Origin of the sequence: Sphaerisporangium fuscum (assembly GCF_018531465.1) — a bacterium.
Taxonomy (GTDB): domain Bacteria; phylum Actinomycetota; class Actinomycetes; order Streptosporangiales; family Streptosporangiaceae; genus Sphaerisporangium; species Sphaerisporangium fuscum.
On record NZ_JAHDTF010000003.1, the window covers coordinates 114,836 to 230,178 of the forward strand.

Consider the following 115,343-nt stretch of genomic DNA (forward strand, 5'->3'; position numbering starts at 1 on the left):
AGCCGATCCGGGAGCGCCTGCTGCTCCAGATAGTGGCGGGTGGCCTGCATCGTCGTAGTAAGGGTGTGGTAGGTCATGGCGCGCACCTCGTCCAGGAGCTCCTGTGGGATCCGGTGGCCCGCGCGGCTGAACCCGGTGCTCGCGAACTGGCGGAGCTGCTCGTCGGTCGGTGGCCACTGCGAGGGTCCGAACGCGGCGGACTCCGGTGCGATGAAGGCGTCCAGGCTGGGGCCGGTGTTGATGAACGCGAGCGCGGTCACCAGGTCGGGACGCTGTTCGGCGAGGGCGGTGGCGACCGCGCCGCCGCTGGAATGGCCGACCACTATGGCGTGCTCGACGCCGAGCCGGTCCAGGGCCGCGCCGGCCCTGCGTGCCTGGTCCGAGAGCGCGTAGCTGCGGTCGGCCGGTTTGGCCGACCGGCCGTGCCCGAGCAGGTCGATCCGGATGACGCGGTGAGATCCGGTCAGCAGCGGAACCATCGGGTCCCACGATCGGGTCGAGGATGCGGACCCGTGCAGGAGCAGGAGCGCGGGGGCGTCGCGGGGGCCGTCCTGGCACACGTGGATCTCGCCGTCGTCCATGGGCAGGGTCGAACTCTCGGTGGCCCCGGCGCCGCCGTTCACGTACGGACCGCCGTCAGAAACAGTCATGAGCCCACTGTCGCCGCCGGTACGCGCCGGTGGATTGGACGAATGTTCCCCGCCGCCGGCTCGCTAGCATGGGACGGTGCGAACGTTCGTGCACGGTGCGGTTGTGTGGGACGTCGCATGCCCACGGCGGCCCAGCCGGGTGGCCGGTGTCTCCATGGCCGGGTTCCGTGTCCGTGATCTGGACGCGCTCCGGATGGTCCCCCATCCGGCCGTGACGCTGCTCCTGGACTTCGGCGCGGGTTCGCCCGTCGTGGACGAGGCCGCCGGGCGGCGGCAGCGGGGAAGCGTCGTCGCCGGGCCCGGGCTCGGGTCCGGAGGCGCGGTCCGGGCGTGGGGTGAGAACGTCGAGTGCGTGCAGGTGCGCCTGTCCCCGGTGATCGCACGCGCGGTTCTGGGCGTCTCTCCCGCCGCCCTCGACGGCGCCGTGGTGGCCCTCGACGACCTGTGGGGCCGGGAGGCGTCCCGGATCCGTGAGCAACTGGGCGATGCCTCGTCCTGGCAGGATCGCTTCGCGTTGATGGACGCGCTGCTCGCCCGCCGGCATGAGGTGGGGCCGCCGGTGGACCCGGAGGTGACCTGGGCCTGGCATCGGATCGTCGGCAGCCGCGGCCTGGCCCGCGTCGACGAGCTCGCGGCCGAGGTCGGATGGAGCCGTAAGCGGCTGTGGTCCCGCTTCCGGTCCCAGCTCGGCCTGCCGCCCAAGCGCGCCGTGAAGCTGGTCCGCTTCGACCATGCCGCCCACCGCCTGGTCGCTGGTGAGGCCGCGGCCCGGGTCGCGGCCGACGCGGGCTACACCGACCAGTCCCACCTGCATCGGGACGTCATGGCGTTCACCGGGGCGACCCCCGCGACCGTGGCCGGCGAGCCGTTTCTCGCCGTCGACGACATCGCATGGCCCAGCCGCGGAACACCGGCAAGCATCACGTCCAGGACCGGGCGGGGCGGCCGAGGCCCACGCCCTGCCCCCCTCGCCTGACGGAGGTGTGCCGGTCCGCTGCTAGGGTGCCGCCTCGTGACCGAGAACGTGTACGTGGGCAAGGCGGGGCCGGACGCGGCGGCCGACAAAGGATGGCTCCTCGGGCACTTCAGGCCTTCCGGCGACGTACGGCACAGCGAGGACGTCGAGATCAAATGGGGCGTGCACCCCCGCGGCGACGAGCGCGCCGAATGGGTGACCGGCGAGAAGCGCACCGCGCTGCTCATCCTCGTCAGCGGCCGCTTCCGGCTGGAGTTCCCCGGCCGCAGCGTGGTGCTCGCCGAGCAGGGCGACTACGTCGTCTGGGGCCAGGGCGTCGACCATTCGTGGTACGCCGAGGAGGAGTCGGTGGTCATCACCGTCCGCTGGCCCTCCCTCCCCGGCTACGCCGTGCGCTGACCGCGCCCCCGGCCGCATTTCGGCGGACCTCAGGCCGTGTCGGCCAGCCATTCGGGGTAGAGCCTCTCGTCGGACGGGCGGGCGGGTTCGGGGCCGTCGCGGCCCACGCGGATCATGCGGATGCCCCTGACGATCCTGAAGTGGCGCCCGGCGACGACGAAGTCGGTCGCGGGGTCGCCCGCGAGGTGCTCGGCGGCCTTGACGGCCTCCTCGACGTCGCCGGGGGTCCAGTCCTCCGGGGGGAAGCGGGGGAGCATCAGCCGGAAGTAGTCGGCGAGCGTCTCCCGCGCCTGCCCGGGACCGGGGCTCCCCTGGCCGATCGGCGTCCAGCGGCCGGCGTCGTCCACCTCCATGGCCCGATGGCAGACCGGCAGAAGCACGACGCCGGGGTAGGCGGTGAGCGCGGCCCTGGCGTCGGCCGCCGTCTCCGGGGAGACCCACTGGGGGTCGGGCACGAGGTTGACCAGGTCGAGCCGGAGCGCGGCGTCGGTGGGCGTGGTCGGGGCGGCCGGATCGAACACGTACGCTTCCTCCGCGTGCCCGCCGCCGGGGTCGGCGTCGGTCGCGCGGGAGGGCTCCGGGCCGTCGTCCCCCCAGCGGACGAACTCGTGGCCGCGGATCACCCGGTACCTCTTCCCGGTCACGACCCACTCGTTGCCGGCCTCCGGCTTGGTCACCTCGTACTGCTCGGGGTCGAGCCGTGACGCCAGATCGAGCATCTCCGCCCGCTCGTCGTCGCCGGTGACCTCCTCGCTCGCGAAGCGCAGGCGGGAGGCCAGGCTCGTGCGGACGTCCCACGGGTCGAGCTCGGCGTTGCCCCGGATCCGCCACCGGCCGTCGTACTCGGCCAGCCAGAAGTGCGCGGGGCCGGCGCCGAGCAGCTGGGGGTAGCGCACCACGCGCTCCGCCGCCTCGCGCTCGCGCGCCGCGACCGTCCTGTCGGTCACCTCGACCACGTTGATCAGGTCGTAGCCGGGCATGCTGCCGGAGTTCATGCTCCACATGATGGTCGGCGGGTGGGGCGCGCGAGGGGCGTTTCCCGTGATCCTCTTCGCCGGGCACCCCATCTGACCGGGCAAAACCCTTCAAAGCGGCCATATCCCCGGCGCCTGGGCGGTGCCGCCCACCCCCGAGGGCGGGCGGCCCCACGGGAGGCATGCCCGTCTCCGGGACGCTTGTCCCAGTGAGAGCCGTCAGGGCAGGCGCCCGGTGGTGATCACGTCGCGGTACCACAGGGCGCTGTCCTTCGGGGTGCGCCCCTGGGTGGCGTAGTCGACGTGGACGACGCCGAAGCGCGCGTCGTACCCCTCGGCCCACTCGAAGTTGTCGAGCAGGGACCAGACGAAGTACCCCTCCACCGGCACGCCCTCCGCCAGCGCGCCCGCCAGGGCGGAGAGGTGGTCGCGCAGGAAGGCCACACGGCCCTCGTCGTGGACGCGCCCGTCCGGGCCGACCTCGTCGGCGGCCGCGACGCCGTTCTCGGTGACCATGATGGGCACGGGCCGGTAGTCGCGCGTCAGCCGCACGAGCGTGTCGTACAGGCCCTTCGGGTAGATCTCCAGCCAGTCGAGCTGCGCGGTCGGGTGCCTGAGCACGCGGTTCCCCTCGGCGTCCACGACGAGCGGGTTGTAGTACTGCACGCCGAGGACGTCGACGGGCTCGGCGATCGTGGCGAGGTCGCCGTCGAGGACATGCTCCGGCATGGGCGAGCGGCGGGCGATCCATTCGAGGGTGTCGGCGGGGTAGGCGCCGGTGAGGATCGGGTCGAGGTACAGGCGGTTCTCCAGGCCGTCCTGGTGCCGTACGGCGGCCGCCGTCCCGGGGCGGTCGTCGGCGGGGTACACCGGGTGCAGGTTGAGGGCGGGGCCGACGCGGCGGCCCGGGTGCCTCTCGTGCAGGACCCGCGCGGCGAGACCGTGGGCGAGCAGCAGGTGGTGCAGGGCGACGAACGCGCGCCCGTCGTCGCGGACGCCGGGGGCGTGGACGCCCCACCGGTACCCGCAGTCCACCACGGTCTTCGGCTCGTTGATCGTCAGCCAGTCGCGGATCTCCAGCGCGTCGAAGACGATCTCGGCGTAGTCGGCGAACCTCTTGGCCGTGTCCCGGTTCTCCCATCCGCCCGCGTCCTGCAGGGCCTGGGGGAGGTCCCAGTGGAACAGCGTGGCCGCCGGGCGGATGCCGCGTTCGGTGAGTCCGGCGACGAGACGGCGGTAGAAGTCGAGGCCGCGCCGGTCCGGCCTGCCGGTGCCCTCCGGCTGGACGCGCGGCCAGGCGATCGAGAACCGGTAGCCGCGCAGGCCGAGCGACGCCATGAGGTCGAGGTCGGCGTCGAGGCGGTGGTAGTGGTCGGCGGCGACGGCCCCGGTGTCGCCGTTCTTGACGTTGCCGGGCACGGCCGCGAAGGTGTCCCAGACGGACGGCCCGCGGCCGTCCTCGTCGACGGCGCCTTCGACCTGGTAGGCGGACGTGGCCGCCCCCCACAGGAAATCGCCGGGAAAACGCTGCTCGGGCACGATGAACTCCAGGAGATGATCGAAGGAGGGCATGCTGCGGCCCGGCGCCGGACGAAAGGGCCGTGGAGAGCGAGGCAGGGTCAGGCGGAGCCGCGTTGTACCAGGTGGGTGTCGAGGATCACGACGGGTTGCTGGAGGCGTTCGCCGTTGATGCGGGCGACCAGCAGCTGCGCCATCTGGCGGCCCATGTCCTCGGTGGACTGGTGGACGCTGGTGAGGGGCGGGACGGTGTGCGCCGCGACGGTCGAGTCGTCGAAGCCGATCACCGCGACGTCGCCGGGGATGGACTTGCCGTGGTCCTTCAGCACCCGCATCGCGCCGATGGCCATCGGGTCGGAGGCGGTGAACACCGCGTCGAGGTCGGGGTGCTCCTCGAGCAGGCGCCGCATCGCCTCGATGCCGCTGCTCTCGCTGAAGTCGCCGTAGGCGACCAGCTCGGGCAGGCCGGTGGCCAGCAGCGCGTCGCGGTAGCCCGCCAGACGGTCGACACCCGCGCACATGTCCTGGGCGCCGGCGATGGTGGCGATGCGGCGCCGCCCCTTGGCGAGGAGGTACTTGACCGCCTGCCGGGCCCCGGCCCGGTTGTCCATGTCGACGTAGCTGTACGGCGTGAGCCCGACGGGCCGGCCGCCGAGGACGGTGGGCACGCCCATCTCCTCGAGCCGGCCGGGCAGCGGGTCGGCGCCGTGCAGCGAGATCAGCAGGACGCCGTCGACGTGCTGGCCGGTGAGGTACTGCTCCAGCCGCTCGTGCTCGTCGCGGGACTGCGCCATGGTCAGGATGAGCTGCAGCCCGGTCTCGGCCAGCGACGAGCCGATGCCGCGGATGATGCCCGCGAAGAACGGCTCGTCGAAGACGCGCTGCTCGGACTCCGACACCACCAGCGCGATCGTGTCGGTGCGTCTGGTGACCAGGGTGCGCGCCGCCCGGTTCGGCACGTAGCCGAGCTCCTCGATGGCCTGCCGGACGGCCTCGCGTGCCTTCTCGCTGACCTTGGGCGAGCCGTTGATGACGCGCGAGACGGTGCCGCGGCCAACCCCGGCTCGGGCCGCGACGGCCTCCAGGGTCGGTCGCGCGCCCGGGCGGCGGTCCCCGTTCATGACAAGCCCCCTCCTGGTGTCGGAGCCTATTCTGCCGGACCGGAGAGACCGCCTCGGCGGATCGTCCCGGCGTACCAGAAGGCGCTGGCCTTGGGGGTTCTGCGCTGGGTGGCGTAGTCGACGTGGACGAGTCCGAAGCGCTTGCCGTACCCCCACGCCCATTCGAAGTTGTCCATCAGCGACCAGGCGAAATAGCCCTTGAGGGGGACTCCGGCCTCGATGGCGGCGTGGCAGGCGCGCAGGTGCGCCTCGATGTAGGCGAGGCGTTCCCGGTCGTCGATCGCGCCGCCGTCGAGGACGTCGTCGAACGCCGCGCCGTTCTCGGAGACGACCAGGGGGATGGCCGGGTAGTCGTCGGCCACCCGCTTGAGCACCTCGTACAGGCCGGACTCGTCGATCTCCCAGCCCATCGCCGTGACGGGACGCCCGCCGTTGACGAACGAGACGTCCTCGCTGCCCGGCCACGGCGAGCCGGCGCCGGTCGGCGCGGCGGCGGCGGACGCGGCCCCGCCCGGCTTCCCGGACACGGTGAAGCGGCTGTAGTAGTTCACCATCAGCCGGTCGAGCGGGGCGGAGATGGTCGCGAGGTCGCCGTCCCGGATGAAGTCGATCTCGGTGACCCGGCTCAGGTCGTCCAGGACGTCCTCGGGGTAGGAGCCCTTGAGCAGGGCGTCGAGGAAGAACCTGTTCTGCAGGCCGTCGATGCGGCGGGCGGCGTCCAGGTCGGCGGGGTCGTCGCTGTGCGGGCTCACGGCGTACAGGTTGACCGCGCCGGCGATCATGGCGCCGGCGCCCTGGGCGCGCAGCGCCTGGGTGGCGAGGCCGTGGGCGAGGTTCAGGTGGTGGGCGGCCCTGACGGACGCGGCGGGCTCGCGGCGTCCCGGGGCGTGCTCGCCGGAGGAGTAGCCGAGGAAGGCCGCGCACCACGGCTCGTTCACCGTCGTCCAGTCGCGCACGCGGTCGCCGAGCGCCTGGTGGACGCAGGCGGCGAAGTCGGCGAAGCGCGCGGCGGTGTCGCGCAGCGGCCAGCCGCCCGCGTCCTCCAGCGCCTGCGGGAGGTCCCAGTGGTACAGGGTGAGCCAGGGCTGGATGCCGTGGGCGAGCAGCTCGTCGACCAGCCGCCGGTAGAAGTCGAGCCCGGCCTCGTTCACCTGGCCGGAGCCCTCCGGCATGATCCGCGGCCAGGAGACCGAGAATCTGTAGGCGGTCAGGCCGAGGTCCGCCATGATCGCGACGTCGTCGCGGTAGCGGCGGTAGTGGTCGATGGCGACCTCGGCGTCCTCGCCGTTGACGACGCGGCCCGGCTGCCGGACGAAGGTGTCCCAGATGGAGGTGCCGCGGCCGTCGGCGCCGGTCGCGCCCTCGATCTGGTACGCCGAGGTGGCGGCGCCCCACACGAAGCCGGGGGGGAACGCCAGGGCGGGGGCGTCGGTCTCGGGTTGAGTCTCCTGCGTGGTCACGCTTTGACCGCACCTTCCATGAGTCCGCCGACGATCTGCCGGCCGAACGCGATAAAGACGACAATGAGGGGGAGCACCGACAGGGCCGTTCCGGTGAAGATCAGCACGTAGTCGGTGGTGTGCGCCGCGGTGAGGAAGCTGATCGACACCTGCACCGTGGGGTTCTCCGGCGTGAGGACGATCATGGGCCACATGAACTCGTTCCAGTTCAACATGAAGGTCTGCAGCGCCAGGACCGCCATGCCGGGCCGTACGGCGGGAAGGATGACGTTCCACCAGATCCGCATGGTGGTCGCCCCGTCGACGCGCGCCGCCTCGACCAGCTCCTCGGGGACGGCCTGGTCGGTGTACTGCGTCATCATGAACACGCCGAACCCGTTGAGCAGGTAAGGAAGGATCACCGCCTTGAGCGTGCCGACCCACCCGAGGCTCACCATCAGCTGGTAGAGCGGCACGATGCCCATCTGCTGCAGGGGCACCATCATCGTCAGCAGGATGGAGCCGAGCAGCAGGCTGCGGCCGCGGAAGCGCAGCCGGGCGAAGGCGAAGCCCGCGAACGTCGAGATGATCACGACCGAGACGGTGACCGTCGAGGTGACGACCAGCGAGTTCAGCAGGCCGGTGAGGAAGTGCGCGTCCTCGGTGTTGAGCACCCTGCGGACGTTCTCCCCGAGGTTCCCGCCCGGCAGCAGCGGCGGCGGGATGTCCACCGCGTCGGAGTTCGTCCGGGACGCGATGATGATCATCCAGTAGATGGGGAAGATCGACAGGATGAGGGTGAAGCCCAGGGCGATCTTGGTGAGCGGCGTGGCGGCGAACGGGTCGCGCCGGCTCCTTCCGGCCGCGTGCCGCGGCGGAGCCTGGGTGATCGCGGTCACTTGCTGCCTCCGATCCGGCGCACGAACAGATAGTTGATCGAGACGCCGACGAGGATCAGGAAGAACAGCAGCCAGGCGGCCGCGGCCGCGTAGCCGTAGTCGAAGTCCCTGAATCCCTGTTTGACGATGTACATGGCGATCGTCTGGAACTGCCCGGTGCTGCCGCCGTCCATCCGGTTGCTGCCGAACATGACCGGCTCGGCGAACAGGGTGAGGCCGCCGATCGTGGAGACGAAGACCGTGAAGATGATCGTCGGCCTGATCATCGGGAGCGTGATGCTCCAGAACTGCCGGCGCGGGGTGGCGCCGTCGATGGACGCCGCCTCGTACAGGTCGCGGGGGATGGTCTGCATGCCGGCCAGGTAGATGATCGCGTTGTAGCCGGTCCACCGCCAGTCGACCATGGTGGCGATCGCGGTCCAGGAGGACCACTTGGCGTTCTGCCAGTTGACGTGGTCGGCCCCGAAGAAGCTCAGCAGCCAGTTGACCAGGCCGAAATCACGGCCGAAGAGCTGGGTGAACACGATGGCGACCGCCACGACCGAGGTCACCAGCGGGATGAGCACGCCCAGGCGGAAGAACAGCCGCCCGCGCAGGCGCTTGTTGAGGGCGTTGGCGAGCATGAGGGCGAGGACCAGCTGCGGCACCGTCGCCAGCACGAAGATGCCGACGGTGTTGATCACGGCGTTCCAGAAGTCCGCGTCCGCCAGCAGCTTGGCGTAGTTCTCCAGGCCGGTGAACTTGGCGTCGCCGCCCGCCAGTTCGTAATCGTGCAGCGAGACCCACAGGGTGAACACCAGCGGGAACAGGCCGAAGATCGCGAAGAGGACGAAGTACGGCGAGATCAGGAAGTACGGGGTGGCCTTGAGGTCCACCTGGGACCAGAAACGGCGCTGGGGCCGGCCCCCGTGGCCTCCCCGCCGTGGAGGAGGTGGCGCCGGGTCCGCCCTCTGCGTGTGGAGGTTGACGCTCATCGGATGTGCGGGGCCGGCCCCGGGACGGCCGCCCGGGAGGGCCCCTGCTCCTTCTTCTCGTCGGTAACGGTCGACGGGGATCGACGACCAGGCTCGGCATCGGTGCGACCGGGGCGGCGACCGCCCCGGTGAAGGTCACCGGCTCGCCGGGTGCGGGCCACGGCGAGCCGGTGACGTCTGTGGGGACGGTCAGCCGGCCGCCTTCTGGCCCGCCTCGACGAACTTCTGCCAGGCCTGGTCGTAGGGGACCGCGCCCTGGTCCATGCCGATGATGACCTGCTCCACGGCGGCCTTCACCTGCGCGTGCTTCTCACCGAGGAAGATCGGCTGGAGCGACTTGATGGACGGCCCGAAGATCTTGCCGATGGGCGCGCCGCTGAAGTACTCGTTGGTCGCGCTCTGCAGGTCGGGGCTGTCCTGGGCGGGGAGGGTGCTGGGCAGGTTGCCGCCCTCCTTGAACGCCAGCAGCTGGGCCTCGGGGCTGGTCAGGTAGCTGGCCAGCTCGGCGGCCTCCTTCGGGTGCTTGGACTGCTTGGGCACCGCGAGCCAGGAGCCGCCCCAGTTGCCGCTGGCGCCTGGGACGGTGGCGACGTCCCACTTGCCCTTGAACTGGTCGCCGGCGGTGCCGGAGACCACGCCGAGCATCCAGCCCGGGCAGCCGAGGGTGGCGAACTGCGACTTCACGAAGCCGGTGTTCCACGGGTCGGTGAAGTTCTGCAGCTTGGCCGTCAGGCCTTCCTTGCTGATGCGCTGGGTGAAGTCGAACGCGTTCTTGACGGCCGGGTTCTTGTCCACGATGAGCTGCTGGTTCTTGTCGAAGTAGGTGACGTTGCCGTTCTTGGCGGCCTCCTGCGACAGCACCACGTTGTAGATGGTGTTGACGCTGTCGATGAACTTGGCGTCCTTGACCTTCGACTGGAACTGCTTGCCGACCTTGACGAAGTCATCCCAGCCGCCGCTCCACAGCTGGGAGACCTTGTCGCGGTCCGTCGGCAGGCCGGCCTTCTTGAACAGGTCGGTGCGGTAGCAGACGCTCATGCCGCCGACGTCGGTGCCGAGGGCGAACAGCTTGCCGTCCGCGGTCAGGCCGTTCTCCCACTTCCAGGCGGGGAAGTCGGCCTTGCGGCTGTCCAGGCCGTACTGGCCGAGCTCGGTCCAGAACTGGGGGCGGGCCTTGGCCAGGCCCATGCCGCCCTCGTCGATGCCCACGACGTCACCGGCGCCGGTGCCCGACTGGAGCCACTGCAGCATCTGCGGCCAGTAGACGTTCTCGAAGCTGTCGGTCAGGTTGTTGTACTTGACCTGCACGTTCGGGTGCTCGGAGTTCCACTTCGCCACCGCGGCCTTGTAGCCGAAGTTGGTGCCGCCGCCGAAGGTCTGCAGGGTGAGGGTGATCTTCTCGGCTGCGGACGACGATGACGAGCCCGTGGCAGGCGTCTCGCCGCCGGAAGAGCAGGCGGCGGTGACGCCGAGCGCGGCCGTCATCACAGATGCGACCGCGAGCATCCTGCCGCGGCGCATGGTGTTCATCATTCCGGACCCCTCTCAGGTGGTTGCCCGATCGTTGGGAGGTGCATCGAGGGCCGGCCCGCCCCGATCGTCGGGCCCCACGATGTGCTGAATCCCGCAGTCGTGATCCCGCGGACAAGGATCCGCGGGCTAGAGTTTGGGAGCGCTCCCACGAAGAGTCGCCGATTGGCATCACCGACGTCAATATGCCGAAACCTAACTGTTACTCCTGGGGCTGTTAGGAGCCCGAAATGGGACTGTAAGCTCCATAAACCCCATAGAAGGTGTTGGGAGCGCTCCCATCGCTAGGGGCACAGTAGGGCGCAAATCATCCATGCGCCATCACGGCGCCGTCGGGCGGAGGGGTCGGGACGACGGGTGCCGGAGAAAAGCGAGGCGCCGGCCCGGACGGTGTCCGGGCCGGCGCCAGGTGCCGTACGGCCGGCGCGGGCGCAGTCGCGCGGCCGTTCGGCGGGAGGGCGGGCGCCCCTACGGGGAGAGAGGAGGGGCGCCTGCCTGAGGCGTGTGGACCTTTGGGCGTCAGCCGGCGTAACTCGGGTACCCGTAGCCGACGACGGTGTCGGTGGAACGGGTGCGGATCTCGACGCTGCCGTTGCCGGTGTTCCCCTCGACGGTCTTGATCGTGCCGTCGCCGTTGTCCTTGATGACGTAGCCGACGTGCTCGATGTCGTCGACGCTCTTGCTGCCGTTCCAGTTGAAGAAGACGACGGCGCCCGGCTTGGGCGTCGTCCCCCAGCGGTCGTGCGCGGCGAACCACTTGGCGTGCTCGACGGTGTAGGCGTCGGAGCCGACGGTGTCGTCCATGCCCATCTGGTGGCCGACCCAGGAGACGAACATGTCGCACCAGGACGCGTTGGCGAACCCGGCGATCGTGCCGCCGTCCCTCGCCACGGTCTCCGCGGCGCGCGGGGAGTTCATGTACCAGGCGTGGAACTTCGTCCCGCCGCCGGCGCTGTTCTCGGAGATGCCGACCTGGCTCTCGGCCAGCTTGAGCAGCTGCTGCGCGCTCACGCGCCTGGCGGTCTGGGGGGCGTGCAGGGCCTGAGCGGTGTTCTTGGCCTCCGCGCTCGCCACCTTGGCGATCCCGTCCTTCGGGGAGGTGTCGGCCTGTGCCGCGAGGGCGGTGCCGGTCACGGCCTGGGCGACCACGAGGCCGCCGAAAGCGAAGGCTTTCAGGTGGTTCTTCGGGGCATCCAGAAGCCGCTGGACGAACATGGACAAAGGCGAACTCCTTCTTCCAGGCCGCCTACCGGGTTAGCTGACGGGTTCGGGCGTGGAAGTCGCCCTACGGGAGTGGCCGTGCGTGGTCTCCCGATTCACCCCACGGGGAGAGTTGGGTCCCCGGCTCCGCGCGAAGCGGACTCGGCGGTGCGCGCCGGGGGGAGAGGATTCTCCGCTGACGACCGGCTGCGCAATCTCATCGGCACGGTGGAGTCGCCCGAACGGGCATGTCCCGGGCCGGGAGTGCAATCAGAGTACTCCATCGGACAAAAGGGGTGCAAATAGGACAAACTTCCCGGCTCTGCAGGGAGTCGCGACGGCAAACGCCTGCTCCTGCTGCTCGCGCCGCGGAGGAAAAAGTGCGGCGCCCGGGGTTGACCTGGCCTGACAAGGGTACCCGCCACCGACGGTGCCTTCAGCCCGCCCGGCACCGGCCCGGCGCCCCGTTGTGACACTTGAGCCCCCAGGTGCCGCTGTTGTCAAACGAGACAGATGGGACTCAGGGGGACGACCCGGGGGAGGAGCCGCCGACTCGTCCAGGTCTCGCTCATCCGGCGATGTTCGCTGTTCACCCGCTGTTACCGTTCATGTAGGGATCCACGGCTAGGTTGCTCGCGTCGTGAAAGTATCGGTGCCCGGCGTGGAGAGGAACGGTCGAAGCCGCGTGCGGGAGCAGGGGTCGGCCGTCGCCTGGGTGGAATCCCCCCTCCAGTTGCTGTGCGCGGTCGAGGCACGGCACGCGGGGGTCGTCGGGCCGGGCACGCGCGTGGTCACCCGCGCCAAGCTGCCCGGGCTGAAGGTCACGCGCGCCGAGCTGGCCTCCCTCGACCTGCCGGGCGGTCTGGTGATCGAGACCGCCGACGACGGCATGCCCCGTCCCCGCCGGCGCGAGAGCTGGATCCTCGGGGACGCCTTCTCCGGCCGGATGCAGCTGACCTCGCTGACCGCGGCCCCCGCCCACATGGTGATCGTGGACGACGGGCTGGCCACCATCCGCCTGCTGGAACTGCTCACCGGCCGCCCCGGCACCCCGCTGCTGCGCGCGCGGGCCGCCGCGACGCCGTCCCGCCGGCTCCTCGGCGCCGCCGCCGGGCTCCGCCTGCGCGCCGCCGCGAGGGCGGGCCGGCTCACGGTGTTCACCGCCCTGCCGGTGCCCGGCGAACTGGCGCGGGCCGTGCGCGGCATCGGCGCCGACCTGATCACCCACGACTTCGCCTGGCTGCGCTCCCAGCCGGCCGTCGCCCACCCCCGGCCGCCGGAGAAGACCGTGGTGCTCGGCACGTCGCTGGTGCGCAACGGCCTGATCCACCGCGAGCGCTACCTGTCGTGGCTGTTCGGCCTCGAGGGGCCGCTGGCGTACTACCCGCACCGCCGCGAGGACCCCGTCGACCTGGCCGCCGTCCGCGACCACCCCGGCGTCACCGTCTACGACGGCGGGGTGCCCGTCGAGATGACCCTGCGCGATCTGCGCCCCGGGCAGCGCGTGCTCAGCCTGCCCTCCACGGCCGTCACCTCGCTGCGCGTCCTGCTGTCGGCGCGCGGCGTGCCGGTCGAGACGGTGGACGTCCCCGACGACTGGTGGACGCCCTCGGCCTCGACCTCTCTCCGATCACACCTGCAGATGTTCGCGCACGAAAGGGCTTCTCCTTGAGCCGGGTTCTCGCCGTGGCCGATTCGGACTCCTACCTGAAGTGGGCCGCGGGTCTGCTCGACCAGCTTCCACCCGGCTGGGACCCGACGCTGGCCGTCGTCCGCACGCCGATCGCGCCGTCCGCGGGCCAGATCGCCGCCGCGGTCAGCGGGACGCGGGCCGGGGCCGCCGAGCCGCCCGCCGTCGTCTCGGCCCGGGCCCTGCGCCGGATCGCCGAGCGCACCTCGCCCGACGTGGTGCTGGTGGCCTGCACCGGGCCCGTGGTCGACGTACTGGTCAGCGAGGTGTTCGAGGGGCTGCGCCCCCGCCCGGTGTTCGTGTCCGGCCTGCCCGGCATCTCGATCCCGGCGACCGAGAAGGCCTGGCTGTACCGCGGCGGGTGCGACCTGTTCGTCGTGCACAGCGGCAGGGAGGTCGAGGAGTTCGGCCGGATCGGCCGGGAGCTGGGCGCCGAGGGCTCGATGGCCCTCGCCCGCCTGCCGTACCTCGACTCCCTGACCAGCGTCACCCCCGCCGGGGGCGACCGGGTGGTGTTCGCGACCCAGGCGAAGGTGCCCAAGCGGCGCGAGGACCGCGAGAGCATCCTGCTCGCCCTCGCCGCCCTGGCCGACACCCGTCCCGACCTCGACGTCGTCGTCAAGCTGCGGGCCCTGGAGAACGAGCGGCAGACCCACAACGAGCGCTACCACTACCAGCGGCTGTGGCGCGAGCTCGCCGAGGCGGGCGCCGTCCGCCCGGACGCGGTGAGGTTCGCCGCCGGCGCCATGCACGAGCACCTGGCCGCCGCGGCGGCGTTCGTCACGGTCAGCTCCACCGCGGCCCTGGAGGCGATCGCGGGACGGGTGCCGCTGCTGGTGCTGTCCGACTTCGGGGTCAGCGCCGAGATGATCAACCTGGTGTTCGAGGACAGCGGGTGCCTCGGCACGCTGGAGGACGTCGCGCGCGGCGTGTTCCGGCGGCCGACGGCGGCCTGGTGCGAGGCCAACTACTTCCACGACGCGGCCGCGAGCGACTGGGTGGACAGGCTCGCGCCGCTGGTGGAGGAGGCGCGTTCGGGCAGGCTGCGGCCGGTGCGGGCGCTGCTGGACGGCCCCGCGCACGCCGCCGCCCGCCGCCGCGCCCGCCTGCGCGTGGAGCTCCCCCCGAACGTCCTGCGCATCGGCTACCGGGCGGGCCGCCGCGTCCGCCGGTACATGAAGGCCATTCGCTGAGCGACCCGGAAACCGTAGGTCCCCCCACGCGGTGGCTGTGGGGGGACCTACGGCGGGCCGGGAAGGCCGTCAGCGGGTGAGGGCGCGGCGCAGCCGGCCGAGGGCCGACTTCGGGGCGGGAGCGGGCTTGACCAGGCCGACGGAGGCCAGGCGGCGGTTCTTGAAGTAGCGGGCCTGCGCGCCGTGGGTCTCGATGTAGCGGGCGGCCACCTCGCGCAGGTCCGGGTAGTACTGGCTCTGCATGCAGAAGCCCACCGCCTCCACCAGCGCCGGCAGGTCGACCGCGTGCGGCTCGGTGATCGTCCCGTCGGGGGCGAGGCGCGGCACGGCCGCGTCGACGATCGTGACCGGCACCCGGTTGCTGTTCTCGTACGGCGTCAGCCGTTCCAGCACGATGTCACAGCCCATCGTGGCGACCGGGAGGCCGAACAGCCGCCGCGCCGTCATCAGCGCGGTGGAGAAGCAGCCGACCACCAGCTTCGGCCGCAGCGCCTGGAAGCACACCTCGGCCGGGACGGTCTCGCCGGCCACGCTCAGCTCGACGCCGAGCTCGGCGGCCACGCCCCGCAGGTGCCGGGCGTGGCCGCGCCCGGCCGCCGGGTGCGGCTTGAACAGCACGCTGCGGTGCCCCCGCGCGACCAGCGCCCGGAGCATCGCGGCGTGCAGGTCCATCTCCTCCTGCGGGGTGACGATGTCCAGGGCCGAGAGGTACTGGCCGAGGATGACCGCCTCGCCCCACAGGTCGTCCGGCACGGGGAAGTCGTCGAGCACGGCCTGGAAGGCCGCGTCCGGCAGCGGGTCGGGCGCGACCCCGACCTCCCTGAGCAGCAGCGGGGTGAGTTCGGGCACCAGGTCGAGGTGGAGCAGGCGGGTGATGCGGCCGGAGATCTCCAGCGGCAGCGGGTCCCGCGTCGGCCCGTAGCTCATCAGCCCGTCGGAGTACACCGTGATCGGGCAGTCGCGGATCAGGCCCGCGACCGTCCGCGCAGGCGGCACCGCGATCGACTCCACGATCAGCTCGCCGGGACCGTCGCCGAGCGACAGGTGCGACCGCAGCAGGCGCGAGAGCATCGGGACCTCGATGACCCGCGCCTTCCAGTCCGACGGGTGCAGGGGCGCGACGATCTCGTTCCACGACCACACCTCGTCGAAGCGCGGCCGCAGCGCCGAGAACCCCGGCGCCTCGTCCAGCGACGGGGTGATCTCGGGGATCGCCGCGTTGTTCGACACCAGCAGGACGCGGCGCCCGTCGTGCGGGCCGAACCGGCCGGCGTCCATCGCGGCGGCCAGCGTGGTCGCTCCGAAGAGCGTGGAGCTGTAGAAGACCTGGGTCACGGGAAACGCTCCTGGGGTTCTCCGCGGTGTCGGGGGAGCAGCGGGCGCAGGAGCGCGGCGCGTTCGGGCTCCAGGCCCGCCTCCGCCACCAGGACCGCCGGGAGGGCGGCGAGCACGTCCTGCGCGCGCGCCTCGAAGCGGGCCCGCAGGGCGGGGGAGAAGCGGTCGCCGATCTCCAGATGGTGCGCCAGCAGCGCGCAGAAGGTGCGAACGGCCTTCGGCAGCAGGTCGGGCTCGTTCTCCACCTGCTTGAACACCAGCTCGAAGGCGTCGAAGAAGTGCAGTTGCCGCTCGTCGCCGATCTGGGTCAGCGACGAGGGCACCAGGCGCCGGTAGAAGACGCCCGCGACGGACGCCACGGCGAACGACCGCGCCTCCCGGTGCAGCCGCCAGATCCACGGGCGGTCCTCGGCGGTGTGCAGGTGGCCCGGGAAGGCCAGCAGGTCGCCCAGTTCGCGCCGGTAGATCCCCGCCCAGGCGTAGGGGTAGTCGACCATCGTCTTCGCCCCGGCCGGCAGGATCCCGTCGCGCGGCCTCAGCACCACGCCGCGCCTGGCCTCCGGCGCCCGGTGGACGACCCGCTTGCGGCCCTCCACCTGGACGTGGTCCACCCGGACGAAGTCACAGCCGAGCCCGTCGATCGCGGCGACGAGCTCGGCGAGGTACCCCGGGGCCAGCCAGTCGTCGCCGTCCATGAACGTGACGTACCGGCCCGAGGCGAGCGACAGCCCGGCGTTGCGGGCGTCCGCCAGCCCCACGGGGGAGGCGTGGCGCAGAACGGTCAGCCCCGGCAGGTCATCGCGGAAGTCGTCGATGACCTGCGGGGTCGCGTCGGCGGAGCCGTCGTCGACCACGATGAACTCGAAGTCGCGCCGCGCGTTGCGCCTCAGCGAGGTCAGCGCGTCGGCGATGTAGAGCTCGGCGTCGCGCACCGGCACCACGACCGACAACGTGATCAACGGCGGCTCCCTGCGTGCGTCACTGGGGGGTTCTCCTTCTCGGGGGCTCAGACGGTGACGCGGCGCAGGCGGGACTTGGGGGCCTCCTCGCCGGGGAACACCCGCTTGACGCCGTCACCGAGGGCCTGCTCGATGATCCGGATGTCGCGGACGAGGTGCTCCAGGCCGCTCGGCTCCAGGGAGGCGGCGTGGTCGGAGCCCCACATCGTGCGGTCGAGGGTGATGTGCCGCTCGACGGTGACCGCGCCGAGGGTGACCGCGGCGAGCGAGATCTGCAGGCCGCGCTCGTGCCCCGAGTAGCCGACCGGCACGCCGTAGCGGTCCTGCAGCGTCACGATCGTGCGCAGGTTGGCCTCCTCGGGCGGCAGCGGGTACGTCGAGGTGGCGTGCATGATCACCAGCTTGCCGGTGCCGAGGATGTCGACCGCCACGTCGATCTCCTCCAGGGTGGACATGCCGGTCGAGAGGATGATCGGCTTGCCGGTGGCGGCGAGCCGGCGCAGCAGCTCGTGGTCGGTCACGCTGGCCGAGGCGACCTTGTGCGCGACGACGTCCATGTCCTCCAGGAAGTCGACCGAGGGCACGTCCCACGGCGAGGCGAACCAGTCGAGGCCGCGCTCGTCGCAGTACTTGGCGATCTGGGTGTACTCGTCGGCGCCGAACTCCACCCGGTGCTTGTACTCCAGGTAGGTCATCTCGCCCCACGGCGTCTGCCGGATCTGGTCGCGCTGGTGCACCGGCACGGCGATCTCGGGCGTGCGCTTCTGGAACTTCACCGCCTGGCACCCGGCGTCGGCCGCGACGTCGATCAGCCGGCGGGCGATGTCGAGGTCGCCGTTGTGGTTGATGCCGATCTCGCCGATGACGTACACCGGCTGCCCGGGACCGACGAGCGACTTGCCGATCTGGACCGGGGCGCCCTTGACGCGCAGCGTGGCGCGGGGGCCGGTCGCGGGGGGCTCGGCGTCGAGGGGCCGGGCGGCGAGCACCCGGTCGCACAGCTCGCGTACGGCGCCGGCGCCGCCCTGGTGGGCGAGCACGATGCGGGCGGCCGCCCGTACGCGCGGGTGGGCGTCCGGGACGGCGACCGGCCAGCCGACCAGCTCCATGCAGCCGAGGTCGTTGAGGTCGTTGCCGACGTAGGCCACGCGCGCGGGGTCGAGGCCCTCGATGCTCAGCCAGTCGCGCAGCGCGGTCTGCTTGGAGGCGAGCCCCTGAAGGACGGGGACGCCGAGCTTGCGGGCGCGGGCGGCCACGACGGGGTTGCGCTCGGTCGACAGCACCAGCAGCTTCACCCCCGAACGCTTCAGCAGCGAGACGCCGAGCCCGTCGGAGCGGCTCACCGCGACCATCTCGCGGCCCTCCTGGTCGACGTAGACCAGGTCGTCGGTGTGGACGCCGTCGAAGTCGGTGACCACCGCGTCGACGTCGAGCGGGCCCGGCTGGTCCACGAACGGCGCGAGCGCCCGCACGATCTCCAGGTCCTCGGGGGTGTCGACCTCCACGGCGTGGCGGGAGGGGACCGGCTGGACGGCGACGGCGCCGAAGAAACGGTGCCCGTGCTCGCGCAGCCCGGCGGCGCGCATGACGTAGAAGGCCCCGGTCTCGCGGTACTCGGGCTCGCGGTCCTGGCGGCGCGGGCGGTGCGCGGGGTCGTGGTTGACGCCGCGCACGCCGCCGTCGCGGGCGGCCCACACGAACTCGTGCGTCGGAAGGCCGGAGAAGACGACGTCGGCGGTGCCGTCGAGCACCTTGGCGACGGCGGCGTCGAGGTCGGCCGGGTCGATGAACGCGCTGGTGCACTGCACGAGGACGACGACCTCGGGGTCGGCGTCGAGCTGGTCGAGGGCGTGCAGGACGGCGGACTCGCTGGAGGCGGTGGCGCCGCTGAGCTCGGCGGGACGCTTCACCACCCGGGCGCCCGCGGCCGCGGCGGTGGTGGCGATCCCGTCGTGGTCCGTGCTGACGATCACCTCGTCCACCAGTTCGGCGCCCACGCAGGAGGCCACGGCGCGGGCGACCAGGGGCGTGCCGCCCACCTTGGCCAGGTTCTTGAGCGGAACGCCCGCAGAACCTCCACGGGCGGGGACGACGGCCAGGACTCGCAAGGTGACTCCCTGATATACGGCGTAGCGAGCGCCCGCACTTCGCGAAACGCCCGCAAGGTGTCACGCACGCTAACCACCGGCACCGCCCCGTAAAGGGAGCCTGAGCTGAACACCCAGCGTCGCTCCTGTTAACTCTTGGAACGCGCCGTCATTCGATCATGGGCAGCCGCAGGACGAACCTCGTCCCCTCCGGCACGTCCTCGACGTGCAGCGTCCCGCCGTGGGCGATGGCGACGTCGCGGGCGATGGCGAGCCCGAGGCCCGTCCCGCCCCTGTCCCGGCTGCGGGACTCGTCGAGCCGCGCGAAGCGCTGGAAGACCCGCTCGCGGTACTCCTCCGGGATGCGGTCGCCGTCGTTGGTCACCGTCAGCACGGCGCTGTCGTGACGCCCCGACACCTCCACCCGGATCATGGTGGAGGCGTGCCGCTGGGCGTTGTCGAGCAGGTTGTCGATCAGCCGGAACAGCTGTGTTCGGACGCCGACGACGGTGACGCCGGGCTGCAGGCCGGTGCTGATCGGCACCCGGCCGTGCTGGCGCAGTACCTCTCCGCCGGCCAGCTCGGCGAGGTCGATGCTCTCCTGCACGGCGGGCCCGCTCGACCCGAGCCGTGCCATGAACAGCAGGTCGGTGATGATCGCCTCGACGCGGTCGGTGTCGCGCAGCGCGGAGTTCACGAGGGTGGCGAGGTCGGTGTGCTCGGGGTGCAGCCTCGCCTCCTCCAGTTGCGCCCGCAGCCCGGCGATGGGGGTGCGCAGTTCGTGGGAGGCGTCGGCGGCGAAGCGGCGCTGCTGCTCCACCGAGTGCTCCAGCCGGGCGAGGGTGCTGTTGACGGTCCTGGCGAGCGTGGAGATCTCGTCGTCCCCCGGAGGCTCGCGTACGCGCCGCGACAGGTCGCTGACGGTGATGTGGGCGAGCTCGGCCTGGATGTTCATGATCGTGCGCAGTCCGCGGTCGGCGGTCTTCCACGCGAGCCATCCGGCGAGGGCGGCCAGGGCCGCGATGTGCAGGGCGACCGCCACGTCCAGGAGCCTGGAGGACAACAGGCCCGGGGTGGGCACCGCGGCGTACACCACCGGCGACCCGGGGCCGCCCCCGGCGAGCTCCGCCGTGACGTAGAAGCAGCCCTCGGGCGAGCCGGGGCAGAGGGTGTAGTCGACCGACCGGCCCGGGACGGCGGGCCGCTGGTCGCTGATCAACGGTATGTCCCGCGCGCCCTCGCTGGAGGCCAGGACGTGTCCCCCGGGGCCGGCCACCTGGATGATCTTCACTGTCGAGGGGACGGGCGGGATCGGGTTGCCCATGGTGCCGTCCCGGTAGGCGGCGACGACCCGCGCGGCGGCCTCCCTGGTCTGGTCCCACATGCGGTCGGCGACCGTGTGCCTGATCACCGTGTCGGCCGCCACGCCGAGCGGGATCAGGAAGAGTCCCGACAGCAGGACGGCCAGAACGGTGACCTGCCCGCGGATCGTTCGAGGCCAGACGGGTCGAGGGAGGGACATTGGCAAAGGCTACTGGCGGCGGAGTAGGCCAAGATCCGCGAGCCGGGAAAGAGGATTCCAAGGGATGGCAAACATGCCGGGAGTGGCGCCGGGCGGGGACGCCGGGGAGCCTACCGTCCGGCGTGCCGGGTCACCAGGCGCCCGGCCGGCCGATTTGGGTCCTCCCGCTCCGACCTCCGGCCGCTAGCGTGATCGACAGCGATCCTCGGAACACGGGGTGTGAACGTGATGTATCTCTGGCGGGCCGCCCTGGCGCTGGCGCTGGGCCTCCCCCTGCTCGCCGGTCCGGACACGCCCGCCCCCGTGCGGCGGCACCAGGCCGCCGCGCCGAGGGTCTTCTACGTGGACGACCGGCACGGCGACGACGACGCCCCCGGCACCTCTCCCGGCGCCGCCTGGCGCTCGCTCGAAAGGGCGGGCGCCGCCCGCCTGCGCCCGGGGGACGCCCTGCTGCTGCGGCGGGGCGGCAGGTGGAAGGGCAGGCTCAAGCTCCGCGGCGACGGCACGCGGGACCGTCCGATCACCGTCGGCGGGTACGGCGAGGGCGCGCGGCCGCGCGTCAGCGGCCGGGCGCACGACTGCGTGGTGCTCAAGGGCTCCTACCTGCGGGTCTCGGAGCTGCGGGCCAGCGACTGCAAGTGGGCGGGCTTCCGCGTCGACGGCCACCACGACGACCTGTGGGACGTGTACGCCGACCGTAACGTGGCCGGCGTGTGGGTGACCGACCGGGCGTCCCGCAACGTCGTACGCAACAGCCAGATCATCGGCAACGACCGGATGAGCGTGAACGACGACGCGCCGGACAACGACTCCGGGGCGTTCGGCGTGCTGATGAACGGCGATGACAACCGCGTCGTCGGCAACCTCATCGAGGGCAGCTACGCGCCCAGCCACGACTACGTCTCCGACGGCGCCGCGGTGGAGGTGTACGACGGCGACCGCAACCTCGTCGCGCACAACGTCGCCCGCGACAACGAGACCTTCACCGAGCTCGGTCACCGGCCCGGCGGCACCGCGAGCGGCAACCGGTTCGCCAACAACGTGGTGACCTCGTCGAGGAGGCGTGGATCGTTCCTCGTCACCCGCGGGCCCGGCCATGTCGTGGGCCCGGTCGAAGGCACGGTGGCCGTGAACAACTCGGTGTACCTGCCGGCGAGGAAGACGATCGGGGTCTCCTGCGCCGACGGGTGCTCGCCGGGGATCCTGGTGCTGCGCAACAACGCGCTGAAGGTCGGCGGGGTGGCGGTGTCGGAGGACGGTGCCGGCATCGACGACGCGGGCGGCGTCTACGACGGCAGGTCGGACCACTTCAGACCCGGCCGGAGGTCGATCCGGGAGGATCCCCGTTTCGTCGGCCGCCGCGACCTGCGGCTGCGCCCGGGCTCACCGGCGATCGGGGAGGGGGTGCCGCTGGGGCCGGAGTGGTACGGCGGCGCGGCGCTGGCGTACGACATGAGGGGCCGGCGTATCCCGCACACCAAGAACCCGGATGCTGGTGCCTATCAGTACTGAATCAGGATTTATTGCAGACATATCGCGGGAACACTGACGAAACCTCCGTGCAGGAGGCTGTGTCGTGCTGCGGTAGCGCAAAGAAACACCAGGTCGGCCCGCATGCGTGGCACGGCTGTGTATACAGGGGTGGTGACTATGGTGCTGCGGGTACGGGTCTCGCTTCCCGATCGTCCAGGCGTGCTCGGGCAGGTCGCCCGGGCCTTCGGGGTGCTCGGCGCGGACATCCTCCAGGTCATGGTCCTGGAGCGCGAGGGCGGGCGGGCGATCGACGACTTCACCGTCTCCTGGCCCGGGCGGTTCGCCGCGGAGGAGCTGCGCGAGCGCATGTCGGTCGTCCCCGGCGTGCGCATCGAGGGGGTGTGGCCCACCCGCGAGGTGCCGGGCTCCAGCCCCGACTACGACCTGCTCGGCCACGTCGCCGAGGGCGCCGACCGTGCCTTCGTGACGCTCGTCGACGCCGTCCCCGACGTGGTCGGCGCCCAGTGGGCGGTGGCGATCGACTCCCGGACCGGCGCCGTCGTCCACGGAAGCTGGCAGGCGCCGGGCATCGAGGAGATGCCCGACCTCACGCCGCTGCGGCCGTCGGCGTTCACCGAGGGCTCGCTGCACCTGCTCAGCCTGCCGCTCAAGGACGCCGGGCTCCACCTGGTCGTGGCGCGCTCCGAGGGGCCCGCCTTCCACCCGGTGGAGCTGGACAAGCTCGTGCGGGTCGTCGACATCGTCGCCAAACTGGCCCGTCCGGCGGCCGACCGCACCGTCGCCTGAGCTCTCAGCGGCGGGGCGGGTCGATCCGGCCGCCCTCCAGGGTGAACAGCATGAGCCTGCTGAGGTCCACGACGACGCGGCCGTGGTCCCCGGTGCGCCACGCCGGGCGCGAGCCGAGCCGTACGACGAGGTCGGCCCGGCGGTGGTGGCCGCTCCCGGAGGGGGCCGTCTGCTCCTCCGCCTGCTCGGCGCCGCCGGAGACCAGGCGCCGCACCATCTCCCGCATCCTGCCCGCCGCGCCGTTGGCGCCGTGGCCGTTGGCGCCGTTCCCGTTGACGTCGCGCCGCTGCACCGGCTCGGGGACGGGGACGGCGGGGATGCCGACCTCCAGGTAGGCCAGCCATTCGTGGCCGTGGTACTCCAGGGTCCTGACCCTGCCGGTGAAGCTCGGGCCCTCGGCGCCGTCGGGGACGGGCGTCAGCCCGTCGGGCCGGATGCCGACGATGATCTGATGGCCGGTGTGCTGGGAGACCGCGTACGCCCGCGGGTCGTTCCAGGGCATCACGATCTGGTGCAGCCCGAAGTCGAGCAGCACGTACTGGTTCTGCGGGGTCCGCACCGTCGCCATCAGCAGGTTGAGCTGCTGGGAGCTGAGGAACGCGGCCACGAAGGCGGTCGCGGGGTCGTTGTAGATCTGCCCGGGAGTGCCGACGTCCTGCAGCACGCCGCGGTTCATGATGGCGATCCGGTCGGCCAGGGTCAGGGCCTCCACCTGGTCGTGCGTCACGTAGATCGTCGTGACGCCGAGGGACCGCACCAGCGAGGAGATCTCCATCCGTAACTCGGTGCGCATGCCCGCGTCGAGGTTCGACAGCGGCTCGTCCATGAGGAACAGCGACGGTTGCCTGACGATCGCCCTGCCCATGGCCACTCGCTGGCGCTGGCCGCCGGAGAGCGTTCCAGGGCGGCGGTCGAGGGTCTCGTCGATGTGCAGGGCCCGGGAGAGTTCGACCACCCGTTCCCGCGCCATGTTGGGGTCGGCCTTGGCGATCTCCAAGGGGAAGGAGAGGTTGCCGCGCACCGTGCGGTGGGGGTAGAGGGCGCCGTTCTGGAAGACCATCGCGACGTCGCGGTCGCGGGGGGCGAGGTCGTTGGCGTGGCGGCCGTCGAGGTAGAGGTCGCCGGAGGTGATCTCCTCCAGGCCGGCGATCATGCGCAGCAGGGTGGACTTGCCGCAGCCGGACGGCCCGAGCAGGACGAGAAGCTCACCCTCTTCCGCTCGCAGGTTCATGCGATCGACCGCGAGATGCCCCCCCGGGTACACCTTTGTCACGCTGTCGAGAACGACGGTACTCATCGTCACTCGTTCCTCCCGGGCGCCGAACCCGGATCCAGCCGTCATTGTGAATGGATGAGGTAGTACATCGCGCCCTGCTGGGCTGTGTCCATACATCCAGTGATATATCGCTCATCTGCTGGTCACTTGACCGTTAGCTGTGTTTCGGCGTCAAGACATGCGGCAACAACCGGTCGTTCGCCGGCCTGGCGACGGTCACGTACCGCCGCGCACCGCTCCGTTCCTCCTGCCATCGGGTAAGGCCTGGGCAATGACGGCCGTGTCACAATTTGCAGAAAGTTTCCGAAAGGCCTTTCATGTCGGTTCACACGGCTGTTACGTTCCGCCTACCCCTTGATGCCGCTCGCCCTCGGGGAGGCGGGCGGCATCGCCTGCGATGAAGCTTGAACAAGGAGTGCACAACATGCGGCGAGGCATCTCGGTCGCGGCGGCAGCCGCGGCGCTCGCGCTGGCGGTCTCCGCCTGTGGCGGCGAGGACACCCCCAACCAGTCGGCCGGCCCGGCCAAGAGCGCCGACCCCGCAGCCGTCTCCGGCGAGGTGACGTGGTGGGACACCTCGGACGCCACGAATGAGGGGCCCGTCTTCCAGGAACTGATCAAGGACTTCCAGGCGAAGTACCCCAAGATCAAGGTCAACTACGTCAACGTGCCGTTCGCCGACGCGCAGAACAAGTTCAAGACCGCCGCGCAGAGCGGCTCCGGCGCGCCCGACGTGCTGCGCGCCGACGTCGGCTGGGTGGCCGAGTTCGCATCCCTCGGCTACCTGGCGCCCCTCGACGGCACCCCGGCGCTGGACAAGCCCGACGACTTCCTGCCGAGCCCCGCGGGCAGCGGCAAGTACAACGGCAAGACCTACGGCATCCCGCAGGTCACCGACACCCTCGGGCTGCTGTACAACAAGGAGCTGCTGAAGAAGGCCGGCCACGACGCCCCGCCGAAGACCTTCGCGGAGCTCAAGACGTTCGCCCAGGACGTGAAGTCCAAGGCCGGAGCCGACGGCCTCGCCCTGAACGTCGACGCCTACTTCCTGCTGCCGTTCATCTACGGCGAGGGCGGCGACCTGCTCGACGTCACCACCAAGAAGATCACCGTCGCCTCGCCGCAGTCCGTGGCCGGCTTCAAGGTCGTCGAGGACCTCATCAAGTCGGGCGCCGCGGCCAAGCCCGCCGTCCAGGACAGCTACACCAACGCCGAGACCGCCTTCAAGGAAGGCAAGGTCGCGATGATCTTCAACGGCCCGTGGTCGAACACCGACAACCTCGGCGGCAAGGTCTTCAAGGACAAGCCCGACAACTTCGGCATCGCCCCGGTCCCCTCCGGCTCGGTCAAGGCGGGCGCGCCGACCGGCGGCCACGACTACACCGTCTACGCCGGCTCCAAGAACCTCGACGCGTCCTACCTGTTCGTGAACTTCATGGACTCCGCCGAGAGCCAGGCCAAGATCGCCGGCAAGCTCGGCCTGCTGCCCACCCGCAAGTCGGCCTACGACATGCCCGACGCGCAGGGCAACCAGATGATCGGCCGCTGGAAGGAGCCGATGGCAGCCGCCGTCGAGCGTCCCTGGATCCCCGAGGCCGGGCAGCTGTTCCAGCCGCTCCTCGAGGGCTACCAGAAGCTCGCCACCGGCGGCGCCACCGCCGAGGGGATGGCCCAGGACGTGGCCAAGGCCTACCAGGGCATCCTCAAGGGCTGGAGCCTGTAAGCGATGACGACGCAGGTCGTTGACGGTACGGCCGCGGGCGCCGGTGCCCGCGGCCGTAACCCCGGCGGCGGACGCCAGGGGAGCGCCGGCCGGTTCCTGTCCCGGCACTGGTACGCCTGGGCGATGTGCGCCCCGGTCGTCGTCGTCACGCTCGTCCTGGTCGGCTACCCGCTGGTCCGCGGCGTCTACCTGTCGCTGACCGACGCCACCGAGGCCAACATGGGCCGCACGATCGGGATGAACCACATCCCGTCGACCTACGAGTTCGTCGGCCTGTCCAACTACGCCGACATCGTGACCTCCAGCGAGTTCCTCTCCCGGCTCGGCTGGACGATCACCTGGACCGTCGTGTGCGTCGCCCTGCACTACGGCATCGGGCTCGGGCTCGCGCTGCTGCTCAACCGGCCGCTGCGGTTCCGCTCCCTCTACCGGGTGCTGCTCGTGCTGCCGTGGGCCGTGCCGGCCTTCGTCTCCGCCTTCATCTGGCGCTACCTGCTCAACGGCGAGTTCGGCGTGATCAACGCCATGCTCCGGGCCGTGGGCCTCGCCGGCGTCGAATGGCTGGACGACCCGTTCTGGGCCAAGATCTCGGTCATCACGGTCAACACCTGGCTCGGCGTGCCGTTCATGATGCTCGCCGTGCTGGGCGGCCTGCAGGCCATCCCGCGCGAGCTGTACGAGGCGGCCGAGGTCGACGGCGCCACGCCCTGGCAGCGGTTCCGGCACATCACGGTGCCGGGCCTGCGCCCGGTGGCGAGCACGGTGATCCTGCTCGGCACCATCTGGACCTTCAACCAGTTCCCGGTCATCTACCTGGTCACCCGGGGCGGCCCCGGCGGGTCGAGCGAGATCCTCGTCACCTACGCCTACCGGCAGGCGTTCGAGGGCATCCGCAACTACTCCGGGTCGGCGGCGTGGGGCGTGCTGATCCTCGTGCTGCTCCTCGTCATGGCCGTCGTCTACCGCCGCGCGCTGCGCCGGCAGGGGGAGGCATGGTGAGCACCGCCACCACCAGAGGGTCCCGGAGCGTCGGAGCCTCCATCGCGCTGCACGCCGCGCTGATCGTGGCGAGCCTGATCGCGCTCTTCCCGGTCGCCTGGCTCGTGCTGACCTCGATCAAGCCGAGGGACGCCTGGCAGTCGACCACCGTCGAGCTCTTCAACAGTCCCACGCTGGACAACTACATCCAGGTGTTCACCCAGACGGCGTTCCCGCGCTGGCTGTTCAACTCGCTGTTCGTCGCGGGCCTCACCACCGTGGTCGGCGTGCTGCTGTCGGCGACCACCGGGTACGCGGTCAGCCGGTTCCGCTTCCCGGGGCACCGCTCGATCATGTGGATGCTGCTGGTCGTCCAGATGTTCCCGGTGGCCGTCCTCATCGTCCCGATCTACAACCTGCTGGCGGGCCTCGGGCTGATCAACCAGTTCCCCGGCCTGGTCATCGCCTACCTGACCTCCACCATCCCCTTCTGCGCCTGGATGATGAAGGGATACTTCGACTCGGTGCCGGTGGAGATCGACGAGGCCGGCCGGGTCGACGGGCTGACCCCTTTCGGCACCTTCTGGCGGCTCATCCTCCCGCTGTCCAAGCCCGGCCTCGCCGTGGCGGCGTTCTACTCCTTCATCACCGCCTGGGCCGAGGTCGCCTACGCCGTGGCGTTCATGACCGGTGACGACAAGTACACCCTCGCCGTCGGGCTCGGGCAGTTCGTCGGGCAGCACAAGGCCGAATGGGGACTGCTCACCGCGTCCGCGGTGCTGATCGCGGCCCCGGCGGCCGTGGTCTTCCTGCTCGTCCAGCGCCATCTCGTCACCGGCCTGACCGCCGGCGCCACCAAGTCCTAGCTCGTTGCAGTCCGTAAGAAATCGGGGGATCCCAATGACCGACGTGGTCCGCGAAGCCCGTCCAGCCCAGGCGGCCACCCGCTGGTGGCGCGACGCGGTGATCTACCAGGTGTACGTCCGCAGCTTCGCCGACGGCAACGGCGACGGCGTCGGCGACCTGCTCGGGGTGCGCAGCAGGCTCGGTTACCTCGCCGAGCTCGGCGTCGACGCCGTCTGGCTGACGCCCTTCTACACCTCCCCGATGGCCGACTTCGGGTACGACGTCGCCGACTACCGCGACGTCGACCCGATCTTCGGCACCCTGGACGACGCCAGGGCGCTGATCGAGGACGCGCACCGCCACGGGCTGAAGGTCATCACCGACGTGGTGCCCAACCACACCTCCGACCGGCACGCCTGGTTCACCGCCGCCGTCGCGGCCGGGCCCGGCAGCCCCGAACGCGAGCGGTACATCTTCCGCCCCGGCCGGGGAGCCGGCGGAGAGCTGCCGCCCAACGACTGGGAGTCGGTGTTCGGCGGCCCGGCCTGGACCCGGCTGCCCGACGGCGAGTGGTACCTCCACCTGTTCGCCCCCGAGCAGCCCGACCTCAACTGGGAGAACCCCGAGGTCCACGCCGAGTTCGAGGCGATCCTGCGCTTCTGGCTCGACCTCGGTGTCGACGGCTTCCGCATCGACGTCGCCCACGGCATGGTCAAGGCCCCCGGCCTGCCGGACATCGGCGTCGCCGGCCAGGTCGAGATGCTCGGCACGGCCGTCCTGCCGTACTTCGACCAGGACGGCGTCCACGAGATCCACCGCGCCTGGCGCCGCGTCCTGGACGCCTACGACGGCGAGCGCATCGGCGTCGCCGAGGCCTGGGCGCCGTCCCAGGAGCGCCTGGCAAAGTACGTGCGCCCCGACGAACTGCACCAGGCGTTCAACTTCCACTTCCTGAAGACCCCGTGGGACGCCGCGATGCTGCGCGGCGTCATCGACGAGTCGCTCGCCACCGTCGCCCCGGTCGGCGCGCCCCCGACGTGGGTGCTGTCGAACCACGACGTCAAGCGGCACGTCACCCGGTACGGCGACGGCGAGCCCGGCCTGCGCCGCGCCCGCGCCGCCGCGCTGATGATGCTGGCCCTGCCCGGCTCCACCTACATCTACCAGGGCGAGGAGCTTGGCCTCCCCGAGGTGCTCGACCTGCCGGAGGAGGTCTGCCAGGACCCGCAGCGGCTGCGCAACCCCGAGGACGGCCGCGACGGCTGCCGCGTGCCGATCCCGTGGGCGCACTCCGAGCCGCCGTTCGGCTTCAGCCCGCCCGGCATCGAGGACACCTGGCTGCCCGTCCCGGCCACCTGGGGGCCGCTCAGCGTGGAGGCGCAGCTCGGCGACCCCGGCTCGACGCTCTCGCTGTACCGGGCGGCGCTCCGGCTGCGGCGCGAGCACCCGGCGCTCGGCGACGGCGTGATCACCTGGCACGACTCGCCCGAGGGTACGTTGGTGTTCGACCGCGGCGAGGGGTTCGTCTGCACGGTCAACGCCTCCGGTGAGCCGGTCGAGCTGCCCCGCCCCGGACGTCTGCTCGTCGCGAGCGCCCCGGTGGGGGAGGGGCCCGGCGTCGTACGGCTCGCTCCCGACTCGGCGGCGTGGTGGACACGAGAGGATGCGTAAAGTTACGGCCATGAACGGTAACGCCCGGCTTTCCGACATCGCGGCCCAGGCAGGGGTGAGCGAGGCCACGGTCAGCCGTGTGCTCAACGGCAAGCCGGGTGTCTCCGCGGGCACCCGCCAGCTCGTGCTGACCGCGCTCGACCTGATGGGTTACGAACGGCCGCAGCGGCTGCGCCAGCGCAGCAACGGCCTGATCGGCCTGGTGACGCCCGAGCTCGACAACCCGATCTTCCCGGCCTTCGCCCAGGCGATCGAGAAGTCCCTCACCCAGCACGGCTACACCCCCGTGCTGTGCACGCAGAGCCCCGGCGGCGCCCCCGAGGACGAGTTCACCGAGCTGCTGCTTGAACGCGACGTCAGCGGCATCATCTTCGTCTCCGGCCTGCACGCCGACACCACCGCCCGCATGGACCGCTACACCCGGCTGACCGACCGGGGACTGCCCATCGTGCTGGTCGACGGCTACAGCGAGCACATCGAGGCGCCGTTCATCTCGCCCGACGACCGGCTCGCCGCGCGCCTGGCCGTCCAGCACCTGGTCGACCTCGGCCACGAGCGCATCGGCCTCGCGCTCGGCCAGCGGCGGTTCGTGCCGGTCATCCGCAAGATCGAAGGCTTCACCCAGGCGATGTCGCAGCTGCTCGGCGTCACCGACTGCGACGAGCTGATCCAGCACTCGCTGTTCTCCGTCGAGGGCGGCCAGGCGGCGGGCGCCGCGCTCATCGAGCGCGGCTGCACCGGCATCGTCTGCGCCAGCGACCTCATGGCGCTCGGCGTCATCCGCGCCGCCCGCGAGCGGGGGCTGGCCGTGCCGGGTGAGGTCTCCGTCGTCGGCTTCGACGACTCGCCGCTCATCGCCTTCACCGACCCGCCGCTCACCACCGTCCGCAAGCCCATCGGCGCGATGGCGATCGCGACGGTGCAGACGCTGCTGGAGGAGATCAACGGAGCCGCCCCGAAGAACATGGAGCTCGTCTTCCAGTGCGAACTGGTCGTCCGCGGCTCCACCGGCTCCGGCCCCCTGGTCAACCGCTGACGCCAGGACCACGGTCCCCGCACCCGCGATGCCGGTACTCCGTGCGCGCCTCGGCCGGCTCATGGGCGGCGTCGGCGATCAGCCGGCGGCGCGCAGGTCCGTCATCTCTTTGGTAGCCACGATAAGGATTCTAGCGATGCTAGACAGGCGAGCAGCAGTAGCGATAGTCTCGCTCGCGTACCTAGCAGCGCTAGCTCCGGTTGGAGGCAACCCCCCATGCTCAGAAAGCGCATCGGCACCGCGATGGCCGTCCTCGTCGTCCTCGCGCCGTTCTTCTTCGGACTCAACTTCTTGTTCAACGGTCCCGGCGCCGCCTCAGGCTTCGGCATCACCCCCTGGCCACAGGGCGGCGCCGAGGGCTATTTCATCGTCAAGGGCGTCCGTGACCTGACGGTGGCACTCACCGCCCTGACACTCCTGCTGCGCGGCCACCGCCGCACGCTGGGCATCGTCATCCTGATCGCGACGTTGATGCCGCTCGGCGACGCCTACGCGGTGTTCACCCACGGCGGCACGCTCGTGCAGGCCCTCACCATCCACGTCAGCGCCGCCGTACTCATGCTGATCAGCGGAGTACTGCTGCTGACCGAGAAGCAGCCATAGCCAGGACCGGACCATGCGGTCCAGTGCCCATCGGCCGGCGAACCGCCCTCGCGGCGCAGGCGGTGGACCGTGCAGGTCTCCGGGTGTCGGGGTGCACGCGGCACGGCGGCGCGGATCGGCCGCCGTGCCGCGTCGTGGCGAAGCTCCCGGAGCAGGCCGGAACGGCTTCCGGCCGTCGTACGGAGAAGCGAGATCCCCGTCCTTCGCTCACCGCTCCTTGGGATCGATCATTCGGACGGTGCCAGGGTGCGCACGACGTCGAACTCGTTGCCCTCGGGGTCGGCCATGACCACCCAGCTCCGGCCGGAGCCCTGGCCCACGTCCACCTTGGTGGCGCCGAGGCCGAGCAGCCTGGCCACCTCCTCGTCGGTGGTGCCGTCGATCGGGCTGACGTCGAGGTGGAGCCGGTTCTTCACGGTCTTGCCCTCGGGCACCTGGATGAACGTCAGGGTGGGCGGCATCTGGCGGGCCCGGACCTCCTCGATGGTCGGCTCCCAGGAGCCGATCTCGACCTTGTCCTCGCCCCGGTCGATCACCTTGAAGTCCAGGACCGCGCACCAGAAGGCCGCGAGACGCTCCGGATCGTGGCAGTCGACGACCAACTCGGTGAACCTACTGGTCATTACTCTCCTATGTAGTGCGAACGGGTGATCAGCCTATGGGGTCACGCCACCGTCCGGCGATCGCTACGACCACTGACCGGTGCCCGCCGCCGCACGGGTCAGGTCCATCTCAGTCGCTCGGCCAGCAGGGCCTGCTGGGCCGGGTCGGCGGTGAGCTCCAGCGCCCGCGCGTCGGCCCGCCGCGCCGCCTCACGGCGGCGGCATTATTTTGGTCTCCCTGAGAACCAGCCCGCGGACGTGATCGTCAAATGTGCATGGGGTCATTTCAACGAGCGAGCGTGTGGCTGGCCGGGTTCGTCATGGGTGTGCCCGCGCTGGGCTTGGCAGCGGTGATCGTCGCATTGCGGGGGCGGTCGTGGGTGCCGTTCTCGGTGCTGTACCTGCTGCTGTTCGTGCTGGCCTATCTCGCGGGCCTGATCCTGCTCGCCCTGCTGCGCTTCCGGCCGGACTGGCTGCGCGCGCTGGTGGCGGCCGTGGGCGTGTACGCGATCGTCTCGGTCACGCCGTTGGTCGGCTCGATGATGCGTTATCCCTACCACGTGGTCAGGTGCGGCGGCCTGCCTGTCGTCGCCACGGGCTTCGCGGCCGCCATGAGTTACAGCGTCCCGGGAGACGAGGACTACTTTGTGACGCCGTTCGACGACACGTTCTTCTGCACGGAGAAGGAGGCCCAGGCCCTCGATTTCTCCCACGGCGACTGAGTCGGCACTGCTCGGGGCGTTGCGATGTCTTCCCCCGCCCCACGGAGCGTGGTGCCTGAGGGCGACGCTGAGCGGTGGAACTCCTCGGTGTCCGGCGTTCCTCCGTGGCCGCGATCCCGTCGAGCGGGCGGCCGTGTCGTCAGGTCAGTGCCAGTGCCAGTGCCAGGTACACGGCGAACGGGACGGGGATGAGCGCGGCGGAGCGGAGCCATGCGGCCGGCCGGCGGCTGCGCGAGCGCGGGAGGAGGACGTCGATCGCGAGCACCAACGCCAGCGTGAAGCTGCCGGTCATCGCCAGGAAGAGCATGACGGGTACCGCGTGGTCCAGTGTCGTGTAGTTGCAGTTGGCCAGATCGGGCTTGCCGAGGTCCGCCACGCTCTTGCAGTCCATCGGGAGGTACTCGGTCAGCAGCCACCACCCGAGATAGAGCGGCACCATCGCGGGCACACCGATCGCGAGGTTGGCCAGGGCGGGACCCCAGAGGCCGCTCTTCCTCCGCCGTCCGTCGGTCGTGCGACCCGTCATCGTCACGCTCTCTCTCGTCCTGCTGCTCGCCCGGGGCTTCACGGCGGATGTTACGCAATCGCGAGACGCCTGATCTTCATTGGTCCGGTGGGGGACGGCCGAGGGCGTCCTCGAACGCCCCGTGGTCCGGTGCGGATCGCCTCCACCTCGACCGTGTGTGGTCGTCGTTCCCACGCGGGCGTATTGTCCTGTTATGGGCGATTCCCGGTGCCTGTGGTGTGCCACCGAGCTGCCGGAACGGCCTGGGGTGGGACGCCGGTACTGTACGCCGGCGCACCGCCAGGCGGCCTGGCGTGCGCGGCGCCGGTGGCAGCGGGCGGTGCCCGAAAGGCGCAGCCTGATCGCCGCGGGCAGGCGGCTGGGCACCCAGATCGAGGAAAGCCTCGCCGCCGTCGGAGCGCAGGGCGCGCTGGCCGCCCGGGCGGCGCACTGCACGGCGGTGGCGGGGCTGCCGGTGCTGGTGGACCGTCTGGTACGTCTGGCGGTGCGGGCGGACCGCCAGGCAGGGGCGAGCTGGCCGCAGATCGGGGCGGCGCTGGGCATCAGCGGAGAGGCGGCCCGGGGCCGTTACGCCCGCCGGGCGGCCACCCCGGACGGAGTTCCCGATGAGCCGATCCACTGACCAACTCGCCGGCGGGGAGCTGCTGGATGACGAACTGGCCACGGCGGTGCGGCGCACCGGGGCCTCGGGCGGCGGCGTCTACCTGCTCACCCGGCAGGAACCGGTGCTGTCCCTGGTGGTGACGTGCGGTTCGCTCGTCGAGTTCGCGCTCCCGTGGCAACGCCTGCCGCTGGACACGCCCACCCCGATCAGCGACGCGGTGCGCCAGAAGCGCCTGGCGTGGGTGGGCCGCCAGGAAGATCTGGTCCGGTCCTACCCGCGCCTCGCGGCGGCCTTTCCCTACCCGCTCTCGCTCGCTGCCGTCCCGCTCACCGGCAGCCGGGACTGCTGGGGTGCGTTGGTGCTGATCTGGCTCGACAGTCACCCGCCGCACATCACGCCCCGCGAGCACGGCACCATCACCACCAGCGCGCGGCGTCTGGCCCGCCTGCTGGACGACGCCGTCCCGCCACCCGCCATCCCCGACCAGCCCCGCGTCGCGCCCCTGCACCGCACGCATCTCGTGCAGCCGGGCCTGGCGGCCGCCGACTTCGCCGAACGCCTGCCCGGCGCCCTGGCCATGGACCTGGAAGGCCACGTCACCTTCCTGACCGGCCGCGCGGCCGAGTTGCTGGGCCGCGACGCCGACCAGCTGCTCGGGACCCTGCCGTGGCAGTCACTGCCCTGGTTGGACGATCCCGTCTACGAGGACCGCTACCGCGCGGCGGTCGTCACCCGCCGGCCCGTCTCCTACACCGTCCTGCGCCCGCCGGACCGGCGTCTTCTGATCCAGCTCTATCCGGACGCCTCCGGCATCAGCGCCCTCATCAGCCCCGCCGAACCGGGCCCGGCCCCGCCCGCGACGTCCGCCGTCCCCTCACGCGGCGTTCCGGCCGGCGGGGTGGGCCGGCTGTATCAGCTGATCCACCTGGCGGCCGCGCTCACCGAGACCGTCGGCGTGCAGGACGTCGTCGACCTGGTCGCCGACCAGGTCCTGCCCGCCTTCGGCGCCGACGGCATGGTCATGAACACCCTCGACGCCGGCCGCCTGAAGATAATCGGTCACCGTGGCTACGAACTCAGGCGCATTCGTGCCCTGGACGGCCTGCCCCTGCACACCGACCTCACCCCTGTCGGCCAGGTCCTCTCCACCGGTGCCCCCGCGTTCTACGTCGACGCCGAGCAGCTGGCCCGCACCTACCCGCAGGCGGTGGCCCTCAGCGGCAAGCAGGCCTGGGCGTTCCTGCCGCTGATCACCTCGGGCCGCCCGGTGGGCTGCTGCGTCATCTCCTACCGCCACCCCCGCGCCTTCACCGCCGACGAACGCGCGACTCTCACCTCGCTGGCGGGCCTCATCGCCCAGGCCCTGGACCGCGCCCGCCTGTACGACGCCAAACAGGACCTGGCGCACAGTCTCCAGCAGGCCCTGCTCCCGCACGCCCTGCCCGCCATCCCCGGCCTCACCGCCGCGGGCCGCTACCTGCCCGCCACCCATGGCATGGACGTCGGCGGCGACTTCTACGACCTCATCCGCGTGGACGACACCGCCGCCGCCGTCATCGGGGACGTCCAGGGCCACAACGTCACCGCCGCCGCGCTGATGGGCCAGGTCCGTACCGCCGTCCACGCCCATGCCACCTCCGGCGCGCTTCCCGAGGAGGTGCTCGCCCGCACCAACCGGGTCCTGGCCGACCTGGCGACCGACCTGTTCGTCTCCTGCCTCTACGTCCACCTCGACCTCGCCGGCCGCCGCGCCCGCCTGGCCAGCGCGGGCCACCTGCCGCCGCTCCTGCGCCACCCCGGCGGACGCACCGAGGTCCTCAAGCTTTCCCCCGGCCTGCTGATGGGCATCGATCCCGCCGCCTGCTACGACAGCGTGGACATCCCTCTGCCTCCCGGCACGCTTCTCGCCCTGTACACCGACGGCCTCGTCGAAACCCCCGGCACCGACCTCGGCCAGACCACGGCCGATCTGGCCGCCCGGCTTCGCCTCGCCCCGGAGCAGGACGTGGACGGCCTGGCCGACACCCTCATCCGCCAGGCCACCCAGTCCGCCAGCCGCAACGACGACATCGCCCTCCTGCTGATCAACACCGATCCGCGTCCCGCCGGTGGAGACCCTGAAGCATCATGAGATCGATTGGGCGATAACATCCCGATCGTGGCGAACTGGGGGCTTCGGCCGGCTTCGGTGACGGACGTCGAGGCGGTGGCCGAGTTGCGGGCCGTGGTGCTGAGGGCGGATCTCGAGCGGCTCGGGCGGTACGACGAGCACCGTGTGCGGCAGCGGCTGCGGGACGGGTTCGGGGCGGCGCACACCTGGGTGATCGAGGTGGGCGGCGCCGTGGCCGGCTGCGTCGCGCTGCGGCCGGCGGAGGACACCTACTGGCTGGAGCACTTCTACCTGGACCCCGGTTCGCAGGGCAGGGGCATCGGTTCCGCCGTGCTGGGCCGGCTGCTGGAGCGGTGCGACCGCGAGGACGCCGTAGTGCGGCTGCAGGTGCTGCAGGGCAGTTCGGCGCGCCGGCTGTACGAGCGGCACGGCTTCACCGTCGAGACCGAGGACGAGGTGGACGTGTTCATGGTGCGCACCCCGGCGACCGGTCCGGGGGTGAACGTCCCCGATCACGGCGAACCCGGCCTCGAGCCGCCGCAGGACGGTGGGGTTCTCGCCCCGTAGCGCGCTGCCGATCCGGTCGGCCCGCCAGTCGTTCACCATGAACCGGAATCCAGAACGCCCTCGTCGGCCGCCCTCGGCGTGTCGCGCGCCACCGTCTACCGGTGTCTCTGAGTAATGAGACGGCTTTATGAGACACGTCTCATAAAGCCGTCTCACGCACGGTCACGCGGGTCTCACCGCGTGGCGGCCGCCTCGACCGCCTTGAGCACGCTGTCGGCGATCGAGCGGGGATCGACGCCGAAGTGCCTGCGTACGGCCTCACGGGTGCCCGACAGCCCGAACCCGTCGGTGCCGAGCGAGGTCCACGGCCGGTCGATCCAGGGGCGGATCTGGTCCGGCACGGCCCGCATCCAGTCGCTGACGGCGATCACCGGCCCCGCCGTCCCGGCCATGGCCTGCTGGATGTACGGGACGCCGGTCGTGGTCATCGCGTCGCGACGCAGCTCGCTCCAGGAGGTGACCGACCAGACGTCCACGCCCAGGCCGTACTCCTCCTGGAGCAGCCGCTGCGCGGCCAGCGCCCAGTGGATGGCGGTGCCGCTGGCGAGCACATGGGCCTGGCCGCCGCCCGCGGCGTACCGGTAGATCCCCCTGATGACGCCCTCGCGCACGCCCTCGGGCATCGCGGGCTGGGGGAGGGGCTCGTTGTAGAGGGTCAGGTAATAGAACACGTCCTCACCGGCCGGACCGTACATTCTTCTGAACCCCTCGCGCACGATCGTCGCCACCTCGTAGGCGAAGGCCGGGTCGTAGGCGAGACACGCGGGGTTGGTGGAGGCGAGCAACTGGGAGTGCCCGTCCGCGTGCTGCAGGCCCTCCCCGGTCATCGTGGTGCGCCCGGCGGTGGCCCCGATGAGGAACCCGCGGCCGAGCTGGTCGGCCAGCGCCCACATCTGGTCGCCGGTGCGCTGCCAGCCGAACATCGAGTAGAAGATGTAGAAGGGGATCATGGCCTCGCCGTGGGTGGCGTAGCTGGAGGCGGCGGCGGCGAACGACGCCATCGACCCGGCCTCGGTGATGCCTTCCAGCAGGATCTGGCCGTCGACCGCCTCCCGGTACGACAGCAGCAACTCGCGGTCGACGGCCTCGTACCGCTGCCCCAGCGGCGAGTAGATCTTGGCGGTGGGGAAGAGCGACTCCATGCCGAACGTCCTGGCCTCGTCGGGCACGATCGGCACCCAGCGGCGTCCCGTCTCCGGCTCCTTCATCAGGTCCTTGACGAGGCGGACGAAAGCCATGGTGGTCGCGACCGGCTGCGCGGAGCCCTTCTCCAGGGCACGGAACGGCCGCTCGCCCGGCTCCGGAAGCGGGGCGTGGCGCACCTTGCGGCTGGGGACGTGCCCCCCGAGCGCGCGGCGCCGCTCGGCCACGTAGCGGGCCTCGGGGGAGTCGGCTCCCGGATGCAGGTACGGCGGAAGGTCGCCGTCCAGTGCCTCGTCGGGCACGGGCAGATCGAGCCGGTCGCGCAGTGCGCGGAACTCGTCCTGGCTGAGCTTCTTCATCTGGTGGTTGGCGTTGCGTGCCTCCACGCCCGCGCCGAGCGTCCACCCCTTGACGGTCTGCACCAGGACCACCGTGGGCGCTCCCCGGTTGTCGAGCGCTCTGCGGTAGGCGGCGTACACCTTGCGCGGCTCGTGGCCGGCCCGTGAACCGCCGACGATGCGTTCCAGGTCCTCGTCGGAGTACGGCACGTCCAGCCCCTGGAGCAGGTGCTGCCGGATGTAGGCCCCGCTGGAGGCGGCGAACGTCTGGAACTGTCCGTCCGGCACCTCCGCCAGCCTGGCCACCAGCTCCTCCGAGCGGAGCAGATCGTCCCACTCCCGGCCCCACAGCGCCTTGACGACATGCCAGCCCGCACCCCTGAACACGCCTTCGAGCTCGGACACGATGCGGGTGTTGCCGCGCACCGGCCCGTCGAGCCGCTGAAGGTTACAGTTGATCACGAACGTGAGGTTGTCGAGCCCTTCCCGCGCGGCCAGGGTGAGGGCGGCGGTCGACTCCGGCTCGTCCATCTCCCCGTCGCCGAGGAAGGCCCACACGTGGCCGCGGGAGGTGTCCTTGATGCCGCGGTGGTGCAGGTAGCGGTTGAAGCGCGCCTGGTAGATCGCGTTGAGGGGGCCGAGGCCCATGGAGACGGTGGGGAACTGCCAGAAGTCCGGCATGGCCCGCGGATGCGGGTACGACGGAAGCCCGCCCTCGGGTTCGCGCCTGAACAGGTCGAGCTGCTCCCGGCTCAGCCTTCCCTCGAGGAAGGCGCGGGCGTAGATCCCCGGTGAGGCGTGACCTTGGAAGTAGACCTGGTCGTGCTCACCGTGGAAGAAGTGGTTGAACCCCACTTCGTACAGCCAGGCGGCGGAGGCGTAGGTCGCCAGATGGCCGCCGAGCCCGAGCCTGCTCGCCCTGGTGATCATGGCTGCGGCGTTCCACCGGTCATAGGCCGCGACGCGCTCTTCCAGCGTCAGATCGCCGGGGTAGTCCGGCTCCTCCGACGTCGGCACCGTGTTGATGTAGCGGGTGCTCGTGGCCAGTCTTCTGAGCAGGTAGTCGGCCCGTTCCTGACCGGCCACCCGCCGGACGGCCTCCAGCGACTCGAGCCATTCGGCGGTCTCCTGCGGATCCAGGTCTTGTTCCATGTCCTCATTAAACACCCTATGATCGATCATCCGGTGTTTGCTCGCCGCCTAGAATCGACATATGAAACCCGTGGTGCGGTCCCCGCTGCGCGACCAGATCCGGCAGGTCGTGCTCGACGGCCTGATCAACGGCCGATGGGAGCCGGGGCACCGCGTGGTGGAGAGGCAGCTGGCGGCCGAGCTGGGGGTCAGCCAGGCGCCGGTACGCGAGGCACTACGTGAACTGGAGATGCTCCGGCTGATCGAGTCCTCCCCCAACAGGGGCGCCCGCGTCCGCGCGCTGACCGAAGCCGATCTGCGCGAGATCTACGAGGTGCGGGCCGGCCTGGAGGAGACGGCCGTGCGCCTGGCCCGCCCGCCGGTGGACGCCCTGCGCGCCCACCTGGCCCGCCTGCACGAGGCGGCCGCGGCTGGCTCCCTGGCGGACCAGGTGCGCCACGGTGTGGCCTTCCACCGCGAGATCGTCAACGCCTCGGGCAACGACGTGCTCATCTCGGTGTGGGAATCCCTCGGCATCGAGGTGTGGACGCATCTGTCGATCCGCCTGTTCCGCAGGCACGCCGTGGAGAACGCCGCCGACCACGACCCCCTCGTGGCGGCCCTGGAACGGGAAGACCCGGACGCCGGCGTCCTGCTCCGCGACCACATCCTCAGCTATGCCCCCACCGGCGTCCCGCCCGCGTCCTGACCATCGATGCCGCCGGGACGCGAGGCGACCGGGACGACCCTGCCGTGACCGCAGCGGAGTACTAAGCTCTCCCACCGGAGGGATCATGAGCGCAGCCGGAGACATGCCGTACGACGTCGTCGTGATCGGGGGTTCTGGGGTCGACACCACGGTCTACGTGCCGGGTCTCCCGTTGCCCTACGCCGACACCTACGCGGTGCCGCCCGTGGTCGACCGCATCGGGAACACCGGGAGCGGGGTCGTGCTCGGCTGCCACGCGCTCGGGATGCGGGCGCTGCTGGTCGACCTGATCGGCGACGACCCCCAGGGCGCCCTGATCCGCTCCCACCTGGAGGCGAAGGGCGCCGGGTTCGCCTGGGCGGTCGTGCCCGAGGGCACCCGCCGCAGCGTGCTGCTCGTCGGCCCGGACGGACGGCGCACCTCGCTCTTCGACCCGCGTCAGGCCCCCGACCAGCGGCTGCCCCGCGAGCTGTACGAGCCGGCCGTCCGCCGGGCCCGGCACGTCCACCTCTCCATCACCGACTTCTCGCGGCACCTGTACCCCGAGCTCCACGAGCTGGGCGTTCCCACCTCCACCGACCTGCACGACTGGGACGGCGAGAACGACCACCACAAGGACTTCGCCTACTCCTCCGACCTGGTCTTCCTCTCGGCGGCCAAGCTCCCCGACCCCGTCCCCGTCATGAGCGACATCCTCACCCGGGGGCGCGCCCGCCTCGTCGTCTGCACGGCCGGGGCCGAGGGGTCCTACCTCCTGGACGACCCCTCGGGAACGGTGACGCACGTCCCCGCGGCCCCGCTGCCCGCGCCGGTCGTCGACAGCAACGGCGCCGGCGACGCGTTCGTCTCCGGCTTCCTCTACGGCCACCTGCGCGGCCTGCCGCCCCGGGACTGCGCGCGCCTGGGCGCCGTCGCGGGGGCCCACGCCTGCACCAGCGAAGGCACCCACGAGAACCCCATCACCGAACAGACCCTCCTGGAACGCACCTCCTCGGCCTGACGTCGCACGGCCGCACAGCTCCCAACTGGTTGTTTGCACCGAGCTGCACACATCTGTACCAGGACGGTGGCGTGGGAAACACTGCTCCAGGCGTACGCGCGAGGCGATCCCGCTCCTCGACAGCACGCCTAGGGGCAGATTTTCGACCGGTCACATGAATCGCGGTGGACCCTGTGTCCTCCGCCGGCCTCCCCTGGGACGAATCCCTTCGGTCCGCGTCCTCCAAAGCCGGTTCCGCGAAGACCTGACCGGAAAACAGGAGGAGAACGTGAAACGAGGTGAACCGCTTGTGCCCGCCTCGGCCGGTACGGCGGCGCGCCGGTGGGCGCGCAAGGCGGCGGCGGTGTCCGTCGGGGTGGCGCTGGCCTTCGGCGCGCTTCCCGACGTCGCGGCGCACGCCGACGGAAGGGTGACGTGGAGGAACCTGCCCTACAAGCGTTACCTGGAGGTCTACCAGTCATCGAAGAAGAAGGGCGCCCTCGTCGGCGCGTGGCCGTGGAACGGCACCAAGACCCAGTACTGGTATGACGAGAAACTCAGCGACAGATACTACGTGGAGTTCAACTACAACAGCTTGCTGTTGCTCACCGCCTACAACAACTGCGGGTCCGGAGTCACGCAGTGGCCCTCCAACGGCCGCTACGCGTACACCACGCAGGAGTGGAAGGAGAAGCACCTTTCCTCCGACGAAGGCTGGGTGCTGATCAACAAGGCCGGATGCGGCGGCAGCGGCTACAACGACATCCTCGCCACAAGCGCCACGGACTTCAATCTGTACAACGTCTATCTGTATTCGGAGAAATCCGGCCCCTGCAGCCTCGTGATGTGGCCGACCATGGGCCCCCAGAGCCAATGCCTGTGGAAATAGGAGGACGAACGATGCAGGAAATTCCGACCGGGCGTTCATCCAGGCGCAGAGGGCGGGCCGCGGTGGTCGTGACCCTGGCCGCGGCCGCTCTCGCCGTCGGCGGCGTCACCGCGGCCCGGGCCAACCCCGGCGGGCCCGCCGCCGGCAACCCGCCCCCCAGTCCCACCCCCAGCGCCTCGGGGCCGAGCGTGCGGCCCGTCGAGACGCCGGAACCTCCCGGCCCCGAGCCGACGCAGACGGTGTCCCCGCCGCCTCTCGGCGAGATTCCGAAGATCACCAGCCGGGATCGCGTCGCCATGCCTCTGGACCCGGTGATGACCTCGTCGAGCGACGTCGATCTCCTCGACACCGCCGGTGAGCTGAAGGCCCGCGACTGCATGCGCTCGCTCGGCTTCACGACGTGGACCGTCGACCCCGTCTCCAGCCCGTCGGACGACAAGGAGACCGACGTGCTCGACTACCTCCCGCCCGCTGACGTCTCGCAATCGGGATACCCGTCGACCCTCACCGACCGGTCCGGCGGGACCAGCGTCGGCGCCACGTCCGGTTCCTCTCTCTCCGAGGACGCCCTGCGCGCGTACACGGGCGCCGAGAGCACGACGGCGAGCGGGGCCGCCGTGCCGGAGGGCGGCTGTGAGGCCGAAGGCGACAGGCAGTTGAAGGGCGCGGTGTCCCAGATGCCCGTCGACCCCCGCTTCCTCGCCGTCCAGTCGAAGTTCGCGGCCCTGCGCGACGACCGGATGCAGCGGGTCTTCGCGACCTGGAGTTCCTGCATGAACGGCCGCGGCTACCACTACGACGACCCCATGAGCGCCCAGACCGACCCGCGCTGGGGAGAGCGCACCCCTGACACCCCGGCCACCGCGGAGGAGAAGGCCACCGCGGCGGCCGACGCCGCCTGCCAGGCCGAGAGCAACCTCGTCGGCACCTACAAGGCACTGGAGATCGCCTACCAGAAGCAGGCGCTAGACGAGAACAAGGCGGAGCTCACCACGGCGCTGTCGATCTTCAACGGCTGGGTCGCGAACGCCAAGTCCATCGTCGCCGCCAACTGATCGGCCCGACGGCCACCTCTCCCTTCCGAGAACCAGGCCGGCCGCCCGACCGGCCGTGACACATCGGGCGTACTCCACCGCAGCACGCCGGCTCTCCGGTCACCGACGGCGAGCCGGCATGCCCGCGTGCGCGAAAGTGCCACCTCCCCCCGACCAATAGGGGTCACGAATGAAAGCGCATCGGCGCTTTGCCGTACTTCCCATCACGACTCTGATCTGTTCACTCCTGACGGTGCCGGCGGTCGCCGCCGCCGAACCGCCCCCTCCCACCCCGCCGCCGCAGGCTCCCGCCACGACCGCCGGCGTCACCGTCGAGCCGAAGGAACGGGACGCGGTGCTGCCGAAGGACTGGCGCACCTCCGGCGACCTGGCGTGGACCACCAACGGCGACGCCAGCGGCTTCCACCTGCTGGCCGCCGACGCCTCCAGCGGCTACACCTGGCGTACGGTCGCCACCCTGGCCGAGCCCGGGCTGGAGACCGACCGGTGGATCGGCAACGCCTGCCTGACCGCTTCCGGGCGCCGCGCCGTGGTCGCCTACGCGCCCCGGGCCTTCATCAACAAGCCCGAACTGGCCCGCCGCGGCGCGTTCACCGCCGTGGTGGACATGCGGTCGGGAGCCGTCACCAAGCTGCCCATCACCACGAGCCTGTCGTACTTCAACCCCGGCTGCGGAGCGGGGGAGTCCGCGGTCGTCACCCAGGAGGGTGACGAGGACCTCGGCGCCACCCGGCTCGTCTCCGTCGCCGCCGACAGCGGCAAGCCCGGCCGCCCCCTCAAGATCGCCGGGCAGGTCACCTCCGCCGTCCCCGCCAACGGCGGCATCGTCGCCGCCAGCGGCAACCGGATCGTCCGCTTCGGCGCGGACGGCAAGGCGACGCCGCTGGCGGCCACGACCAACGTGCCCTTCGACCTCCGAGTGGACGCCGACGGCGGGGTGAACTACCTGGACCGGGCGAACGGCCAGGTCCGGGTCCAGCGCACGGTCGGCCGGAAGACCACCACGCTCGCGGAGGGGGCCCTCGGCGACGTCGCCCTGTCCGCCGGCACAGCCGGGCGGGTCTTCATCACCGGCAGCCCCTCCCGTCTGGCCGCCCTGCCGGCGCCGGTCCGGCGGATCAACGTGCCCGCCACCGCGCAGGTCTCCACCGAAGGGCAGGCGGCGCTGACCGGCGTGGACTTCGAGAACCCGGTCATGCGCAGGGTCGGCGCCCCGGTCGACCCCGAGCACCCCGAGCCCGTGCGGGTGAAACAGTTGATCCCGGCGACGGGCAGGACGGTGGACTTCACCGTCGAGCCCGGCGCCAGGGCGAGCGGCAAGTACGCCGAGGGCCGGGTCCCGGTACGGCTGCCCGGCTCTCCGTCGGGTGCTCCCCGTGCGCTCGTCGCCGGGTCGCGCACCAGCCCCGTCGACGACGACCGGTACTGCTCGGTGCCGCGCAACGACCTGAGGTCGCAGACCTACCAGCCGACCGCCCGCCAGGTCGAGTGGGCGGTCGACATGGCGGTGGTGGGGCAGCTCAACCCGCCGCGCCCCACCCACGGGACCGGAGTGTCCGGCAAGACACCACAGGAGAGGTTCCCGGTTCCGGCGCTCGCCGGGGGAGGGCACGTGCCGCCGCAGGTCTTCCTCGGCATCCTCTCGCAGGAGTCGAACCTGTGGCAGGCCGACCGGTACGCCCAGCCGGGTGAGTACAGCAACCCGCTGATCGGCAACTTCTACGGCCTGAAGGCGAACAGCACCACCGGTGAGATCACCGACTGGAGCATCCACTGGGACAATGCCGACTGCGGGTACGGGATCTCCCAGATGACCGACGGCATGCGCATCGCCGGGCACCCGAGGAACGACAAGGACGTCACCCTGCCCGAGGACGACCAGCGGGCGATCGCGCTGGACTACGCCTCCAACATCGCCGCCGGCCTTTCGCTGATCACCGACAAGTGGAACCAGCTCTACCCGGTCATGAAGGTCAACAACGGGGACCCCTCGCGGATCGAGAACTGGTACTACGCCGCCTGGGCCTACAACAGCGGCTTCTACCCGCAGTCGGAGGCGTACAAGAACCACGGAGCGTGGGGGCTCGGCTGGTTCAACAACCCGGCCAATCCCCGCTACAACCCCGACCGCAAGCCGTTCCTCAACGACAACCACTGGGCCGACGCGGCGCACCCGGAACGCTGGACCTACCCGGAGAAGATCATCGGCTTCGCGTCCTGGTCGATCGACACGCCCGACGGCCCGGGCTTCCGGCCCGCCTGGTGGAACACCACCCAGAACCGTTACCAGGCGACCCCGCCGCCGTCGACGTTCTGCGACCAGTCCAACGAATGCGAGTGGGGTAAGGCCTACCAGCCCACCGACCCCGACGTCTCGACGGAGAAGCCCGGTCCCTGCGCGCACCAGTACAACGGCCTGTACGACCTGCACTGCTACTACCACCAGTCGAACTTCTGGAAGCTCGACTGTCCCAACACCTGCGGTCACGAACTGATCCGCTTCGACCCGCCGTACGCCGAACCGGCCGACGGCACGCACTTCCCGGCCCAGTGCGACCAGTACGCCGGCCTGCCGTCGGGCTTTCTGGTCGTCGACGACGTCCCCGACGGCACCTACATCCCACGCTGTGGCAAGTCGATGAGCAGCGCGGGGACGTTCTCCTTCGACTTCGACCCCAACGGCCTCAGCACCGGCACCTACACCTCCAAGATCGACCTGCACCAGCTCGGGGGCGGTGACGGCGGGCACTTCTGGTTCGTCCACACCCGCCAATCGGGTGACCAGTTCGCGGTGCGGGGGACCTGGACCCTGGACCGCCAGGTCAACGGGTGGGCCAGGGTGATGGTGCACACCCCCGACCACGGCGCGCACAGCCGCGAGGCCAAGTACCGGCTCAACGACACCCTGCACTCCTACCGCGTCGTGCCGCAACGCACGCAGGCGAACAAATGGGTGTCGCTGGGAGTGTTCCAGTTCGCCGGGACGCCCAAGATCACCCTGAGCAACGAGACCCTCGACGGAACCGGCGACGAGGACATCGCCTGGGACGCCGTCGCCGTCCAGCCGCTGCCGGCCAAGCCGAGGGACTTCGTGGTGGCGATGGGCGACTCCTACTCCTCCGGGGAAGGGGCCTCCGCGCAGAGCAGCCCCAGTGACTACTACAAGGAGACCGACGTCGACGGAGCGGACAAGAAGTGGCGGGACGCCTGTCACCGCTCGCCGTACGCCTGGTCCCGTCAGGCGAGGCTGGCCGACAGCAGCGTGACGATAGGCGACCGGGCCGACCGCCTGGACCCGTCGATGGACTACCACTTCGTCGCCTGCTCCGGGGCGGTCACCGCCAACGTCCTCGACGGCGACGTCGGGGACATCCACGGCGGCGACGGCCAGTACGGTGAGCTGCCGCAGATGGCCCAGGGGTATCTCGACGAGAACACCACACTGGTGACGCTGTCCATCGGAGGGAACAACGCCAGGTTCTCCGACGTCGTCAAACGCTGTATATACGGCGACAAGCTGGTGCAGGAGTGCCAGACCACCACGATCTCGGGGGACAGCGCCCCGCTCAGCGTCGCCGAACCGGAAAGGATCAAGGGCCCCGTCCGCGACGCGATCAAGGCGGTTCTGCTGCGCGTCCACGTCCTCGCCCCCAACGCGAAGATCATGGTCATGGGGTATCCGAGGCTGCTGGAGGGGTCCGTGTGCTCCAGCATCCCCACCATCCTCCCCACGGAGCTGAACTGGATGAACGCGATGGCCGAACTCCTCGACCAGCAGATGGCGCAGGTCGCGGACGACGCCTCGCGGGCGGACGTGCCGGTCACCTTCTCCGACCCGCGCGAGTACTTCGCCGGCAAGGCGATCTGCGGAGATCCTGAGTCGATCCACGGCGTCGTCAAGGACCACACGCCGGGTGACGAACCTCTGGAAAGCGCTCCGGCGTCCGCCCAGTCGTTCCATCCGAAGATCAGCGGCGCCGGGCTCTACGCGAACTCGGCCACCGACACCCTGCGGAAGATGGGGATGTAGCGGGGTGACGAGCGGCGGCGGGGTCTGGCAGGCCCGGTGATCCGGTGTCATGATCGGCGCATGGCGATCACGCGGGAGGACACCTCGGCACCGGGCGGCTTACGCCGGAGTCCGCCGCCGTTCGCGGCCGGGCCCGTGGGGGCCGTGGCCGCGGTGCTCGCCGGGCTGCTGACCGCGCTGTCGGGCCGCTACGGCTTCCACCGCGACGAGCTGTACTTCCTGGTGGCCGGTGACCGGCCCGCCTGGGGGTACGTCGACCAGCCGCCGCTCACCCCGCTGCTGGCCAGGGCGAGCACCGCCGTGTTCGGTGTCTCGCCGGCCGGGCTGCGGGTGGTGGCGACGCTGGCGGCGGTCGCGGTGGTGATCGTCGTCGTGCTCACAGCCAGGGAACTCGGCGGCGGCAGGGGTGCGCAGTTCGTCGCGGCCTGCTCGGCGGCCTGCTCGGCGGTCGTCCTGGTGCTGGGGCATCTGGTGGCCACCGCCACGTTCGACACGCTCGCCTGGGTGGTGGTCGGCTGGCTGGTGCTGAGGCTGCTGCGCACCGGTGACGGCCGCTGGTACCCGGTGATCGGGGCGGCCGCCGGGGTGGCGCTGCTGAACAAGTACCTGATCGCCCTGCTGGTGGCGGGTCTCGTGGTCTCACTGCTCGCCGTCGGGCCGAGGCGCGTGCTGCGCAGCCGGTGGCTGCTCGCCGGGGTGGCGGTGGCGGCCCTGCTGGCCGCGCCGAACCTGTGGTGGCAGGCGGCGCACGGCTGGCCGCAGCTCACGGTGGCGAAGGGGATCAGCGAGAACGAGGGGGAGAACCGCCTGCTGTTCGTGCCCCTGCTGGTCGTGCAGTTGTCCCCGCTGTTCGTGCCGATCTGGGTGGCGGGCCTGGTGCGGCTGTGGCGCGACCCCGCGGTGCGATGGGCGCGGGCGTTCGCCGTGGCCGTACCGCTGCTCGCCGTGGCCGTGCTGGTGGCGGGCGGCAAGCCGTACTACGTGCTGCCGCTGGTGATCGTCGCCATGGCCGCCGGAGCCGAGCCGGTGGTGCGCTGGGCGAGCGGGGCGCGGCGCTGGGCGCTCGTGGCGGCGTTCGTGGTGAGCGCGCCGATGAACGTCGTCGTGGCCCTGCCCGTGCTGCCGCCGAGCGCCCTGCAGGCCGTGAACGGGATCAACAAGGAACAGGGCGAGCAGGTCGGCTGGCCCGGCATGGTCTCCACCGTCGCCGGCGCCTGGCGGCGGATCCCGTCCGAGAGGCGCGGGACCGCCGTGATCTTCACCCAGAACTACGGCGAGGCGGGCGCCATCGCCAGGCACGGCCCGGCCCTCGGCCTGCCGGGCCCCTACTCCGGCCACATGAGCTACGCCGACTGGGGTCCGCCGCCCGACTCCGCCACCGGACCCGTGCTGCTCGTGCACCACAGGGACGCCCTGCGGCTCGCCGGCGGCCTCTTCACCGGCTGCCGCGTGGTCGCCTCGATCGACAACGGCCAGGGCGTGGACAACGAGGAGCAGGAGGCGGTGGTCCAGCTGTGCGAGGCCCCCGCCACCCCCTGGTCGGCCCTGTGGCCCCGCCTGCGGCACTTCTGAGCCGCCGGACGTAAGGCACCCGCCTCACAGGTGGGCGGTCCGCCCGTTAGGAGCGGCCCGGCAAGGGCAGGGGCGGAGGGCGAAGCCACTGTTCGACGGCGGATTCCGCGAGCCGTCCGGCAGGGCTCGCAACATCGCCGATCGCTAGGCAGGTGGTCATGGACAAAGCTGTGCGAACGCTCGTGCCGGCCCGATTGGACCGGTTGCCGTGGTCGCGGTTCCACACACGGCTGGTCGTGGCGCTGGGCGTCGCCTGGGTGCTGGACGGGATGGAGATCACGATCGCGAGCGCGATCGGATCGGTGCTGCAGGAACGGCAGACGCTGAGCCTGTCGGCCGTCCAGGTGGGGTTCACCGCGACGGTGTACCTGATCGGCCAGGTGGCGGGGGCGCTGGTGTTCGGGCGGCTGTCCGACCGGTTCGGCAGGCGCAAGCTGTTCATCCTGACCCTCGGGCTGTACCTGGCCGCCAACGGCGTCACCGCCTTCTCCCCGAACCTGCTGTTCCTGCTGGTCTTCCGCTTCTTCGCGGGCGCCGGCATCGGCGGGGAGTACGCCGCCATCCACTCGGCGATCGACGAGCTCATCCCGTCCCGCTATCGCGGCCGGGTCGACCTGGCCGTCAGCGGCACCTACTGGCTGGGCGCCATCATCGGCACCGCCAGCACCTACATCCTGCTCAACCCGCACATCCTGCCCGTCGACCTCGGCTGGCGGCTCGGCCTGCTCGTCGGCCCGGTGCTCGGCGTGCTCATCTGGACGCTGCGCCGCCACCTGCCCGAGAGCCCGCGCTGGCTGCTGATGCACGGCCGGCAGGAGGAGGCCGAGCAGGCCGCCAAGAGCGTGGAGGACGCCGTCGCCGAGAGCGGCAACCGGCTGCCGCCCGTCGACGAGAGCCAGGCCATCGAGCTGCGCCCGCACGGAGCCCCGTCGTACGGCGAGATCCTCCGCGTGGTCTTCAAGGAGTACCCCAAGCGCATGATCCTCGGGCTGACCATGATGATCAGCCAGTCGTTCCTCTACAACGCGATCTTCTTCACGTACGTCCTCGTGCTCAACACCTTCTACGGGGTCTCGCCGAGCGACGCCTCCAAGTACATGCTGGTCTTCGCGGTGGGCAACCTCGCCGGGCCGTTCATCCTGGGGCCGCTGTTCGACACGATCGGGCGCAAGCCGATGATCTCCAGTACCTACATCGTCTCCGGCGCGCTGCTCGCCCTCACCGGCTGGCTGTTCAAGGAGGGCGTGCTCAACGCCACCACGCAGACCATGCTCTGGTCGGTGATCTTCTTCATCGCCTCGGCGGCGGCCAGCGCCGGATACCTCACGGTGAGCGAGCTGTTCCCGCTGGAGATCAGGGCGCTGGCGATCGCGCTGTTCTTCTCCGTCGCCCAGGCGTTCGGCGCGCTCGGCCCGACGGTCTTCGGCGCGCTGATCGGCGACCAGTCGCACCCGGACCCGACCCGGCTGTTCTACGGCTACCTGTTCGCCGCGGCGCTGATGATCGCCGCGGGTGTGGTGGCGATGCTGTTCGCGGTGAACGCCGAGCGCCGCTCCCTGGAGGACATCGCGCCCTCCCTGTCGATGCGGGACGCCAAGGCCACCGTCCCCGCCGCCGGGTAGCCCGTAGCTGCTGTGCGCCGGCCCGCACCCCGTACGCGGGGCGCGGGCCGCACCGTGTCCGGGGAGGCGCGGCCACGATCAGGACGCATGTCGCTACGCTGTGTGATCATGCGCAGTGTTGTCCGGAGCCTGGTGCCCGCGCGGCTCGACCGCCTGCCGTGGTCGGCGTTCCACACCAGGTTCGTGGTGGCGCTGGGCGTCGCCTGGGTGCTGGACGGCATGGAGATCACCATCGCCGGCGCCATCGGCTCGGTGCTGCAGGACCGGCGCACCCTCGGCCTGTCGGCCGTCGAGGTGGGCCTGACCGCCAGCGTCTACCTCCTCGGCGAGGTGGTCGGCGCGCTGGTGTTCGGGCGGCTGGCCGACCGGTTCGGCCGGCGCAGGCTCTTCGTCGTCACGCTCGGGCTCTACCTGGTCGCCAACGGCATCACGGCGTTCTCCCCGAACCTGCTGTTCCTGCTGTTCTTCCGCTTCTTCGCGGGCGCCGGCATCGGCGGGGAGTACGCGGCGATCCACTCGGCCATCGACGAGCTGATCCCCTCGCGGTATCGGGGCCGGGTCGACCTGGCCGTCAGCGGAACGTACTGGCTGGGCGCGATGCTCGGGACGGCGAGCACGTACGTCCTGCTCGACCCCGACGTGCTGCCGGTGAACGTCGGCTGGCGGCTCGGGCTGCTCATCGGGCCGGCGCTCGGCGCGGTCATCTGGACGCTGCGCCGCCACCTGCCCGAGAGCCCGCGCTGGCTGCTGACGCACGGCAGGGGAGAGGAGGCCGAGCGGACGGTCGACGGCATCGAGGCCGCCGTCGCGCGCGGGGGAGGCCGGCTCGCGCCGGTCGACCCGGGCCGGGCCCTGGAGTTCCGGCCGCACGGCACGCCGTCGTACCGGACGATCGCCCGCGTGCTGCTGCGCGAATACCCCCGGCGCACCGTCCTCGGCGTGACCCTGATGATCAGCCAGTCGTTCCTCTACAACGCGATCTTCTTCACCTACGTGCTGGTGCTGAGCACCTTCTACGGCGTGGCCCCGCACGACGCCTCGAAATACCTGTTCGCGTTCGCGGTCGGGAACCTGGCCGGGCCGGTCGTGCTCGGGCCCCTGTTCGACACCGTCGGACGCCGGGTGATGATCTCCACCACCTACATCCTGTCCGGGACGGTGCTCCTCGTCACGGCCTGGCTGTTCGACCGGGGGATGCTCACCGCGACCACCCAGACGCTGCTGTGGTCGCTGATGTTCTTCATCGCCTCGGCGGCGGCCAGCTCGGGGTACCTCACGGTGAGCGAGCTGTTCCCGCTGGAGATCAGGGCGCTGGCGATCGCGCTGTTCTTCTGCGTCGCCCAGGCGTTCGGCGCTCTCGGTCCCACGATCTTCGGCGCGCTCATCGGCGGTCCCGCCCACGCCGACCCGCACCGGCTGTTCTACGGCTACCTGGCGGCGGCCGCCGTCATGGTGGCGGCCGGGCTGGTCGCGGCGGTGCTGGCGGTGGACGCCGAGCGCAGGCCCCTGGAGGACCTGGCCCGGCCCCTCTCCATGTGATCAGCCGCGCAGGGCGGCGGCCTCCGCGGCGAGCTTCTCGACCCGCGCGAAGTCGCCGGCGGCGAGCGCGTCGGCCGGGGTCAGCCAGGTGCCGCCGACGCAGCCGACGTTCGGCAGCGCGAGATACTCCGGCGCGTTCTCCGGCTTGATGCCACCGGTCGGGCAGAAGCGGACGTCGGGGATCGGACCGGCCAGCGCCTTGAGGTAGGCGACGCCGCCCGCCGGGCCTGCGGGGAAGAACTTCAGCTCCGTCAGGCCGCGTTCGGCCAGCGCGAGGACCTCCGAGGCCGTCGCCGCGCCCGGCAGGAACGGCACGCCGCTGCCGGTCATCGCGTCGACCAGGGCGGGCGTGCTGCCGGGGCTCACCAGGAACCGCGCGCCCGCCTTCACCGAGGCGGCCACGTCGGCCGGGGTGCGGACGGTGCCCGCGCCGATCACGGCGTCCGGCACCTCGGCGGCGATGCGCTCGATGGCGGCCAGGGCGCAGGAGGTGCGCAGCGTCACCTCGATGGCCGGCAGGCCGCCCGCCACCAGCGCCCGGGCCAGCGGTACCGCCGTCTCCACGTCGTCGATCACGACGACCGGGACGACGGGGGCGAGGTCGAGGATGCTCACGGGTTGGCGCTCCTTGCTGCAGGTGTTACCGAGGGCTGGGGCTGCGGGACCGTCGCCTGGCGGGCGTCGCCGGCGCGCTGGGCCAGCCACGCCGCGGCGCCGGCCAGCGCCGGCTGCTCGGCGACGATCGCCGTGGTCGCGATGCCGGTGAGGTATCCCGACAGCACGAGGTTGGCCTCGAAGCGGCGGCGGAAGTCGCTCTCGCGCATGCGCTTGACGATCCGCGGCACGATACCACCGCCGAGGTAGACCCCGCCGTGCGCGCCGAGCGTGAGGGCGACGTTTGCCGCGAAGCTGCCCAGCAGCCCGCAGAACACCTCCACCGTACGCGCGCACAGCGAGTCGTCCAGCCGGGCCACGATCTCCGAGGCGGGCAGCGGCGTCACCGGCGTGCCCTCCACCAGGGCGAGCCCGTGGCGCAGCCGCACCAGGCCCGGGCCCGACAGCAGGTGCTCGGCGTCCACGAACGACATGCCGTCGGCGCGCAGCGCCCGTACGACCTCGAACTCCAGGTCGGTGACGGCGGGCACCGAGACGTGTCCGCCCTCGCCGGGCACCGGGACCCAGCCGCCGCGCGCGGGCACCAGCCCGGCGACGCCCAGCCCGGTGCCGGGGCCGAGAACGGCCTTGACCATGTCCGGCGCCGGCTCGGGACCGCCGAGCGAGGCCAGCTCGTCGCCCGCCAGGTGCGGCAGGGCGAGCGCCAGGGCCTCGAAGTCGTTCAGCAGCTCCACGTGCGGGACGTCCAGCTCGCTCACCGAGCCCGCCCAGCGGGCGTTGGTGAGGCGGTAGCGGTCGGCGTTCACCGGCCCGGCGATGGCCAGGCACGCGGCCCGCACCGGCGCGCCGCCCGCGTGGTGGGTCAGGTAGTGGTCCACGGCGGCGGGCAGGCCGTCGAACTCGGCCACCGGCAGCACCGCGACGGCCTCCGGGCGCGTCCCGGGCGCGGTGACGACACCGAAGCGGGCGTTGGTGCCGCCGATGTCCGCCACCAGCCAGGGGCTCTCCGGGGCCGGAGGGGGGATGAGGCTCACGCGCCGCCCTCCGCGCCGCTCAGCGCGAAGATCCCGGCGCCGCGCTCGGCCGGTCCCGCCGAACGGCGGAAGGCGGCGAACAGCTCGCGGCCGGTGCCCACCCACTCGTCGTCCCGCAGCGGCCGTCCCTCGGGGGTACGGGCGGCCAGCTCCTCGGCGGGCACCAGAAGGTCGAGGGTGCCGGCCGAGGAGTCGAGCCGGACCAGGTCGCCGTCGCGGACCAGCGCGATCGGACCGCCGTCGGCCGCCTCGGGGGACAGGTGGATCGCCGCCGGCACCTTGCCCGACGCGCCCGACATGCGGCCGTCGGTGACCAGCGCGACCCGCTGGCCCCGGTCCAGCAGCACGGCCAGCGGCGGGGTGAGCTTGTGCAGCTCGGGCATGCCGTTGGCGCTCGGCCCCTGGTAGCGGATCACCGCGACGAAGTCCTGGCCGTCCAGCTCGCCCGCCTCGAAGGCGGCCAGGAGCTGGAGCTGGTCGTCGAAGACCTTGGCCGGGGCCTCGATCACCAGGTGCTCGGGCTTGACGGCCGAGACCTTGCTGACCGCCCGGCCGAGGTTGCCGCTGAGCATGTGGATGCCGCCGTCGTCGGAGAACGGGTCGGCGACCGGGCGCAGCACGTCGAGGTCGCCGCTCGGCTCGGTCCGCTCCTCCCAGACGATCTGGCCCTCCTTCAGGGCGGGGGCGCTGCGGTACAGGCCGAGACCGCGCCCGGCGACCGTCAGCACGTCCTCGTGCAGCAGCCCGGCGTCGAGCAGGTCGCCGATCAGCACCTGCATGCCGCCGGCCGCCTGGAAGTGGTTCACGTCCGCCTGGCCGTTGGGGTACATGCGGGTCAGCAGCGGCACGACCTTCGACAGCGCGGCGAGGTCGTCCCACAGCAGCTCGACGCCCGCCGCGGCGGCGATGGCCACCAGGTGCATGGTGTGGTTGGTCGATCCGCCCGTGGCCAGCAGCGCGACGGCCGCGTTGACCAGGGCCTTCTCGTCGACGACCCCGGCGACCGGGGTGTACTCCTCCCCGTGCGCGGTGATCTCGACGACCCGCTTGGCCGCCGCGCGGGTGAGGCCGTCGCGCAGCTCGGTGCCCGGGTTGACGAACGTCGAGCCCGGCAGGTGCAGGCCCATGACCTCCATGAGCACCTGGTTGGAGTTCGCGGTGCCGTAGAACGTGCAGGTGCCGGGGGAGTGGTACGACTTGGCCTCGGCGTCCAGCATCTCGCCGCGCCCGATCTTGCCTTCGGCGAACAGCTGCCGGGTGCGGGCCTTGACCTTGTTGGGCAGCCCCGAGGTCATGGGACCGGCGGGCACGAACACCGCGGGCAGGTGCCCGAAGTGCAGCGCGCCGATGAGCAGGCCGGGCACGATCTTGTCGCACACGCCGAGCATCAGCGACCCGTCGAACATGTCGTGCGACAGGGCGATCGCGGTGGCCATGGCGATGACCTCGCGGCTGTACAGCGACAGCTCCATGCCGGCGCGGCCCTGGGTGATGCCGTCGCACATGGCCGGCACACCGCCCGCGAACTGGGCGACGCCGCCGGCCTCCCGGACGGCCTCCTTCAGCACGGCCGGGTAGGTCTCGTACGGCTGGTGGGCCGACAGCATGTCGTTGTAGGCCGACACGATGGCCACGCCCGGCTTGACGTTCCCGCGCAGGGCCAGCTTGTCGGCGGGGGAGCAGGCGGCGAAGCCGTGGGCGAGGTTGGCGCAGCCGAGGCTCGTGCGGGCCGGGCCGCGCTCCTTGGCCTCCCGCGCGGCGGCGTCCACCCTGGCGAGGTACGCCGCGCGGCTGCGCGCGCTGCGTTCGGCGAGGCGTTCGGTGACCTCCTGGACGGTGCGGTTCACGGCAGGTCCTCCTCGTGCCAGGCACGGCCGCTGCGGCCGAGCAGTTCGTGGGCGGCGGCGGGACCGGTGGTCCCGGCCGCGTACGGCTCGGGAAGGGCGTCGCCCGACTCCCAGGTGGCGATGATCGGGTCGATCCACCGCCAGGCGGCCTCGACCTCGTCGCGCCGCATGAACAGCGTGGGGTTGCCCGCGAGGACGTCCATGAGCAGCCGTTCGTACGCCTCGGGCACGCGGGTGCGGAAGGTGTCGGCGAAGCTCAGGCTGAGCGGTACCGGCCGCAGCAGGACCTCGCCCGCGCCCGGCTCCTTGGCCATCAGGTGCAGCGTGATGCCCTCGCTGGGCTGCAGGCGCAGCACCAGCCGGTTGGGGCTGCCGCCGGGGTAGATCGAATGCGGCACGTCCTTGAACTGGATGACGATCTCGGAGCGGCGGTGCGGCAGGCGCTTGCCGGTGCGCAGGTAGAACGGCACGCCGGCCCAGCGCCAGTTCTTCACCTCGGCGCGGATCGCGGTGAAGGTCTCCACGCGGCGCGAGGCCTCGGTCGGCGCGGTCTTGTCGGGCTCGTCGAGGTAGCCGGGCACGTCCTTGCCGTCCACCTGGCCGGCGACGTACTGGCCGCGCACGGTGAACCGGTCGGCCTCGCCGCCGCTGATCGGCCGCAGGGCCTGCAGGACCTTGACCTTCTCGTCGCGGATGGCCTCGCGGTCGTTGCGGGCCGGGGGCTCCATGGCGACCAGGCACAGCAGCTGCAGCAGGTGGTTCTGCACCATGTCGCGCAGCGCGCCCGCGTGGTCGTAGTAGCCGCGACGCCCGGGGGTGCCGACCGACTCGGCGACGGTGATCTGGACGTGGTCGATCCACAGGGAGTTCCAGATCGGCTCGAGGAACGCGTTGGCGAACCGCAGCACGAGCAGGTTCTGGACGGTCTCCTTGCCCAGGTAGTGGTCGATGCGGAAGATCTGGTGCTCGTCGAAGATGGCGCCGACCTCGTCGTTGATCTGCTGCGCGCCCGCCAGGTCGCGGCCGAGCGGCTTCTCCAGCACGACGCGGGAGCGCGGCGTCACGAGGCCGGCCTCGTGGACGGCGCGGCAGAACGGGCCGAACGTCATCGGCGGGCTGGCGAGGTAGAAGATCCGGTCGATGTCCTCGCGCCCGGCGAGCAGCCGGGTGAGGGCGCCCCAGCCGGCCTGCTGGATGTCGCCGACGTCGACGGAGACGTGGTGCAGCCGCCCGAGGAACCTCTCCCAGCCCTCGGCGTCGCCGGCGTGCAGTCCCGGCCGTACCTCGGCCTCCACCTTGCCACGGAAGTCGGAGTCGTCCAGCCCACTGCGCGACATCGCGATGATGCGCGTCTGCGGCGCCAGCCGCCCGTCACGGTCGGCGTGATACAGGGCGGGCAGCAGCTTGCGCATGGAGAGGTCACCGGTGCCGCCGAAGATGACGAGGTCGGCGACGTGCGCGGTGGGGCTCTCGGACGCGGTCGCGGCGGACGGCGCGGGCAGCTCGCCGGCGGTCGCGGGCGGCTCGTTCGCGGTCGTGGGCGCGGGCTCAAGCACGGGAAAGCTCCGTAGATCTACCAATGCGGACAGATCGGACACTAGCCCGATCTTTGGCCGCGCACAACCGGAGTTTTGATATTTGAGATGAGCAACTTAGGAAGTTCAGTTTACATAAGAGGTGTGATTGACTTAGCCGATGAGTCGACGACCGGGCTCCACGCTCGCCAGCACTGGCGAGGTGCTCCAGCTGATCCGCACCGGCGAGGCCGCGACGCGGGCGGACATCGGCAGGCTGACCGGGCTCTCCCGCCCCGCCGTCCAGATGCGGGTCGCCGAGCTCCTCGAACGCAATCTCATCGTGGAGGACACCGAAGGCCCCTCCACGGGTGGCCGCCCTCCCGCGCGGCTGACGTTCAACGCCGCGGCGGGCGTCATCCTGGTCGCCTCGCTCGGCGCGAGCCGCACGCAGATCGCCGTGTGCGACCTCGCGGGGGCCGAGCTGGCCCGCACCGACCTGGAGATCGACGTCGAGCGCGGCCCCGACATCGTGCTGCCCCTGCTGATGGACCTGTGGGACGAGCTGCTCGGCGACCGCCCCCGGTCACAGGTGCGCGGCGTCGGCCTCGGCGTCCCTGCCACCGTCGAGTTCGCCGCGGGACGCACCGAGAGCGTCCGGGTCATGGCCAGCTGGACGGGCGTGGTGATCCCGCCGCTGATCGAGGCCCGCTTCCCCGTGCCGGTCTTCGTCGACAACGACGTGAACGTCATCGCGGCCGGGGAGTACCGCACCGCGTACGCCGGGGAGGTCCGCGACCTGCTGTACGTCAAGGTCTCCACGCGCATCGGCGCCGGGGTCGTCGCCGGCGGCGAGATCCTGCGCGGGGCGCTCGGCGCGGCGGGCGAGATCGGCCACATCCCGGTCCGGGACGGCGGGGGAGTGCTGTGCCGGTGCGGCAACGTCGACTGCGTCGACTCGGTGGCGAGCGGCACCGCCATCCTGCGCGACCTGCGCGCCCGCGGCCGGGACGTGTCCTCGCTGTCCGACGTGGTCACGCTGGTGCGCGCGGGGGACGCCGAGACGATGACCGTCGTGCGCAGGGCCGGGCGGCTGCTCGGCGAGGTGATCGCCAGCGCCGTCAACCTGCTCAACCCGGCCGTGGTCGTGCTCGGCGGCGACGTCGCCGAGCGGTTCCAGCCGCTGGTCTCCGGCGTGCGCGAGGTCGTCTACCGCCGCTCCACGGCCCTGGCCACCCGCAGCCTCCGCATCGAGCGCAGCAGGCTCGGCCCCAGCGCCGGCATCACCGGCTGCGCGCTGATGGTGATCGACCACATCATGGCCCCCGAGGTGGTCGATGCCGCCTCAGTGCCGGCACATCAGGCAGCTCAGGGCCCGTTCCAGGGCCTCCAGGTCGCCGGCGGGTGAGGGCCAGGGGATCCTGAGGAGGACGGGGTCGGCGATGCCCGAGCGCACGGTCGCGCCGTAGCGGTCGAGCTCCCACAGCCAGACCTCCGGCGCGGGCCCGCCCGTCAGCGACTCCACCGCCCGCCTCAGCCCGTCGCGGTGCGCGGCGTTGACGTGGTCCAGCATGCGCTCGGCGGCCTCCGGGAACGGGCCGGGGTCCGCGCCGAGGTAGTCCTCGGCGTCCAGCATCCCCGACTCCTGGCCGGTCAGGTAGATCACGTAGCCGACGTCCACCCGGAACAGCCGGGGGCCGCCCGGCGTCCCCTCCACGGCCGCGAACAGCGCCTCGTCGGCGCGGCGTCCCGCCACGGCCACGGCCGCCTCCCGGGCCTGCTCCGGTGGCACGGCCTGCGCCCAGCCGTGCACCTTCAGCAGGCCGCGCGGGTGCTCGACGCCGCCCAGCATCCGCCCCGCGGCGAGGTCCACGGTCACCACCGCGTCGGTGCCGGCGGGCAGGCCGTGCAGGGGGTCGCCCGGCTTGACCAGCAGGATCGGGCGTCCGTCACCGTCGACCGCCCCGCGGGCGGCGTGCGCCGAGCCGTCCAGCGAAACGTGGGTGGGCTCGCAGGCGGCCGCGAGGCTGCGGATACGTTCGGAGATAGGGGGCACCGTCACGTGCATTCGGCGTGGCTCCTTGGGCTCTTAAGGTCGCGTCACACAGTCTAATAAGGTTAGGCTTCCCTTAGTAAGGCATACCTAATCATGGGGAGGTCGTCATGCGCTACACCGGACCGAAGGTGCGGCTGTCGAGGCGGGCGGGGCTTCCGCTGACCAGGAAGGCCGTGCGCTACTTCGAGCAGCGGCCGTACCCGCCGGGCGAGCACGGCCGTAAGACCAGCCGCCGTGCCGCCGGCGACTACAGCGTGCGCCGCCTGGAGAAGCAGAAGCTCCGCTGGTACTACGACGTGTCCGAGAAGCAGATGCGGCGGTACTGGGACCTCGCGGTGCGCCGCCCGGGACGCGCGGGCGCCGAGCTCGTCTCGATCCTGGAGAGCCGCCTGGCCTCTCTCGTGCTGCGCGCCGGGCTCGCGCCCTCGATCTACGCCGCACGCCAGTACGTCAGCCACGGGCACATCACCGTCGACGGCCGCAAGGTCGACATCCCGAGCTACCTGGTCAGGCCGGGCCAGACCGTCGCCGTCCGCCCCAAGTCGCGCGCCATGCAGCCCTTCGTCGCGGCGGCCGAGGGCACCTACGCCGACGAGGTCACCGCGCCCTACCTCCAGGTCGACCTGACGGAGCTGAGGTTCACGCTGCTCAGCAAGCCCGAACGCACGCAGGTCCCCGTCCTGGTGGACGAGGCCCTGGTCGTCGAGCACTACTCCCGCTGAGGTCCGGCCCCGCCGAACGGGCGAGCACCCGGCCCGGTCAGCGCAGGGAGGAGGTCGGCTCCGCCGCGGGGATGGCCTCGCGCAGGGCCGCGATCTCCGCGCGGAGCGCCGCCAGCTCGGCGGCCACGCCGCCGGCGTCGCCGCGCTCGCGTTGCTGCTCCTCCTCCATCGCGCTCACCACCACGGCGATGAAGAGGTTCAGCACCACGAACGTGCAGATCAGCACGAACACCACGAAGAACACCCACGCCGACGGGTGCCGTTCCATGATCTCGCGGTTGATGTCCGACCAGCCGTCGCCCGTCATCGTCTGGAAGAGCGTGAACAGCGAGGTCGGCAGGTCGCCGAAGTAGCCGGGCGAGGTCTCGCCGTACAGCTTGGTGGCCATCACCGCCGCGACGTACAGCACCAGGGCCAGCAGCACGCCGATCGAGGTCATCCCCGGGATGGCGGTGAGCAGCGCGGACACCACCCGGCGCAGGCTCGGCACCACCGAGATCAGCCGCAGCGCCCGCAGGATGCGCAGGGCGCGCAGCACCGACAGCCCGCCGGCGGTCGGCAGGAACGACACCGCCACGATCACCGTGTCGAAGAGGTTCCACGGGTCGAGCGCGAACCGCAACCGGTAGACGTACATCTTCGCGAGCAGCTCGGCGACGAAGATGTACAGCGCGGCGTGGTCGACCACGTGGAGCACCGTGCCGAACGACGCGACCGCCGGCGGCGAGGTCTCGATCCCCAGCGTGCCCGCGTTGACGACGATGACGGCGATGATCGCTCGCTGGAACCACTTCGATTCGAGGGCGTGACGGACACGATCACGCATGGGGTTGCGCACTCCTGATTCCGGCGAACGGGACGCGCAAGATCTTATGGTCTTCGGGGCCGCCCGGCGTCCCGGACGTCCGCCGGGCACCGTCCCCGATATCCGTGCACAAGGCCCGAAAGCGGCGTACGGTGGCGAAGTGAACACGGTCTGGCTGGTGTGGCTCGGGCTCGCCGTCGGCTCGTTCGCGGTCCTGGAGACGTGGGCTCTGGTGACCCGTCAGAAGGGCGGCACCCTCTCCGAGCGCCTACGCGAGTGGCTCGGGATCTACCCGGTGAAGCACTGGCGCATCGTCACCAGCGCGGCACTCATCGGGTTCCTGATCTGGTTCGGCTGGCACATCGTGTTCCAGCGGTAGGCGGGCGGCGCCCCGCGTTCGCGCCGGGTCATTCGTCGCCGGAGCCCGGGGGGCGTGGGGACAGGCGGAAGACGCGCAGTTCGCGGCCGGAGCGTTCGGTGTAGCCCTGGTACAGCGGCCAGAAGCCGGTGAGGGCCCGCCAGGCCCGCTCGCGGTCGGCCCCGGTCAGCAGGAGGGCGGTCACGGGGGTCACCCGCCCGCGGAAGGTGACCGTGGCCCGCGGGGTCTTCAGCAGGTTGCCGCTCCACGCCGGGTGGTTCTCCCTGCCGAAGTTGCTGCCGACGACGAGCCACGTGCCGCCGGGCTCGGGCAGGCAGGCGAGGGGGCTCTGCCGCGGCTGCCCGCTCCTGCTGCCGGTCGTGGTGAGCAGCAGGTGCGGGATCATCTGGTCGCCCATCAGGACGCGCCCGCCGGTCACCCGGTTGAGGAAGCGGTCGAGAGGCGGCACGATGCCGGGGGCGACCTTGGCGAAGCCGCGGGTGCCGGCCAGCCACTGGAAGAAGGGGCGCAGCGCGACGCTCACCCGTGCCATGACCCCGCCGCTGGACTGCTGCTGCTCGACCACGGTGACCTCACGTCCCGGCTCAGGAAGGCGGCTGCCGACGGGGGCCAAGGATAGCTCCCTAGCAAGCGCTAGGTCAACTGCCTGCTCAGCGAGTGGGGCCGTAGGGCTCGATCGGCGGATCGGAGTACGGGCCCCCGGCCGCCGGGGTGACGCGGTGGCCGGCGGCCTCGGTGACGCGCACGGCGTACAGGCCCTGCTCGGGGTCGAGCGGCACCAGCCCGTAGGCGGTGTCGACCTCGTCCTCGGACAGGCCGAGCTGCCGCATCGCCTGCTCCAGCGTCGCGTCAGGCGGGAGTCGCACCGTGACCAGGACCATGCCCTCCACGCTACGCGCCCGGCCGGCGCCGGGACAGCGCGGCGCCGCCGTGCCGGAGGCCGGTCACGCCGCGCTTCTGGAGGCGCGGCGTTTCAGGGCCGCCAGGATCGCGCCGGTGTCGGCGATGCCGTACCCGTAGGCGTAGTCGAAGCCGACGTCGCTGCGGTCGGCGGCGGTGCGGTTGAGCAGCGTGCGCAGCTGGCTCGGCGAGATCTGCGAGGCGGGCCAGCGGGTGCGGATCGCCGTGACCAGGCCGGCCGCCACCGGGCAGGCGGCCGAGGTGCCCGAATCGGGCGAGTCATCGCCGAAGGCCTTGGACCCGGAGAAGTGCGTGTAGGCGCAGATGTCCGGCTTGTGGTCGCTCAGCCGTCCGGGGCCCTTGGAGGAGTAGCCGACCCTCTCGCCGGCGGTGTCGACGCCCGCCACCGACAGCACCTGCGGGTGGGAGTTGGCGCCGACGATGGGACGCTCGGGGTACCCGCAGCGGCGGTCCTTGCACTCGGGACCGCAGTTGCCCGCGGCGAAGAGGATGTCGGCCCCCGCCTGCTCCAGGCTGCCCACGATGATGTTGAACGGGTGGGCCGCGTTGTCGGAGTAGTTGCCCGGCTGCCCCGGCGGAAGGTCCCACTGCGGGGAGAAACTGCCCCAGCTGTTGGTGACGACCAGCGCGCGGGTGGCGACGGGCTGGGCCTCCAGCACGGTGCGCAGGTGGGCGAAGGCCGCAATGGCGTCGGACAGCAGGCCGTCCATCACCGAGCCGCCCCGCTTCTTGGACAGCAGGATCGGGACGTCGAGCAGCGCGGCGCGCGACGCGGAGATCATCGCGTCGAAGGCGCACATCGTGCCGTGGTTGACGGGGAAGCCGCCGGCCTGCCCGGTGACGCCGGCGGGGTTCCAGCTGCGCTCCCGGTCGATGGTGACGGGGCCGCCGATGTGGCGGGTGACGTGGTCGGCGTTGATGCCGGTGTCGCACACCGCCAGCGCCACGCCCGCGCCGTCGTACCCCTCGGCGCGCAGCCGCGGGACCTCCAGCAGGCGGGCGACGTCCTCCCAGGTGCCGACGGGCGGGCTGCCGCCGCAGGTGAGGCTCGTCTCGATCACCGGGTCGGCGTAGACGCCGACCACGTCGCTGTTGCGGGCGGGCAGCAGCGCGAGCCGCGCCGAGCTCTCGTCGTCGGATATCTCACCTCTGACCAGGACGGACGCCTCGTCGGGGGCCATGGAGAAGACCAGGGGCTGCTTCAGCGACAGCGGGTCGCCGCCCGCCGTGGCCGGGTGGGCGCGGGGGACGGCGACCGGCGTGAAGGAGTGGTCGAGCGCCACCCCCGCGAGCCCGTCGGTCACGTCGGCGGTCGTCGCGGTGATGTCGGGGGCCGCGACGGCGGCGACGACGTCGGGGGAGGGGCGGAGCTGGATCAGGACTCGCATGAGGACACCACCTCGAGATCGCGAGAGACGGAACAGGACCACGTTCCTGCATCGGCCCTGGTCACGTCCACCAGGAGAAATGCCGTGCCACCAGGTATTTCACCCGTTATCCCCGCGAGTCGCCTCCGGAATTTTCCGGTGCGGGCGGTCTTCGGAAGACTTCCCACCGGTGCCGCGCTTGGCCTACGTTGAGACCGTGATCGCCGAGGTAGACACGCCGTCGCGTCCAGGATCCGGAGCGAAGGGAGGGCACTGGCTGCCGGTACGGCCGAGGCTGGTGGTGGCCAGCGCGTTCATGCTCTTCCTGGAGCTGGCGCTGATCCGCTGGACCGGCTCCAACATCGTCCACCTCAGCTACTTCACCAACTTCGTGCTGCTCGGCTCGTTCCTCGGCATCGGCCTGGGCTTCCTCCGGGTCGGGCGCACCCGCCGGCAGCCGTACTACTCGCCGGTCGTCCTGGCCGCGCTCGTGGTGATCGTGCTGCGCTTCCCGGTCACGGTGAACCGCGAGGCCGAGGGCGTCCTCTACTTCACCAGCCTGCACACCAGCGGCCCGCCGGCCTGGGCGATCCTTCCCGTGGTCTTCGCCGCGGCGGCCCTGGTGCTGATGGGTCCGGCCGAGCTCGTCGGACGGTGCTTCCCCGAGCTGCCCAGGCTCGAGGCCTACCGCTACGACCTCATCGGCAGCCTCACCGGCATCGCGATGTTCTCGCTGCTGTCGCTGGCCGGCGCCCCGCCGCTCGCCTGGGGCCTGATCGCCGCCCTGGCGTACGGCGCGCTGCTGCGGCCGCGCTCCCTGCCCCGCTACCTGGCCTTCGTCACCGTCCCCTCCCTGGTGATCGTCGGCGCGCTGGCCGTGGAGACGCTCAGCGCGGGGGCGGTCTGGTCCCCGTACTACAAGGTGACCTACCGGTCCTACGGCTACGGCGGCGTACCGATCATGGACATCTCGGTCAACGGCATCCCCCACCAGCAGGCCATCCCCGCCGCCTACCGGCTGCAGTGGGAGCGCCAGTACGCCATGCCGTACGAGCGGGCCGCCGTGCGGAGCCTCGACGACGTGCTCATCGTCGGCGCGGGCAGCGGCACCGACGTCGCGATCGCCCTGTCGAAGGGCGCCAAGCACGTGGACGCCGTCGAGATCGACCCCAAGCTCCGCGAGCTCGGCGGCGCCTTCCACCCCGACCACCCCTACGCCGACCCGCGCGTCACCACCCACATCACCGACGGCAGGGCCTTCCTCGAACGCACGGCCAAGAAGTACGACCTCATCCTCTTCGCCCTGCCCGACTCGCTGACCCTGGTCTCCGGGGCGAGCTCGCTGCGCCTGGAGAGCTACCTGTTCACGCAGGAGTCCATGCGCGCCGCGCACGACCACCTCAAGCCCGGCGGCGCGTTCTCGATGTACAACTACTACCGGGAGCAGTGGCTGGTCGACCGGCTCGCCTCCACCGCGCAGGCCGCCTTCGGCCACAAGCCGTGCGTCGACCAGGTCGGCGCCGGGCAGCAGGCCGTCATCACGGCGGGGGTGACGCCCGACGCGCAGCGCTGCGGCGGCGAGTGGGCGGGAGCGCAGGCCGGGACGCCGCCCCCCGCCGTCGACGACCGCCCCTTCCTCTACCTCCACGGCCGTGACATCCCGTCCATCTACCTCATCACGCTCGGCCTGATCCTGCTGGTGAGCGTGATCGCCGTGCGCGCCGTCGCCGGGCCGTTCCGCCGGATGCGTCCCTACGCCGACCTGTTCCTGCTCGGCGTGTCGTTCCTGCTCCTGGAGACCAAGAACGTCACCGGGTTCGCGCTGCTGTTCGGCACCACCTGGGTGGTCAACGCCGTCGTGTTCGCGGGCGTGCTGGTGGCGGTGCTGGCCGCCGTGGAGGTCACCCGGCGCCTGCGCACCCCTTCGCTGCCGGTCATGTACACCGTGCTGCTCGGGGGCCTGGTGCTGGCCGCGCTGGTGCCGAACTCCTGGCTGCTCGGGCTGCCGGTGCCGCTGCGCGCCGTGTGCGCGGTGGTCGTCGCCTTCCTGCCGATCTTCGCGGCCAACGTGGTCTTCGCCAAGCGCTTCGCCGACACCGCCGACGCGACCGTCGCCTTCGGCGCCAACCTGCTGGGGGCCATCCTCGGCGGCTGCCTCGAATACCTGTCACTGGTCATCGGGTACGAGGGCCTGCTCGTGGTCGCCGGTCTCCTCTACCTCGGCGCCTTCGCGCTGCTCCCGCGCGCGGCCAGAGCCCTGTAGCCGCGGCGGCCGCCTCCTCACCGTCCGCGCGCGCACTCCGGGTAGTGGGTGTGCTCGGGGCACAGCCGCCAGACGGTCGCGTCGACGGCCCGGTCGGCCACCTTGGAGCCGTCGCGCAGCCGCAGGTACCACGCGGCCGGGTGCCGGCGGGGGACGGACCGGTAGGCCGTGCAGGTGCGGTGCCGCGTGGTGGTGGTCCTGCGGGAGCCGGACCTCCCGGTGGTCCTCCTGGTGGTCCAGGTGTGCCAGGAGGAGCATTCGCGGCTGTAGGAGGTGTACGCCGCGGTGTACGGGCGGCCGACGACCTCTCCCCGGCCAGGGCCGGACGAGCAGGCGCCGGTGGCGACGGCGAGGACGGCCAGGACGAGGAGGGGAAGGCGGCGCCGGCCGGCGGCACGCGGGCCCGCCGTGCCGCCGGGGCCCGTGCGCGTCGCGGGGGACGGGTTCATGGGCGGGCGGCCCTCCAGGAGCTCCAGTGACAAAGGGGACGATCAGATCATCTCCCGCAACTGGCGCACCGCGGCACCGAACTCGTGACGTTCCACAGCCCAATTGTGCCCGGACGGTCCAGGCGGCAGGCAGTGGGCGGCCTCGGCGTTCAGTGCCACGGCCAGCGGACCTTAGCGGACCCAGAGGTAGTACCAGCCGGTGCCGTTCAGCGAGCACTTGTACTCGTTCCAGCCTTCACGCTGGTACGACTGCCCCATGTCGACGCACTTGGACTTGCTGGTGTACTCGCCGATGTAGGTCCAACCGGCGGCCCTGGCGTGCGCGGGGGCGGTGACGCCCACGACCGCCGTGGCCGCGACCGCGAAAGCGAACAGTGTCGTACGCAGGCGCATCGATGTCTCCTTCTGCTGGAGCGGGGGGGAAGAAGATCGCGCGATCGGGATGATCATCTTGCAGAAACCGGCGCGTGGCAAGAGCGTGCTGATCAATTCACCGAGAGGAAACGCCCGGCCACGCGGGGATGTGACCGGGCGCCTCGGAGGCGGCTTCAGAAGCCGCAGGCCTCCTGCAGGGACTTGGCGGCGCTCTTGCTCTGGTGGTTGGGCGTCGGGGTCCGCACGGGCGTGGACGCCTTGGCGGTGCGCGACGCGGAGGGGACCGGCGAGGAGCCCGAGGTGCTCGGGGTGGCCGTGCTCCCGGACGCCGACGGGCTGGAGGTGGCGCCGGCGGCGACGGCGGGGGCGGAGCGCTCCGACTCCTTGACCGACTGGGCGGTGAGCCGGCGGATCTTCATCCAGTCGGCCGCGCCGGGCCAGATGGTGGGCGGGACGAACTGCAGGGTCGTGGTCTTGGCGTCCTTGACCTTCAGCGCCAGCGGCACCAGGTGCTCCAGCAGGTCGCGCGGGATGTCGGTGCGGAACAGGTGCCGGGTCGCGGTCGCGATCTTGCCGAAGTTCGCGAGCACCACGCTCGGCGTGGCCTGGTTGAGCAGGGCGCCCATCACGCAGCGCTGGCGCGACATGCGCGAGAAGTCGTCGCTGTCGACGCGCGAGCGGCCGTACCAGAGCACGTGCTCGCCGTCGAGTTTCTGCACGCCCGCCTTGATGACGCCCGCCGTGCCGAAGTGGCCGCCCCACTTGATGTCGCTCTCGACCCGGATCTTCAGGCCCCCGATCGCGTCGATGAGGGCGGCGAAGCCGTACATGTCGACGATCGCGTAGTAGTCGATCTTGAGCCCGAGAATGTTGCCGATGACGCTCTTGAGCTCGTGAGGGCCCTTGCCCTTGCCGAGATGGTCCTCGGAGTACTGCCAGACCTCGTTGAGCAGGCCCTGCCCGGAGTCACCGGTGAAGCCGTTGGGGAACCTGGCGGCGAGCGGGTCACCCTTGGGGAAGTGGGCGAACTGCAGGTTGCGCGGCAGGCTGAACATGACGGAGTTGCCGGTCGTGACGTCGACGCTGGCCACGGTCATGCTGTCGGTCCGCACGCCGGTACGGTCGCCCGCGGCGTCGCCGCCGAGGAGCAGGAAGTTGACCCTGCGGCGGCCGTTCCACGGGTCCTCCTGCTTGACCGGCGCGGCCGTCGCGCCCGTCGACGGGTCCGGCTCGGGGTCCCCCTGGAAGATGTCGTTGACGAGTTCGCGGGCGGTGAGCATGCTGCTCGCCGTCAGCGCGAAGGGCGCCATGACGGACACGCACAGCACGCCGACCAGGATGCCGGAGATCACCTGGCCCGTCTGGGGGAGCCTCTGGGGGCCGAGCGCGATGTAGGACGTCAGAATGAGGGCGAACCAGGCCAGCGCTCCGAGGACCGCGACCACGATGACCGTCACCATCGTGCTGTCCTTGACGGCCGTACCGGCGAAGGTCTCGAGGTTCGCCCCGGCGACGAGCGCGAAGACGAGGGCGGCGACCAGCAGCAGCGCGAAGGCGCCGAGGAGGACGAATCCGGTCCGCCGCTTCCCGGCCCGCAGGTGCGCCGCGCCGGGGACGATCGCCGACAGGGCCGTCCACCCGATGATGGACCCCGCCGTCGGGGGCTTGGCGAAGCGAGGGGCCGCGGAGGGCTTCGGCGCCGCCTTGCCCCGGGATCCCGGCTCGCGTGCCTCGGGGCTCTCCTGTGCGATGGTCGCGTCCTCGGGAGCCGCCTCCTGTGGTGCCGGTTTCTCCTGAGGGGCCGGTTTCTCCGGTCCCTCTCCGGCCGCGTCCCCCGCGGTACGGCCCAGAGGCGTCGTCACAAGCGCTCCCTCACGACTGTCGGAATCCAGCCGCCAACCAGGAGAAACGCCATGGTCGGCCCCCGTGCGTTCACGGATTTCCAGGATTCTAACCCCCATACCTGGACATGATTGACACAAAGCCGATTTCGGGGAATAGGGCGGTTACTACCTGGGTAAGGTGCTGTGTCGCTGACGTGCGCCGTCGGCCCGGGGCGCGGTCGCCGGGCCCGCGGAAGATCCGCCGGCCGGGGGCGCGCGGAAAGATCTTCGGCCCGCATACGTACTACCTACGTATGCCAGATGGGTACCGATACGGGGGTTTTCCCCCGTTCATCCGCGAGGCCGGGCAGGCATGCTGGACGTCAAGAGTGTTCCATCTCTCCAGGTGGGACATGTCCCAGGGGGAACGACCATGTGCCAGCACCAACCTCACTGCCCACCCGCGGGCGCTCCCGATAGGGAGGCGGCCTGCCTGATCGCCTTCCATCCCGAGCAGGGGTGGGGGCTCCTGTGCAACGGCGTTGTCATCTTCGAGGACAACGGCGAACTCCTGCCCGACGGCCGGAGCGTGCCGCCCCGGATGTACCGGCCACGCCGCGAGAACCTGGGGCGTGCGGCATGAGCCCGCTCACGCTCGTCCACGATGTCGCCGCAGAGCGCCGCCTGCCGTGTGAGATCGACTCCGCCGCCGACCGGCGGGTCATCACTCCGGCGCAGTGGCGGATCGCCGGCAACGGACTGGGAGAGGACATCTTCGACCTGGTCGAGGAGGCCGGCGTCCGGATGGTGTCCTGGTGGCTGCCCGACTCCGGCTGCGCCGCGGCGGCGGCCCGCCGCCTGACCCGCGCCTGCCTGGAGGCGTGGGAAATGGACGATCACGCCGAGGTCGCCGAGCTCCTCGTCAGCGAGCTCGTCACCAACGCCATCCGGCACGCCCACGGCGCGATCCGCCACCTGACCCTGGCGGTCTTCGAAGGCGCCCTGCGCGCCGAGGTGACCGACACCGACAGCACCCTGCCCGAGATGCGCGAGGCCGCCGACGACGACGAAGGCGGCCGGGGGCTCAAGCTCCTCGACCTGCTGTCGTGCTGCTGGGGCGCCATCCGGACACCCGAGGGCAAGGCCATGTGGTTCGAGCTGCCCGCCTCCCCCGCGTTCGACCACTGCTAGGCGTCACGGCGCGAGGCGAGGTCAGGAGGCCGCGCCTTGGCCGCGCTCGCTGACCCAGGCGGCGATCTGGGTGCGGGAGTTGAACCCCAGCTTGTCGAGGATGTGCTCGATGTGCCCCTCGGCGGTGCGCTGGGAGATCACCAGCGTGGCCGCGATGTCCTTGTTGCTCATCCCGCGCGCGACGAGCTGCGCGATCTCCGACTCGCGGCGGGTGAGCGGTCCCAGCCGCCCCCTCGGCCCCGCCTCCCCCGCGGGCGCCGGCGCCTCCTGCTCGGGGACGTCCCCCTCCAGGGCGTAAAGGACGGCCTCGTCGTAGGGGAGCCGCGTGCCGCGCTGGGCCGCCGCCCGGAAGGCGGCCTCCCCCATGGCCTCGATCGTGCGGGCGCGGTATTCGACGTGGTACTTCATCAGCGGCCGGTAGCCGCACAGGGGCGCCCCGACGGCCCGCCAGACGCAGTCGAGGATGCCCATCAGCACGGCGGCCCGCTCGTGGTCCCCCTCCTGGACGGCGACCCAGGACAGCACCTCCATGTTGAGGCCGACCCCGAACATGTCGTCGACGGTGCGGTTGAAGCGGAGACTGTCCTTCTCCGTCTCGGTGGCCCGCCGGCGGTCGCCCTGCCGCCAGACCTCGACGCCGAGCGCCATCATGGCGTACGCGCGATGCCAGCCCTCCCCGTGGGAGTCGCACACCAGCAGGCCCTCCTCGGCGGCGGCGATGGCGGCGGCGGCGTCCCCCCGCAGCGAGTTGGCCATGGCCAGCCGGATCAGCGCGAGCGCCTGCCCGGCCGGGTCCTCCAGCGCGCGGTGCGCGTGGAAGGCCTCCTCGAACGACGCGGCCGCCGTGTCCGCGTCGCCGCGGGACATGGCGATCATCCCCGAGAACAGGGTGGCGTAGGCGAGGTCCGAGGCGAGCCCGAGGGACTCGGCGACGGCCCGGCTCTCCTCCAGCATGCGGGCGGCCGGGGCGAGGTCGGACTGGACGATGGCCAGCCACCCCTGGCACCACAGCGCCCGCGCCCGGATCGGGCTCGGCCCGGGGACGAGGGCCAGGCCGCGCTCCAGCCAGCGGCGTCCCTCGCCCGCGTGGCGGGCGGTGATCCAGTGGAAGATGAGGTCGGCGGCCATGGCCAGGCCTCTCTCGGCCTCACCCGGCTCGTTGAACGACCACTCCAGGGCGGCGCGCAGGTTGGGGTGCTCACGCTGGAGCCGGGCCAGCAAGGCGACCTGCGACGGTCCGAAGAGCTTGGCGTACGCCTCGGCCGCCAGCGTGCGGTAGTGGTCGCGGTGCCGCCGCCGCAGGGCCGTCTCCTGCCCGGAGTCCGCGAGCCGCTCCCCGCCGTACTGCCGGATGGTCTCCAGCAGCCGGTACCGCACCCCGCCCGTGTGCTCCTCCCGGACCAGGATGGACTTCTCCACCAGCCCGGTGACGAGGTCGAGCACCTCGTCCCTGGCGATCCCCTCGCCGAAGCAGACCTCCTCCGCGGCCTCCAGGTCGAGCCCGCCGCTGAACACCGACGCGTGCTGCCAGAGCAGGCGCTCCTGCTCGGTGCACAGGTCGTGGCTCCAGTCGATCAGCGCCCGCAGCGTGCGCTGCCGGGGCAGCGCCGCGGGCGACCCGGCGGTGAGCAGCCGGAACCGGTCGTCGAGCCGGTCCAGCACCTGCTCCACCGACAGGGCGCGCAGCCGTACGGTGGCCAGCTCGATCGCCAGCGGCAGCCCGTCGAGCCGCCGGCAGATCGCCAGCACCGTCTCCCGGTTGGCCGGGGTCACCTCGAAGCCCGGCACCACGGCCGAGGCGCGTTCGGCGAACAGCTGCACCGCGTCGCCCTGAGCGGGGGAGTCGGCCGGGCCGGTGGAGAACGACAGCGGCGCCACGTCCATGATCTGCTCGCTCGCGATGCCGAGCGGCTGGCGGCTGGTGGCGAGGATCCGCAGGTCGGGCAGCGAGCGCAGGAGCGTGTCCGCGAGGACGGCGCATTCGTGGAGCAGATGCTCGCAGTTGTCGAGCACGATCAGCGCCTGGCGTCCGGCCAGGTGCTCCAGGAGCACCTCCATGGGCGACCGCGAGGAGTAGTCCTGGACCTCCAGGGTTTCGGCCACGGCCTGCGGGACCAGCTCGCCGTTGCCGAGCGGGGCGAGCTCGACCAGCCAGGCCCCGCCGGGGAAGGCCCGCCGCACCTCGGAGGCCACCCGCAGGGCGAGGCGGGACTTGCCGACCCCGCCGACGCCGGTGAGGGTGACCAGCCGGGAGGCGGACAGCAGCCGTTTGATCTCGGCGGTCTCGTGGCGCCGCCCGACGAAGCTGGTCACCTCGGCGGGCAGCCCGCCACGGACCCGCCTGCACTCGCTCGCCGCCGTCATCGCGAATAACGCCGCCTGTCCCCCGAGTGGTCCCGGTATCAGGACCGGGCGGCGCACCCGGACCACGCGCCGCCGCTCTCAGCGTATCGCCGCAGGTGAGCGCCGTTCACCCTGCGCCATGGCGCGAGGCCACGGGCCGGGACCGGGCGCCCGCCCGGTCCCGGCCCACGTCGTCACGACGTCGTCGAGGACGGGGCCAGCCACGTGTTGCACTGGAAGGCCTTCTGCCGTTCGTACCCCTGCCTGAACCACCGGCCGCTGTTGGGCGGCGAGCCGTGGTCGCGGGGGTACCCGGGCCAGTCGCCGACGTTGGAGAAGAAGTAGAACAGGGTGTTGCGGTTGCCGGCGGACACCGGATAGCTGGAGGCGACCGACCTCATCCACATCCCGCTGAAGCAGTTGGCCTGCAGCTCGTAGCGGCGGCTCAGCGCGAGCTTGGCGCTCTGCGAGCCCGACGACAGCGTCTTGCTCCACCAGGAGTTGGCCAGGCCGGACAGCTGCTGGACGTGGTGGCCGTATTCGTGGGCCATCATGGCGATGATCCCGCCGTGCCAGCTGACGATCTGGCCGTACCCGCGCTGGTTGCCCCGCCCGCTGGCGAGGGCGGTGGTGGAGGCGTAGATCGTCGAGTTGCGGGGGCAGTAGTACGGCACCATGCTGCCGCGCTGCGGGAAGTCGCCGCACGCGCCGCGGCCACCCCGAGGGGTGATCATGTAGTTCGGCGGCGAGAAGTCGATGCCCACCCGGCGGAGCGCCGGAGCCCAGGTCCGGTTCATGCACTGCCCCGTCTTCAAGATCAGCGACTTCAGCTGGGCGTTGTCGAAGACGTTGGTGGCCGGCGCGCGGCAGGCCACGCGGGGCAGCGTGCCGACGTGGTAGACCGAGTTCCCCTTCAGCGTGGTGTTCAGCGTCGGCCTGTTCGGCTGCGTGTTGGTGGTGGTGTTCGACTGCGAGCTCGAGGTGTCGTGCGACGTGGTGGCCTCAGGGCTGGGCGTGGTGTCGTCAGGCCTGGTGAAGGTCGGGAACGGCTTCGGCGTGTAGGTCGGGAACTGGTAGGTCGGCATCGCCACGGGAGTGTCGTGGTGGCTGGAGCTCTTGAGCACCGCCGCGCCGATCACCAGCAGCACGAAGACCGCCGCGACCACCCCGAGGAGACCGCCGACCACCGCCGCCGCGCTCGACTTCGGCTTCGGCGGCCGGTAGGGGCCGTACGGCCCCGGCGGCGGGCCGGGAGGGGGGTTCCAGCCGGGACCGGGCGGCGCCGGGTACCGGCCGGGCCCGCCCCCGGGAACCTGCCCGCCGGGCGGCGGGGGAGGAGGCTGGTGCGGCGGCCCGCCCTGCGGCCGCCCCGGCCCCTGGGGTGGCGGGTACGGCTGCCGGTACGCCGGTCCCTGCGGCGGGGACTGCCCCGGTCCCTGCTGCGGGGGGTACTGCTGAGGCGGGTACGGCTGCGCGGGCGCCTGCGGCGGGTACGGCTGGGCGGGGCCCTGGGGTGCGTAGGAGGGCGCCGGCCCCTGGTGCGGGTGCGGTGCCGCCGGCCCCTGGCCCGGGTGCGGCGCCGGGGGTCTCTGCGGCGGGTACCCCGGCGGGGGAGGGGGCGGGTATCCGGGCTGCCCTTGCGGATAGGAATGGCGTCCGCCCTGTGGCGGTGGTGGAAATGGAGGTTGCCCGTTGTGCGCCAATCCGTCTGCCCCCTTCCCGGCCTCTACCGGCCGAGCAGTCTCCCCTGTAACAAGGCCCCACAATTCTGGCCAATTAGGGCAGAAGCCTACTGTTTTCTCAGCAGTCACGGATGTAGTCGCATCTGGTTACATTCTGGAATCATCCAAGGTGATCTCTGCGATGTTCCGGAATCGCCGCACTCCTCTGCCCTAGCTTCGATTGCATGAATCTGCAGCAGCTCCGTTATGTGGTCGCCACTGCGGAGCACCGCACCATGACCGACGCCGCCAGATCGCTGTACATCGCGCAGCCCGCGCTTTCCCGCGCGATTCGGGACCTGGAACGCGAACTCGGGATGACCCTTTTCGCCCGTTCGGGCCGGGGAGTCGTCGTGACGGCCCAGGGCCGCCGCGTCGTCAAACTGGCCAAGGAAGCCCTCGACGCCGTCCACGAGATCGAGGCGCTCGCCACGCAGACGCACTCGGGGGGCGGCGAGCTGCGCGTCGCCTCACCCCCGAGCCTCGAGGCCGGCCTCGCCGGACGCCTCCTGCCCGCATACGTCGCCGAGCATCCCGGCGTACGCGTGCAGATCGTCCGGTGCGACGGCCGCGACGGAGTGGTGAACGCCATCCGCGAGCAGCGGGCCGACGTGGGGCTGACCGACCTGCCCGTCCCCGCCGACCTCGTGAGCCACCCGGTGGAACGCCAGGAGATCGTGCTCGTCTCCCCGCCCGGCCTCGACCTGCCCGAATCGGTGCCGATGACCCGCCTCAACGGCTTACGCCTCGTCCTCCCGCCCCCGGGAAGCGCGCGGCGCAAGGAGTTCGACCAGCTGTTCGCCACCTTCGGCGTCCGGCCGGTCGTGGCCGTCGAGGCCGACGAGCGCGGCGGCTGGCTGGCCACCGCCCGCACGGCCTCGGCGTCGGTGCTCTGGCATCGTGGAACCTCCGACCAGGCCGTGCGGGCCGGGCTGGTGGTCCGGTCGTTCGACCCCCCGCTGCGGCGCGTCGTCGCGGTCGTGCACACGCGCAGGCGGCTGGCGGGCGCCGCGCAGGACTTCCTCAACGTCGCGGAGCACGCCTCGGCGGTGTGAGGCTTTTGGAGCGTTCCCGTCGCCTCGGGCACGCCGGGTGGCATCGGCCGCCGCCAACCGGCGTACGCTTGCGACGATGCATACTCTGCGCCTGCGCGACCGCGAGTTCGGACCAGGCGACTTCGCCGTCATGGCCGTCGTCAACCGCACCCCCGACTCCTTCTACGACCAGGGCAAGACCTACGCCTTCGAGGCCGCCCTCGCGGCGGTCGCCCAAGCCGTGCGGGACGGGGCCGACATCGTCGACATCGGCGGGGTCAAGGCCGGTCCCGGCGACGACGTCGACGCCGGCGAGGAGATCCGGCGCGTGGCCGACCTGGTCGCCGCCGTGCGGCACGCCCACCCCGGCCTGATCATCAGCGTCGACACCTGGAGGGCCGAGGTCGGCGAGGTGGTCGCCCAGGCGGGAGCCGACCTGCTGAACGACACCTGGGGCGGCCCGGACCCCGCTCTCGCCGAGGTCGCCGCCAAGCACGGCATCGGCCTGGTCTGCGCCCACGCCGGAGGCGTCACCCCGAGGACCCGCCCGCACCGCATCGCCTACGACGACGTCGTCGCCGACGTGATCTCCCACACCGTGGGCCTCGCCGAGCGCGCCGTACGGGCCGGCGTGCGCCCGGACGGCGTCCTCATCGACCCCGCCCACGACTTCGGCAAGAACACCTGGCACTCCCTCCAGGTCAGCCGCAGGCTGCCGGAGATGGTCGCCACGGGATGGCCCGTGCTGGTCGCCGTCTCCAACAAGGACTTCGTGGGGGAGACCCTCGGCGGCCTCCCCGTGGACGAGCGGCACGCCGGCACCCTCGCCACGCTCGCGGTGTCCGCCTGGCAGGGCGCCCGCGTCTTCCGCGTCCACGACCCCGTCTCCGCCGTCTCCGCCCTCGCCACGATCAGCCGCCTGCGTTCCTCCTGACGGCGCTCCCACAAGTTCTCCCAAGCACGCCACAAGACCCCGCTGACACGGTGGTTCATGCCGTCGGAGAGCTGGGGGAGCCGCTCACGACGGCCACTTTTGTCGATTGCCTCGGTGCTTTCCCGTGCCGAGTGCGGACGATTGGAGTACCGGCGGCTTGGACGCGAGCAGTTCGAATGGGACAGACGTTCCTCAGGCCGAACGTCACGTGCTGGAGGACATCGCCAGGGGGGTTCTGGGCCGCGTGGCGGGTGGCGCCGCCGGGTGGCGGTTCGGCCACCACGAGCCGTGGATGTACGTGACCCCGGAGGCGGAAGCGGGCACCCGCGCGCAGGGCTGGAAGCTCCACGTGTCGGCGACGCCGCTGTCGGCGCCCGTCGTGCTGGCCCGGGTGGTGGAGGTGCTCGGGCGCCGCGGCTGCCCCTTCAAGTTCGCCGCCACCCAGGACGACCTGACCGGCCTGGTCTCCCGCGCCCTGGACCGCGGGTCGGTGGGCAAGTTCATCACGGTCTACCCCCCGGACGACGCGACCGCCAGGGAGATCGCGGAGGAACTGCACCGGGCCACCTACGGCCTGCCCGGCCCGCCGATCCTCTCCGACCGCGCCTACCTGCCCGGCAGCCTGGTGCACTACCGGTTCGGCGTGTTCTCCGCGCCCAGCGTGCTCGACAACGACGGCTCCTACAGCTCACGGCTCACGGCGCCCGACGGCACCCGGGTCACCGACGACCGCAAGGCCTGGTACTCCCCGCCGGCCTGGGCGGTCTGCCCGTTCGACTCGGGCCAGGCACCGGTGAGGACCAGCGCGCCGCGGTCGGTCCTGCTCGCCGACCGGTTCGAGGTGCGCAAGGCCCTGCGGCACGGCGCCAAGGGCGGGGTCTTCCTGGCCGAGGACCGGTCCGGCGGAGGCAAGGTGGTGATCAAGCAGGCCCGCCCGTATCTCGGCGCCACCGTCATGGGCACCGACGAGCGCGACCAGCTTCGCCACGAGGCCGCCATGCTCGACCTGTTCGGACCGCTCGGCGTCACGGCCCGCAAGGTGCTGCTCTTCGAGAGGAACGACAACGTCTTCCTGGCACAGGAGTACATCGAGGGAACGCCGCTGAGCGGATGGGCCGGCAAGAAGGATTCCCCGGCGTCGGAGCGGCGCGACCAGCTCGTCCCGCTGATCCGGCGCCTGGCCGACCTGGTCCACACGGTGCACGGACAGGGCTACGTGCTGCGCGATCTGACGCCCAACAACGTCATGGTCATGGACGGCGGCGACTGCCGGCTGATCGACCTGGAGATGGCGGCCAGGCCGGGCACACCCGTGCCGCGGGCCTTCACCCCCGGATACGCGCCCCCCGAGCAGCAGCTGTCCGCCCGCTACGGGCCCGCGCCCGGCGCGGAGGCCGACATGTACGCGCTCGGGGCGACCGCGCTGTTCCTCCTCACGGGCTGCCGGCCCGCCCTCGTACCGGATCGGCCCGCCGGCCCGCGGTCCTGGGACTCCCGGGTGGAGGCACTGGTGCGGGTGGCCACACAGGGGGATCCGGTGGCCGCCGCCCTGGCGCCCCTGATCCTCGGCGTGATGCGGGAGGATCCCGCGCGGCGATGGGATCTGCCGCGGGTGCGGACGTTCCTCGACGAGATGGCCTCCGGGCCGGTGCCGTCCCCCGAGCCCGCGGGCGCCTACCGCCTCGGGACGGAGGAGCAGGACCGGCTGCTGCGCGACGGCCTCGCCCACACGCTGCGGACGATGACACCAGGCACCGGCTCCGTACCGTCCCCCCACCTGTGGCCCGCCCGGAACCTCGGGCAGAGCGCCGATCCCTGCGCCGTGCAGTACGGCTCGGCGGGAGTGCTCGCGCTGTGGGCCAGGCTGGCCGATCCCGCCCGCCCGGGCGAGGGTGTGCCGCCGGGGCTGCGGGACGACCTGCTGGCGGGCCTTCGCACGGCCGCGGACTGGACGGTGCGGCGCCTGGAGGGCGAGCACCGGCCCTCGCCCGGACTGTACTTCGGCCGGGCCGGCATCGCCTGGGGCCTGCACGAGGCCGGGCGCGCGCTCGGCGACGAGAGGCTCCGGGCCGCCGGCCTCGAAATGGCGCTGGGCCTGCCGATCCGCTGGCCGAACCCCGACATCTGCCACGGACTGGCGGGGACCGGAATGGCGCTGCTGCACTTCTGGCAGGCCACCGGGGACGGACGGTTCCTGGAACGGGCGGACGCGTGCGCCGACGGGCTGCTGGAGGCCGCCGAACACACCCCGAAGACCGTGCTGTGGCCCATCCCCAAGGACTTCGACTCCGCGCTCGCCGGCGTGGTGCACTACGGATTCGCCCACGGCGTCGCCGGGATCGGCGCCTACCTGCTGGCCGCCGGTCGCGTGCTCGGACGCGACGACTGCGTGGAGACGGCGCTGACCGCCGGGGAGACCCTGCTGGAGGCGGCCGATCACGACGGTGGGCGGGCCTGGTGGGCGGACGGCCCGAACGGCGGAAACAAGCTGCCGCACTGGTGCAACGGCTCCTCGGGAGTGGGCACCTTCCTGGTGCGCCTGCACGCCGCCGACGGCGACCGCCGCTTCCGCGACGCCGCCCACGGCGCCGCGCTGGCCGTCCACGGCAACCGGCTGGTCTCCGGCACGGCCGCCTGCCACGGCCTGGCCGGTGACGGGCAGTTCCTGCTGGACATGGCCGATCTGCTGGGCGAGCCCGCCTACCGCGAGCAGGCCGAGGAACTGGCGGGAGCCCTGTGGGCCCACGCGACGCTTCGCGATGGCCTGCTGGTGGTGCCCGACGAGAACCAGGCCGAGGTCACCGTCGGCTGGAACACCGGGCTGGCAGGGGTGCTGGACTTCCTGCACCGCCTCCGTCACGGAGGACCTCGCCCCTGGATGGCCGATCCCGAGGACGGCTCGGCGCCGTCGACGTCCCCCGGCGGCCGGGCATGACGAGTCTCGGTGCCATGAGCCCGCCACTCGCCGCGAGGCGGGAGGATCCGGTCGTCCATCGGATCAACTTCCGCTTCTCCGGCCGGGGGCGGTACCTCGCGTGCCTGGCGGCGGGCCGGTCGGAGTCCCTGGTCCCCGAGGTGTGGGATCTCACCGGTCCCGTGCCCCGGTCCCGGCCGCTGCCCACGCGGGAGAAGGGGACCGTGGGCACCGTCCCCGTCCCCACCGACGACGGAGGACTCCTGCTGTGCCGCTTCGGTCCGAACGGCTCCCGGGTGACCCTCGTGCGGGACGACGGCGAAGAGCACGAGTTGCTGAGCGCCGAAGGGGGCGGTCTCAGGCTCGTCGCCGGCACCGGCCGGGGGACGGCGGCCGTGGCGTTCGAGATGAACCCCGACGGGCCGGCCGTGCTGTGGCGCCTGTCCGGGCGGGCCGAGCCACCCGAGCCGATCACCGAACTGCCCCGGCTCGTCACCGGAGGCACCTGGCTCGACGAGACGGGCACGTCCCTCGCCGTGACCGTCGTCCGGCCGGAGCGCCGCGTCGTGGTGGTGGACGTGCCGAGCGGCGCCGTCCGTCCCTTGGCCGGCCTCGGGGGCGACGAGCACCTGCTGGCGGCCGCGCGCCGGGGCGGGGTGCTGCTCACGGCGGCCCAGCGGGACGGCGGCCACCGGCTGGGCGTCCGTCACCGCGGCGGCCGGCGGCCGACGATCTTCCCTGCCCGGCTGAACGCCGTCGAGGGAACCGTCGCGCCCCTCGCCCTGGATCCCGGCGGGCGGCGCCTGGCCCTGTCGGTCACCCGCGGCGTCCGTTCCCACCTGCTGGTCCACGACCTCACGACGGACACCGGCACCGAGATCGACCTGCCCGCGGGGATCGTCCACGCTCCGGCCCACTGGAACGGCCGCGGGCTGACCCTGCTCCACAGCGGCCCCGACCGTCCGGTGTCCCCGGTCACGGTGACCGGCGCGTCCCCGCCGCGGATCACCGCCGCCCACCCCGCCGGCGGATGGGCGCCCGCCCACGCCCGGGACCTGCGAGGGGCGGAGGGAAGCGTCGAGGTCGTCGTCTACGGAGAGCCCGCGACCAGCGCGCAGGTGGTCGTGGCGCTCCACGGCGGCCCCGAGGCGGCCTGGCAGCTCGGCTTCGAGCCGCTGTTCCAGCGGCTCGCCGCGGCCGGGATCGCGGTCGTCGCGCCCAACCAGCGCGGCAGCACCGGATACGGGGCGGCCCACCGCGACGCCATCCGGGGCGCCTGGGGCGGGCCCGACCTGGCCGACATCGCCGAGATCGGCCGGATCCTCGCCGCCGAGCGCGGACCCGGGCGTGAGCGGCCCATGCTGTACGGCGCGAGCTACGGCGCCTACCTGGCACTCCTGGCGGCCGCCGCACGGGCCGACCTGTGGGCGCGCGCCGTGGCCGTCGCGCCGTTCCTGTCCGCCGGCGCGCTGTACGAGGACGGGACGGAGTCCGTACGCAACCTGATCGACCGGCTGCGGGGGCGCGAGGAGACCCACGAGGACGAACTCGGCCCACGCGACCTGCTGAGGCTGGCCGGCCGGATGCGGCTGCCGCTGCTGCTCGTGCACGGGGAGCGGGACACCACCATCCCGGCCGCCCACTCGCGGCGCCTGTACGACCGGCTCCTGCGGACCGGCCGCACCGACCCGGTGACGTACCTGGAGATCCCGGGCGCGGGCCACGACCCGATGGCCGACGGCGACGGGCACCTCGTCACCGCCCGGGTCGTCGAATTCCTCCGCGCCGGGCCGTCCCACCCCGCATGACCGGCGGGCGCCGCCGCGCCCACCCACCAGACCTGCCCGGACATCGGGCCGGCCGCGCCTTCGCATGGCGCGGTGAAAGCAAGCCGCGCCTTCGAGTGGCGCGGTGAAAGCGACGAGAGAGAAAGGAGCCGTCATGGACCTCGAACTGTCCGCTCTGGACATGCTTCCCGGTGACGAGCAGACGGGGCTGATGCCCTGCACGCGGGTCACCTGCTTGTTGGTCACCTGCGACACCTACACGTGTTTCGGCAGCGTCTGGGGAGGCTGATCGCCGCACAGCGGCCGAAGCCCGAAAGCGGATCGCGAGAAAGGAGGTGTCATGGAACTCGATCCGTCCGCCCTGGACCTGCTCCCCGGTGACGAGGAGACGGGGCTGATGCCCTGCACGAGGATCACGTGCACGTGGGTCACCTGCGACGTGAACGGCTCGGTCTGGCCGCCGACGCCGTGACGCCGTGAGCCCGGTTCCCCGATCACGACGGAAAGGAGGTGACATGGATCTCGATCTGTCCGCCCTGGACATGCTCCCCGCCGACGAGCAGTCCCGGCTGCTTCCCTGCGGAGTGAACACCTGTCTGTTGATCACGTGTTCCAACTTCACGAACTGGACGACCCTCGGCTGAGGCGGCCGTCCACGACCGGAGTCCCGTTCCGGCCCTTCGATGGGCCGGGGCGGGACTCCGGTCCCGTTCACCGGCTTTCGCCGTACGAGCCGCAGGAGGGTTCCGTCCGCCGTACGGCACGAACAGAGAGAAATCGATGTCAGAACGTGTGCCGAATCCCGGCGCCGACGCGCCTCGGGAACAGGCGACCCACCGGCACGGCGACCGTCTGCTCGCCTCGGTGGCGCGCGGTGTCCGGGCACCCCTGGCGGTCACGGCCGCGGCCGCGGTCCTGTCGGCGGTCACCGCGCTCGCCCTGCCCGCCGTGCTCGCCGCGGCCGTGGACGGCGCGCTCACCGGCCGGGGCGGCCAGGCCGCCTGGCTCCTCGCCCTCGTCCTGGCCGCGGCCGCCTGCGCCGACGTCGCCGGCGGGGTCGCCGGCGCCGCGGCCACCGCGTCGGCCACGGCCGGCCTGCGCCTGCGCCTCACCGCCCACATCCTCGCGCTCGGCCCCGCCGGGGCCGGCCGTCTCCCCACCGGTGAGCTGGCCAACCGCCTGGTGAGCAACACGGCGACCAGCGGGGGTGTCCCGCTCACGATGCTCTACGCCGCCACAGGGCTGCTCACCTCGGCCGGTGGCGTCGTGGCGCTGCTGGTGACCGACTGGCGCGCGGGCGTGGCCTTCCTGGTCGGCGTGCCCGTCGCGGTGGTCGTCGTGCGGCTGCTCGTGGCGCGGATCTCGGAGGTGTACGACCGTTACCAGGGGGCGCAGGGCAGGCTGGCCGCGCGCCTGACCGACACGCTGGCCGGGGCTCGCACCGTGCGGGCCTCGGGCACCGCCGGCCGCGAGATCGCCCGGGTGCTCGTCCCTCTGGCCGATCTGTCCGCCGCCGGGCACGACATGTGGCGGGTCCAGGCGCGAGGCGTCTGGCGGATCGCGCTGCTGCTGCCGCTCGTCGAAGTGATCGTGCTCGCCGTGGCCGGGCTCGGCGTCACCGGCGGCCGCCTCGAACCGGGGCGGCTCCTGGCCGTCGCCGGCTACACGGCGATGGGACTGGGCCTCCTCGAACAGGCCGAAGCGCTCATGGGGGTCGCCCACGCCCGCTCCGCGTCCCGACGCCTCCAGGACGTGCTCCTCCTGCCCGCCCCGGCTCCCGGCACCCGCCCCCTCCGGCCCGGCGCCGGGGCGCTCTCGTTCCGCGGCGTGACCGTGACCGGCGAGGACACCGTGCTCCTGGACGGCGTGGACCTGGAGATACCCGCCGGGACACTGGCCGCCGTCGTCGGGCCCTCCGGCGCCGGCAAGACGACGCTGGCCCTGCTGGCCGGCCGGCTGCTGGACCCCGATCACGGCCAGGTGCTGCTCGACGGCCAGTGCCTGACCGATGTCCGCCCCGATTCGCTGCGCGCGGCCGTCGCCTACGCGTTCGAGCGCCCGGCACTGCTCGGCGGCGACCTCGCCGGGGCCGTCGCCTACGGCGGCCCGGCGCTCGGCCTGGACGCGGTCCGCCGGGCCGCCCGCGCCGCGCACGTGGACGATGTCGTCCGCCGCCTGCCGCACGGGTACGCCACTCCCGCCGCCACCGCCCCACTCTCCGGCGGGGAACTCCAGCGGCTGGGCCTGGCGCGGGCGCTGGCGCGGCCGGCCCGCCTGACCGTCCTGGACGACGCCACCTCCAGCCTCGACACCGCGACGGAGGCCCAGGTGACCCGCACCCTGGTGGACGGCATGCGAGGCTCCACCCGGCTGGTCATCGCCCACCGGGCCACCACCGCCGCCCGCGCCGACCTCGTCGTCTGGCTGCAGGACGGCCGGATCCGGGCCCAGGGTCGCCACGAGGCGCTGTGGAAGGACCCGGACTACCGCGCCCTCTTCGCCGCCGGCCCCCGGCCGGTCGGCGACACGTCCGAGATGGAGGAAACATGTCCGGTCCGGCGCTGACCCGCCCACCGACGCCGGCCGTCCCGCCCCCCGCTTCCGGCACGACAGGCGGCCCCCGGCCCGTCGCCGGAGGCTTCGGCCTGCTGCTGTCCCTGCTGCGCCCGCTCAGGCGGCCGCTCGCCATCGCCCTGGTCTGGGCCCTGGTCGAGGCGGCCCCGACGCTGCTGTCCGGGCTGCTCGTCGCCGCCGCCGTCGACGGCGGCTTCCTCGCCGGGCGGCCGGGCACCGGCCTGGCCTGGCTTGGCGTGCTGGGCGCCGCGATGCTGCTCAAGGCCGCGGCCACGCGGCTGATGTTCCCTTATCTCGCCGCAGTGGTGGAGCCCCTCCGCGACGGCCTGGTACGGGCCGTCGTCACCGCCACCGTGACCCGGGCGGTCCGCGGCACCGAACCGCCGGACACCGCCGCGGTCACCCGGCTCAGCGAGCAGGTCGAGATGCTGCGCAACCTGGTGTCGGGGCTGCTGCGCGGCACCCGTGCCCTGGGCATCTCCCTGGTCGCGGCGCTGGCGGGGGTGCTGGCGCTGTCCCCGCCGGTGGCGGCCGTCGTAGCCGTACCCGTGGCCGTGGCGCTGGTCATGTTCGCCCGGTTGATGCGCGTGCTCATGGACCGCCAGCGTGCGCTCATCCTCGCCGACGAGACGCTCACGGCGGCGGCCACGCCGATCCTCGCCGGCCTGCGGGACGTCAAGGCGTGCGGCGCGGAGGAGCAGGCGTACGCGACGGTGCGGGCCGCGGTGGACCGGCAGGCGGCGGCCACCCGGGCGCTGGCCCGGACGGGGCTGTGGCGGCGGCTCTGCGTCGCCGTCGGAGCGTACCTGCCGCTGCTCGGCCTGCTCGTCGCCGCCCGGCCGCTGGTGGAGGGGGGCCGGCTCAGCGCGGGAGAGGTCGTCGGCGCCGCCACCTACCTGGTGACCGGCCTCGAACCCGCTCTGCGATCGCTCGTCGGCACCATGGGGAGCTGGGGCGTGGCCCTGGTCGTCGGCTTGAACCGGATCGCCGAGAGCATCGCCGTTCCCGAAGGCGCGGCGCCCGCCTCACCGTCCCACGCCGCCTCACCGGCCGGGCACGAACTACGGGCCGAGCGGCTGACCTTCGCCTACGCCCCCGGAGCGACGCCCGTGGTGCGGGACCTCGATCTCATGATCCCCGAGGGAGAGCACCTGGCCGTCGTCGGCCCCAGCGGCATCGGCAAGTCGACGCTCTCGACGCTGCTCACCGGGCTGTGCGAGCCGACCGGGGGGAGGGTGACGTTCGGCGGGCTTCCGTTCGCGGCGGTGCCCGAAGACGTACGGCGGAACCTGGTCGCGCTGGTGCCGCAGGAGGCGTACGTCTTCGCCGGCACGGTCGCCGAGAATCTCGCCTACCTGTGCCCGGCGGGCACCTCGGACGCCCGTCTGCGCGCGGCGGCGCGGGCGGTGGGCGCCGACGAGCTGGTCGAACGGCTCGGCGGGCTCCACGCCGTGATCGAGGAGCCCGCCGCGCTGTCGGCGGGCGAGAGACAACTGATCGCCTTGGCCCGCACCCATGCCTCACCGGCCCGTGTCGTCGTCCTCGACGAGGCGACCTGCCATCTGGACCCGGCGGCCGAGTCGACGGCCGAGACGGCGTTCGCGCGGCGCGGCGGGACGCTCATCGTGATCGCCCACCGCATCAGCTCCGCCGCCAGGGCCCGGCGCGTGCTCGTGCTGGACGGTGAGACCGCGCTCCTCGGGACGCACCGGGATCTGCCGGCCCGATCTCCCCTGTACGCCGACCTGGTCGGCCACTGGTGGACTCCGCCGGCAGCCGAGCGGCCGTGAAGGACGGGCCCGCTCCTGACGGCCGCCCTCACACGGAGGGCGGCCGTCAGGAGGAGAAGCCCGCCGAGGCGAGCTCGAAACCCCCGCCGTACCCTCCGAGCGCTCCGGGGTCCGCGGCGACCACGCCCGAGAACCGTTCCACAGCGAGGAACTCGTCGGCCGCCGCGATCACGGCCTCACGCGTCACCGCGGCGAGCCGGCGCGGGAAATCGAGGAGCAGGAGCGGGTCGACGGCCTTGGCCGCGAGGTCGGCGAGCGCGGAGGCGAACGCGGCGCGGGGCGCCAGGCGGGTCGCCATCGAGCCGAGGGCGTAGGCGCGGGCGGCGTCGATCTCCTGCTCGGTGGGCGGATGCGTCCGCATCCGGTGCAGCTCGGCGGTCAGCACCTCCAGGGCGGCGCCGGTGGTGGCGGCCGCGGTGTCGGCCTCGATCGCCAGCAGCCCGCTTCCCGGGCGGGTGTCGAAGAACGTGGTGACCCCGTACACGTAGCCCTTGTCCTCGCGCAGGCTTCTGGACAGCCGTGAGGAGAGGTAGCCGCCCAGGGCGTTGCAGGCCAGGAAGAGCGCGGGGTAGCGCTCGTGGCCGGCCGTCACCGCCGGCGCGCGCAGCCGGATCCGGGACTGCGGCGCGCCCGGCCGTGGCAGCGCCACCAGCCGCCCGCCCTCGATCCGGGGAAGCGGCGGCAGCGGGGACGCGCCCGCCGCGGGCGGCCGCCAGCCGGCCAGCGCCTGCTCCGCCGCGTCGGCCATCCGCCCCGGGTCCTCGTCCGCGAGGATCACCAGCAGGGCGCCGCGCGGGTCGAACGGCGGACGCCGCACCCGCCCGATCGCGGCCAGCTCCTTCTCCTCCGGCAGGTGGAAGGCCGCGGGATGGTCGCCGAACAGGTGCCGCGCCAGGTCGGACCTGACGGTGACGTCCGGGTGGGTTCGGGTCAGCCGGAGCCGCGCGATCAGCCGGCCACGCGCCGGCCCCGGCTCGGTGGGCACGTCCCGCACCATCTCCGCCAGGGCCGGCATCAGGGCGCGCAGGTCCGCCAGGGGAGAGCCGGCGGCGACGGTGGTCTGGTGGACGTCGGCCGTCGCGGTCACCTCCGTCACGCCGTCGTCCCTGCCGTGTCCCTCCGGCAGGCAGGCGGCCAGCAGCATGGCCTCGGCCAGATCGCGCCGGGTCGGGCAGGGCGAGGGGAGGTGGAGGCGCGCTTCGGCCAGGGGCGTGCCGCCGTGCCGCAGCGCAAGCAGGCGCAGTCCGTTCCCCAGGGTGCGATCGACGAGGGCCCGCCTCATCGCCCTTCCCCCGGGACGACTCTGAGCAGCGCGCGGGAGTCCGGCCGCAAGGCGTGAGCCGCCGCCGCCACATCGGAGGCGGTCACCCCGTCGCACAGCTCCGGGAGCCGGGCCAGGCGCCCGGGATCGCCGAACAGCAGCTCGAAGCGCCCCAGCATCCGCAGCCGGTTGGCGAGCTGGTCCATCGACCGGTGATGGGAGGTCATCCACCGGTTGCGGCGATGCCGCACCTCTTCCTCGGTGGGGCCCGCGGCGCCGAGCGATTCCAGCTCGGCGTCCAGCGCGGCCAGCACCCTCTCGGCCGGCAGCTCCTCCGGATGGACGGCGGTCATGATCCAGATGTCGGGATCGTGGGCGTCGAGGAAGTCGAACAGGCCGACGCGGGCCGAGAGGGTGACGTCCTGACCCGTCTCGCGCCGCAGCCGCTCACGCAGCCGCGGCCTGGTGCCTCCGGTGAGCACACCCGCCAGGGCGGCCAGCGCGAAATGCGCGGCCGGATCGGCGCCAGGGTCGGGCACCCGGTGGCCCACGGCCAGGGCGGGAAGGGGCGCCAGCGGGTCGGTGTACTCGGCCTCCAGCCGCCCGGCGGGCTCCGGCTCCCAGTGGGAGACGCGCTCCTGGACGGGCCGGGGCGGGATCCGCCCGAACGCACGCTCGGCGGCCTCCAGTACCCGGCCGGGCTCGATGTCACCCGTGACCGTCAGCACGGCGTTGGCGGGGCTGTAGTGACGATCGAAGAACTCCGCGCAGTCGTGCGGGCCGACGTTCCGCAGGGCGGCGTGGTCGCCGTACCCGTCGTGGGCGTTGGCGAAGTCGCGGAAGATCACGGGAGAGAGCCTGGGCCAGGGGAACCCGCCGTAGGGCTTGCGGACCTTGCCCAGGACCTCCTCCCGCACGACCGCCGCCTGGACCCGCACGGCCCGCTCGGTGATCTTGGGGGCGCGCATGCGGTCGGCCTCGAGGGTGATCACCTGCGTGACCGCGCCGGCGGGGACGACGGTGTAGAAGTCGGTGTAGTCCTGCCGGGTGGAGGCGTTGCAGAACCCTCCGATGCTCTCCACCTGCTGGAAATGGTCGCGCTCGCTGCCCTCGGCCCCCTGGAACATCAGGTGCTCGAACAGGTGGGCCAGCCCCGAACTGCCTTCGGTCTCCGCCCGGAAGCCGACGCCGTAGTGGACGGCGACGCCCGCGACGGGCGCGGAACGCTCCTCCTCGACGACCACCCGCAGCCCGTTGGCCAGCGTCACGCGCGTGATCTCGCTCATAGCCGGCTCACACCCGCCGGGGACGGCAGGAGCCGCCCGTCGTCCGCCGCGTCGATCACACCCGCGACGAGCCGCAGCGTTTCCAGCAGCATCTCGTGCCACCCCACGTAGGTGGCGAAGTCGTGGGCGTGGGTCAGGAACCGCACGGCGGCCTGGCGCCCCACGGCGTGGGCGTCCAGAACGCCGCCGTAGCCGTCCAGGACGCAGCGGATGAGAGCGTCGAAGCCGGCGGTGCCGACGCCGCCCCGCGACCCCTGGCGGGCTTGGCGCGATCGCGCCAGTTCGCGGAACTCCACCAGCTCGCCGATGAGCCAGCCGGCGTCCGACTCCGGCGGGCCCGCGCCGAGGTCCTCGCCGGTCAGCAGGCCACCGTCCCGGTGAGCGATCAGGGGGAGGAGGATGCCGGCGCTCGGCGCGCCGTGAAGCAGCACCCGCCTTCCCTCTCGGGACGGCTCGCACCACGCCCCGGCCAGGGCCATCCGGTCACGTCCCAGGATCTCGGCGGCGTGGCGGCGGAACTGCGCCGGCCCGGCGTCCCCGTCCCCGCCGCGCAGCCAGGAGAGCAGCCGCCGCGGCCCTTCCGGGGACGGCATGCCGGCCCGCGGGAGGGGGACGGCATGCAGCCGGGCGAGCGCCGCGGCCGTCTCCACGAGGGTGTCAGCGGCGATCCGCTCGAGATCGGGCTCTCCCGGGTTCCGGCCGTGGCGGAGGAACATGCCCGCGAGCGAGCGGGCCTGGGTGGTCCGGTACGCCATGCCTCCGCCGTCCACGGGTTCGCCGAAGGTGAGACTCACCGGCCCGGCCGCGACGGGCCGGACGGCGGCGAGGACGGCGGGATCGGGTTCGCGCAGCGGGCCGCCGTGGCCGGGCCCGGGGCGCCGGATCCATCGATAGCCGCCCTCGTCGCACCGGACGATCGTGGTGCGCAGGAAACCGGTGCCGAAGTCCTCGACGACCTCGCTCATCTGGCCTCTCTCTCACAGGTCTCGCGTAGCTTCTCGACGCGTTCGAGCAGGAACGGCAGCGGGGCGGCCGCCGAGGCGTCCCGGTCGCGGGTGTGGAAGCTCACGGTGGGCACGGGGTCGGCGACCACGACGTTGGGCCGGGCGGCGAGCGCCGCTAGGTTGCGCTGGTAGGCGTGTGAGCCGGTGGCTCCCGGAGGCAGGGCCGGCGCGATCCCGATCGGCGCGGAGGTGCACTGGAGCGCCAGCAGCGCGGGGGTGTCGCCGAGGCCGCCGGCGAACCGGCTCAGGAAGTTGTAGCTCGCCGGGTAGACCAGGACGGTGTCCGGCCAGCCGGCGTAGTCGACGTGGGGCGCGCCCGGCTCCGGGTCCTCCGCCCAGGCGTCGAGCGGCGCCTCCCGGCCGATGATGGCCGCGATCGCCCGCCGGCTCACGAACCGGGCCGCGCTCCTGGTCACCACCACCCGCGTCTCCAGGCGCGGGTGGACGTGGCCCAGCCAGTTGAGCCAGTACGGCAGGAAGGCGGCGCTCACGCATCCGGTGACGAGCATGAGCAGCCGCTCGGCGCGCAAGGGAGGGTGCCCGCTGTCACTCATCGGCGTCCGCCAGGGCGCCGAGGATCCGCGCGGCGTCCGCCACGGCCGCCGCCGACCCCTCGGTCCGCAGCACACCGGCCGGATTGAGGACGACCTCGTCCACGCCCGCCTCGCGGTAGGCGCGCAGCCGCTCGACGACCTGTTCCGGCGTGCCGTACACATAAACGCCAGCCTCCACCAGCGCCGCGGCGCCGGCACGGGGGTCGGCCGGATCGGCGGGGACGCCGGCCCGTCTGAGCATGCCGGTGTAGTGCGGCGCGGTCAGGTGCAGCCGGGCGCCGGCCTGCGCGAGCCTCACCGGGTCACGGCCGGGGCCGGCCAGCGCCACGTGCACGACGGTCGCGACGCGGGGCATCGCGCGCCCGCCCGCGGCGGCGCCCGCCGCCAGGGCGGGCACGAGCACGTCCCTGACGTAGCCGGGCGGCGTCATCCAGGTGATCGCCACGTCGGCGACGGCGCCCGCGGCCCGTGCCATGCCCGGACGGATGACGCCCAGGCCCACCTCGACGGGCGGATGCTCCATCGGTGGCAACCCGACGGAGGCGACGCAGGCCTCGCAGGCGTGATCGAAGATCCCGCCGCCGAGGCTGGCGCGCACGGCGCGGGCGTACCCGGCCGCGGCCGTCGCCGGCTTCTCGTACGGCACGCCGCGCAGCGCCCCGACCAGCTCGGGGGTGGCGGCGCCGTACCCGGCGACCACCGGCCGCCCGGTGAGCAGCGCCAGGCTGCGCGCCTGGGCGGCCGCCTCCATGGGATGCCGCAGCGGCATCAGCGTGACGCCGATCCCGGCAGGCACCTTGATGCCCATGCCGGCCAGGTAGGCGATCGCCTGATGCGTCTCGGCCATCACGGACTGCCCCATCCAGAGCCGGCCGGCCAGCCCGTCCATCACCAGCCGGCCGAAGGGCGCGACCTCGCCGGGATGCGTGGGCTGGAGCGGGAACAGAAGTGCGGGAGCCATGACACCTCCAAGATCACCTGTTGGTCCGGAGCGGTGGCGGTGCCGCGGGCCCACGGCGCCGCCACTCACTGCCGGGTCATCAGCAGCTGGACTCGATGGTGTACGCGATCACGCAGAGCGGGCTGGTGAGCCAGCTGGTGTCGGGGGTCGGCACCGCCTCGGGGACGTCGGCCACGGGGGCCGCCGCGACCTCGGCGAGCGAGGTGTAGGCGTCGGCGCCCTCCATCAGGAACTGAGTGGACAAGATGTTCACCTCCTTTCGTGTTCTTCGTCGGATCCGGGCCCGGGTCCGGGTCCGGAGGTCTCGAAGGGGACCGCCGGTGAGGTGAGGTTGCGGTGCAGGGCGCCGGGTGTGATCCCGGCGGCCAGCAGCGCCTCGGTCACCGACCGGTCCCGGTCGCCGCCGTGTTCGGCGTGGGCCAGCAGCCCGGCGGCGACGGCCTGCGAGCGGTGCTCGCCGAAACTCAGGCCGCGCATCCCGGGCCGGGGATCCTGCGGCTCCCAGCCCCAGCCGACGCCGCCGGCGAGCTCGGCGACGTAGGCCGACACGTCCCGCCGGAGCCCGCCGGCGGCGGTGGCCGCCCGGGTGAGCTCCGGAACCACGTGCCACGAACGCCGCCCCAGGTAGACGACGATGCTGTCGCGCCGCGGATACAGGTCGCGCGCGGAGAGCACCTTGGCCCGATAGGGAACCTGGAGGTCCTCCAGCCGGCCGAGCAGCGCGCCCCACAGGCCGGGCGCCGCGTCGGGCGTCTCGGCGCCGACGTACAGCCGGACGCAGGAGCCCGCCTCGAAGTCGTGGCCCAGCGAACCGTTGACGAGCAGGAAGCCGGGAGACAGCGCGGGCAGGACGGCGGGCACGCCGACCCATCGCGCGGGACCGCCGGGCGTCTCGGCCTCGGCGCCGAGCCGGGCCGCCGGGACCAGCACCCGCACGCCGTGCAGGCGCACCACGTCGGCCGTTCCGGGCACCAGCGGGGCCAGGACGCGCGAGTCGCGGTGCGGGACCATCGCGCGGAGAGCCTGCTCGAAGCCGGGGTCGCGCAGCGACTTGCGGCGCGCGGTCTCCCTGGGCTTCTGCCCGGCGTGGAAGGCGTCGTACAGGGCGATCGACAGGGCGCCGCGCAGTGTCCTGGGGCCGTCGCCGCCGACCTCGCGATCGTCGACCGTGGCCGAGGTCAGGTCCGGGCTGATCCGCACCCGGTCGAGCAGCCGCCTCACCTGGCACCTCCGAAGCCCAGCGTGGTGGTGAACTCGGCGGGAGCCGTCAGGACCCTGCGTCCGACACCCGCCGCGGCGCGCTCCAGGGCCGTCAACCGGCTGCGCTCGATGCCGGCCGCGATGACCCGGTCGAACATGTGCCAGCCGGCGAAGGCCGCCGACCTGGTCGCCAGCTCCTCGTCGGCGCGAGCGGCCGGTCTGGCCTCCAGATAGCCCGACCAGAACGCCTCGATGTGCGGGCGCAGGGCCTCGAACCGCTGGACGCCGCCGGCCACGACCTCGCGCTCCCCGACGACGTCCTCGTGGCCGGCCATGCCGAGCACGACGGCGCGGTAGAGCCACTCACCGGCGAAGGCGCCCACGTCCCGCGCGGGGTCGGCCAGTCTGACCTCCTCCCAGTCGCCCAGGTGCAAGGTGCCGTCGTGATACAGGAACTGGTCGAGCCGGAGATCCCCGTGGACCAGGACGCGGGAGGCGCGTCCCTCCCACCGGCACAGCCTCGTGATCGCCTCGGCGACCGCGGGATCGTCGTGCAGGATCCCCCAGGCCTCCAGCTCTCCGCCGCTCGCCGCCGCGTAGAACTCCAGCGGGAGAGCGGACAGGCGGCCGAGCGGGGGGAGGGGCGGTTCCGAGGTGTCCTCGGCGACGGGTTCCGGCGCCGGGAGCGTGTGGAGTGTGCCGACCTGGACTCCCGCCAGGCGGGCGAGTTCGCTGGTGAAGTCGTCCTCGGAGGCGAGGTGGGCCCCGTTGCGCGCCTCGTCCAGCAGGGCGAGGGCCACCAGCCCGGACTCGCCGTCATCGCCGAGGAAGCGGGGGGTGGTGATGACGGCGTGCGCGTCGAGCAGTTCGCCCATCGCCCTGGTCCGCCGCACCCTCCGGCGCACCAGGTCCGCCTCGCCGCTGATCCGCTTGACGAAGACCGGGACGCCGGCGTCGGTCACCCCAGCCCAGGTGTCGTTGCGGCCGAAGAACGCGGAGACGTCGTCCGGCCCGAGGTTCCCCAAACCGAGCCTCGTGAGGAACTCGGCCACCTCGGGAACCTCGTCGAGCGGCACCGGCAGCGGCCTCAGCCGTTCACGCACCGCCATCGCCGGCTCCCGAGACGCGGGAGGCCGCCGTCCGGTGTTTCCCCTGCATGAGTCTGTCTCCCCGTGACTGGAACGGAAATCGTGAGCACGTCCGACTCACCCGCATGACCGGCCGGTGAGTGAGCGCGGCTTCGTCCGCCGCGGACGGCCACCAGCATGGGCCGCACGCCTTGTGGTGATCTTGGAGCCGCCCTTCCCGCGGTCCCACAAGGTCCTTCAAGGGCGTCACAAGCCGTCCGCTCGATGCTCGTGATCGCTGACGCCGACGACGAAGGCGGTTCCCGTCGCGGGTCGTGATCCGCCGGGGGAAGGGGATGAAGTGACCACAGGGGCGACACGCGCCGCGCTGGGCACGGCGTGGTGGACGGGTGGGCTGAACCTGAGCGAGCGGCGAGCCGGACTCCGGCCCGGCCCTTCGCCGGCACCGGCCGGCGCAGCCACCCGCTGGCGCCTGCGCCAGTGGCGGGACACCCACGGGCTGGAGGAGCGCGGGCTCTTCGAGCGGCGCCTGGAGGACGCGGGCCTGACCGTCGAGCGACTGATCGGGCTGCTCGAGGAGGAGCCCGCCGCGCTGGCGGGCCGTCACCCCGCACCCGCCTGGGCCGGGCAGGTCGCCGACGTGATCGCCTCGATGAGAGAAGAGGCCGCCGAGGACGGGTTCGGGCCGATCCTGGCGCCCTTCGCGAGGATCGCACTGAGCCGGCTGGCCGCGGGCCTGGGCGAACTCGCCGGGATGGTCCACGCCGGCTCCCTGCTGGAGGAATGGGCCGGCCGTCTGCGGCGGAACCTCACCACGCTGGCGTCACGGACTCTGGTCCTGGAGCTGAACGTCATGCGCGTCGGCCGGCGGCTGGCGGGGTCTACGCCGCAGGAGCGGTTCGCCGACTTCGTGCGGCGCTTCCAGCGGCCCGAGGCCGTGGCGGCGCTGTGCGAGGAGTATCCCGTGCTGGCCCGGCTGCTGGTGGAGGAGGCCTCGCGCTTCGCCGACGTGCGGCTGGAGATGCTGGAGAGGTTCGCCCGGGACCGCGCCGAGATCGTGCGCGCCCTGCTGGGCGGCGCCGACCCGGGCGCGCTCGTGAAGGCCGCCGTCGGCGGCGACACGCATCAGAGCGGCCGGTCGGTGGCCGTCCTGAGCTTCGCCGGCGGGGCCCGGGTCGTCTACAAGCCGCGCCCCCAGGCCGTGCACCGGCACTTCAACGCCGCCCTGGCGTGGCTGAACGACCGGGTCGCCGGGCTGGACCTGATCCGGTTGACCGTGGTGGATCGCGGCCGGTACGGCTGGGTGGAGTTCGCCCCGCACCTGCCGTGCCAGGACCAGGAAGCCGTCGACCGCTACTACCACCGGCTCGGCGCGCTGCTGGCCCTCATCCACGCCCTGGACGGCGCCGACTTCCACTGCGAGAACCTGATCGCCCGCGGGGACCAGCCGGTGCTGGTCGACCTGGAGGCCCTGCTGCACCCGATCGTGCCCACCGCCGAGCACGAGCGGCTGCTCGACGATCCGGCGGAACGGGCCCTGGAGGCGTCGGTGAGCCGCAGCGCCCTGCTCCCGCAGTTGATCGTCGGTGAGAACGGCGTGGCCGACCTGTCGGGCATGGGCGGTGACAAGGGCGCGCCGATGCCGATGAGGTCACCGGCCTGGGCCGGTCAGGGCACCGACGAGATGCGGCTGATCCGCGACCAGATGACCTTCCCGGGCGGGCGGAACCGGCCGTATGTCGGCGGGAGCGAGGCGCAGACGGAACCGGCGGACCACATCGAGTCCTTCCTGTCCGGGTTCGGCCGCGCCTACGACGCCATCGTGGCCGATGCGGGCGACCTGACGGCGCTGCTGCGGAGGTTCGCCGGAGACGAGGTGCGGGTGGTGCTGCGGCCGACCAGGATCTACGGCACGTTGCTGACCGAATCCACCCATCCCGACGTCCTGCGCCACGGCCTCGACCGGGATCGGGTCCTCGACTACCTGTGGGCGATCTCCGGCGGCGACCCGGCCCGACAGCGAGTGGTCCGGTACGAGATCGAGGACCTGTGGGCGGGCGACATCCCCATCTTCACCACCCGTCCCGACAGCACCGACCTGTGGACCTCGGGCGGCGTCCGGATCCCCGGCCTCCTGCGGGAGCCCGGCCTGACCCGCGCGACCCGCAAGATCATGAGCCTCGGGGACGCCGATCGCGCCCGCCAGGAGTGGGTGATCCGCGCGTCGATGGTCAGCCGGGACCGGTCGGGGTTGGCCGCCCTGGTCCAGGAGGCGCCCTCCGGCCCGTCCGGCGGTACACCTCCCGATCCGGCCCGGCTCGTCGCCGCGGCCCGGGACATCGCCGACCTCATCGCCCGCGACGCCTGCGACGACGGGAAACGCGTCAACTGGCTCGGCCTGGAACTGGTCGACGAGAAGCACTGGACGCCCCGGCCGCTGGGACCGGACCTGTACGGCGGCTACATCGGGGTGGCCCTGTTCCTGGCCCGGCTGGCCGTGGTGACCGGTGCCGAGCGCTACGCCGACCTGGCCCGCCGCGCTCTGACGCCGGTCCCTCGCCTCGCCGGGAACGCCGACGGCAGGCCGGTCATGGGCGCCTTCACCGGGCTGGCGGGGGTGGCGTACGGGCTGCTGCATCTCGCCGTCCTGCTGGAGGAACCCGCCCTCGCCGAGCCGGTCGCGGCCTTCGCGGAGCTGTCGGCGAAGGCCGCCGAACAGGACGACACGCTCGACGTCATCGGCGGCAGCGCCGGCACCCTGGCAGTGATGCTCGCGGTCCACCGGGCCACCGGCCTGGCCGCCGCCTGGAGAGCGGCCGAGGTGTGCGCCGAACGGCTCCTGACCACCGCGGCGCCGACCGGAGCGGGAGTGGCCTGGCGGACGACCGTGGCCGCCGACCGGCCGCTGACCGGCTTCTCGCACGGCGCCGCCGGCATCGGCTGGGCGCTGCTCCGCTTCGCGTCCGCGGGCGGCGACCGGCGCGCCGCCGAGGTCGCGCTGGCGGCGTTCGCCTACGAACACGAGCAGTACCGGCCGCGCGAACGCGGCTGGCCCGACCACCGGCAGGGGCCGGCGAGCGGTTCGGTGTCCCACGCGTGGTGTCACGGCGCCCCCGGCATCGGACTGTCCCGGATCAGCGGTCCGGAACTGGCAGAGGGTAGCGCCGCCGGTCGGCGTGGCGGCCAGCCGCCGGGCGACGTCCATCCGCGGGCCGATCTCGAACTCGCGCTCCAGGCCGAGCTCGCCCGCCGGCCGATGGCCAACCACAGCCTCTGCCACGGCGAGCTGGGCAACCTGGAACTGCTGATCCGGCTACGGGAGCGCCCGGAGGCGGCGCAGGCGCTGGAGGCCCGCACCGCCCACATCCTGGACGACCTGGCGCGCCGCGGCCCCCGCTGCGGCGTCCCGGGGGACGCCGCCGGCCCCGGGCTGCTGAACGGCCTGGCCGGCATCGGGTACGGCCTGCTGCGGCTGGCCGACCCCGGCCGCGTCCCGTCGGTGCTGCTGCTCGACGCGCCGGCCGGGAAGGTCCGCTGATGGCCCGCGTCCCGCTACGGCACCAGCTGACCTCCACCGAGTGCGCCGCGGCCTGCCTGGCGATGATGGCCAGCTTCCACGGCAGGGACACCCGGGTGGCCGAGTGCCGCGACCTTCTCGGCATCGGCCGCGACGGGGTGTCGGCCCCCCAGCTGGTCACCGCCGCGTCCCGGATGGGGTTGCGGGCCCGGACCGAGCGGGTGCCGCGGCTCAGGGAGCTTGGTGAGCCGCTCATCGCCTACCAGAGCGACCACCACTTCGTCGTCGTGGAGAAGATCACCGCGCGCCGCGCCCGCGTCGCCGACCCCGCGTTCGGACGCCAGTGGCAGAGCCTGGACGAGTTCGACCGCCGCTACGGCGGGGCAGTGATCAGCGTCTCAAGGGGCCCGGACTTCGTACGGCGGCGCACCCCGCTGCGTGAGTCACTGATGTTCCGCTATCTGCGCGACTTCGTGGCGCTGCCCGGCAGCCGGCCGCTGCTGGGCGCCGTCGTCGCCTGCGCGCTCGTGCTCAAGATGCTCGCCCTGGTGTTGCCCGTCGCCACCCAGCAGGTCGTCGACACCTTCGCCCCCGACCGGCGCGCGGACGTGCTGCCCGTCTTCGCCGCGGTGGTGCTCGGCACCACCGTCCTGGCCGGGCTGACATCCCTGCTGCGCGAGCTGGCCGTGCTGACCCTCCGGGTCCGGGCGGAGGCGGTGCTCGGCCGGCAGCTGATCCGTCACATGCTGCGGCTGCCGCTGACCTTCTTCATCCAGCGCCGCCGAGGCGACCTGCTCGCCCGGCTGGGCAGCGTCTCCACGACGCGGGAGGCCGTCACGCAGAGGCTGCTGACCCTGATCCTGGACGCGGCGTTGCTCACTGGCTACCTGATCGGCCTGACCCTGCTCGCCCCCGGTTACGTGCTGGTCGTCCTGGTGATGGCCGCCGCGCACGTGCTGCTGGTGCTCAGGATCTCCCCCCGGATCGGGGCGGTTCACCAGCGCGAGCTGTCGACCAAGGCCGAGGAGCAGAGCTACCTCACCGAGACCCTCGAAGCCATCGTCCCGGTCAAGGCCAACGGCGTCGAGCCCCGTGCCGAGCGGCACTGGATGCGCCTGTACGACCACCATCGGAGCGCGCTGCTCGCCCGCGGCCGCATCACCGCGACCCTGGAGGCTCTGCACCAGAGCCTGCTCACCCTGGCCCCGTTGTTACTGCTGCTGTTCGGGCTGGCGCTCGTCCTGTCGGGCGGGATGACGCTCGGCACGGCGCTGGCCGCCAACACCGTGGCCCTGGCGGTGCTCGCCCCCGTCCAGAGCCTGGCCGGCGCGGGGCAGAACTACCCGATGCTGCGCAGCCAGATCGAGCGGGTGTACGACATCGTCGACGCCGGCGAGGAACCCGGCGGCGGGGTCCGCCTGACCTCGGGCGCCGCCAGCCGCGTCGAGGTGGAGGGGCTGGTCTTCCACTACCAGGCCGACGCCGAACCGGTGGTGAAGGACCTGACGTTCAGCGTCCCCGCCGGGTCCAAGCTGGGCATCGTCGGCCGCACCGGCTCGGGCAAGAGCACGATAGCCCTGCTCGTCCTCGGCCTGCTGCGCCCCACGGGCGGCACCGTCCGGCACGACGGCCACCCCCTGGACGAGCTGGACGTCCACGACCTGCGTTCGCGGTGCGGGGCCGTGCTCCAGGACCTGACGCTGTTCAACGGCACCATCAAGGACAACCTCACCTTGGGCCGCGAGGACGCGACCGACGCCGAGGTGGTGCGCGCCGCGTCGATCGCGGGGCTGCACGACGACGTCGTCGCGATGCCGATGGGCTACCAGACCCTGGTCGGCGAGGCCGGCGCCGCCCTGTCGGCCGGCCAGCGCCAGCGCGTCGCCCTGGCCCGCGCCCTCGTCCACCGGCCCCGCCTGCTCATCCTCGACGAGGCCACCAGCCATCTCGATCCCGAGACCGAACGCCGCGTCGACGCGGCGCTGTCCGGGCTGGAGGTCACGCGGATCGTCATCTCGCACCGGCTGAGCGCGATCCGCGACGCCGACCGGATCCTCGTACTCGACCGGGGGCGCATGGTCGCCATGGGCCGTCATGAGGAGCTCATCTCGGTGGCGGGGACGTACAAGCGGCTGTTCGCGGACGATTCGGCGCCCGAGGTGCTCAGCGCGTGACCCACACCTGACCTGACGACCTGCCGGCCACCGGGACGGGATCACCGCCCGTCCGGCCGGATACCGAGTCTTCACGCCGTCCAGCCGCCCCGGCCAGCGAACCGAGGCACTGGCGCGTGAGCGGCGCCGGGCTCACCGGCGCGTCCACCCACGGACGGGGCGCGACACCCTGTCCGTTCCATCAAGGAGGTTACATGTCCGACCACGAGCTGATCCGGCAGTGGAAGAACCCCCAGGGCCGCGATGCGGATCTCGTCCACCCCGCCGGTGACATCGTCCTGGACGACAAGATCGTCGGCGGCCAGCGGTCCACCGAGTACGCCTTCAGCCTCGGCTGCTGCCCCACCGACTGGTGGTGCTAGGAAGCACCCCTCCGCCTCGCCCCGGCCCGTCACGGGCCGGGGCGAGGGCCTCTGCTGATCACCCAGAGGGGTGATCGCGAATCAGCCTGGCGGCGGACGAGGAGACGCCCGGCGGCGGCCTACTCTCTCGCTTGCGGGGGAGCGGGCCGCCCTGCTCGGGCAAGCCCCGTGCGGGCTTCCCGGCGGGAGCCGCCCGGCGGATCCCCCGCCGATGTCGCGTTCGCCGGCTGATCTTGGATGGTGGGGGTGGAGTTCCGGATTCTCGGGCCCGTCGAGGTCTACGACGACGAAGGGGCCATGGTCGATCTGGGCGGGCCACGGCAGCGTGCGGTGCTGGCGCGGCTGCTGGCCGCCCATGGAGCCGTGGTCTCCGCGCACATGCTGATCGACGACCTGTACGGCGGCGCCCCGCCTCCGAGCGCGGTCCCGACGCTGCAGTCCTACATCTCCAACCTGCGCAGGGCCATCGAGCCGGATCGCGGTCCGCGCCGGCGGTCGCGGGTGCTCGTGGGGAGGCCACCGGGGTACGCGCTGGTGGCCGGCGACGTGGACGCCACCCGGTTCGCCGAACTGGTGGGGCGCGCGGAGTTCCTGCCGGCGGGGGAGGCGCTGGCCTCGGTGCAGGAGGCGCTGGGCCTGTGGCGGGGCATGCCGTTCGGGGAGTTCTGCGACGAGCCGTGGGCGATCGTCGAGGTGAGCCGGCTCCGCGAGCTCCGGGTGGTCGCGGCGGAGCGGCGGGCGCGGGCGTTGCTGGACCTGGGGCGCCCCCACGCCGTGGTCGCCGACCTGGAGGCCGAGACCATGGCCGACCCGTTACGGGAGCGCTTGTGGTGCCTGCTCGCCCTGGCGCTGTACCGCACCGGGCGCCAGACCGACGCGCTCGCCGTGTTGCGCCGGGTGGGGAGGCTGCTGGCCGACGAGTACGGCCTCGACCCCGGGCCGGAGCTGCGGTCGCTGGAGGAGGACATCCTCCGGCAGGCCGATTCGCTCGGGCCCGTCACCGCCACGGCGCTCGTCGCCGCTCCGGCGGCTTCCTGGCCGGGGCAGACGGTGCGGGGCAGGGAACGCGAGCTGGCGGAGCTGGCGGCCTTGACGGCCGGGGCCGGTTGCGGCGGCGTCGCCGTGGCGGCGGTGAGCGGTGAGCCGGGTATCGGCAAGACCCGACTGCTGGAGGCGTTCGCCGACCAGTGTGCCGATCTGGGGCATCTGGTGGTCTGGGGGCGCTGCCACGACACGCAGGGCACGCCCGCGTTGTGGCCCTGGCTGCAGGTTCTCGCGGCGCTGGAGCCGCACTTCCCGCCGCCGGAGAGGGAGGCACTGGCGGGCCTGCTGGACGATCACGAGCCCGCCGGTCCCACTGACGCGGCGTTGCTGCGCCGCAACCGCGCCGTGGCGCAGTGGCTCACCGAGGCGGCGCGGTCCCGGCCGCTGGTGATCGTGCTGGACGACGCGCAGTGGGCGGACCCGGCCTCGCTGGAGCTGCTCAGGGACGTCCTGGTGCTGATCCGCGGCCTCGCGGCCGGTGCCCCGCTGACCCTGGTGACGGCGTTCCGCGGCTGCGCCTCCGCCTGCGGCACCACGGAGCCGCCGGTCGAGAAGCTGCTGTGCCACCTCGCCGGCTACGACCTGCTCCGCCTCCGCCTCACCGGGCTGCGGGCCGAGGAGGTGCGGGCGATCGCCGAGGAGATGGGCGCGGACGTCGACCAGCGGCTCGCCGGCCGCCTGACCGCGCGGACTGGCGGCAACCCCTTCTTCGTCCGCGAGAGCATGCGGCTGTTCCTCCAGGGCCGTGACCTGGACGCCGTGCCCGACGCCGTCGCGGAGGTGGTCCGCCGGCGGCTCGCCGGGCTCGGACCACGGGCCCGGGACGTCCTCCAGGTCGCGGCGCTGATCGGCCGTGACTTCGACCCCGCCGTCGTCGCCGAGGCGTGCCGCGGCGAGGTGTACGGCGTGCTGGACCTGGCCGTGCAGACCGGCGTGCTGGTGCCCCGCGCCGGCAGGATGGCCTTCAGCCACGACCTGGTGCGCGAGACGCTCGTCCGGGACATCCCCCCGCTGCGCAAGGCGGTGATCCACCGCGAGGTCATGGCGTCCCTGTCCTCCCGGCCGGGCACCGATGTGGCCGTCATCGCCCATCACGCCGTCGAGGCCGGTCCCGCGGCGTACGGTGACGCGGCCGGCTGGGCCCGCGCGGCCGCCGAGCAGGCCGGTCTGCGCCTGGCCTACGAGGAGGCGGCGGTCTGGTGGAACCTCGCGGTCAAGGCGCACGACGCCTCCGCCGGCGACCCGCACCTCCACGTGGAGCTGCTGCTGCGGCAGGTCGACGCCCTGCTCCAGGCGGGGGACGCGATCGGGGCGCGGCGGGTCAGGGCCGAGGCCGTTCTCGCCGCCGACCGGGCCGGGGACCGCGAGCGGTCCGCCCGCGCGCTGACCGCGCTGGACACCCCCTCGCTGTGGACGCGGCGCGACCCGTACGAGGCGGTGGAACTGCGGCTGGTGCACCGTTTCGAGACCGCGCTGCGCGAACTGCCGCAGGGTGACGGCCCGCAGCGGGCGCGGCTGCTGGGCGGGCTCGCCCAGGAGCTGTACGACGGCAGCGGCGACGCCCGCTGCGACTCCCTGTCCGCCGAGGCGGTGGAGATGGCCCGCCGGCTGGGCGACCCTGACCTGCTGATGCGCATGCTCAACGCGCGGCACCTGGCCCTGCCGCAGCCGTTGAACGTCCCGGAGCTGATGAAGGTGACCGACGAGCTGCACGAGCTCGCCGTGCGGACCCGGGCGCCGGGGTTCGAGCTGCTGGCGCAGATGATGTACAGCCACAACAGGCTGGAGCTGTTCGACCTGGCCGGAGCCGACCAGGCGGCGGCCCGGTGCGAGACCCTGCTGGAGCGGCTGCCGCTGCCCTGGCCCCGCTTCCAGCACACCCTGTGGTGCTCCAACCGGCTCGCCCTCGACGGCCGCTTCGAGGAGGCCGGCAGGCTGCGCGGGGAGGCCGAGGGGCAGGCCGGGAAGATCGGCGTCTGGCACGCCCGGGGGGCCGTCGCCATGGGACGCATCGGGCTGCACTGCCAGCAGGGCACCATGGCGCAGGCCGGGCCGCTCATCGAGATGATCGCCGGAATCCATCCGTCGCTGGAGCACGACGCCCGGATACTGCGGCTGTGCGGCGAGGGGCGCACCGGTGAGGCGCTGGAGCTCGCCGCAGGCGGCTGGCCGGCGCCGCCGTACGACTGGTCGTGGCTGTCGGCGACCTGCCTGCAGGCCGCCGCCAGAGCGGCCCTCGGCGACGTGGACGACTGCCGGGAGGGGTACGCGACGTTGCTGCCCTACAGCGGCCGGATCTCGGCGCTGTCCGCGGTGATCTGCATGGGGCCCGTCGACTGGTATCTCGCGCTCCTCGCCTCGGCCATGGGCGACCGGTGCGCCGCCGACCGGCACCTCGAGATGCTGGAGCGGCTGGCGGAGCTGAACGGGCTCTCCTACTGGCGCGACCGCGCCAGGGCCGCCCTGCGCGCCCTGCCCGTGTCCGTCGGGTGAGCGGCACCGCCCGGACGTCCACGGTCAGGAGTAGAGGACCGACAGGAACCTGACCAGGATCAGCTCGCGGGTCTCGGCCGGCAGGGCGTCGAGGAGGGTGTTGACGACGGCCATGTCCATGCCGCCGCTGCCGCCGAGCTCCACGCCGACCGACGCGGCCAGCTCGGTGAACGTCGCGTCGTCCAGCGCGGCGAGGTCGAGCGAGGCCACCAGTTCGGCCAGCCCCTCGGGAAGCGCGACCGGGCCCCTGGCGCGCGCCGCCCGCGCCGACGCGGCGATCACCTCCAGCATCGCCTCGACCCCGGCCAGGCTGACGCCGGTCACCGTGACGTGCAGGTTCGCGGGGATGCCCGCGTACGACAGCTGCGGCTGCAGGAACCAGCCCAGCCTGCGCGCCTCGTCGGCCAGCACGAACACGTCCACGTCGCCGTCGCCGGCGAACGCGACCAGCGACGCCTCCGGCGCGCCCAGCACGCGCAGTCCCGGAATCTCGCCGATGCCCTCCACCAGCCGGCGGGTGGCGGCCAGGGTGTCGCGGGCCAGCTCCAGGTAGCCCTCGCGGCCGAGCGCGTTCAGCGTCGCCCACGCGCCGCCGAGCGGCCCCGCCGACTTCGAGCTCTGCACGGTGGAGTTGATGACGGTGTACCCGGGCCAGGCCGCCGAGGCGAAGTACGCGGCCCGGCGCAGCGCGGGGTCGGCGAAGAGCACCACCGAGGCGCCCTTGGGCGCGTACCCGAACTTGTGCAGGTCGCAGGAGATCGACGTCACCCCAGGCACCGACAGGTCGAACGGCGGGACCGGCGCCCCCGCCCGCGCCAGCCACGGCAGCAGCCAGCCGCCCACACAGGCGTCCACGTGGCACGGCACGCCGCGCGAGGCGGCGATCGCCGCGATCTCGGCGACGGGATCCACCACGCCCTGCGGATAGGACGGGGCCGAGGCCACCACCAGCACGGTGTCGGTGGTGATCGCCGCCTCCACCGCGCCCGGGTCGGCGCGGAAGGTGGCCGGGTCCACCGGCACGGGGGCGACCTCCAGGCCCAGGTAGTGGGCCGCCTTGTGGAACGCCGGGTGCGCGGTCACCGGCAGCACGAGCCGCGGCCTTCCCGGGACGGGACGGGTGTCCCGTGCGGCCTTCACGGCCAGCATGATCGACTCGGTGCCGCCGCTGGTGAAGATCCCCCTGGTGCCGGGACCGCCGCCGAGCAGCTCCGCCACCGCCCCGACGACCTGCTTCTCCATCTCCACCACGCTGGGGAACGCCGTCGGGTCGAGGGTGTTGACCTCGAGCATCTCGAAGTACGCCCGCGCGGCGGCGTCGTGCACCTCCGGGCGGCCGGTGTCGTACACGTACGCGGTCACCTTCCCGCCGCGCACCTGCAGGTCGTCACGGCGGAGCCGGGCGATCTCGGCGAGGATCTCGCCGGTGGGACGGCCGTTCTCGGGAAGCACGGGTTCTCCCTGGGGGGCGGTACATGATCGGCGAGGGACACTACCACGCCGCCCCGGCCCGGGGGCAGGGCCTCGGCCGGGGCGCGGGCGGCGGAGGCAGGCCCACGCGCCGGCCGGGCGGGAGGCCTCAGCCGGGCGCGAGCGGCAGGCGTACGACCGCGCGCAGGCCCGGAGAGGCGGCCTCCAGGTGGACCGACCCTCCGTGGGCGCGGACCGTCTCCCGGACGATGGCGAGCCCGAGGCCCGCGCCCCCGTCGTCGCGGCTGCGGGCGCTGTCGAGGCGGGTGAAGCGGTTGAACACCCGCTCCCTGTCGGCCTCGGGGATGCCCGGGCCGTCGTCGGCGACCGTCACCGTCGCCCGCCCTCCCGCCGCCCGCAGCTCGACGGTGACCCGGGACGCGGCGTGCCGCACGGCGTTGTCGAGCAGGTTGACCAGCACCCGGCCGAGGTCCAGCGCGTCGCCCCGGACGACCGCCGGGTCCACCGCGCCCACCTTCACCACGTCGGGGTCGTACCGGGCGGCCGTCGCGCCGGTCAGCTCGGCGAGGTCGACCGGCTCCCAGCGGGCCGGGCGGCGGCGCTCGTCGAGGCGGGCCAGGGTGAGCAGCCCCTCGGCGAGCCTGCTGAGGCGCAGGGTGTCCTCCAGGACGCCCTCGGCGGTCTCGGGCCAGTCCTGCCCGTCGGGGTGGCCGAGCGCGACCTCCAGCTGCAGGCGGATGCTCGCGAGCGGGCTGCGCAGCTCGTGCGCCGCGTCGGAGATCAGCCCACGCTGCGAGGCGTCGGCGGCCTCCAGGCGGGCCAGCATGTCGTTCAACGTCGTCGCCAGCTCGTGCACCTCGTCGTGCGCCTCGGGCACCGGCAGCCGGCGCGACCGCGCCGTGCCGCTGATCTCGGCGGCCCCCCGGCGCAGCGCGGCGATCGGCCGCAGCGTGCGCCCGATGATCACCCAGCTCGCGCCGGCGAGCAGCACCAGCAGTATCGGGGTGCCGACCAGCAGCATGTGGATGGTCGTGGTGAGGCTGTCGGAGACGTCCTTGAACGGGCGCGCGGCGATCACGGTGCGGCCGTGGTCGGCCCGGAGCACCACCGCCCGCAGCGGGCCCGGGATGCCGTACGGCCGGCCGTCGACGAACAGCGCGCCGCCGTCGGGCGCCCGCCACCGCATGGCACGGGCGCTCACCAGCGGCACCAGCCGGTCGGCGCCGAGCGTGACGTGCGTGATGCGGCCCTGCGCGTCGAGCACCTGGATGATGGTGCCGTCGGTGACGGCGATCGGGTCGTACAGCCGCCCGTCGTCGGCGAGGGCGACCACCTCCCGCGCCCGCTGGTAGGCCACATCGTCGATCGAGCCGATCAGCGCCCGGCCGAGCACGGTGATCAGCAGCAGGGCCGCCGCGGCGAGCGCCAGCGCCAGCGCCGCCGAGGCCGTGGCGGTCAGCCGGAAACGCAGGCTCTTGCGCCGCCACCACGCCAGCGGCGACCGCGAGGGACCGGGCGGAGGGTATCGGCCGGTGTCACGGGCGGGTCCCGGCGGGCCGGGCGCCCCTGGACGGTCAGCCGCCATCGCCCACCAGCCGGTATCCGGCCCCCCGCACGGTCTGCAGGGCGTTGCGCCCGAACGGCGCGTCGATCTTCCTGCGGAGGTATCCGACGTAGACCTCCACGACGTTGGGGTCGGTGTCGTAGGTGTCCCAGACGTGCTCGAGGATCTCGGCCTTCGACACCACCTCGCCCGGCCGGCGCAGCAGGAACTCAAGCAGCCCGAACTCACGCGGCGTCAGCTCGATCGGCGTCCCACCCCGGGTGACCGTGCGGGTGGCCGGGTCGAGGGTCAGGTCGCCGGACCGCAGCACCGCCGGGCGGCGGCGCGCGCCCCGCCGCATCAGGGCCCGCAGCCGGGCGACCAGCACCACGTAGGAGAACGGCTTGGTGAGGTAGTCGTCGGCGCCGAGGTCGAGGCCGTCCGCCAGGTCGTACTCGCCGTCCTTGGCCGACAGCATCAGGATCGGCACCCAGTTCTCCTCCGCGCGCAGCCGCTTGCACACGTTGTAGCCCGACAGCCTGGGCAGCATGATGTCGAGGACCACCACGTCGTAGTCGCCCTCGCGGGCCAGGTGCAGGCCCTCCTCGCCGTCGTGGGCGAGGTCGACCGCGAAACCCTCCGCCTGCAGCCCGCGCCGCAGGGCGGCGGCCATCCGCCTCTCGTCCTCCACGACGAGCACCCGCATCCCGCGTTCCCTCCTCAAGGCCTTCGCTGTGCGTTCTCATCTTCCCGTGTCCCGGCTGAGAGCCGGCTGAGAGAGGCCCACCCCCGTGAACAGGGACGACACGATCCGCCTGAGAACCCTCTCAGGATGTCTCAGCTTCGGCACAGGCGGTGCGCGGCAGCCTGCTGATGTCGGATCCACAGGACTTACCGTTGAGGAGTGAAATGCCCTCCCAGTCGAGAAGAGCACGCGCCGTGAGGTGGGGAGTGCCGGTGGCCGCGATCGCCGTGGTGGGAGCCGCCGTCGGCACCGGCCCGGTCATCGCCGCCGTCCAGGGCGACCCCTCCCTTCCCGACCGCACCGCCGAGCAGTTGCTCGCCGAGGTCGTCAAGGCGGGCCGGGAGCACCGGCCCCCCGTCATGTCCGGCACCGTGGTGGAGACCGCCTCCTTCGGCCTCCCCTCCCTGCCGATCCCGTCGGGGGCGAGCAGCTCGCCGCTGTCCCTGCTGTCCGGCAGCCACACCATGAAGGTCTGGTACGGCGGCGACGACAAGGTCCGCCTCGCCCTGCCCGGGCCGATGAGCGAGACCGACTTCATCTCCGACGGCAAGGGCGCGGCCTGGCTGTGGGACAGCGGCAAGAACACCGCCACCCGCTACACCCTGCCCCCCGACGCCGGGAAGCAGGACGGCGCGCGGGCCGCCCGCACCGCCCTGCCCGGCGCCGCGACGCCGGGCGAGGTGGCCGCCGAGCTGCTCAAGGCGGCCGGCCCGAGCACCGCCGTCACCGTCGAGAACGGCCAGCAGATCGCCGGCCGCGCCGCCTACCAGCTCGTCCTCACGCCGAAGGACTCCGCGTCCCTCGTCAAGGAGGTCAAGCTCGCGCTCGACGGCGAGAACTACATCCCGCTGCGCGTCCAGGTGTTCGCCAAGGGCACGGCCGAGCCCGCCTTCGAGGTCGGGTTCAGCCAGGTGACCTTCTCGGCGCCGGCCCCGGAGAACTTCGCGTTCACCCCGCCGGCCGGGGCGAAGGTCGAGCAGCAGACGATCGACGGCCGCGGCTGGGGCCCGAAGGGCGTAGGCCACGAGGCGATGAACGACGGCGCCAAGAAGCTCCGCACGTTCGGCAGCGGCTGGGCCACCGTCGTCGAGGTGCCGTTCTCGCTGTCCGACCTGTCCCGGCAGCAGGGCGACGAGCGCGCGAAGTGGCGGGGCGGCGGCGGCGACCCCGCGCAGGTCGCCGACTCGCTGCTGAAGTCCGCCAAGCAGGTCTCCGGGCCCTGGGGCAGCGGCCGGGTCCTGGAGAGCAAGCTGGTGTCGGCGCTGCTCACCGACGACGGACGGCTGCTGGTGGGTGCGGTCACGCCGCAGGCGCTGACCGAGGCGGCCGGACACAAGTGACCACGACGATGACGGGGGAGGGGGCGCGCGAGACGGCGCCCCCTCCGGGGGCCGCGTGGACCGCCCCTCCCGAGGAGTGCTCGATCGTCTCCAGCGGGCTCACCAAGCGCTTCCGCGGCGGGCAGGTCGCCGTGGACGACCTCGGGCTCGCCGTCCCGCGCGGCGCGGTGTACGGCTTCCTCGGGCCGAACGGCTCGGGCAAGACCACCACGATCCGCATGCTGCTCGGCCTGACCACCCCGACGGGCGGCCGGTGGGAGCTGCTCGGCCGTCCCATGCCGGCCGGGCTCGGCGCCGCGCTGCCCAAGGTCGGCGCCCTGGTCGACGGCCCCGCCTTCTACCCCTATCTGTCCGGCGAGGCCAACCTGCGCCGGTACGACGCCGCCGACCCGATGGCGGACCCGCGGACGGCGGCGAGCCGCATCGGCGCGGCGCTCGACCGGGTGGGGCTCGCCGCGGCGGCAGGGAAGAGGTACCGGGCGTACTCCCTGGGCATGCGGCAGCGCCTGGCGATCGCCGCCGCGCTCCTCGGCCCGCGTGAGCTGCTGGTGCTGGACGAGCCGACCAACGGCCTCGACCCGCAGGGCACCAGGGAGGTCCGGGCGCTGATCAAGGAGATCGCGGCCGACGGCACCACGGTGTTCGTCTCCTCCCACCTGCTGGCGGAGGTGGAGCAGATGTGCACGCACGTGGGAGTGATGCGCACCGGCAGGCTGGTCGCGCAGGGGCCGATCGCCGAGCTGCGCGCCGGGGAGGTCGCCCGGGTCCGCGTGGAGACCCCGCACGCCGGGGAGGCGCTGTCGGTGCTGCGCCGCCTCGGCCTGGCCGACGCGCGGACGGAGGAGGCCGCCGTGACGGCCGAGCTCGGCGACGCCGCGCCCGAGCGGGTCTGCGCCGAGCTGGTCGCGCAGGGGGTCGCGGTACGGGGCTTCGCCGTGGAGCGGCCGAGCCTCGAGGATGTGTTCGTCGGCCTGACAGGGGAGGGCTTCGATGTCGACGGCTAGGACCACGACACCCCCGGACGCGTCCGCCGTCCCCGAGGGGGCCGGGACGACCCCGGACGCGACCGTCGTCCCGGGGGAAGCCGGCGGGACTCCGGACGCGCCGGCGGTCGCGGCACGCACCGGCGCGGGCTCCCCGGACGCGGGGCAGGCCACCGTCCCCGGGAGCCGGGGAGAGGGCGTCGCCGGTCCCGCCGGTTCACGGCCCGGGGCGGGGACGCCGGCGGGCGGGGCGCCGGGGCGGGTGCGGGGAGCGGTACGGCTGCTCGGCTCGGAGCTCGGGCTCACCTTCCGCAGGCCCCGCAACGTCGCCATGCTCGTCGTGCTCGCGTGCGTACCGGTGCTGCTCGGCATCGTGCTGCGCATCGTGGGCGGGGACGGCGAGGCCCCGTCGATCATCACCCAGGTGGCCGGGAACGGCCTGGTGCTCACCTTCGCGGCGATGTCGCTGCTCGTCCAGCTGCTCCTGCCGCTCGCCGTGGCGATCGTGGCGGGCGACGCGATCGCGGGCGAGGCGAGCATCGGCACCCTGCGGTACCTCCTGGTGGCACCGGCCGGGCGCACCCGGCTGCTGGCCGTGAAGCTCGCCAACGTGGCGGTGTTCGCGCTGGCCGCCTGCGCGGTCGTCTCCGTCGCGGCCCTGGTCGCGGGCTTCGTCCTGTTCCCGATCGGGCCGGTCACGCTGCTGTCCGGCACCAGCATCCCGATCTCCGAGGCGCTGGTGCGCATCCTGATCGTCACCGGGTACGCCGCCGCCGGCATGACCGCCCTGGGCGTCCTCGGCGTCGCCGTCTCCACGCTGACCGAGGTCCCCATCGGGGCGGTCGCGGGGACGGTCGCCACGGTGATCTTCTCGCAGGTCTTCGGCGCGATCCCGCAGCTCGCGGCCGTCCGGCCGTACCTTCTGAGCTCCTGGTGGAGCTCCTTCGACGGCGCTCTGCGCGACCCGGTCGCGGTGGACGTGATGGGCCAGGGCCTGCTCGTCTTCGGGGCCTACGCGCTGGTCTTCGGCACGATCGCCTGGGCCCGCTTCTCCGGCCGCGACATCACCGGCTGAGCCGGGCCGGCTGTGAGAGCGCGCGCCGGCCCGGGACGGACGACGGGTCCGGGCGCCCCCACACGCCGGACCCGTCCTTTCCCGTCAGTTCCCCGAGGCTCCGCGGCCCCGGCGCAGGCCGGCCACGCCGGTGGCCACGCCGGCCACGCCGGCGACGATCCCGATGCCGGCCAGCAGCCGCGCGGTGCCGTCGGAGCCGGAGGGCGAGGCGGCCGCCTGTGCGGTGACGGTCACCGCGGGGCTCGGGGCGGCGGACGCCCCGTGGTCGTCGCCGCCGGACCCGTGCCCCTCGCCGCCCGCCGCGGGGGCGACCAGCTTGAGCAGGGGAGTGGGGTGCTCGGCCTCCGAGCCGTCGGCCTTGGGGGCGTCGGCCCACTTGACGACCTCGCCGCCGGAGTAGGTCTGGGTCGTGGGGAAGGCGAGCTGGTCGGTGTCCTCGGGCAGGAAGCCCATCGACACCTCGAACTCCTGGAACTGGCCCGGCTCGATCTTCCCTCCCGACCAGGTGATCTTGGTGACGGCCTTCTTGATGTCGCCGTACTTGGACGGCACCGGCTTGGGCAGCGTCGTCTCGGTGACCTTGGCCGTCCAGCCCGGGACCGGCCGTACCGAGACGAACGGCAGCGGGTGGTCGGCGGGCAGCTCGATCTCCAGCTTGGTCGTGGAGTCCTTGTCGCGTTCGTTCGGGACGCGGAAGGCGACCTTCGCGAAACCGCCCTTCTCGGCGGTTCCGGGGTTGATCGTGACGTGGGCGAGGGCGGGCAGGGCGAGGCCGACGGTGACGGCGAGGGCGCCGGCGGTGACGGCGGCCACCCGGCGGCAGGCTGAGCTGAAGGACATGGGAGATCTCCACTTCGATACCGGGAACGGCGGGAACGCGAGTCGCGCGGCGGCTCGCGTGGTGCGTCAGGAGGCGGCGGGAAGTGGAGGACCGCGCCGGCGGACGACGTGACGCAGCTCCCGCGCGGCCGGGGCCGGGGCGGGACGCCGTGAAGGACGGGCGAGGGGAAGCCAGGGACCGCGGGCGCCCTCGCCGAGCAGGGCCAGCACGCGGCGCAGCCGGCGTACGGCGAGCGCGCCGAGCCGCCGCAGCACCGACCACAGGGCCGACTCGCCGCGCGCGAGCCACCAGCCGGTGACCAGCGTCGCGGTGAGGTGCGCGATCATCATGCCGAGGCCGGCGCCGACGCCGCGCCCGTGGCCGAGATGCAGGCCGAGAGGCGAGCCACCCCCGGAGGACAGGTCGAACAGCTGGTGGAGGCAGGCCTGCGTGCCGACGAGGAAACCGACGATCGTCTGCGCCGAGCGCTCCCGGCCGACGAGGACGGCCGCCGCGCCGGTCACGCCGAGGCCCCCGGCCGCGACCGCCCACCACCCCGGCCCGGATCCGCCGGCCGCCCGGTGGCCGAGCACGGCGAGCGTCACGCAGACGACCGTGAAGGCGGCCGACCGCGCGAGGCGCAGGGGGAGGCGGGCACGCATGACGCCCACATGGTGTCACGGCTCGGCGGTGCGTGTCTCACCGGCGGCGATCCAATCGTCTCGACGGGACGCCTGCCTTTTTGAGGCTTTTGTCGCTACTGTTGCCCGCGATCAGGTTCCATGAGCGGACTGAGGTGGTCACCATGCGGCACTTCTTCGGGTTGCTGCTCGGCGTCGTCGTGACGGCCGCCCTGCTGGGCGGCGCCGGATGGGCCTCCCAGGACGCCGCGCGAGGGCTGGCGAACGCCACGGGCGCCGCGGCGGACCCGGTGCACGACACCAAGGCCCTGGTCGGCCTCGGCGTCATGCTGGCGGTGGGCCTGCTGTTCGGCCTGGTCGTGGCCGGGCGCGTCTCGCCCCTGGCGACGTTCGTCCCCTCGATGGCGCTGCTGGCGTGGAGCGTGGTGTACGTGCTGGACGTGCGCCGGGCGCTCGGCTACATCCCGGTGGACCCCTCGCTGAGCCCGATGGTGCTCCAGGCCGGCGCGGGGATGAAGGCGCTGCTGACCTCGGGGATCTTCGCGATGCTCGGCATCGCCCTGTTCGTCCCCGTGCTGATGCCGTCGCGCTGGGCCGCCCGTTCCCGGGACCTGGACGACGGCTACGACGAGGAGAGTGCCGAACCGGTGGGCCGGTACTAGCCGCCCCGGTCTACGTCGGCAGGGTCCGCGTGTAGAGGCGGGCGACGACGTCCTCGATCGAGGTCTCCTCCGGGGCGGTGGCCCGCAGCTCGTCGACGGTGCCGTCGAAGGCCAGGCTGCCGTGGTCGATCAGCATGACGCGGCGGCACAGCCGTTCGATGTCGCCGAGGTCGTGGGTCGTGAGCAGCACCGTCGTGCCCCGCTCGGCGTTCAGGTCGCGCAGGAACTCGCGGACCGCCGCCTTGCTGACCACGTCGAGGCCGATCGTCGGCTCGTCGAGCACCAGCACGAGGGGGTCGTGCAGCAGCGCCGCCGCGATGTCGCCCCTCATGCGCTGCCCGAGGCTGAGCTGGCGGACCGGCTTGTGCAGGAAGCCCCCGAGGTCGAGCACGTCGCACAGCTCGGCCAGCCGTTTCCGGTGCTCGTCCTGATCTACTTTGTAAAGGTGCCGGATCAGGGTGAAGCTGTCCTTCAGCGGCAGGTCCCACCACAGGGTCGTCCGCTGCCCGAAGACCACGCCGATGCGGCGGGCGAGCGCCGTCCGGCGCCGTGAGGGGTCGAGCCCGGCCACCTGGATGCGGCCGCTCGTGGGCGCCAGGATGCCGGTCAGCATCTTGATCGTGGTGGACTTGCCGGCACCGTTCGGCCCGAGGTAGCCGACGAACTCCCCGGCGGCCACCTGGAAGGACAGGTCGCGTACGGCGTGCACGACCCGCGTGCCGCGCCGCAGCCACCCCCTCTTGTGCCGCAGTGTGAAGGAGCGGCCCACCCCGTCGAGCTCGATCATCTGGTCAACTCCCCGTCGAACGGTAGCGGCGAAGGCCCGCCCGCCAGGCGAGCGCGGCGAGCGCGGACAGCGCGAGCGCGGCGGCGGGGCCGAGGAACCGCAGCCAGTACGGCAGGCCGAGCGGGTCGGGCCGGTCGAGCACGTAGAGGCCCGGCTGCCAGTTGACGAAGGCCAGCGGCACGATGAACGTGACGGCCCGCACGAGGTCGCTCCCGTACACACTGAGCGGGTACTGCGTGAGCTGGGCGCCGCCGTAGGTGAAGGCGTTGGCCACCTCGGGGGCGTCGGTCAGCAGGAACTGCAGCGCCCCGCCGAGCGTCCAGATCGCCGTGGCCAGCACGACGCCGCACAGCACCATCAGCGGGATCATCCACGCCCGCTCCCAGGGCACGTGGAGCCGGGCGAGGGCGATCACGAGCACGACGGCGGCCTGCAGCACGCGGCCGGCGCGCTGGAAGGTGAACCTGTCGACGGCCATCTGCACGAACGGGCTGACCGGCCTGATCAGCATGGCGTCGAACGTGCCGGCCCTGACGTGCCGGCTGAGCTTGTCGACGTTGCCGAACAGCATGTCGGCCAGCAGAGAACGCCATGCCGGAGGTGCCGTACAGGAACATCACCTCGAGCAGGGTGAAGCCGCCGAGGGTGCCGATGTGCGCGAAGATCACCGCGATCGCCGCCATGTCGAGGCCGGTGACCATGAACGACCCGAGGGTGAGCATCACCATCGACAGGGGGTACTGCGCGGCCGCCCGTAGCCAGGTGGCCGCCAGCAGGACGTAGCTCCTGGCCATCTCGATCACGCCTCACCCACCCTGGATCACGACCTTGTGCCGCGCGGAACGGGTGGCCAGCGCCCCGAGGGCCAGCACCACCGCGGCCCACAGGGCCTGGAACGCCAGGGCGCCGAGCACGTCCCGTTTGCCGAGGTACACATCGGCGGGGACCTGCACCATCGCCGCCCACGGCAGCGCCTGGACGAGCGAGCCGAACCAGCCGGGGAACAGGACGAGCGGCAGGGTCATGCCGCTGAAGAACATCGTCATGACCAGCGACAGCGACTGCACGCCCCGATCATCGACGAGCCAGCAGCTGGACAGCGCCACCAGGTAGCGCAGGCCGAAACTGACCACGACGCCGAGGGCCATCGAGGCCAGGAAGGCCGGCCAGATGACCGGATGAGTGGGGAACCGGATACCGAAGATCAGCGCGCCCGCCACCGTCGGCGGCACGCTCCGGAAGAAGAAGAGGAACAGAGCGCGGCCGAGGTCGTCGGCGAGATTCCACAACTGCAGGGAGGCCGGGCGGACCAGGTCGATGGCGACGTCGCCGGTGCGCACCCGCTCGGCGAGCTGCAGCCCGCCCCCGAAAACCTCCATCGGGCCGATGAACGCCTGGGTGAGGAAGCAGAACGTCACGGCGTCGGTGACGTCGTACCCGGCAAGGCCCGGCCGCGCCTGCCACAGCGCGATCAGCACGTAGGCGCGCAGGACCCCGAACACGGTGTTGGTGAACGCCCCGGCGAGGGCCGCGCTCCGGTAGGCGGCGTGACGGCGGAAGCCGTACGTGAAGATCGTCAGATAGAGCGGGAAGGTCGCGCACCTCCAGGGACGGGGGAGTGGCATTCTAACCAGCCGCCCGCCCGCCGGTCGCCGGGTTTTCCCGGTACGGCAGCGGTGCCCGTCCCTCCTTGGCCCCGGGAGAACACCACCGGACGGCCGTGGTGGAGCGGCCCCGCCCGGGAGAGCCTTCTCCCGGGCGGGGCCTTCCCCGGCCGTTCAGGTGTGCCGCGTGGCGCCGAGGGGCGGCGCGGCGGCCGCCGGCGGGGCGGTCAGGTGACGGTGGCGCAGATGACCCGTGGCGTGATCGTCTTGGCCTGGGCGGTCTGGTTGCCGACCCCCACCGTCCACTGGTTCCCTGCCGATGACGACAGGTTGGTGTCGACGGTGAACGGCGCGGTGGCCGGCGACACCTGGTAGCCGCCGCCGAGTGCCGACTTGCCCGGAGGGCAACTGACGGTGGCGAGCGCGCAGAGGGTGTTGGCGCCACATGTCAGCGGCGTCCCGGTGACGATCTGGTAGCCGGAGATTCCGGGCGGGCCTGCCTGGCCGGCCGGCCCCGCGGGGCCGGGAACGCCCTGCGCGCCGGCCGGGCCCTGAATACCGGGAACGCCCTGCGCGCCCGCCGGCCCCTGGTCGCCGGGAACGCCTTGCGCGCCCGCGGGCCCCTGCGCACCGGGCGGCCCGGGAACGCCCTGCGGCCCCTCGGGGGCGCGCAGGATCTTCGGCCCCGCGCCTTCGTGCCGCTTGTGCTCGACCGGCTTCGTCATGACGTCGGGTTTCTTCGTGATGCCCGGCCTCTTCGTGATGCCCGGCCTCTTGGCCGGCTTTTCGGTGACCGGCTTGTGCTCGCCCGGCTGGAGGTGCTCCTCGTGTCCGGTCCGGTCATGGCGGCGTCCGGATCGCCGGTCGAGCAGCCGCGCGGCCTCGTCGTCGTCCAGTCTCCTGATCCGCACCAGATTGGTGTAGGTGTGCAGCAGGTGGTGATGGCGGCCGTCCCCGTGGTGACGGCGGTGCCACCACCGGTGGTGCCGGTGACCTCCTCCGCCGGGGTTCGGGTCCGAGGCCCGGAAACGGCGGCGGGCCGATGAAGAACGGGCGGTGAGGGAGCTTTCGGCCGCTTTCGGAGCCGCGAAGAGGGCGCCCGATGGGAGCCCGGAAGCGGTTCTCGTCTCGGCGACGGCGGGAGCGGCGGCGGTACCCAGGGTGACCAGGCCGCTGGTCACCATGACACCGAAGGTGAGAAGCCCGAGGGTGGTGCGGGACTTGGGCAACTTTGATCCCCCTTGAAGGCATTTACGGTCCCAACGGCGGCATCCTTCGTGTTTGATGGATATGTCCGTCTTGGAAACCTTTATAGGGCATTCCTGTATTGCTAAGGTTTCCGGGGTCTACGGCCGCAAACGGGGGTCGCGGGCTCTTGCCGCTGCGATTGTCGTTTTATTGAGGTCGAAGCGCCACTCCTGGGTTATTCATATGGAATATCGCTCATGCCCTATTTGTGTCGGGCGAGGGTGGGTGGTTATTTCCGATATTGTCGGAATGATGGTATTCGTGTGTCGTCACGGCCGCGCTTCGGTGCGGCGGTGTCCGGACCACGGTCGCCCACGGCCTGCCGCGACCTCCTCCAGCACCGGTTCGATGACGTGCTCGGCCGCCCAGTGCGCCACGTCCTTCGGGTAGGGGCCGCGGAGGTTGAGGGCGATGTGGGTGACGCCCGCCCCGACGAGTTCGAGGGCCGTGGCGCGCGTCGCGGCGGGATCGTCGTACGACACGGTCATCTGGGTCGAGCGGGTGATCTCGGCCGGGTCGCGGCCGATGGCGGCGCAGTGCGCGTCGAGGACGGCGCTCCGCTCGGCGATGTACTCCACCGGGTTGTGCGGGGGGCCGGGGACGTTCCAGACGTCGGCGTGCTCGGCGACCACGCGCAGGGTACGGTCGCCCCACCCGCCGATCATGAGGGGCGGGCCCGGCCGCTGGACGGGCTTGGGCTCGCAGCGGGTGCCCTTCAAACGGTAGAAGCGTCCCTCGAAGTCGAAGACGTCCTCGGTCCACATGCGGCGGAAGATCGCGCAGGTCTCGGCGAGGCGCTGGACGCCCTCGGCCGGCGGGACGATCGTCAGCCCGTAGGCGTCGTACTCGCGCGGGGTGAGCGTGTCGCCGGGCTGATGCGTGCCGCCGACGCCGATGCCCATGACCAGCCGGCCTCCGGAGATGACGTCGACCGTGGCGGCGATCTTCGCGAGCACGGCCGGCGGGCGGACGCGGTTGCTGGTGACCATCACCCCGAGGCGCAGCCGTTCGGTGCGCGCGGCGAGCGCCGCCAGCAGCGTCCATCCCTCCAGGATCGGCCCGCCCGGGTCGCCCATCAGCGGCAGCATGTGGTCCCACAGCCACGCGTGTTCGATCAGCGGCACGCTGTCGGCCTCCTGCCAGACGCGGAGGATCTCGTCGTAGGTGGTGTGCGCGGGGACGGTCTTGAGGCCGAAGCTGACGCGCTTCTCGTCGGTCACGGTGCAGCCTTCCGGGGCTTGGGTGGAATTAGCTAGACGGCTAATCATTAGCCGGGCAGCGAGAACAGTAGACGGCTAACGAAGCCTGGTCAAGCCGTGGCCGGCCCGGGGTGGCGGGAGCGCGAGGAGGGGTGTGCCGCCGTCCGGAACCCGGTGTGCGGTCAGGGATTCGCGCGGTTTCCGGCGGGACGCCGCTGTGCGCCGGCGGGGGTCGTACCGTCTCTCACCAGGTCAAATATCCACGGACCCTCTCGACAAACCGCGTAACGTCCGTGTAAACCGGAACATACCCGCTGGTAGATAGAACGGTGTTCGGGCAGGGGCTGCTCATGGAGGTACACATGCAGCAGGAGATCGACGTCGACGTACGTCCCGGCTATCCCATGAGCTGGCAGGCGAGCATCCTCAACGGCATGCTCCGCGGGACCATGAAGCCGATCTCGTCCCTCCTGCTCAGACACGACATCGGAATGACTCTTGTGTCCCGGCTCGTCGCGATGGGGGAACGACTGCCCTGCCGCGCCCCCGCCCACGTGTCCATCGTGAAGGAGGACGCCGACCCCTGCGGCTCCGAATGGGTCCGCGCCGGCGGCGGCCTGGACGAGAGCAAGGTGCTGCTCTACTTCCACGGCGGCGGATACTTCCTGTGCTCCCCGGCCACCCACCGGCCGATCACCTGGCGCCTGTCGGCCGTCGCCCAGCGCCCGGTGCTGGCCGTCGACTACCGCCAGGGGCCGGTCCACTCGCTCGCCGAGTCCCTGTCCGACGCCCTGGATGCCTACCAGGGGCTGCTGGAGAAGGGGTACGACCCCTCCGGCATCATCC

General features: G+C 72.4%; 98 protein-coding genes and 1 riboswitch (2 of these 99 running past the window's edge). Of the genes, 49 read left to right on the plus strand and 49 right to left on the minus strand.

Translation table 11 applies throughout. From position 1 onward, the window contains the following. Positions 1-650 carry the 5' portion of an alpha/beta fold hydrolase gene (locus KIK05_RS03430; RefSeq protein WP_214409042.1) on the minus strand. It extends 208 nt beyond the left edge of the window, so only the first 650 of its 858 coding nucleotides appear in the window; the start codon lies at positions 648-650; the stop codon falls past the left edge of the window. Between the two features lie 154 nt (positions 651-804). Between KIK05_RS03430 and KIK05_RS03435 the strand changes: the two genes are divergently transcribed. Both KIK05_RS03435 and KIK05_RS03440 read left to right on the plus strand, forming a co-directional pair. Beyond that, positions 805-1,626 (plus strand): AraC family transcriptional regulator, encoded by an 822-nt coding sequence (locus KIK05_RS03435; protein WP_214409044.1) that lies wholly within the window; start codon positions 805-807, stop codon positions 1,624-1,626. A gap of 36 nt (positions 1,627-1,662) precedes the next feature. Then, the gene (locus tag KIK05_RS03440; RefSeq protein WP_214409045.1) at positions 1,663-2,025 is read left to right on the plus strand and encodes a cupin domain-containing protein; all 363 of its coding nucleotides are present in this window, start codon (positions 1,663-1,665) and stop codon (positions 2,023-2,025) included. A gap of 29 nt (positions 2,026-2,054) precedes the next feature. Here the strand turns inward: KIK05_RS03440 and KIK05_RS03445 are convergent, their stop codons facing one another. From KIK05_RS03445 to KIK05_RS03480, 8 genes are all read right to left on the minus strand, one after another. Further along, positions 2,055-3,020, minus strand: coding sequence for a DUF5954 family protein (locus KIK05_RS03445; RefSeq protein ID WP_214409046.1), 966 nt, complete (start codon positions 3,018-3,020; stop codon positions 2,055-2,057). Between the two features lie 198 nt (positions 3,021-3,218). Then, a complete protein-coding gene (locus KIK05_RS03450; protein ID WP_214409047.1) occupies positions 3,219-4,571 on the minus strand; it encodes a GH1 family beta-glucosidase in 1,353 nt (450 codons plus the stop codon). A gap of 47 nt (positions 4,572-4,618) precedes the next feature. Next, positions 4,619-5,638: a LacI family DNA-binding transcriptional regulator gene (locus KIK05_RS03455; RefSeq protein ID WP_214409049.1), complete on the minus strand. Its 1,020-nt coding sequence runs from the start codon at positions 5,636-5,638 to the stop codon at positions 4,619-4,621. Between the two features lie 26 nt (positions 5,639-5,664). Then, entirely contained in the window at positions 5,665-7,098 is a 1,434-nt protein-coding gene (locus KIK05_RS03460) for a GH1 family beta-glucosidase (protein WP_214409050.1), read from the minus strand. Continuing rightward, a complete protein-coding gene (locus KIK05_RS03465) occupies positions 7,095-7,976 on the minus strand; it encodes a carbohydrate ABC transporter permease (protein ID WP_308249721.1) in 882 nt (293 codons plus the stop codon). Before KIK05_RS03465 ends, KIK05_RS03460 begins: the two co-directional genes overlap by 4 nt. Then, the gene (locus tag KIK05_RS03470) at positions 7,973-8,851 is read right to left on the minus strand and encodes a carbohydrate ABC transporter permease (RefSeq protein ID WP_308249722.1); all 879 of its coding nucleotides are present in this window, start codon (positions 8,849-8,851) and stop codon (positions 7,973-7,975) included. The genes KIK05_RS03465 and KIK05_RS03470 overlap by 4 nt, the downstream gene beginning before the upstream one ends. A gap of 288 nt (positions 8,852-9,139) precedes the next feature. Beyond that, a complete protein-coding gene (locus KIK05_RS03475) occupies positions 9,140-10,483 on the minus strand; it encodes an ABC transporter substrate-binding protein (RefSeq protein ID WP_214409053.1) in 1,344 nt (447 codons plus the stop codon). Between the two features lie 516 nt (positions 10,484-10,999). After that, positions 11,000-11,695 carry a CHAP domain-containing protein gene (locus KIK05_RS03480; protein ID WP_214409335.1) on the minus strand — a complete coding sequence of 232 codons (696 nt, stop codon included), beginning with the start codon at positions 11,693-11,695 and terminating at the stop codon, positions 11,000-11,002. A gap of 11 nt (positions 11,696-11,706) precedes the next feature. Beyond that, a riboswitch (cyclic di-AMP (ydaO/yuaA leader) is annotated at positions 11,707-11,858 on the minus strand. Positions 11,859-12,395: 537 nt separating this feature from the next. Here KIK05_RS03480 and KIK05_RS03485 point away from each other — a divergent pair. Next, positions 12,396-13,352, plus strand: coding sequence for a hypothetical protein (locus KIK05_RS03485; protein WP_308249723.1), 957 nt, complete (start codon positions 12,396-12,398; stop codon positions 13,350-13,352). After that, complete coding sequence (locus tag KIK05_RS03490; protein ID WP_214409057.1) at positions 13,349-14,563, plus strand: DUF6716 putative glycosyltransferase; 1,215 nt, start codon at positions 13,349-13,351, stop codon at positions 14,561-14,563. The genes KIK05_RS03485 and KIK05_RS03490 overlap by 4 nt, the downstream gene beginning before the upstream one ends. Positions 14,564-14,632: 69 nt before the next feature. Here KIK05_RS03490 and KIK05_RS03495 read toward each other — a convergent pair whose 3' ends face one another. From KIK05_RS03495 to KIK05_RS03510, 4 genes are all read right to left on the minus strand, one after another. Next, on the minus strand, positions 14,633-15,898 hold the full coding sequence (locus KIK05_RS03495) for a polysialyltransferase family glycosyltransferase (protein WP_214409058.1): 1,266 nt from the start codon (positions 15,896-15,898) through the stop codon (positions 14,633-14,635). Further along, on the minus strand, positions 15,895-16,857 hold the full coding sequence (locus KIK05_RS03500; protein WP_214409059.1) for a glycosyltransferase family 2 protein: 963 nt from the start codon (positions 16,855-16,857) through the stop codon (positions 15,895-15,897). The genes KIK05_RS03495 and KIK05_RS03500 overlap by 4 nt, the downstream gene beginning before the upstream one ends. Positions 16,858-16,904: 47 nt before the next feature. Continuing rightward, positions 16,905-18,965: an N-acetylneuraminate synthase family protein gene (locus KIK05_RS03505; RefSeq protein ID WP_214409060.1), complete on the minus strand. Its 2,061-nt coding sequence runs from the start codon at positions 18,963-18,965 to the stop codon at positions 16,905-16,907. A 148-nt stretch (positions 18,966-19,113) separates the two neighbouring features. Beyond that, positions 19,114-20,466 carry a sensor histidine kinase gene (locus KIK05_RS03510; protein WP_214409061.1) on the minus strand — a complete coding sequence of 451 codons (1,353 nt, stop codon included), beginning with the start codon at positions 20,464-20,466 and terminating at the stop codon, positions 19,114-19,116. 228 nt (positions 20,467-20,694) lie between these two features. Between KIK05_RS03510 and KIK05_RS03515 the strand changes: the two genes are divergently transcribed. Then, complete coding sequence (locus tag KIK05_RS03515) at positions 20,695-21,978, plus strand: right-handed parallel beta-helix repeat-containing protein (protein WP_214409062.1); 1,284 nt, start codon at positions 20,695-20,697, stop codon at positions 21,976-21,978. A 138-nt stretch (positions 21,979-22,116) separates the two neighbouring features. Beyond that, positions 22,117-22,746, plus strand: coding sequence for an ACT domain-containing protein (locus KIK05_RS03520; RefSeq protein WP_214409336.1), 630 nt, complete (start codon positions 22,117-22,119; stop codon positions 22,744-22,746). Between the two features lie 4 nt (positions 22,747-22,750). Here KIK05_RS03520 and KIK05_RS03525 read toward each other — a convergent pair whose 3' ends face one another. Next, on the minus strand, positions 22,751-24,043 hold the full coding sequence (locus KIK05_RS03525) for an ABC transporter ATP-binding protein (protein WP_214409063.1): 1,293 nt from the start codon (positions 24,041-24,043) through the stop codon (positions 22,751-22,753). A gap of 403 nt (positions 24,044-24,446) precedes the next feature. On the opposite strand from KIK05_RS03525, the gene KIK05_RS03530 reads away from it, so the two are divergent. From KIK05_RS03530 to KIK05_RS03555, 6 genes are all read left to right on the plus strand, one after another. Further along, complete coding sequence (locus tag KIK05_RS03530; RefSeq protein ID WP_214409064.1) at positions 24,447-25,745, plus strand: extracellular solute-binding protein; 1,299 nt, start codon at positions 24,447-24,449, stop codon at positions 25,743-25,745. A 3-nt stretch (positions 25,746-25,748) separates the two neighbouring features. Then, positions 25,749-26,744 (plus strand): carbohydrate ABC transporter permease, encoded by a 996-nt coding sequence (locus KIK05_RS03535; protein WP_214409065.1) that lies wholly within the window; start codon positions 25,749-25,751, stop codon positions 26,742-26,744. Further along, entirely contained in the window at positions 26,738-27,589 is an 852-nt protein-coding gene (locus KIK05_RS03540) for a sugar ABC transporter permease (RefSeq protein WP_214409066.1), read from the plus strand. Before KIK05_RS03535 ends, KIK05_RS03540 begins: the two co-directional genes overlap by 7 nt. A 34-nt stretch (positions 27,590-27,623) precedes the next feature. Next, complete coding sequence (locus KIK05_RS03545; RefSeq protein ID WP_214409067.1) at positions 27,624-29,240, plus strand: glycoside hydrolase family 13 protein; 1,617 nt, start codon at positions 27,624-27,626, stop codon at positions 29,238-29,240. A gap of 10 nt (positions 29,241-29,250) precedes the next feature. Next, positions 29,251-30,276, plus strand: coding sequence for a LacI family DNA-binding transcriptional regulator (locus KIK05_RS03550; RefSeq protein ID WP_214409068.1), 1,026 nt, complete (start codon positions 29,251-29,253; stop codon positions 30,274-30,276). A 216-nt stretch (positions 30,277-30,492) separates the two neighbouring features. After that, positions 30,493-30,879 (plus strand): DUF4267 domain-containing protein, encoded by a 387-nt coding sequence (locus KIK05_RS03555; protein ID WP_214409069.1) that lies wholly within the window; start codon positions 30,493-30,495, stop codon positions 30,877-30,879. A gap of 227 nt (positions 30,880-31,106) precedes the next feature. Here the strand turns inward: KIK05_RS03555 and KIK05_RS03560 are convergent, their stop codons facing one another. Beyond that, positions 31,107-31,502: a VOC family protein gene (locus KIK05_RS03560; protein ID WP_214409070.1), complete on the minus strand. Its 396-nt coding sequence runs from the start codon at positions 31,500-31,502 to the stop codon at positions 31,107-31,109. Positions 31,503-31,780: 278 nt separating this feature from the next. Here KIK05_RS03560 and KIK05_RS03565 point away from each other — a divergent pair, with 278 nt between their 5' ends. Next, positions 31,781-32,203, plus strand: coding sequence for a hypothetical protein (locus tag KIK05_RS03565; protein ID WP_214409071.1), 423 nt, complete (start codon positions 31,781-31,783; stop codon positions 32,201-32,203). A 139-nt stretch (positions 32,204-32,342) separates the two neighbouring features. Here KIK05_RS03565 and KIK05_RS03570 read toward each other — a convergent pair whose 3' ends face one another. Further along, on the minus strand, positions 32,343-32,729 hold the full coding sequence (locus tag KIK05_RS03570; protein ID WP_250562235.1) for a hypothetical protein: 387 nt from the start codon (positions 32,727-32,729) through the stop codon (positions 32,343-32,345). Positions 32,730-32,922: 193 nt separating this feature from the next. Between KIK05_RS03570 and KIK05_RS03575 the strand changes: the two genes are divergently transcribed. The 3 genes from KIK05_RS03575 to KIK05_RS03585 are packed head-to-tail and all read left to right on the plus strand — an operon-like array spanning position 32,923 to position 36,010. Next, on the plus strand, positions 32,923-33,351 hold the full coding sequence (locus KIK05_RS03575) for a hypothetical protein (RefSeq protein ID WP_214409072.1): 429 nt from the start codon (positions 32,923-32,925) through the stop codon (positions 33,349-33,351). Next, a complete protein-coding gene (locus tag KIK05_RS03580; protein ID WP_214409073.1) occupies positions 33,335-35,464 on the plus strand; it encodes a SpoIIE family protein phosphatase in 2,130 nt (709 codons plus the stop codon). Before KIK05_RS03575 ends, KIK05_RS03580 begins: the two co-directional genes overlap by 17 nt. Positions 35,465-35,491: 27 nt before the next feature. Then, the gene (locus KIK05_RS03585; protein ID WP_214409074.1) at positions 35,492-36,010 is read left to right on the plus strand and encodes a GNAT family N-acetyltransferase; all 519 of its coding nucleotides are present in this window, start codon (positions 35,492-35,494) and stop codon (positions 36,008-36,010) included. A 173-nt stretch (positions 36,011-36,183) separates the two neighbouring features. Here KIK05_RS03585 and aceE read toward each other — a convergent pair whose 3' ends face one another. Continuing rightward, on the minus strand, positions 36,184-38,643 hold the full coding sequence (gene aceE, locus KIK05_RS03590; protein ID WP_250562186.1) for a pyruvate dehydrogenase (acetyl-transferring), homodimeric type: 2,460 nt from the start codon (positions 38,641-38,643) through the stop codon (positions 36,184-36,186). 61 nt (positions 38,644-38,704) lie between these two features. Here aceE and KIK05_RS03595 point away from each other — a divergent pair, with 61 nt between their 5' ends. From KIK05_RS03595 to KIK05_RS03630, 8 genes are all read left to right on the plus strand, one after another. Then, on the plus strand, positions 38,705-39,331 hold the full coding sequence (locus tag KIK05_RS03595) for a GntR family transcriptional regulator (protein ID WP_214409076.1): 627 nt from the start codon (positions 38,705-38,707) through the stop codon (positions 39,329-39,331). Between the two features lie 85 nt (positions 39,332-39,416). Continuing rightward, the gene (locus tag KIK05_RS03600; protein ID WP_250562187.1) at positions 39,417-40,331 is read left to right on the plus strand and encodes a carbohydrate kinase family protein; all 915 of its coding nucleotides are present in this window, start codon (positions 39,417-39,419) and stop codon (positions 40,329-40,331) included. Between the two features lie 268 nt (positions 40,332-40,599). Further along, on the plus strand, positions 40,600-41,199 hold the full coding sequence (locus KIK05_RS03605; RefSeq protein WP_214409077.1) for an RICIN domain-containing protein: 600 nt from the start codon (positions 40,600-40,602) through the stop codon (positions 41,197-41,199). Positions 41,200-41,210: 11 nt separating this feature from the next. Further along, positions 41,211-42,254: a hypothetical protein gene (locus KIK05_RS03610; protein WP_214409078.1), complete on the plus strand. Its 1,044-nt coding sequence runs from the start codon at positions 41,211-41,213 to the stop codon at positions 42,252-42,254. A 232-nt stretch (positions 42,255-42,486) separates the two neighbouring features. After that, the gene (locus KIK05_RS48690) at positions 42,487-46,284 is read left to right on the plus strand and encodes a golvesin C-terminal-like domain-containing protein (RefSeq protein WP_214409079.1); all 3,798 of its coding nucleotides are present in this window, start codon (positions 42,487-42,489) and stop codon (positions 46,282-46,284) included. A gap of 60 nt (positions 46,285-46,344) precedes the next feature. Continuing rightward, positions 46,345-47,856, plus strand: coding sequence for a glycosyltransferase family 39 protein (locus tag KIK05_RS03620; RefSeq protein ID WP_214409080.1), 1,512 nt, complete (start codon positions 46,345-46,347; stop codon positions 47,854-47,856). Positions 47,857-48,026: 170 nt separating this feature from the next. Beyond that, positions 48,027-49,478 carry an MFS transporter gene (locus KIK05_RS03625; protein WP_308249725.1) on the plus strand — a complete coding sequence of 484 codons (1,452 nt, stop codon included), beginning with the start codon at positions 48,027-48,029 and terminating at the stop codon, positions 49,476-49,478. 108 nt (positions 49,479-49,586) lie between these two features. Then, complete coding sequence (locus KIK05_RS03630; protein ID WP_214409082.1) at positions 49,587-51,017, plus strand: MFS transporter; 1,431 nt, start codon at positions 49,587-49,589, stop codon at positions 51,015-51,017. On the opposite strand, the gene eda is transcribed toward KIK05_RS03630, so the two are convergent. Genes eda through zwf form a run of 4 tightly spaced genes read right to left on the minus strand, consistent with a single transcriptional unit; the run spans position 51,018 to position 56,015 of the window. Next, a complete protein-coding gene (gene eda, locus KIK05_RS03635; protein ID WP_214409083.1) occupies positions 51,018-51,632 on the minus strand; it encodes a bifunctional 4-hydroxy-2-oxoglutarate aldolase/2-dehydro-3-deoxy-phosphogluconate aldolase in 615 nt (204 codons plus the stop codon). Next, complete coding sequence (locus KIK05_RS03640; protein WP_214409084.1) at positions 51,629-52,666, minus strand: glucokinase; 1,038 nt, start codon at positions 52,664-52,666, stop codon at positions 51,629-51,631. The genes eda and KIK05_RS03640 overlap by 4 nt, the downstream gene beginning before the upstream one ends. Next, positions 52,663-54,513, minus strand: coding sequence for a phosphogluconate dehydratase (gene edd / locus KIK05_RS03645; protein ID WP_214409085.1), 1,851 nt, complete (start codon positions 54,511-54,513; stop codon positions 52,663-52,665). The genes KIK05_RS03640 and edd overlap by 4 nt, the downstream gene beginning before the upstream one ends. Next, positions 54,510-56,015 (minus strand): glucose-6-phosphate dehydrogenase, encoded by a 1,506-nt coding sequence (gene zwf / locus KIK05_RS03650; protein ID WP_214409339.1) that lies wholly within the window; start codon positions 56,013-56,015, stop codon positions 54,510-54,512. Before zwf ends, edd begins: the two co-directional genes overlap by 4 nt. Positions 56,016-56,208: 193 nt before the next feature. On the opposite strand from zwf, the gene KIK05_RS03655 reads away from it, so the two are divergent. Next, positions 56,209-57,435 carry an ROK family transcriptional regulator gene (locus KIK05_RS03655; protein ID WP_214409086.1) on the plus strand — a complete coding sequence of 409 codons (1,227 nt, stop codon included), beginning with the start codon at positions 56,209-56,211 and terminating at the stop codon, positions 57,433-57,435. On the opposite strand, the gene KIK05_RS03660 is transcribed toward KIK05_RS03655, so the two are convergent. Next, positions 57,373-58,095 (minus strand): DUF2470 domain-containing protein, encoded by a 723-nt coding sequence (locus tag KIK05_RS03660; protein WP_214409087.1) that lies wholly within the window; start codon positions 58,093-58,095, stop codon positions 57,373-57,375. The genes KIK05_RS03655 and KIK05_RS03660 overlap by 63 nt on opposite strands. 95 nt (positions 58,096-58,190) lie before the next feature. On the opposite strand from KIK05_RS03660, the gene rpsD reads away from it, so the two are divergent. After that, positions 58,191-58,805: a 30S ribosomal protein S4 gene (gene rpsD / locus KIK05_RS03665; protein WP_214409088.1), complete on the plus strand. Its 615-nt coding sequence runs from the start codon at positions 58,191-58,193 to the stop codon at positions 58,803-58,805. A gap of 37 nt (positions 58,806-58,842) precedes the next feature. On the opposite strand, the gene KIK05_RS03670 is transcribed toward rpsD, so the two are convergent. Then, on the minus strand, positions 58,843-59,631 hold the full coding sequence (locus KIK05_RS03670; RefSeq protein WP_214409089.1) for an ion transporter: 789 nt from the start codon (positions 59,629-59,631) through the stop codon (positions 58,843-58,845). Positions 59,632-59,770: 139 nt separating this feature from the next. Here KIK05_RS03670 and KIK05_RS03675 point away from each other — a divergent pair, with 139 nt between their 5' ends. Continuing rightward, a complete protein-coding gene (locus tag KIK05_RS03675; protein ID WP_214409090.1) occupies positions 59,771-59,989 on the plus strand; it encodes a hypothetical protein in 219 nt (72 codons plus the stop codon). Between the two features lie 28 nt (positions 59,990-60,017). Here the strand turns inward: KIK05_RS03675 and KIK05_RS03680 are convergent, their stop codons facing one another. From KIK05_RS03680 to KIK05_RS03690, 3 genes are all read right to left on the minus strand, one after another. Continuing rightward, complete coding sequence (locus tag KIK05_RS03680) at positions 60,018-60,602, minus strand: nitroreductase family deazaflavin-dependent oxidoreductase (protein WP_250562188.1); 585 nt, start codon at positions 60,600-60,602, stop codon at positions 60,018-60,020. 37 nt (positions 60,603-60,639) lie between these two features. Beyond that, positions 60,640-60,870 (minus strand): hypothetical protein, encoded by a 231-nt coding sequence (locus KIK05_RS03685; protein ID WP_214409091.1) that lies wholly within the window; start codon positions 60,868-60,870, stop codon positions 60,640-60,642. Between the two features lie 63 nt (positions 60,871-60,933). Beyond that, positions 60,934-62,298, minus strand: a complete 1,365-nt coding sequence (locus KIK05_RS03690; RefSeq protein ID WP_214409092.1) for a S8 family serine peptidase — start codon at positions 62,296-62,298, stop codon at positions 60,934-60,936. 196 nt (positions 62,299-62,494) lie between these two features. On the opposite strand from KIK05_RS03690, the gene KIK05_RS03695 reads away from it, so the two are divergent. After that, positions 62,495-64,540, plus strand: coding sequence for a spermine/spermidine synthase domain-containing protein (locus KIK05_RS03695; RefSeq protein WP_308249726.1), 2,046 nt, complete (start codon positions 62,495-62,497; stop codon positions 64,538-64,540). A 17-nt stretch (positions 64,541-64,557) separates the two neighbouring features. Here KIK05_RS03695 and KIK05_RS03700 read toward each other — a convergent pair whose 3' ends face one another. From KIK05_RS03700 to KIK05_RS03710, 3 genes are all read right to left on the minus strand, one after another. Then, complete coding sequence (locus tag KIK05_RS03700) at positions 64,558-65,022, minus strand: hypothetical protein (RefSeq protein WP_214409093.1); 465 nt, start codon at positions 65,020-65,022, stop codon at positions 64,558-64,560. A 138-nt stretch (positions 65,023-65,160) separates the two neighbouring features. Next, a complete protein-coding gene (locus tag KIK05_RS03705) occupies positions 65,161-65,382 on the minus strand; it encodes a hypothetical protein (RefSeq protein WP_214409094.1) in 222 nt (73 codons plus the stop codon). Positions 65,383-65,537: 155 nt separating this feature from the next. Then, on the minus strand, positions 65,538-67,226 hold the full coding sequence (locus tag KIK05_RS03710) for an LCP family protein (RefSeq protein ID WP_308249727.1): 1,689 nt from the start codon (positions 67,224-67,226) through the stop codon (positions 65,538-65,540). Positions 67,227-67,620: 394 nt separating this feature from the next. Here KIK05_RS03710 and KIK05_RS46560 point away from each other — a divergent pair, with 394 nt between their 5' ends. Both KIK05_RS46560 and KIK05_RS03715 read left to right on the plus strand, forming a co-directional pair. Continuing rightward, complete coding sequence (locus KIK05_RS46560; RefSeq protein ID WP_250562189.1) at positions 67,621-67,830, plus strand: DUF5999 family protein; 210 nt, start codon at positions 67,621-67,623, stop codon at positions 67,828-67,830. Next, entirely contained in the window at positions 67,827-68,378 is a 552-nt protein-coding gene (locus KIK05_RS03715) for an ATP-binding protein (RefSeq protein WP_214409096.1), read from the plus strand. Before KIK05_RS46560 ends, KIK05_RS03715 begins: the two co-directional genes overlap by 4 nt. A gap of 21 nt (positions 68,379-68,399) precedes the next feature. Here the strand turns inward: KIK05_RS03715 and KIK05_RS03720 are convergent, their stop codons facing one another. Continuing rightward, entirely contained in the window at positions 68,400-70,742 is a 2,343-nt protein-coding gene (locus tag KIK05_RS03720; RefSeq protein ID WP_214409097.1) for a LuxR C-terminal-related transcriptional regulator, read from the minus strand. A gap of 173 nt (positions 70,743-70,915) precedes the next feature. Continuing rightward, a complete protein-coding gene (locus KIK05_RS03725) occupies positions 70,916-71,908 on the minus strand; it encodes a neutral zinc metallopeptidase (protein WP_214409098.1) in 993 nt (330 codons plus the stop codon). A gap of 719 nt (positions 71,909-72,627) precedes the next feature. Here KIK05_RS03725 and KIK05_RS03730 point away from each other — a divergent pair. From KIK05_RS03730 to KIK05_RS03765, 9 genes are all read left to right on the plus strand, one after another. Then, positions 72,628-73,497 (plus strand): LysR family transcriptional regulator, encoded by an 870-nt coding sequence (locus KIK05_RS03730; protein ID WP_214409099.1) that lies wholly within the window; start codon positions 72,628-72,630, stop codon positions 73,495-73,497. Positions 73,498-73,573: 76 nt separating this feature from the next. Next, positions 73,574-74,410, plus strand: a complete 837-nt coding sequence (folP, locus tag KIK05_RS03735; protein WP_214409100.1) for a dihydropteroate synthase — start codon at positions 73,574-73,576, stop codon at positions 74,408-74,410. A gap of 208 nt (positions 74,411-74,618) precedes the next feature. Continuing rightward, positions 74,619-77,345: a class IV lanthionine synthetase LanL gene (gene lanL, locus KIK05_RS03740; protein ID WP_214409101.1), complete on the plus strand. Its 2,727-nt coding sequence runs from the start codon at positions 74,619-74,621 to the stop codon at positions 77,343-77,345. A 14-nt stretch (positions 77,346-77,359) separates the two neighbouring features. Next, positions 77,360-79,132 (plus strand): alpha/beta hydrolase family protein, encoded by a 1,773-nt coding sequence (locus KIK05_RS03745; RefSeq protein WP_214409102.1) that lies wholly within the window; start codon positions 77,360-77,362, stop codon positions 79,130-79,132. A 133-nt stretch (positions 79,133-79,265) separates the two neighbouring features. Further along, the gene (locus tag KIK05_RS47920; RefSeq protein WP_284681189.1) at positions 79,266-79,400 is read left to right on the plus strand and encodes a hypothetical protein; all 135 of its coding nucleotides are present in this window, start codon (positions 79,266-79,268) and stop codon (positions 79,398-79,400) included. 51 nt (positions 79,401-79,451) lie between these two features. Next, positions 79,452-79,583 (plus strand): ALQxL family class IV lanthipeptide, encoded by a 132-nt coding sequence (locus KIK05_RS03750; protein WP_214409103.1) that lies wholly within the window; start codon positions 79,452-79,454, stop codon positions 79,581-79,583. 43 nt (positions 79,584-79,626) lie between these two features. Next, entirely contained in the window at positions 79,627-79,755 is a 129-nt protein-coding gene (locus tag KIK05_RS03755; protein ID WP_214409104.1) for an ALQxL family class IV lanthipeptide, read from the plus strand. A 136-nt stretch (positions 79,756-79,891) separates the two neighbouring features. After that, entirely contained in the window at positions 79,892-81,676 is a 1,785-nt protein-coding gene (locus KIK05_RS03760) for an ABC transporter ATP-binding protein (protein WP_214409105.1), read from the plus strand. Beyond that, a complete protein-coding gene (locus tag KIK05_RS03765) occupies positions 81,658-83,475 on the plus strand; it encodes an ATP-binding cassette domain-containing protein (protein ID WP_214409106.1) in 1,818 nt (605 codons plus the stop codon). Before KIK05_RS03760 ends, KIK05_RS03765 begins: the two co-directional genes overlap by 19 nt. A 46-nt stretch (positions 83,476-83,521) precedes the next feature. On the opposite strand, the gene KIK05_RS03770 is transcribed toward KIK05_RS03765, so the two are convergent. The 8 genes from KIK05_RS03770 to lxmK form a co-directional block, all read right to left on the minus strand. Next, positions 83,522-84,757 (minus strand): M16 family metallopeptidase, encoded by a 1,236-nt coding sequence (locus tag KIK05_RS03770; protein ID WP_214409107.1) that lies wholly within the window; start codon positions 84,755-84,757, stop codon positions 83,522-83,524. Further along, positions 84,754-86,022: a M16 family metallopeptidase gene (locus tag KIK05_RS03775; RefSeq protein ID WP_214409108.1), complete on the minus strand. Its 1,269-nt coding sequence runs from the start codon at positions 86,020-86,022 to the stop codon at positions 84,754-84,756. Before KIK05_RS03775 ends, KIK05_RS03770 begins: the two co-directional genes overlap by 4 nt. Then, positions 86,019-86,987 carry a phosphotransferase family protein gene (locus KIK05_RS03780; protein WP_214409109.1) on the minus strand — a complete coding sequence of 323 codons (969 nt, stop codon included), beginning with the start codon at positions 86,985-86,987 and terminating at the stop codon, positions 86,019-86,021. The genes KIK05_RS03775 and KIK05_RS03780 overlap by 4 nt, the downstream gene beginning before the upstream one ends. Further along, positions 86,984-87,580, minus strand: a complete 597-nt coding sequence (locus tag KIK05_RS03785; protein ID WP_214409110.1) for a flavoprotein — start codon at positions 87,578-87,580, stop codon at positions 86,984-86,986. Before KIK05_RS03785 ends, KIK05_RS03780 begins: the two co-directional genes overlap by 4 nt. Continuing rightward, positions 87,573-88,541 (minus strand): LLM class flavin-dependent oxidoreductase, encoded by a 969-nt coding sequence (locus KIK05_RS03790; RefSeq protein WP_214409111.1) that lies wholly within the window; start codon positions 88,539-88,541, stop codon positions 87,573-87,575. Before KIK05_RS03790 ends, KIK05_RS03785 begins: the two co-directional genes overlap by 8 nt. A gap of 79 nt (positions 88,542-88,620) precedes the next feature. Further along, complete coding sequence (locus KIK05_RS03795) at positions 88,621-88,785, minus strand: LxmA leader domain family RiPP (RefSeq protein WP_214409112.1); 165 nt, start codon at positions 88,783-88,785, stop codon at positions 88,621-88,623. A gap of 5 nt (positions 88,786-88,790) precedes the next feature. After that, the gene (locus tag KIK05_RS03800) at positions 88,791-89,762 is read right to left on the minus strand and encodes a T3SS effector HopA1 family protein (RefSeq protein ID WP_214409113.1); all 972 of its coding nucleotides are present in this window, start codon (positions 89,760-89,762) and stop codon (positions 88,791-88,793) included. Then, a complete protein-coding gene (lxmK, locus tag KIK05_RS03805; protein WP_214409114.1) occupies positions 89,759-90,850 on the minus strand; it encodes a class V lanthionine synthetase subunit LxmK in 1,092 nt (363 codons plus the stop codon). The genes KIK05_RS03800 and lxmK overlap by 4 nt, the downstream gene beginning before the upstream one ends. A gap of 319 nt (positions 90,851-91,169) precedes the next feature. Between lxmK and KIK05_RS03810 the strand changes: the two genes are divergently transcribed. The 4 genes from KIK05_RS03810 (at position 91,170) to KIK05_RS03825 (ending at position 100,419) form a co-directional block, all read left to right on the plus strand. Continuing rightward, positions 91,170-94,367, plus strand: coding sequence for a type 2 lanthipeptide synthetase LanM family protein (locus tag KIK05_RS03810; RefSeq protein WP_214409115.1), 3,198 nt, complete (start codon positions 91,170-91,172; stop codon positions 94,365-94,367). Then, positions 94,367-96,520 (plus strand): peptidase domain-containing ABC transporter, encoded by a 2,154-nt coding sequence (locus tag KIK05_RS03815; protein ID WP_214409116.1) that lies wholly within the window; start codon positions 94,367-94,369, stop codon positions 96,518-96,520. Before KIK05_RS03810 ends, KIK05_RS03815 begins: the two co-directional genes overlap by 1 nt. 194 nt (positions 96,521-96,714) lie before the next feature. Next, on the plus strand, positions 96,715-96,882 hold the full coding sequence (locus KIK05_RS03820; protein ID WP_214409117.1) for a hypothetical protein: 168 nt from the start codon (positions 96,715-96,717) through the stop codon (positions 96,880-96,882). A 246-nt stretch (positions 96,883-97,128) separates the two neighbouring features. Next, positions 97,129-100,419, plus strand: a complete 3,291-nt coding sequence (locus KIK05_RS03825) for an ATP-binding protein (protein WP_214409118.1) — start codon at positions 97,129-97,131, stop codon at positions 100,417-100,419. 24 nt (positions 100,420-100,443) lie between these two features. On the opposite strand, the gene KIK05_RS03830 is transcribed toward KIK05_RS03825, so the two are convergent. The 3 genes from KIK05_RS03830 to KIK05_RS03840 all read right to left on the minus strand — a co-directional run bounded on the left by KIK05_RS03830 (position 100,444) and on the right by KIK05_RS03840 (position 104,099). Further along, a complete protein-coding gene (locus KIK05_RS03830; protein ID WP_214409119.1) occupies positions 100,444-101,871 on the minus strand; it encodes a pyridoxal phosphate-dependent decarboxylase family protein in 1,428 nt (475 codons plus the stop codon). Between the two features lie 127 nt (positions 101,872-101,998). Continuing rightward, positions 101,999-103,435 carry a sensor histidine kinase gene (locus tag KIK05_RS03835; RefSeq protein ID WP_214409120.1) on the minus strand — a complete coding sequence of 479 codons (1,437 nt, stop codon included), beginning with the start codon at positions 103,433-103,435 and terminating at the stop codon, positions 101,999-102,001. Continuing rightward, positions 103,425-104,099 carry a response regulator transcription factor gene (locus KIK05_RS03840; RefSeq protein ID WP_214409121.1) on the minus strand — a complete coding sequence of 225 codons (675 nt, stop codon included), beginning with the start codon at positions 104,097-104,099 and terminating at the stop codon, positions 103,425-103,427. Before KIK05_RS03840 ends, KIK05_RS03835 begins: the two co-directional genes overlap by 11 nt. Positions 104,100-104,350: 251 nt before the next feature. Between KIK05_RS03840 and KIK05_RS03845 the strand changes: the two genes are divergently transcribed. The 3 genes from KIK05_RS03845 to KIK05_RS03855 are packed head-to-tail and all read left to right on the plus strand — an operon-like array spanning position 104,351 to position 107,536. After that, complete coding sequence (locus tag KIK05_RS03845) at positions 104,351-105,478, plus strand: LolA family protein (protein WP_308249728.1); 1,128 nt, start codon at positions 104,351-104,353, stop codon at positions 105,476-105,478. Then, entirely contained in the window at positions 105,475-106,482 is a 1,008-nt protein-coding gene (locus KIK05_RS03850) for an ABC transporter ATP-binding protein (RefSeq protein WP_308249729.1), read from the plus strand. Before KIK05_RS03845 ends, KIK05_RS03850 begins: the two co-directional genes overlap by 4 nt. Next, positions 106,469-107,536 carry an ABC transporter permease gene (locus KIK05_RS03855; RefSeq protein WP_214409123.1) on the plus strand — a complete coding sequence of 356 codons (1,068 nt, stop codon included), beginning with the start codon at positions 106,469-106,471 and terminating at the stop codon, positions 107,534-107,536. The genes KIK05_RS03850 and KIK05_RS03855 overlap by 14 nt, the downstream gene beginning before the upstream one ends. A gap of 84 nt (positions 107,537-107,620) precedes the next feature. On the opposite strand, the gene KIK05_RS03860 is transcribed toward KIK05_RS03855, so the two are convergent. Continuing rightward, complete coding sequence (locus KIK05_RS03860; RefSeq protein ID WP_214409124.1) at positions 107,621-108,376, minus strand: YcnI family copper-binding membrane protein; 756 nt, start codon at positions 108,374-108,376, stop codon at positions 107,621-107,623. Between the two features lie 66 nt (positions 108,377-108,442). Next, on the minus strand, positions 108,443-109,018 hold the full coding sequence (locus KIK05_RS03865; protein WP_214409125.1) for an MFS transporter: 576 nt from the start codon (positions 109,016-109,018) through the stop codon (positions 108,443-108,445). Positions 109,019-109,161: 143 nt separating this feature from the next. Here KIK05_RS03865 and KIK05_RS03870 point away from each other — a divergent pair, with 143 nt between their 5' ends. Next, positions 109,162-109,659 carry a hypothetical protein gene (locus tag KIK05_RS03870; RefSeq protein WP_214409126.1) on the plus strand — a complete coding sequence of 166 codons (498 nt, stop codon included), beginning with the start codon at positions 109,162-109,164 and terminating at the stop codon, positions 109,657-109,659. Positions 109,660-109,669: 10 nt separating this feature from the next. Here the strand turns inward: KIK05_RS03870 and KIK05_RS03875 are convergent, their stop codons facing one another. Both KIK05_RS03875 and KIK05_RS03880 read right to left on the minus strand, forming a co-directional pair. Next, the gene (locus KIK05_RS03875) at positions 109,670-110,446 is read right to left on the minus strand and encodes an ABC transporter ATP-binding protein (RefSeq protein ID WP_214409127.1); all 777 of its coding nucleotides are present in this window, start codon (positions 110,444-110,446) and stop codon (positions 109,670-109,672) included. A gap of 4 nt (positions 110,447-110,450) precedes the next feature. After that, positions 110,451-111,017, minus strand: coding sequence for an ABC transporter permease (locus tag KIK05_RS03880; protein ID WP_308249730.1), 567 nt, complete (start codon positions 111,015-111,017; stop codon positions 110,451-110,453). A 20-nt stretch (positions 111,018-111,037) separates the two neighbouring features. Here KIK05_RS03880 and KIK05_RS48695 point away from each other — a divergent pair, with 20 nt between their 5' ends. Then, positions 111,038-111,229 (plus strand): hypothetical protein, encoded by a 192-nt coding sequence (locus tag KIK05_RS48695; protein ID WP_308249731.1) that lies wholly within the window; start codon positions 111,038-111,040, stop codon positions 111,227-111,229. A gap of 23 nt (positions 111,230-111,252) precedes the next feature. Here KIK05_RS48695 and KIK05_RS03885 read toward each other — a convergent pair whose 3' ends face one another. The 3 genes from KIK05_RS03885 to KIK05_RS03895 form a co-directional block, all read right to left on the minus strand. Further along, complete coding sequence (locus tag KIK05_RS03885; protein WP_214409128.1) at positions 111,253-112,071, minus strand: ABC transporter permease; 819 nt, start codon at positions 112,069-112,071, stop codon at positions 111,253-111,255. Between the two features lie 206 nt (positions 112,072-112,277). Further along, positions 112,278-113,279, minus strand: coding sequence for a collagen-like protein (locus tag KIK05_RS03890; protein WP_214409129.1), 1,002 nt, complete (start codon positions 113,277-113,279; stop codon positions 112,278-112,280). Between the two features lie 288 nt (positions 113,280-113,567). Continuing rightward, complete coding sequence (locus KIK05_RS03895; protein WP_308249732.1) at positions 113,568-114,518, minus strand: LLM class flavin-dependent oxidoreductase; 951 nt, start codon at positions 114,516-114,518, stop codon at positions 113,568-113,570. 341 nt (positions 114,519-114,859) lie between these two features. Here KIK05_RS03895 and KIK05_RS03900 point away from each other — a divergent pair, with 341 nt between their 5' ends. After that, positions 114,860-115,343, plus strand: the beginning of a protein-coding gene (locus KIK05_RS03900; protein WP_214409131.1) for an alpha/beta hydrolase. 539 nt of this gene lie beyond the right edge of the window; the window shows 484 of its 1,023 coding nt (coding positions 1-484); the start codon lies at positions 114,860-114,862; its stop codon lies beyond the right edge, outside the window.

What these genes read in the sequence shown, in the direction of transcription:
- KIK05_RS03435 (WP_214409044.1), top strand. Translation starts at nt 805, where the DNA reads ATGGCCGGGTTCCGTGTCCGTGATCTGGACGCGCTCCGGATGGTCCCC.
- KIK05_RS03445 (WP_214409046.1), bottom strand. Translation starts at nt 3,020, where the DNA reads ATGAACTCCGGCAGCATGCCCGGCTACGACCTGATCAACGTGGTCGAG.
- KIK05_RS03450 (WP_214409047.1), bottom strand. Translation starts at nt 4,571, where the DNA reads ATGCCCTCCTTCGATCATCTCCTGGAGTTCATCGTGCCCGAGCAGCGT.
- KIK05_RS03455 (WP_214409049.1), bottom strand. Translation starts at nt 5,638, where the DNA reads ATGAACGGGGACCGCCGCCCGGGCGCGCGACCGACCCTGGAGGCCGTC.
- KIK05_RS03475 (WP_214409053.1), bottom strand. Translation starts at nt 10,483, where the DNA reads ATGATGAACACCATGCGCCGCGGCAGGATGCTCGCGGTCGCATCTGTG.
- KIK05_RS03480 (WP_214409335.1), bottom strand. Translation starts at nt 11,695, where the DNA reads ATGTTCGTCCAGCGGCTTCTGGATGCCCCGAAGAACCACCTGAAAGCC.
- KIK05_RS03510 (WP_214409061.1), bottom strand. Translation starts at nt 20,466, where the DNA reads ATGTCCCTCCCTCGACCCGTCTGGCCTCGAACGATCCGCGGGCAGGTC.
- KIK05_RS03515 (WP_214409062.1), top strand. Translation starts at nt 20,695, where the DNA reads ATGTATCTCTGGCGGGCCGCCCTGGCGCTGGCGCTGGGCCTCCCCCTG.
- KIK05_RS03520 (WP_214409336.1), top strand. Translation starts at nt 22,117, where the DNA reads ATGGTGCTGCGGGTACGGGTCTCGCTTCCCGATCGTCCAGGCGTGCTC.
- KIK05_RS03525 (WP_214409063.1), bottom strand. Translation starts at nt 24,043, where the DNA reads ATGAGTACCGTCGTTCTCGACAGCGTGACAAAGGTGTACCCGGGGGGG.
- KIK05_RS03530 (WP_214409064.1), top strand. Translation starts at nt 24,447, where the DNA reads ATGCGGCGAGGCATCTCGGTCGCGGCGGCAGCCGCGGCGCTCGCGCTG.
- KIK05_RS03535 (WP_214409065.1), top strand. Translation starts at nt 25,749, where the DNA reads ATGACGACGCAGGTCGTTGACGGTACGGCCGCGGGCGCCGGTGCCCGC.
- KIK05_RS03540 (WP_214409066.1), top strand. Translation starts at nt 26,738, where the DNA reads ATGGTGAGCACCGCCACCACCAGAGGGTCCCGGAGCGTCGGAGCCTCC.
- KIK05_RS03545 (WP_214409067.1), top strand. Translation starts at nt 27,624, where the DNA reads ATGACCGACGTGGTCCGCGAAGCCCGTCCAGCCCAGGCGGCCACCCGC.
- KIK05_RS03550 (WP_214409068.1), top strand. Translation starts at nt 29,251, where the DNA reads ATGAACGGTAACGCCCGGCTTTCCGACATCGCGGCCCAGGCAGGGGTG.
- KIK05_RS03555 (WP_214409069.1), top strand. Translation starts at nt 30,493, where the DNA reads ATGCTCAGAAAGCGCATCGGCACCGCGATGGCCGTCCTCGTCGTCCTC.
- KIK05_RS03560 (WP_214409070.1), bottom strand. Translation starts at nt 31,502, where the DNA reads ATGACCAGTAGGTTCACCGAGTTGGTCGTCGACTGCCACGATCCGGAG.
- KIK05_RS03570 (WP_250562235.1), bottom strand. Translation starts at nt 32,729, where the DNA reads ATGACGGGTCGCACGACCGACGGACGGCGGAGGAAGAGCGGCCTCTGG.
- KIK05_RS03575 (WP_214409072.1), top strand. Translation starts at nt 32,923, where the DNA reads ATGGGCGATTCCCGGTGCCTGTGGTGTGCCACCGAGCTGCCGGAACGG.
- KIK05_RS03580 (WP_214409073.1), top strand. Translation starts at nt 33,335, where the DNA reads ATGAGCCGATCCACTGACCAACTCGCCGGCGGGGAGCTGCTGGATGAC.
- aceE (WP_250562186.1), bottom strand. Translation starts at nt 38,643, where the DNA reads ATGGAACAAGACCTGGATCCGCAGGAGACCGCCGAATGGCTCGAGTCG.
- KIK05_RS03595 (WP_214409076.1), top strand. Translation starts at nt 38,705, where the DNA reads ATGAAACCCGTGGTGCGGTCCCCGCTGCGCGACCAGATCCGGCAGGTC.
- KIK05_RS03600 (WP_250562187.1), top strand. Translation starts at nt 39,417, where the DNA reads ATGAGCGCAGCCGGAGACATGCCGTACGACGTCGTCGTGATCGGGGGT.
- KIK05_RS03610 (WP_214409078.1), top strand. Translation starts at nt 41,211, where the DNA reads ATGCAGGAAATTCCGACCGGGCGTTCATCCAGGCGCAGAGGGCGGGCC.
- KIK05_RS03620 (WP_214409080.1), top strand. Translation starts at nt 46,345, where the DNA reads ATGGCGATCACGCGGGAGGACACCTCGGCACCGGGCGGCTTACGCCGG.
- KIK05_RS03630 (WP_214409082.1), top strand. Translation starts at nt 49,587, where the DNA reads ATGCGCAGTGTTGTCCGGAGCCTGGTGCCCGCGCGGCTCGACCGCCTG.
- KIK05_RS03655 (WP_214409086.1), top strand. Translation starts at nt 56,209, where the DNA reads ATGAGTCGACGACCGGGCTCCACGCTCGCCAGCACTGGCGAGGTGCTC.
- KIK05_RS03660 (WP_214409087.1), bottom strand. Translation starts at nt 58,095, where the DNA reads ATGCACGTGACGGTGCCCCCTATCTCCGAACGTATCCGCAGCCTCGCG.
- rpsD (WP_214409088.1), top strand. Translation starts at nt 58,191, where the DNA reads ATGCGCTACACCGGACCGAAGGTGCGGCTGTCGAGGCGGGCGGGGCTT.
- KIK05_RS03670 (WP_214409089.1), bottom strand. Translation starts at nt 59,631, where the DNA reads ATGCGTGATCGTGTCCGTCACGCCCTCGAATCGAAGTGGTTCCAGCGA.
- KIK05_RS03685 (WP_214409091.1), bottom strand. Translation starts at nt 60,870, where the DNA reads ATGGTCCTGGTCACGGTGCGACTCCCGCCTGACGCGACGCTGGAGCAG.
- KIK05_RS03690 (WP_214409092.1), bottom strand. Translation starts at nt 62,298, where the DNA reads ATGCGAGTCCTGATCCAGCTCCGCCCCTCCCCCGACGTCGTCGCCGCC.
- KIK05_RS03705 (WP_214409094.1), bottom strand. Translation starts at nt 65,382, where the DNA reads ATGCGCCTGCGTACGACACTGTTCGCTTTCGCGGTCGCGGCCACGGCG.
- KIK05_RS46560 (WP_250562189.1), top strand. Translation starts at nt 67,621, where the DNA reads ATGTGCCAGCACCAACCTCACTGCCCACCCGCGGGCGCTCCCGATAGG.
- KIK05_RS03715 (WP_214409096.1), top strand. Translation starts at nt 67,827, where the DNA reads ATGAGCCCGCTCACGCTCGTCCACGATGTCGCCGCAGAGCGCCGCCTG.
- KIK05_RS03720 (WP_214409097.1), bottom strand. Translation starts at nt 70,742, where the DNA reads ATGACGGCGGCGAGCGAGTGCAGGCGGGTCCGTGGCGGGCTGCCCGCC.
- KIK05_RS03730 (WP_214409099.1), top strand. Translation starts at nt 72,628, where the DNA reads ATGAATCTGCAGCAGCTCCGTTATGTGGTCGCCACTGCGGAGCACCGC.
- folP (WP_214409100.1), top strand. Translation starts at nt 73,574, where the DNA reads ATGCATACTCTGCGCCTGCGCGACCGCGAGTTCGGACCAGGCGACTTC.
- KIK05_RS03745 (WP_214409102.1), top strand. Translation starts at nt 77,360, where the DNA reads ATGAGCCCGCCACTCGCCGCGAGGCGGGAGGATCCGGTCGTCCATCGG.
- KIK05_RS47920 (WP_284681189.1), top strand. Translation starts at nt 79,266, where the DNA reads ATGGACCTCGAACTGTCCGCTCTGGACATGCTTCCCGGTGACGAGCAG.
- KIK05_RS03750 (WP_214409103.1), top strand. Translation starts at nt 79,452, where the DNA reads ATGGAACTCGATCCGTCCGCCCTGGACCTGCTCCCCGGTGACGAGGAG.
- KIK05_RS03755 (WP_214409104.1), top strand. Translation starts at nt 79,627, where the DNA reads ATGGATCTCGATCTGTCCGCCCTGGACATGCTCCCCGCCGACGAGCAG.
- KIK05_RS03760 (WP_214409105.1), top strand. Translation starts at nt 79,892, where the DNA reads ATGTCAGAACGTGTGCCGAATCCCGGCGCCGACGCGCCTCGGGAACAG.
- KIK05_RS03765 (WP_214409106.1), top strand. Translation starts at nt 81,658, where the DNA reads ATGTCCGGTCCGGCGCTGACCCGCCCACCGACGCCGGCCGTCCCGCCC.
- KIK05_RS03770 (WP_214409107.1), bottom strand. Translation starts at nt 84,757, where the DNA reads ATGAGGCGGGCCCTCGTCGATCGCACCCTGGGGAACGGACTGCGCCTG.
- KIK05_RS03775 (WP_214409108.1), bottom strand. Translation starts at nt 86,022, where the DNA reads ATGAGCGAGATCACGCGCGTGACGCTGGCCAACGGGCTGCGGGTGGTC.
- KIK05_RS03780 (WP_214409109.1), bottom strand. Translation starts at nt 86,987, where the DNA reads ATGAGCGAGGTCGTCGAGGACTTCGGCACCGGTTTCCTGCGCACCACG.
- KIK05_RS03785 (WP_214409110.1), bottom strand. Translation starts at nt 87,580, where the DNA reads ATGAGTGACAGCGGGCACCCTCCCTTGCGCGCCGAGCGGCTGCTCATG.
- KIK05_RS03790 (WP_214409111.1), bottom strand. Translation starts at nt 88,541, where the DNA reads ATGGCTCCCGCACTTCTGTTCCCGCTCCAGCCCACGCATCCCGGCGAG.
- lxmK (WP_214409114.1), bottom strand. Translation starts at nt 90,850, where the DNA reads ATGGCGGTGCGTGAACGGCTGAGGCCGCTGCCGGTGCCGCTCGACGAG.
- KIK05_RS03815 (WP_214409116.1), top strand. Translation starts at nt 94,367, where the DNA reads ATGGCCCGCGTCCCGCTACGGCACCAGCTGACCTCCACCGAGTGCGCC.
- KIK05_RS03820 (WP_214409117.1), top strand. Translation starts at nt 96,715, where the DNA reads ATGTCCGACCACGAGCTGATCCGGCAGTGGAAGAACCCCCAGGGCCGC.
- KIK05_RS03835 (WP_214409120.1), bottom strand. Translation starts at nt 103,435, where the DNA reads ATGGCGGCTGACCGTCCAGGGGCGCCCGGCCCGCCGGGACCCGCCCGT.
- KIK05_RS03840 (WP_214409121.1), bottom strand. Translation starts at nt 104,099, where the DNA reads ATGCGGGTGCTCGTCGTGGAGGACGAGAGGCGGATGGCCGCCGCCCTG.
- KIK05_RS03855 (WP_214409123.1), top strand. Translation starts at nt 106,469, where the DNA reads ATGTCGACGGCTAGGACCACGACACCCCCGGACGCGTCCGCCGTCCCC.
- KIK05_RS03860 (WP_214409124.1), bottom strand. Translation starts at nt 108,376, where the DNA reads ATGTCCTTCAGCTCAGCCTGCCGCCGGGTGGCCGCCGTCACCGCCGGC.
- KIK05_RS03865 (WP_214409125.1), bottom strand. Translation starts at nt 109,018, where the DNA reads ATGCGTGCCCGCCTCCCCCTGCGCCTCGCGCGGTCGGCCGCCTTCACG.
- KIK05_RS03870 (WP_214409126.1), top strand. Translation starts at nt 109,162, where the DNA reads ATGCGGCACTTCTTCGGGTTGCTGCTCGGCGTCGTCGTGACGGCCGCC.
- KIK05_RS03875 (WP_214409127.1), bottom strand. Translation starts at nt 110,446, where the DNA reads ATGATCGAGCTCGACGGGGTGGGCCGCTCCTTCACACTGCGGCACAAG.
- KIK05_RS03880 (WP_308249730.1), bottom strand. Translation starts at nt 111,017, where the DNA reads ATGCTGTTCGGCAACGTCGACAAGCTCAGCCGGCACGTCAGGGCCGGC.
- KIK05_RS48695 (WP_308249731.1), top strand. Translation starts at nt 111,038, where the DNA reads ATGCCGGAGGTGCCGTACAGGAACATCACCTCGAGCAGGGTGAAGCCG.
- KIK05_RS03885 (WP_214409128.1), bottom strand. Translation starts at nt 112,071, where the DNA reads ATGCCACTCCCCCGTCCCTGGAGGTGCGCGACCTTCCCGCTCTATCTG.